114 protein-coding genes and 2 tRNA genes (2 of these 116 only partly in view) are annotated in these 110885 nt (G+C 65.2%); 58 read left to right on the forward strand and 58 right to left on the reverse strand.

The features are described from left to right. A protein-coding gene (gene purL / locus I6F20_RS00580; protein ID WP_225124751.1) for a phosphoribosylformylglycinamidine synthase subunit PurL crosses the window boundary here: on the forward strand, positions 1 to 1489 show its 3' portion. Its footprint begins 722 nt before the window's first position; only the last 1489 of its 2211 coding nucleotides appear in the window; its start codon lies off the left edge, out of view; its stop codon occupies positions 1487 to 1489. A 126-nt stretch (positions 1490 to 1615) separates the two neighbouring features. Here the strand turns inward: purL and I6F20_RS00585 are convergent, their stop codons facing one another. Next, positions 1616 to 2803 carry an acyltransferase family protein gene (locus I6F20_RS00585; RefSeq protein ID WP_225124752.1) on the reverse strand — a complete coding sequence of 396 codons (1188 nt, stop codon included), beginning with the start codon at positions 2801 to 2803 and terminating at the stop codon, positions 1616 to 1618. Positions 2804 to 2978: 175 nt separating this feature from the next. Between I6F20_RS00585 and I6F20_RS00590 the strand changes: the two genes are divergently transcribed. Further along, a complete protein-coding gene (locus I6F20_RS00590) occupies positions 2979 to 3152 on the forward strand; it encodes a DUF1328 domain-containing protein (protein WP_036012969.1) in 174 nt (57 codons plus the stop codon). Positions 3153 to 3308: 156 nt separating this feature from the next. Here I6F20_RS00590 and I6F20_RS00595 read toward each other — a convergent pair whose 3' ends face one another. Then, entirely contained in the window at positions 3309 to 3668 is a 360-nt protein-coding gene (locus I6F20_RS00595) for a DUF427 domain-containing protein (RefSeq protein WP_036043505.1), read from the reverse strand. Between the two features lie 196 nt (positions 3669 to 3864). On the opposite strand from I6F20_RS00595, the gene I6F20_RS00600 reads away from it, so the two are divergent. Continuing rightward, positions 3865 to 4101, forward strand: a complete 237-nt coding sequence (locus tag I6F20_RS00600; protein WP_036012929.1) for a BolA family protein — start codon at positions 3865 to 3867, stop codon at positions 4099 to 4101. Between the two features lie 42 nt (positions 4102 to 4143). After that, positions 4144 to 5337 (forward strand): low temperature requirement protein A, encoded by a 1194-nt coding sequence (locus I6F20_RS00605; RefSeq protein WP_036027841.1) that lies wholly within the window; start codon positions 4144 to 4146, stop codon positions 5335 to 5337. A 9-nt stretch (positions 5338 to 5346) separates the two neighbouring features. On the opposite strand, the gene egtD is transcribed toward I6F20_RS00605, so the two are convergent. Together egtD and egtB are read right to left on the reverse strand one after the other, a co-directional pair. Then, complete coding sequence (gene egtD, locus I6F20_RS00610) at positions 5347 to 6318, reverse strand: L-histidine N(alpha)-methyltransferase (RefSeq protein WP_192893154.1); 972 nt, start codon at positions 6316 to 6318, stop codon at positions 5347 to 5349. A gap of 48 nt (positions 6319 to 6366) precedes the next feature. Beyond that, the gene (egtB, locus tag I6F20_RS00615; protein WP_225124753.1) at positions 6367 to 7662 is read right to left on the reverse strand and encodes an ergothioneine biosynthesis protein EgtB; all 1296 of its coding nucleotides are present in this window, start codon (positions 7660 to 7662) and stop codon (positions 6367 to 6369) included. A gap of 239 nt (positions 7663 to 7901) precedes the next feature. On the opposite strand from egtB, the gene grxD reads away from it, so the two are divergent. From grxD to I6F20_RS00635, 4 genes are read left to right on the forward strand one after another with little or no spacing between them, the layout of a single operon-like run. Beyond that, positions 7902 to 8228 carry a Grx4 family monothiol glutaredoxin gene (gene grxD / locus I6F20_RS00620; protein WP_018647423.1) on the forward strand — a complete coding sequence of 109 codons (327 nt, stop codon included), beginning with the start codon at positions 7902 to 7904 and terminating at the stop codon, positions 8226 to 8228. Positions 8229 to 8231: 3 nt separating this feature from the next. Then, positions 8232 to 8783, forward strand: a complete 552-nt coding sequence (locus tag I6F20_RS00625) for an O-acetyl-ADP-ribose deacetylase (RefSeq protein WP_109143232.1) — start codon at positions 8232 to 8234, stop codon at positions 8781 to 8783. 46 nt (positions 8784 to 8829) lie between these two features. After that, positions 8830 to 10116: a serine hydrolase domain-containing protein gene (locus I6F20_RS00630; protein WP_036012922.1), complete on the forward strand. Its 1287-nt coding sequence runs from the start codon at positions 8830 to 8832 to the stop codon at positions 10114 to 10116. 1 nt (position 10117) lies between these two features. Then, positions 10118 to 11377, forward strand: a complete 1260-nt coding sequence (locus tag I6F20_RS00635) for a serine hydrolase domain-containing protein (protein WP_225124754.1) — start codon at positions 10118 to 10120, stop codon at positions 11375 to 11377. A gap of 112 nt (positions 11378 to 11489) precedes the next feature. On the opposite strand, the gene I6F20_RS00640 is transcribed toward I6F20_RS00635, so the two are convergent. The 7 genes from I6F20_RS00640 to I6F20_RS00670 all read right to left on the reverse strand — a co-directional run bounded on the left by I6F20_RS00640 (position 11490) and on the right by I6F20_RS00670 (position 18619). Further along, positions 11490 to 12557, reverse strand: a complete 1068-nt coding sequence (locus tag I6F20_RS00640) for a threonine aldolase family protein (protein ID WP_036027826.1) — start codon at positions 12555 to 12557, stop codon at positions 11490 to 11492. Positions 12558 to 12906: 349 nt separating this feature from the next. Next, positions 12907 to 13524: a 30S ribosomal protein S4 gene (gene rpsD, locus I6F20_RS00645; RefSeq protein WP_036012915.1), complete on the reverse strand. Its 618-nt coding sequence runs from the start codon at positions 13522 to 13524 to the stop codon at positions 12907 to 12909. Positions 13525 to 13746: 222 nt separating this feature from the next. Next, positions 13747 to 14514 (reverse strand): acyltransferase, encoded by a 768-nt coding sequence (locus I6F20_RS00650; protein WP_036012914.1) that lies wholly within the window; start codon positions 14512 to 14514, stop codon positions 13747 to 13749. A gap of 221 nt (positions 14515 to 14735) precedes the next feature. Continuing rightward, positions 14736 to 15509, reverse strand: a complete 774-nt coding sequence (locus I6F20_RS00655) for an HpcH/HpaI aldolase family protein (RefSeq protein WP_225124755.1) — start codon at positions 15507 to 15509, stop codon at positions 14736 to 14738. 61 nt (positions 15510 to 15570) lie between these two features. Then, positions 15571 to 16368: a glutamate racemase gene (gene murI, locus I6F20_RS00660; RefSeq protein ID WP_036027824.1), complete on the reverse strand. Its 798-nt coding sequence runs from the start codon at positions 16366 to 16368 to the stop codon at positions 15571 to 15573. Positions 16369 to 16503: 135 nt separating this feature from the next. Continuing rightward, entirely contained in the window at positions 16504 to 17310 is an 807-nt protein-coding gene (locus I6F20_RS00665) for a Crp/Fnr family transcriptional regulator (protein WP_036012905.1), read from the reverse strand. Positions 17311 to 17539: 229 nt separating this feature from the next. Further along, a complete protein-coding gene (locus I6F20_RS00670) occupies positions 17540 to 18619 on the reverse strand; it encodes a SecDF P1 head subdomain-containing protein (protein WP_225124756.1) in 1080 nt (359 codons plus the stop codon). A gap of 226 nt (positions 18620 to 18845) precedes the next feature. On the opposite strand from I6F20_RS00670, the gene I6F20_RS00675 reads away from it, so the two are divergent. After that, a complete protein-coding gene (locus tag I6F20_RS00675) occupies positions 18846 to 20753 on the forward strand; it encodes an acyl-CoA synthetase (RefSeq protein ID WP_036027822.1) in 1908 nt (635 codons plus the stop codon). A gap of 168 nt (positions 20754 to 20921) precedes the next feature. Continuing rightward, entirely contained in the window at positions 20922 to 22748 is a 1827-nt protein-coding gene (locus I6F20_RS00680) for a caspase family protein (RefSeq protein ID WP_225124757.1), read from the forward strand. Between the two features lie 19 nt (positions 22749 to 22767). On the opposite strand, the gene I6F20_RS00685 is transcribed toward I6F20_RS00680, so the two are convergent. After that, entirely contained in the window at positions 22768 to 23940 is a 1173-nt protein-coding gene (locus I6F20_RS00685) for a M20 aminoacylase family protein (protein WP_036012899.1), read from the reverse strand. Positions 23941 to 24108: 168 nt separating this feature from the next. After that, positions 24109 to 25416, reverse strand: coding sequence for an adenylosuccinate lyase (gene purB, locus I6F20_RS00690; protein WP_036027821.1), 1308 nt, complete (start codon positions 25414 to 25416; stop codon positions 24109 to 24111). 562 nt (positions 25417 to 25978) lie between these two features. Between purB and I6F20_RS00695 the strand changes: the two genes are divergently transcribed. Continuing rightward, on the forward strand, positions 25979 to 26566 hold the full coding sequence (locus I6F20_RS00695) for a TetR/AcrR family transcriptional regulator (protein ID WP_192893159.1): 588 nt from the start codon (positions 25979 to 25981) through the stop codon (positions 26564 to 26566). Between the two features lie 30 nt (positions 26567 to 26596). Here the strand turns inward: I6F20_RS00695 and I6F20_RS00700 are convergent, their stop codons facing one another. The 3 genes from I6F20_RS00700 to I6F20_RS00710 all read right to left on the reverse strand — a co-directional run bounded on the left by I6F20_RS00700 (position 26597) and on the right by I6F20_RS00710 (position 29035). Further along, complete coding sequence (locus I6F20_RS00700) at positions 26597 to 26893, reverse strand: hypothetical protein (protein ID WP_225124758.1); 297 nt, start codon at positions 26891 to 26893, stop codon at positions 26597 to 26599. A 110-nt stretch (positions 26894 to 27003) separates the two neighbouring features. Continuing rightward, positions 27004 to 27657, reverse strand: a complete 654-nt coding sequence (locus tag I6F20_RS00705) for a response regulator (protein WP_036012892.1) — start codon at positions 27655 to 27657, stop codon at positions 27004 to 27006. A 7-nt stretch (positions 27658 to 27664) separates the two neighbouring features. Beyond that, positions 27665 to 29035, reverse strand: coding sequence for a sensor histidine kinase (locus tag I6F20_RS00710; protein WP_036012890.1), 1371 nt, complete (start codon positions 29033 to 29035; stop codon positions 27665 to 27667). Positions 29036 to 29233: 198 nt separating this feature from the next. Here I6F20_RS00710 and I6F20_RS00715 point away from each other — a divergent pair, with 198 nt between their 5' ends. The 5 genes from I6F20_RS00715 to I6F20_RS00735 all read left to right on the forward strand — a co-directional run bounded on the left by I6F20_RS00715 (position 29234) and on the right by I6F20_RS00735 (position 33581). Further along, entirely contained in the window at positions 29234 to 30004 is a 771-nt protein-coding gene (locus I6F20_RS00715) for a MotA/TolQ/ExbB proton channel family protein (protein WP_036027818.1), read from the forward strand. After that, positions 30001 to 30687, forward strand: coding sequence for a DUF2135 domain-containing protein (locus I6F20_RS00720; protein WP_036012886.1), 687 nt, complete (start codon positions 30001 to 30003; stop codon positions 30685 to 30687). The genes I6F20_RS00715 and I6F20_RS00720 overlap by 4 nt, the downstream gene beginning before the upstream one ends. Beyond that, positions 30680 to 31285: a hypothetical protein gene (locus tag I6F20_RS00725; RefSeq protein ID WP_109143243.1), complete on the forward strand. Its 606-nt coding sequence runs from the start codon at positions 30680 to 30682 to the stop codon at positions 31283 to 31285. Before I6F20_RS00720 ends, I6F20_RS00725 begins: the two co-directional genes overlap by 8 nt. A gap of 118 nt (positions 31286 to 31403) precedes the next feature. Next, positions 31404 to 32144, forward strand: coding sequence for a metallophosphoesterase family protein (locus I6F20_RS00730; protein ID WP_225124759.1), 741 nt, complete (start codon positions 31404 to 31406; stop codon positions 32142 to 32144). Positions 32145 to 32147: 3 nt separating this feature from the next. Then, a complete protein-coding gene (locus tag I6F20_RS00735) occupies positions 32148 to 33581 on the forward strand; it encodes a bifunctional serine/threonine-protein kinase/universal stress protein (protein ID WP_225124760.1) in 1434 nt (477 codons plus the stop codon). Between the two features lie 27 nt (positions 33582 to 33608). On the opposite strand, the gene I6F20_RS00740 is transcribed toward I6F20_RS00735, so the two are convergent. The 5 genes from I6F20_RS00740 to rpe form a co-directional block, all read right to left on the reverse strand. Continuing rightward, positions 33609 to 33797 carry a hypothetical protein gene (locus I6F20_RS00740; protein WP_109143246.1) on the reverse strand — a complete coding sequence of 63 codons (189 nt, stop codon included), beginning with the start codon at positions 33795 to 33797 and terminating at the stop codon, positions 33609 to 33611. Positions 33798 to 33818: 21 nt separating this feature from the next. Then, a complete protein-coding gene (locus I6F20_RS00745; RefSeq protein ID WP_036012879.1) occupies positions 33819 to 33998 on the reverse strand; it encodes a hypothetical protein in 180 nt (59 codons plus the stop codon). 4 nt (positions 33999 to 34002) lie between these two features. Continuing rightward, positions 34003 to 34143 carry a hypothetical protein gene (locus I6F20_RS00750; RefSeq protein ID WP_167361692.1) on the reverse strand — a complete coding sequence of 47 codons (141 nt, stop codon included), beginning with the start codon at positions 34141 to 34143 and terminating at the stop codon, positions 34003 to 34005. 89 nt (positions 34144 to 34232) lie between these two features. Beyond that, positions 34233 to 34832, reverse strand: coding sequence for a hypothetical protein (locus tag I6F20_RS00755; protein WP_109143247.1), 600 nt, complete (start codon positions 34830 to 34832; stop codon positions 34233 to 34235). Positions 34833 to 34879: 47 nt separating this feature from the next. Then, entirely contained in the window at positions 34880 to 35581 is a 702-nt protein-coding gene (gene rpe, locus I6F20_RS00760; RefSeq protein WP_109143248.1) for a ribulose-phosphate 3-epimerase, read from the reverse strand. Positions 35582 to 35836: 255 nt separating this feature from the next. Between rpe and I6F20_RS00765 the strand changes: the two genes are divergently transcribed. After that, entirely contained in the window at positions 35837 to 36586 is a 750-nt protein-coding gene (locus I6F20_RS00765) for an EF-hand domain-containing protein (RefSeq protein WP_225124761.1), read from the forward strand. A 13-nt stretch (positions 36587 to 36599) separates the two neighbouring features. On the opposite strand, the gene I6F20_RS00770 is transcribed toward I6F20_RS00765, so the two are convergent. From I6F20_RS00770 to I6F20_RS00780, 3 genes are read right to left on the reverse strand one after another with little or no spacing between them, the layout of a single operon-like run. Then, complete coding sequence (locus tag I6F20_RS00770) at positions 36600 to 36812, reverse strand: KTSC domain-containing protein (protein WP_225124762.1); 213 nt, start codon at positions 36810 to 36812, stop codon at positions 36600 to 36602. 53 nt (positions 36813 to 36865) lie between these two features. Further along, the gene (locus tag I6F20_RS00775; RefSeq protein ID WP_225124763.1) at positions 36866 to 37864 is read right to left on the reverse strand and encodes a P1 family peptidase; all 999 of its coding nucleotides are present in this window, start codon (positions 37862 to 37864) and stop codon (positions 36866 to 36868) included. A 55-nt stretch (positions 37865 to 37919) separates the two neighbouring features. Next, the gene (locus I6F20_RS00780; protein WP_036012869.1) at positions 37920 to 40733 is read right to left on the reverse strand and encodes a PAS domain S-box protein; all 2814 of its coding nucleotides are present in this window, start codon (positions 40731 to 40733) and stop codon (positions 37920 to 37922) included. A gap of 233 nt (positions 40734 to 40966) precedes the next feature. On the opposite strand from I6F20_RS00780, the gene I6F20_RS00785 reads away from it, so the two are divergent. Further along, positions 40967 to 41353: a response regulator gene (locus I6F20_RS00785; RefSeq protein ID WP_225124764.1), complete on the forward strand. Its 387-nt coding sequence runs from the start codon at positions 40967 to 40969 to the stop codon at positions 41351 to 41353. Positions 41354 to 41447: 94 nt separating this feature from the next. On the opposite strand, the gene I6F20_RS00790 is transcribed toward I6F20_RS00785, so the two are convergent. The 5 genes from I6F20_RS00790 to I6F20_RS00810 all read right to left on the reverse strand — a co-directional run bounded on the left by I6F20_RS00790 (position 41448) and on the right by I6F20_RS00810 (position 46524). Then, a complete protein-coding gene (locus I6F20_RS00790) occupies positions 41448 to 42566 on the reverse strand; it encodes a branched-chain amino acid ABC transporter substrate-binding protein (protein ID WP_036012868.1) in 1119 nt (372 codons plus the stop codon). Between the two features lie 151 nt (positions 42567 to 42717). Next, the gene (locus I6F20_RS00795) at positions 42718 to 43455 is read right to left on the reverse strand and encodes an ABC transporter ATP-binding protein (protein WP_025037253.1); all 738 of its coding nucleotides are present in this window, start codon (positions 43453 to 43455) and stop codon (positions 42718 to 42720) included. Then, on the reverse strand, positions 43452 to 44285 hold the full coding sequence (locus tag I6F20_RS00800; protein WP_036012867.1) for an ABC transporter ATP-binding protein: 834 nt from the start codon (positions 44283 to 44285) through the stop codon (positions 43452 to 43454). Before I6F20_RS00800 ends, I6F20_RS00795 begins: the two co-directional genes overlap by 4 nt. Next, a complete protein-coding gene (livM, locus tag I6F20_RS00805; protein ID WP_225114385.1) occupies positions 44282 to 45601 on the reverse strand; it encodes a high-affinity branched-chain amino acid ABC transporter permease LivM in 1320 nt (439 codons plus the stop codon). The genes I6F20_RS00800 and livM overlap by 4 nt, the downstream gene beginning before the upstream one ends. A gap of 5 nt (positions 45602 to 45606) precedes the next feature. Further along, positions 45607 to 46524: an ABC transporter permease subunit gene (locus tag I6F20_RS00810; protein ID WP_057029507.1), complete on the reverse strand. Its 918-nt coding sequence runs from the start codon at positions 46522 to 46524 to the stop codon at positions 45607 to 45609. 263 nt (positions 46525 to 46787) lie between these two features. On the opposite strand from I6F20_RS00810, the gene I6F20_RS00815 reads away from it, so the two are divergent. Together I6F20_RS00815 and I6F20_RS00820 are read left to right on the forward strand one after the other, a co-directional pair. Further along, positions 46788 to 46949 carry a hypothetical protein gene (locus I6F20_RS00815; RefSeq protein WP_192893160.1) on the forward strand — a complete coding sequence of 54 codons (162 nt, stop codon included), beginning with the start codon at positions 46788 to 46790 and terminating at the stop codon, positions 46947 to 46949. A 301-nt stretch (positions 46950 to 47250) separates the two neighbouring features. Next, positions 47251 to 47790 carry a hypothetical protein gene (locus I6F20_RS00820; protein ID WP_225124765.1) on the forward strand — a complete coding sequence of 180 codons (540 nt, stop codon included), beginning with the start codon at positions 47251 to 47253 and terminating at the stop codon, positions 47788 to 47790. Here I6F20_RS00820 and I6F20_RS00825 read toward each other — a convergent pair. The 3 genes from I6F20_RS00825 to I6F20_RS00835 all read right to left on the reverse strand — a co-directional run bounded on the left by I6F20_RS00825 (position 47752) and on the right by I6F20_RS00835 (position 50406). Further along, on the reverse strand, positions 47752 to 48144 hold the full coding sequence (locus I6F20_RS00825) for a carboxymuconolactone decarboxylase family protein (RefSeq protein ID WP_024340834.1): 393 nt from the start codon (positions 48142 to 48144) through the stop codon (positions 47752 to 47754). The genes I6F20_RS00820 and I6F20_RS00825 overlap by 39 nt on opposite strands. A gap of 108 nt (positions 48145 to 48252) precedes the next feature. Then, positions 48253 to 49035 carry a 3-oxoadipate enol-lactonase gene (gene pcaD / locus I6F20_RS00830; RefSeq protein ID WP_225124767.1) on the reverse strand — a complete coding sequence of 261 codons (783 nt, stop codon included), beginning with the start codon at positions 49033 to 49035 and terminating at the stop codon, positions 48253 to 48255. Between the two features lie 15 nt (positions 49036 to 49050). Beyond that, complete coding sequence (locus I6F20_RS00835; RefSeq protein ID WP_225124768.1) at positions 49051 to 50406, reverse strand: 3-carboxy-cis,cis-muconate cycloisomerase; 1356 nt, start codon at positions 50404 to 50406, stop codon at positions 49051 to 49053. A 172-nt stretch (positions 50407 to 50578) separates the two neighbouring features. Here I6F20_RS00835 and I6F20_RS00840 point away from each other — a divergent pair, with 172 nt between their 5' ends. From I6F20_RS00840 to adhP, 11 genes are all read left to right on the forward strand, one after another. After that, positions 50579 to 51025, forward strand: a complete 447-nt coding sequence (locus tag I6F20_RS00840) for an SRPBCC family protein (protein WP_036012850.1) — start codon at positions 50579 to 50581, stop codon at positions 51023 to 51025. Between the two features lie 149 nt (positions 51026 to 51174). Continuing rightward, the gene (locus I6F20_RS00845) at positions 51175 to 51660 is read left to right on the forward strand and encodes a (2Fe-2S)-binding protein (RefSeq protein ID WP_014494194.1); all 486 of its coding nucleotides are present in this window, start codon (positions 51175 to 51177) and stop codon (positions 51658 to 51660) included. 27 nt (positions 51661 to 51687) lie between these two features. After that, positions 51688 to 52494 (forward strand): FAD binding domain-containing protein, encoded by an 807-nt coding sequence (locus I6F20_RS00850; protein ID WP_036012847.1) that lies wholly within the window; start codon positions 51688 to 51690, stop codon positions 52492 to 52494. Positions 52495 to 52556: 62 nt separating this feature from the next. Continuing rightward, complete coding sequence (locus tag I6F20_RS00855; protein WP_036027789.1) at positions 52557 to 53480, forward strand: AAA family ATPase; 924 nt, start codon at positions 52557 to 52559, stop codon at positions 53478 to 53480. 130 nt (positions 53481 to 53610) lie between these two features. Then, positions 53611 to 54813, forward strand: a complete 1203-nt coding sequence (locus tag I6F20_RS00860) for a vWA domain-containing protein (RefSeq protein WP_057029512.1) — start codon at positions 53611 to 53613, stop codon at positions 54811 to 54813. Positions 54814 to 54823: 10 nt separating this feature from the next. Next, the gene (locus tag I6F20_RS00865) at positions 54824 to 55147 is read left to right on the forward strand and encodes an XdhC family protein (protein WP_025037240.1); all 324 of its coding nucleotides are present in this window, start codon (positions 54824 to 54826) and stop codon (positions 55145 to 55147) included. A 2-nt stretch (positions 55148 to 55149) separates the two neighbouring features. Further along, positions 55150 to 55851 (forward strand): XdhC family protein, encoded by a 702-nt coding sequence (locus tag I6F20_RS00870; protein ID WP_225124770.1) that lies wholly within the window; start codon positions 55150 to 55152, stop codon positions 55849 to 55851. Continuing rightward, complete coding sequence (locus tag I6F20_RS00875) at positions 55848 to 57452, forward strand: NTP transferase domain-containing protein (RefSeq protein ID WP_225124772.1); 1605 nt, start codon at positions 55848 to 55850, stop codon at positions 57450 to 57452. Before I6F20_RS00870 ends, I6F20_RS00875 begins: the two co-directional genes overlap by 4 nt. Positions 57453 to 57655: 203 nt before the next feature. Beyond that, on the forward strand, positions 57656 to 58045 hold the full coding sequence (locus I6F20_RS00880) for a DUF4189 domain-containing protein (protein WP_057029515.1): 390 nt from the start codon (positions 57656 to 57658) through the stop codon (positions 58043 to 58045). Positions 58046 to 58110: 65 nt separating this feature from the next. Beyond that, complete coding sequence (locus I6F20_RS00885) at positions 58111 to 58521, forward strand: PTH2-like family protein (RefSeq protein ID WP_057029516.1); 411 nt, start codon at positions 58111 to 58113, stop codon at positions 58519 to 58521. 139 nt (positions 58522 to 58660) lie between these two features. Further along, complete coding sequence (gene adhP / locus I6F20_RS00890; protein WP_225124773.1) at positions 58661 to 59686, forward strand: alcohol dehydrogenase AdhP; 1026 nt, start codon at positions 58661 to 58663, stop codon at positions 59684 to 59686. A gap of 67 nt (positions 59687 to 59753) precedes the next feature. Here adhP and I6F20_RS00895 read toward each other — a convergent pair whose 3' ends face one another. The 3 genes from I6F20_RS00895 to I6F20_RS00905 are packed head-to-tail and all read right to left on the reverse strand — an operon-like array spanning position 59754 to position 60976. After that, positions 59754 to 60167 carry a GFA family protein gene (locus tag I6F20_RS00895; RefSeq protein ID WP_036012827.1) on the reverse strand — a complete coding sequence of 138 codons (414 nt, stop codon included), beginning with the start codon at positions 60165 to 60167 and terminating at the stop codon, positions 59754 to 59756. A 15-nt stretch (positions 60168 to 60182) separates the two neighbouring features. Next, positions 60183 to 60644 carry an SRPBCC family protein gene (locus I6F20_RS00900; protein WP_036027779.1) on the reverse strand — a complete coding sequence of 154 codons (462 nt, stop codon included), beginning with the start codon at positions 60642 to 60644 and terminating at the stop codon, positions 60183 to 60185. Then, complete coding sequence (locus I6F20_RS00905; RefSeq protein WP_036012825.1) at positions 60641 to 60976, reverse strand: ArsR/SmtB family transcription factor; 336 nt, start codon at positions 60974 to 60976, stop codon at positions 60641 to 60643. Before I6F20_RS00905 ends, I6F20_RS00900 begins: the two co-directional genes overlap by 4 nt. 108 nt (positions 60977 to 61084) lie before the next feature. Between I6F20_RS00905 and I6F20_RS00910 the strand changes: the two genes are divergently transcribed. The 6 genes from I6F20_RS00910 (at position 61085) to I6F20_RS00935 (ending at position 67073) form a co-directional block, all read left to right on the forward strand. After that, positions 61085 to 61780: a TetR/AcrR family transcriptional regulator gene (locus I6F20_RS00910; protein ID WP_225124775.1), complete on the forward strand. Its 696-nt coding sequence runs from the start codon at positions 61085 to 61087 to the stop codon at positions 61778 to 61780. Next, entirely contained in the window at positions 61777 to 62580 is an 804-nt protein-coding gene (locus I6F20_RS00915) for an HlyD family secretion protein (RefSeq protein WP_036027776.1), read from the forward strand. Before I6F20_RS00910 ends, I6F20_RS00915 begins: the two co-directional genes overlap by 4 nt. After that, entirely contained in the window at positions 62577 to 63509 is a 933-nt protein-coding gene (locus I6F20_RS00920; protein WP_036027774.1) for an ABC transporter ATP-binding protein, read from the forward strand. The genes I6F20_RS00915 and I6F20_RS00920 overlap by 4 nt, the downstream gene beginning before the upstream one ends. Then, the gene (locus I6F20_RS00925) at positions 63506 to 64669 is read left to right on the forward strand and encodes an ABC transporter permease (RefSeq protein ID WP_036027772.1); all 1164 of its coding nucleotides are present in this window, start codon (positions 63506 to 63508) and stop codon (positions 64667 to 64669) included. The genes I6F20_RS00920 and I6F20_RS00925 overlap by 4 nt, the downstream gene beginning before the upstream one ends. Before the next feature lie 29 nt (positions 64670 to 64698). Continuing rightward, a complete protein-coding gene (locus tag I6F20_RS00930) occupies positions 64699 to 66006 on the forward strand; it encodes an adenylate/guanylate cyclase domain-containing protein (RefSeq protein ID WP_225124777.1) in 1308 nt (435 codons plus the stop codon). Positions 66007 to 66158: 152 nt separating this feature from the next. Continuing rightward, the gene (locus tag I6F20_RS00935; RefSeq protein ID WP_225124778.1) at positions 66159 to 67073 is read left to right on the forward strand and encodes a PhzF family protein; all 915 of its coding nucleotides are present in this window, start codon (positions 66159 to 66161) and stop codon (positions 67071 to 67073) included. 136 nt (positions 67074 to 67209) lie between these two features. On the opposite strand, the gene I6F20_RS00940 is transcribed toward I6F20_RS00935, so the two are convergent. Together I6F20_RS00940 and I6F20_RS00945 are read right to left on the reverse strand one after the other, a co-directional pair. Further along, the gene (locus I6F20_RS00940; protein WP_225124779.1) at positions 67210 to 67671 is read right to left on the reverse strand and encodes a DUF488 domain-containing protein; all 462 of its coding nucleotides are present in this window, start codon (positions 67669 to 67671) and stop codon (positions 67210 to 67212) included. Between the two features lie 7 nt (positions 67672 to 67678). Then, complete coding sequence (locus I6F20_RS00945) at positions 67679 to 68515, reverse strand: DUF72 domain-containing protein (protein WP_225114390.1); 837 nt, start codon at positions 68513 to 68515, stop codon at positions 67679 to 67681. Positions 68516 to 68613: 98 nt separating this feature from the next. Here I6F20_RS00945 and I6F20_RS00950 point away from each other — a divergent pair, with 98 nt between their 5' ends. The 4 genes from I6F20_RS00950 (at position 68614) to I6F20_RS00965 (ending at position 72209) form a co-directional block, all read left to right on the forward strand. Further along, positions 68614 to 68994 (forward strand): hypothetical protein, encoded by a 381-nt coding sequence (locus I6F20_RS00950; RefSeq protein ID WP_225124780.1) that lies wholly within the window; start codon positions 68614 to 68616, stop codon positions 68992 to 68994. Between the two features lie 135 nt (positions 68995 to 69129). Beyond that, complete coding sequence (locus I6F20_RS00955) at positions 69130 to 69330, forward strand: hypothetical protein (protein WP_036027765.1); 201 nt, start codon at positions 69130 to 69132, stop codon at positions 69328 to 69330. A 242-nt stretch (positions 69331 to 69572) separates the two neighbouring features. Next, a complete protein-coding gene (locus tag I6F20_RS00960) occupies positions 69573 to 70700 on the forward strand; it encodes a glycosyltransferase family 2 protein (protein WP_225124781.1) in 1128 nt (375 codons plus the stop codon). A gap of 6 nt (positions 70701 to 70706) precedes the next feature. Next, entirely contained in the window at positions 70707 to 72209 is a 1503-nt protein-coding gene (locus tag I6F20_RS00965) for a glycosyltransferase family 39 protein (RefSeq protein WP_225124782.1), read from the forward strand. Between the two features lie 4 nt (positions 72210 to 72213). On the opposite strand, the gene I6F20_RS00970 is transcribed toward I6F20_RS00965, so the two are convergent. Both I6F20_RS00970 and I6F20_RS00975 read right to left on the reverse strand, forming a co-directional pair. After that, a complete protein-coding gene (locus I6F20_RS00970) occupies positions 72214 to 74103 on the reverse strand; it encodes a CHASE2 domain-containing protein (RefSeq protein ID WP_225124783.1) in 1890 nt (629 codons plus the stop codon). 56 nt (positions 74104 to 74159) lie between these two features. After that, positions 74160 to 74684, reverse strand: coding sequence for a FecR domain-containing protein (locus I6F20_RS00975; protein WP_036043640.1), 525 nt, complete (start codon positions 74682 to 74684; stop codon positions 74160 to 74162). A gap of 658 nt (positions 74685 to 75342) precedes the next feature. Between I6F20_RS00975 and I6F20_RS00980 the strand changes: the two genes are divergently transcribed. Continuing rightward, the gene (locus I6F20_RS00980) at positions 75343 to 76422 is read left to right on the forward strand and encodes a tlde1 domain-containing protein (protein WP_225124784.1); all 1080 of its coding nucleotides are present in this window, start codon (positions 75343 to 75345) and stop codon (positions 76420 to 76422) included. Positions 76423 to 76429: 7 nt separating this feature from the next. Here I6F20_RS00980 and I6F20_RS00985 read toward each other — a convergent pair whose 3' ends face one another. Together I6F20_RS00985 and I6F20_RS00990 are read right to left on the reverse strand one after the other, a co-directional pair. Beyond that, complete coding sequence (locus tag I6F20_RS00985) at positions 76430 to 77059, reverse strand: glutathione binding-like protein (RefSeq protein ID WP_225114395.1); 630 nt, start codon at positions 77057 to 77059, stop codon at positions 76430 to 76432. 13 nt (positions 77060 to 77072) lie between these two features. Next, positions 77073 to 77666, reverse strand: coding sequence for a cysteine hydrolase family protein (locus I6F20_RS00990; RefSeq protein WP_036012801.1), 594 nt, complete (start codon positions 77664 to 77666; stop codon positions 77073 to 77075). Between the two features lie 128 nt (positions 77667 to 77794). On the opposite strand from I6F20_RS00990, the gene I6F20_RS00995 reads away from it, so the two are divergent. From I6F20_RS00995 to I6F20_RS01020, 6 genes are all read left to right on the forward strand, one after another. Next, the gene (locus I6F20_RS00995) at positions 77795 to 78634 is read left to right on the forward strand and encodes a LysR family transcriptional regulator (protein WP_225124785.1); all 840 of its coding nucleotides are present in this window, start codon (positions 77795 to 77797) and stop codon (positions 78632 to 78634) included. Between the two features lie 196 nt (positions 78635 to 78830). Next, a tRNA-Phe gene (locus I6F20_RS01000) sits at positions 78831 to 78900 on the forward strand. Between the two features lie 4 nt (positions 78901 to 78904). Next, positions 78905 to 78970, forward strand: a tRNA-Lys gene (locus tag I6F20_RS01005). Positions 78971 to 79308: 338 nt separating this feature from the next. Next, positions 79309 to 80472, forward strand: a complete 1164-nt coding sequence (locus tag I6F20_RS01010; RefSeq protein ID WP_225124786.1) for a slipin family protein — start codon at positions 79309 to 79311, stop codon at positions 80470 to 80472. 160 nt (positions 80473 to 80632) lie between these two features. Further along, complete coding sequence (gene lepB / locus I6F20_RS01015) at positions 80633 to 81376, forward strand: signal peptidase I (protein ID WP_225124788.1); 744 nt, start codon at positions 80633 to 80635, stop codon at positions 81374 to 81376. Between the two features lie 69 nt (positions 81377 to 81445). Then, the gene (locus I6F20_RS01020) at positions 81446 to 81733 is read left to right on the forward strand and encodes a GIY-YIG nuclease family protein (RefSeq protein ID WP_225124790.1); all 288 of its coding nucleotides are present in this window, start codon (positions 81446 to 81448) and stop codon (positions 81731 to 81733) included. A 236-nt stretch (positions 81734 to 81969) separates the two neighbouring features. Here I6F20_RS01020 and groL read toward each other — a convergent pair whose 3' ends face one another. Together groL and I6F20_RS01030 are read right to left on the reverse strand one after the other, a co-directional pair. Next, entirely contained in the window at positions 81970 to 83610 is a 1641-nt protein-coding gene (groL, locus tag I6F20_RS01025) for a chaperonin GroEL (RefSeq protein WP_057029537.1), read from the reverse strand. Between the two features lie 47 nt (positions 83611 to 83657). Beyond that, entirely contained in the window at positions 83658 to 83972 is a 315-nt protein-coding gene (locus tag I6F20_RS01030) for a co-chaperone GroES (protein WP_008563030.1), read from the reverse strand. Between the two features lie 379 nt (positions 83973 to 84351). Here I6F20_RS01030 and I6F20_RS01035 point away from each other — a divergent pair, with 379 nt between their 5' ends. After that, entirely contained in the window at positions 84352 to 84639 is a 288-nt protein-coding gene (locus tag I6F20_RS01035) for an usg protein (RefSeq protein ID WP_036015394.1), read from the forward strand. Between the two features lie 133 nt (positions 84640 to 84772). Here I6F20_RS01035 and I6F20_RS01040 read toward each other — a convergent pair whose 3' ends face one another. After that, a complete protein-coding gene (locus I6F20_RS01040; RefSeq protein WP_225124792.1) occupies positions 84773 to 86902 on the reverse strand; it encodes an O-linked N-acetylglucosamine transferase, SPINDLY family protein in 2130 nt (709 codons plus the stop codon). A gap of 291 nt (positions 86903 to 87193) precedes the next feature. On the opposite strand from I6F20_RS01040, the gene I6F20_RS01045 reads away from it, so the two are divergent. Further along, on the forward strand, positions 87194 to 87721 hold the full coding sequence (locus I6F20_RS01045) for a cupin domain-containing protein (protein ID WP_036029806.1): 528 nt from the start codon (positions 87194 to 87196) through the stop codon (positions 87719 to 87721). A 151-nt stretch (positions 87722 to 87872) separates the two neighbouring features. After that, positions 87873 to 89072, forward strand: a complete 1200-nt coding sequence (locus I6F20_RS01050; RefSeq protein ID WP_225124794.1) for a rhomboid family intramembrane serine protease — start codon at positions 87873 to 87875, stop codon at positions 89070 to 89072. A gap of 120 nt (positions 89073 to 89192) precedes the next feature. Here the strand turns inward: I6F20_RS01050 and I6F20_RS01055 are convergent, their stop codons facing one another. Further along, entirely contained in the window at positions 89193 to 90443 is a 1251-nt protein-coding gene (locus I6F20_RS01055; protein WP_225124795.1) for a NupC/NupG family nucleoside CNT transporter, read from the reverse strand. 158 nt (positions 90444 to 90601) lie between these two features. On the opposite strand from I6F20_RS01055, the gene I6F20_RS01060 reads away from it, so the two are divergent. Then, a complete protein-coding gene (locus tag I6F20_RS01060) occupies positions 90602 to 91840 on the forward strand; it encodes an MFS transporter (protein ID WP_036029811.1) in 1239 nt (412 codons plus the stop codon). Between the two features lie 241 nt (positions 91841 to 92081). Here the strand turns inward: I6F20_RS01060 and I6F20_RS01065 are convergent, their stop codons facing one another. The 6 genes from I6F20_RS01065 to I6F20_RS01090 form a co-directional block, all read right to left on the reverse strand. Further along, the gene (locus I6F20_RS01065) at positions 92082 to 92840 is read right to left on the reverse strand and encodes an SDR family oxidoreductase (RefSeq protein WP_036029803.1); all 759 of its coding nucleotides are present in this window, start codon (positions 92838 to 92840) and stop codon (positions 92082 to 92084) included. Positions 92841 to 92866: 26 nt separating this feature from the next. Continuing rightward, entirely contained in the window at positions 92867 to 93625 is a 759-nt protein-coding gene (locus I6F20_RS01070; RefSeq protein WP_036015360.1) for a proteasome-type protease, read from the reverse strand. Positions 93626 to 93817: 192 nt separating this feature from the next. Beyond that, entirely contained in the window at positions 93818 to 94225 is a 408-nt protein-coding gene (locus tag I6F20_RS01075) for a carboxymuconolactone decarboxylase family protein (protein WP_225124797.1), read from the reverse strand. 65 nt (positions 94226 to 94290) lie between these two features. Beyond that, positions 94291 to 95139: a transglutaminase family protein gene (locus tag I6F20_RS01080; protein ID WP_036029799.1), complete on the reverse strand. Its 849-nt coding sequence runs from the start codon at positions 95137 to 95139 to the stop codon at positions 94291 to 94293. A 197-nt stretch (positions 95140 to 95336) separates the two neighbouring features. Next, positions 95337 to 96281 (reverse strand): alpha-E domain-containing protein, encoded by a 945-nt coding sequence (locus I6F20_RS01085; protein WP_036015356.1) that lies wholly within the window; start codon positions 96279 to 96281, stop codon positions 95337 to 95339. Between the two features lie 4 nt (positions 96282 to 96285). Next, entirely contained in the window at positions 96286 to 97704 is a 1419-nt protein-coding gene (locus I6F20_RS01090; protein ID WP_036015353.1) for a circularly permuted type 2 ATP-grasp protein, read from the reverse strand. A gap of 278 nt (positions 97705 to 97982) precedes the next feature. Here I6F20_RS01090 and I6F20_RS01095 point away from each other — a divergent pair, with 278 nt between their 5' ends. From I6F20_RS01095 to I6F20_RS01105, 3 genes are read left to right on the forward strand one after another with little or no spacing between them, the layout of a single operon-like run. Continuing rightward, positions 97983 to 98720, forward strand: a complete 738-nt coding sequence (locus I6F20_RS01095; protein WP_036046217.1) for a competence/damage-inducible protein A — start codon at positions 97983 to 97985, stop codon at positions 98718 to 98720. 35 nt (positions 98721 to 98755) lie between these two features. Next, the gene (gpt, locus tag I6F20_RS01100; protein WP_036015348.1) at positions 98756 to 99283 is read left to right on the forward strand and encodes a xanthine phosphoribosyltransferase; all 528 of its coding nucleotides are present in this window, start codon (positions 98756 to 98758) and stop codon (positions 99281 to 99283) included. A gap of 23 nt (positions 99284 to 99306) precedes the next feature. Further along, the gene (locus I6F20_RS01105; protein WP_225124799.1) at positions 99307 to 99969 is read left to right on the forward strand and encodes a hypothetical protein; all 663 of its coding nucleotides are present in this window, start codon (positions 99307 to 99309) and stop codon (positions 99967 to 99969) included. A gap of 25 nt (positions 99970 to 99994) precedes the next feature. Here I6F20_RS01105 and I6F20_RS01110 read toward each other — a convergent pair whose 3' ends face one another. Further along, the gene (locus tag I6F20_RS01110; protein ID WP_225124801.1) at positions 99995 to 101017 is read right to left on the reverse strand and encodes a methionine synthase; all 1023 of its coding nucleotides are present in this window, start codon (positions 101015 to 101017) and stop codon (positions 99995 to 99997) included. A gap of 118 nt (positions 101018 to 101135) precedes the next feature. Here I6F20_RS01110 and I6F20_RS01115 point away from each other — a divergent pair, with 118 nt between their 5' ends. The 3 genes from I6F20_RS01115 (at position 101136) to I6F20_RS01125 (ending at position 103556) form a co-directional block, all read left to right on the forward strand. Then, positions 101136 to 101837: a glutathione S-transferase N-terminal domain-containing protein gene (locus tag I6F20_RS01115; protein ID WP_109143282.1), complete on the forward strand. Its 702-nt coding sequence runs from the start codon at positions 101136 to 101138 to the stop codon at positions 101835 to 101837. A 136-nt stretch (positions 101838 to 101973) separates the two neighbouring features. Beyond that, positions 101974 to 102582, forward strand: coding sequence for a 2-hydroxychromene-2-carboxylate isomerase (locus I6F20_RS01120; protein ID WP_225124802.1), 609 nt, complete (start codon positions 101974 to 101976; stop codon positions 102580 to 102582). Beyond that, positions 102582 to 103556, forward strand: coding sequence for an NADPH:quinone oxidoreductase family protein (locus I6F20_RS01125; protein WP_225124804.1), 975 nt, complete (start codon positions 102582 to 102584; stop codon positions 103554 to 103556). Before I6F20_RS01120 ends, I6F20_RS01125 begins: the two co-directional genes overlap by 1 nt. On the opposite strand, the gene I6F20_RS01130 is transcribed toward I6F20_RS01125, so the two are convergent. From I6F20_RS01130 to I6F20_RS01155, 6 genes are all read right to left on the reverse strand, one after another. Further along, a complete protein-coding gene (locus I6F20_RS01130) occupies positions 103545 to 103991 on the reverse strand; it encodes a hypothetical protein (RefSeq protein ID WP_225124806.1) in 447 nt (148 codons plus the stop codon). The two genes, I6F20_RS01125 and I6F20_RS01130, sit on opposite strands and share 12 nt — an antisense overlap. A gap of 137 nt (positions 103992 to 104128) precedes the next feature. Then, positions 104129 to 105019 carry a crotonase/enoyl-CoA hydratase family protein gene (locus tag I6F20_RS01135; RefSeq protein WP_225124808.1) on the reverse strand — a complete coding sequence of 297 codons (891 nt, stop codon included), beginning with the start codon at positions 105017 to 105019 and terminating at the stop codon, positions 104129 to 104131. Positions 105020 to 105180: 161 nt separating this feature from the next. Next, on the reverse strand, positions 105181 to 106599 hold the full coding sequence (locus I6F20_RS01140; protein WP_225124810.1) for an amidase: 1419 nt from the start codon (positions 106597 to 106599) through the stop codon (positions 105181 to 105183). Further along, positions 106592 to 107764, reverse strand: coding sequence for a M20 aminoacylase family protein (locus I6F20_RS01145; protein WP_036015333.1), 1173 nt, complete (start codon positions 107762 to 107764; stop codon positions 106592 to 106594). The genes I6F20_RS01140 and I6F20_RS01145 overlap by 8 nt, the downstream gene beginning before the upstream one ends. A 14-nt stretch (positions 107765 to 107778) precedes the next feature. Then, a complete protein-coding gene (locus I6F20_RS01150; protein WP_225124811.1) occupies positions 107779 to 109284 on the reverse strand; it encodes a M81 family metallopeptidase in 1506 nt (501 codons plus the stop codon). Positions 109285 to 109550: 266 nt separating this feature from the next. After that, a protein-coding gene (locus tag I6F20_RS01155) for an ABC transporter ATP-binding protein (RefSeq protein WP_225124813.1) crosses the window boundary here: on the reverse strand, positions 109551 to 110885 show its 3' portion. Its footprint extends 315 nt past the window's final position; the window shows 1335 of its 1650 coding nt (coding positions 316-1650); its start codon lies beyond the right edge, outside the window — the gene reads right to left on this strand; the stop codon is at positions 109551 to 109553.

Consider the following 110885-nt stretch of genomic DNA (forward strand, 5'->3'; position numbering starts at 1 on the left):
CGATCCCTTCGCCGAGAAGCTGCTGCTCGAGGCCTGCCTCGAGATCATGGAAAAGGGCTGCGTCATCGCGATCCAGGACATGGGCGCAGCGGGCCTGACCTGCTCGGCGGTGGAGATGGGCGCCAAGGGCGACCTCGGCGTCGACCTCGACCTCGATGCAGTGCCGACCCGCGAGACCGGCATGAGCGCCTACGAGATGATGCTCTCGGAAAGCCAGGAGCGCATGCTCATGGTGCTCAAGCCCGAGAAGGAGAAGGAAGCCGAGGCGATCTTCAAGAAGTGGGGCCTCGACTTCGCCGTGGTTGGCTACACGACGCCGAGCAAGCGCTTCGTGGTCAAGCATGGCGGCGACGTCATGGCCGATTTGCCGATCAAGGAGCTTGGCGACGAGGCGCCGGTCTATGACCGCCCGCACGTCCCGTCCACAGCGCTGCCGGTCGTGCATGCCCGCGACGTGCCGGCGCCGATGGGCCTTGGAGCTGCGCTGGAGAAGCTGATCGGCACGCCGGACATGTGCTCGAAGCGCTGGGTCTGGGAGCAGTACGATCACGTCATCCTCGGCAACACCATGCAGCGTCCCGGCGGCGACGCCGCCGTCGTGCGCGTGCAGGACGGGCCGAAGGGCCTCGCGCTCACTGTCGACGTCACGCCGCGCTATTGCGAGGCCGATCCTTATCAAGGCGGGATGCAGGCGGTCGCGGAAGCCTGGCGTAACATCACCGCGGTCGGCGGCAAGCCGCTCGCGATCACCGACAATCTCAACTTCGGCAATCCTGAAAGGCCCGAGATCATGGGCCAGTTCGTGGGCTGCCTGAAGGGCATCTCGGAAGCCTGCCGCACGCTCGACTTCCCGGTCGTGTCCGGCAACGTCTCGCTCTACAACGAGACCAATGGCCGCGCGATCCTGCCGACGCCCTCGATCGGCGGTGTCGGCCTGCTCGACGATTTCACCAAGTCGGCGTCGCTCGCCTTCAAGGCCGAGGGCGAGGCGATCCTTCTGATCGGCGAGACCCATGGCTGGCTCGGCCAGTCCGTCTATCTGCGCGACATCTGCGGCCGCGAGGAGGGCGCACCGCCGCCGGTCGATCTCGCCGCCGAGAAGCGCAACGGCGATTGCGTACGCGGCATGATCCATGCGGGCACCGCCACGGCCGTGCATGACCTTTCCGACGGCGGCCTCCTGATCGCGCTGGCCGAGATGGCGATGGCGGGCGGCATCGGCGCCAAGCTGCTGGCGGCGCCGACTGCGCTGGTGCCGCAGGCCTACTGGTTCGGCGAGGACCAGGCGCGCTATCTCGTCACCGTGCCGGAAACCGAAGCCGGCCGCGTGCTCGCCAAGATGCGCGGCTGCGAGGTGCCCTGCGTGCGGATCGGCACCACCGGCGGCGATGCCATCGCGATCGCCGGCGAGGCGCCGGTTACGATCGACAGCTTGCGCAAATCGTACGAGCGCTGGCTGCCGGAATATATGGGTGGGAAGGCGGCATAAGGCGCTGCCACAAATCAGATCTGTAGCCCGGATGGAGCGTAAGCGTAATCCGGGACCGCTATCACTTGTGGCGAGGTCCCGGATTGCGCTGCGCTCCATCCGGGCTACGGACCGAGAGACCGCGCCTCACAACACCTTCGACGCGCCCGGGATCTGCCGCAACGCTCGCGTCAGCGCCCAGCTCGCTGCGACAGTCAGGACGAACCCGACCGTGGCCTTGACGATCGCCGGCAGGTCATAGTCGAACAGCCAGTATTGCAGCCACAGCGCGATCGGATAGTGCACAAGGAACATGCCGAACGCGTCGCCCTGCATTGGATCGAGCAGCCTGGCTGAGCCTGATTGCTTGAATCTCTGGAAAAGGGCCAGGATCAGAAACATGATCGCCACGCTGAAGACGGTGAAGCAGATGGCATAAAGCGCTTCATACCAGTCCGGCAACGGCGACGGGTTGCCCAGTATTTCGCGCTTGATGAAGATCAGCCCCCACAACAGGCAATACGGAACGATCGCCAGGACCATCCAGTCCCAGCTGACCTTCGCCATGCGGCCGTCGACAGAGAGCAGCCCACGATCCATTTGCGCAACGCCGATGCCGGCACCGAAAAAGAAATAGGTCGCGTACAGCATCACGCGCCCGTGCTGGACCGAGAACGGCCCGAACTCGAACCAGCTGCTGTGTCCGTAGTGAACCAGCCCGGGAATGTAGAACGCGGCGGTGACCGCCAGCATGACCGCAAAGAACACGGCGGGCCGGCGGCGACCATGTAGCGAGAGGCGATTGATCGGATCGAGCAGGTTGGGTGACAGCCGGTACAAAAGGCAGGCAACCAGGTCGAAGGCGAACAAGACCCACAGGAACCAGATCGGCCCGCTCGGCCACGGGCCCTTCGTGACCATATTCCACCAGAATTCCGCAAAACCGATCTCGGGATGGTGCCGCAGGGAGATCGCGTAATAGGCGAGCGGAATGACTGTAAAGGCGCAGATCGCGAAGGGTAGGCCAAGCCGAAGCAGGCGATCTGCCAAATAGCTCCGGACTCCCTTCCGGGCGATGCCAGACCAGGCGAACAGTCCCGACAGGAAGAAGAACATCGCCATGAAGAAGCTGTCGGTGGCGAGCACGATCATGTCGAAGCCGAAGAAATAACTCGGATCGGTATGCCCGAAATAGGTATAGGGGATCACCGCGTGATGCAGCAGCACCACCAGAGTGAGGAAGGTGCGGGCGCGATCGATCGCCAGATTGCGCACCTTGCTCGTGGGCGCGGCATGCACCTCCGCGCCGATCGTCGCTGAATGTGACATCGTCATCGTGGCCGCCCCGATCCTGACCTCGGCTGGACTGTGCCGCCGGGAACTCGATTCAGCAAGGGCCGTTTGTTTCGGAGGTCGCCCCCGACTACCTCTAGGAACCAGTTCCTCGCAGCAATGTTAGCGTTCGCCGAAAACAGCGTAGGCCGTGAGACGCGGCAGTTCGGAGCTGGCGATGTCGATCCTGAAATGGGCCCTGATCTTCCTACTTGTCTCGATCGTGGCCGGCGTGCTCGGCTTCACCGGAATCTCGGCCGCCTCCGCCGATATCGCGCGCTTCCTGTTCTACGTCTTCGTGGCGATCTTCCTGGTGCTGCTGATACTGGGACTCACGATCTTCAGGACGTAGCTGATTCAGCCCTCTCCGCCGTCATGGCCAGGCTTGACCCGGCCATCCACGCCTTACCGCGTACAGAACGTGGATGCCCGGGCCTTCGCCTCGCCGGAGCGGCTTCGACCGCGCAGGCGGGACAAGCCCGGGCATGACGGTCGTGGGTTGCGGCGCTTATCCCACTTCCTCGATCTTCACCTTGTCCGGATAGAACGCGAGATGGCCTGAAATCTCCGTCATCGCGGGGAAGGGTGTCTCGTAGGTCCAGATCGCGTTGTCCAGCGTCTTGCCGTCCGCCTTGACGCTGTAATAGTTCGCGTCTCCCTTGTAGGGGCAATGGGTGACACGGTCGGTACGCTCCAACAGGGCCATGTTGGCGTCCTCCCGCGGTACATATTGCACTGCCGGATATCTGGCCTCTTTCAAGGTCAGCGCCTTGCTGGTCTCGGCGATCACGATGTCGCCCGCCGTGACGCGGACGCGCCGGGGATTTGGGGTGATGGTGATCGGGTGGTCGGGCCCTGGAAGCTTCATGATTTCACGCCTTTTCGATCAATCTGCCGCGCGCGGCACTTTGTCGTGCCTTTGTCCTGATGGGATCAGGGATATAGTGCCGGAAAGCGTGACGTAGAAGGCCGTTCACGCTAAGTTTGACCTTGCCGGCGAGGGGACCCCCGGCAGCGATTCGATGATGAGGCTGTTTGCAGCCGAGATAAGGAGCAAGACCCGAATGCCCATGGACGCCCACGATATCGAGGCGATGATCAAGGCAGCGATCCCCGATGCCGAGGTGACCATCCGTGACCTCGCCGGCGACGGCGACCACTATGCCGCGACCGTGATCTCGGAATCCTTCCGTGGCAAATCGCGCGTCCAGCAGCACCAGATCGTCTACCAGTCCCTGCGTGGCCAGATGGGCGGCGTGCTGCACGCGCTGGCGCTGCAAACCGGCGTGCCAGGTAACTGACGAAGCTGCACCTGACCTGACCAGCGCCACGAGGGGACGATGATGGCTGCGGACAATCCGCACGGCGCGATGTTCCGCGTCATTGTGCCGAACCAGCACAGCCGCGTCACTTTCGTCGAGCTGTTCTTCGATCTTGTCTTCGTCTTCGCCGTCACGCAGATATCGCACACGCTGCTGCACCATTTCACGCCGCTCGGCGCCGTGCACGTCGCGGTGCTGTTTCTCGCGGTGTGGTGGCTGTGGGTTTTCACCGCCTGGGTTACCAACTGGCTCAATCCCGAGCTGACCCCGGTCCGGCTCCTGCTCTTTGCGATGATGTTGGGCGGCCTCGTGCTGTCGACCACGATCCCGACCGCCTTCGAGGGCCGTGGCCTGTGGTTCGCGATTGCCTATGCGGCCATGCAGGTGGGGCGTACCGCGTTCTGGCTGCTCGCAACGCCGCTGCATCGAACAGCGGTGCGGCATAACGCAATCCGCATCCTGACCTGGCTGTCGATCTCCGCGGCCTTGTGGATCGCGGGCGGCCTGGCCGAGGGCGAGAGGCGGCTATGGCTGTGGATCGCGGCGGTTACCTGGGAATACATCTCGCCGGCCGCGCGGTTCTGGGTGCCGAAGCTGGGCTTTTCTTCCGTTGAGGCCTGGGCGGTCGAAGGCGGCCATATGGCCGAGCGTTGCGGTCTATTCGTCATCATCGCGCTCGGCGAGGCCATTATCGTCAACGGCGCGACCTTCGCTGAACTGGAGTGGACCGCGAGCAACATTCTCGCCTTCGTCTCAGCGCTGGTCGGCGCCATCGCGATGTGGTGGATCTATTTCCACAAGGGCGCGGAGGCCGGCTTGGAGCGGATCTCGAAGTCAAGCGAGTCCGGCCGCCTGGCGCGGCTCGCCTACACCTATCTGCATATGCCGATCATCGCCGGCATCATCCTGACCGCGGTCTCGGACGAACTGGTGCTGAAGCATCCGTCCGGCCATTCCGACGTCCGCACGGTTCTGAGCACGATCGGCGGCCCGCTGGTGTTTCTGATCGGCACCATCCTGTTCAAGCACGCGGTCCGCGGCTTCCTCCAGCTCTCGCACGGCATCGGCATCATCCTGCTGCTGGTGCTGTGGTGGTTCGCGTCGGAACTGTCGCCGCTGTGGCTGTCAATGGCGACGAGCGCCATCTTAATCGTGGTGGCGGTGTGGGAGTCGGTGTCGCTGGGGTCGAAGGTGGAGGAGGCCGGGGAGCATTGAAGCCCGGCCTTACTCCGCGACCTCCAGCGCGTGCACCGAGAACATCTTCGCCGCATCCGTCCAGCTCTCGCGGACCCGCCAGCCCGCGCCCTGGGCCAGCGCGGCAAAACGCGCGATGCTGTATTTGTAGCTGTTCTCTGTGTGGATGCTTTCGCCCGGGCGGAACGAGAAGCTGGTGCCCAGCAGGCGCACGGTCTGGCTCTTCCTGCTGATCAGGTGCATCTCGATGCGGTGCCGCTCGCGGTTGTAGATCGCGCGATGGGTGAAGGCGGACAGGTCGAAATTGCCGCCGAGCTCGCGGTTGATGCGCACCAGCACATTGAGGTTGAAGCGCGCGGTGACGCCGGCCGCATCGTTATAGGCGTCGAAGAGGATCCGCTCGTCCTTCTCGAGATCGGCGCCGATGATCATCTGCGCGCCCTTGCCGAGGATCTTGCGCGCGCTTTTCAGGAAGGCCTGCGCTTCCTGCGGCTCGAAATTGCCGATGGTGGAGCCGGGGAAGAAGCCGACCTTCGGCATGGATGCAACCTGCTTGGGCAGCTCGAACGGCGTCGTGAAATCGGCCGCCACCGGATAGATGCCGAGCGCCGGGAAATCCCGCTTCAGGCCGCTCGCCTGTGCCTTCAGGAAGTCGCCGGAGATGTCGACGGGGACATAGGCTGCGAATTTGCACTGATCGAGCAGCAGGCGCACCTTCGTGGTCGCGCCGGCGCCGAACTCGACCAGCGCGGCGTGCTCCGGGATGATGCTTGCGATCTCGCTTCCGCGCTCCTTCAGGATCGATAGCTCGGTGCGCGTCGGATAATATTCCGGCAGCTTGGTGATCGCCTCGAACAGCTCCGATCCGGTCGCGTCATAGAAATATTTCGGCGACAGCTTTTTCGGCTGCTGCGAGAGGTCCTCGATGGCCTCGCGGGCAAAGGCGGTGGTCTGCTCGTCGGGAAGATGGGCCTCGGCCAAAGCGCTGGCGTGCACATTCATGATACTCTCCTGAACGCGCTGTCCGGCGCGCATCTGTCGTCGGAATACTTAGTCGTAATCGGCAAGCCGCAACCCGGTGAACTGCCAGCGGTGGTGCGGATAGAAGAAGTTGCGATAGGTGGTACGACTGTGGCCCTGCGGAGTTGCAAGCGAGGAGCCGCGCAGCACCAGCTGGTTGACCATGAACTTGCCGTTGTACTCGCCGAGCGCGCCCTCGACGGCGCGATAGCCGGGGTAGGGCGCGTAGGAGCTGCGGGTCCATTGCCAGACGAGGCCGAAGGCGTCGTTGAGCTGGCCAGCGCGGGCCGCGACCTCCCATTCCATCTCGGTCGGCAGGTGTTTTCCGGACCAGCGCGCGAACGCATCCGCTTCGTAATAGCTGATGTGGCAGACCGGCGCGTCCGGATCGACCGGCTTGAGGCCGGCCAGCGTCATCACCTGCCATGCGCCGTCGACCTCGCGCCAATAGCCGGGGGCTTGCCAGTCTTCCTTGCTGGCCGCGGCAAAGCCGTCCATCAGCCACAGGGTTGCGGTCCGGTAGCCGCCGTCCTGCATGAAGGCGAGCCACTCGGCATTGGTGACCAGATTGCGGGCGATCCTGACCGGACCGACCAGGGCGCGGTGCGCCGGCTTCTCGTTGTCGAAATGAAAGCCGTCGTCGACATGGCCGACGGTGTGGATGCCTTCGTTCAGCGTCAGCCAGTCATCGCCGCCGCGCCTTGCGGCCGGGAAGCGCCAGGCCGGGTCATACGCCGGATAGATCGGGTTCTGCGCAAAGGCATGCAGGATGTCGGTGAACATCAGCTCCTGATGCTGCTGCTCGTGATTGAGCCCGACCTCGACCAGCGGCGCGATTGCGCGGAGCTTGTCCGCGCCCGCCTCGCGGAAGAATTTGCTGACGGCCGTATCGACGTATTTGCGATAGGCGCCGACCTCGTCGGCGCTGGGGCGGGTGATGTCGCCGCGATGATTGCGAGCATGTCGCGGGCCGGCGCTGACGTAGTAGGAATTGAACAGGAACGCGAAATCGGGGTGGAAGGGCCGGTAGCCCGCAGCATGCTCGCCGAGCAGGAATTGCTCCCAGAACCAGGTCGTATGGGCCCGGTGCCATTTGGTCGGGCTGGCATCCGGCATGGACTGGATCTGCTGGTCCTCGGGCGACAGCGGTGCGGCCCGGCGTTCGGTCTCATTGCGGACAGTCGAGAACGCCGCTTCCAGCCGCTGGGCGAGGTCGTCCTCGCGGGAGGACGGTGACGAACGCAGGGAGGCCGTGGCTGAGGCTTGTTTCGTCACGTTTTTCTCCAGACAGGACAAGAGAACGTTGTTCGCACGACCCGGTTCCATGAACAGGGTTCGTCCTAGATAGGGGCTCCGTTACGGTATGAAAGTCCTCTGCGGCGATGATATTGATGTCATCAGCCTATGGACCCGGCTGGGGTCAATCCGGCCGGCGGGGACCCGTCGCCGCCATTTTACTTTGGATGCACAACGGTTTGGGCTACATATATGGGCAGGTATCGGGTTAAATCGGCTGAGCCGGCCCGAAGCAATTGGTGAGGGCTCTGCCCCAGAAGGACACGGATATGAGCATCGCGGAATTCATCGACAATGAAGTGAAGTCGAACGACGTGGTTCTGTTCATGAAGGGGACGCCGCAATTTCCGCAGTGCGGTTTCTCCGGCCAGGTGGTCCAGATCCTCGACCATATCGGTGTCGGCTATAAGGGGCTCAACGTTCTCGAATCCGCCGAGCTGCGCAACGGCATCAAGGAATATTCGAACTGGCCGACCATCCCGCAGCTCTATGTGAAGGGCGAGTTCATCGGCGGCTGCGACATCGTCCGCGAGATGTTCCAGGCCGGCGAATTGCAGCAGCTCTTCTCCGAGAAGGGCGTCGTCGTCGCGGCCTGACACGTGACCGTGCTGACGCGCCGGATTGGCGGCGCGGAGCTCGAGGTCATCGTCGCCGATATCACCACACTCGGCGTTGACGCCATCGTCAACGCCGCGAACACGTCGCTCCTTGGCGGGGGCGGCGTGGATGGCGCGATCCATGACGCCGCTGGTCCCGAGCTTCTCGCCGAATGTCAGACGCTCGGGGGATGCCCGACCGGCGATGCCAAGATCACGAAGGGCTATCGTCTGCCCGCCCGATACGTGATCCATGCCGTCGGTCCGGTCTGGCACGGCGGCACTCGCGGCGAGGCGGCGGCACTTCGTTCCTGTTACCGCCGTGCGCTGGAGCTCTCCCAGGCCAATGGGCTGACTTCGCTGGCGTTCTCCGCGATCTCGACCGGCGTATATCGTTTTCCTGCCGACCAGGCGGCAAAGATCGCGGTCCATGCCGCCATCGAAGCCCTGCCTGCTGCGCCGCTGGTTGCGCACGTCATATTTTGTTGTTTCTCGGAGGCAAGCGCCGCCCTCCATTCGGATGTCTTGGCGCGGTACGGCAGCCCTTGTGCCTGATGACGCGGTCGGTACACTCCGAGGCGCCATGTTCCGGGGAGGGGATATGATTTCACAATTTGGACTGCGTGCGCTCGCCTGCGGCGCGTTGGTGTCGCTTGCCGCGATCTCGCCGGCGCGCGCGGAGGGCACTTACGAGATTCCGGCCGGCGCACGTTTCAACCAGGAGAAGCTCGGCAGGATCACCGAGTTCTTCAAGAACGAGGTTGCGACGGGCAAGATCGCCGGTGCAAACGTGCTGATCCAGCAGCATGGCAAGCCGGTCTATCACGAAGTCTTCGGCGTTCAGGACGTGGTCAGCAAGGCTCCGATCACGGACAAGACCATCTTCCGCCTGTTCTCGATGACCAAGGCGATCACTGCGGTGGTCTCGATGCAATTGGTCGAGGAGGGCAAGATCAAGCTGGACGATCCCGTCTCGAAATACATTCCCTCCTTCGCCAATGTGAAGGTCGGTGTCGAGAAGAAGGCGGAGGACGGCACGAAATCGCTCGAGCTGGTGCCGCCGAAGCGGCCGATGACCGTGCACGATCTGATGACGCACACCTCGGGCATCACCTACGGCTTCTACGGCGACAGCCTGGTCCGCAAGGCCTATCGCGAGGCCAACATCTATGCCGGCGACTTCGATCTGGCCGAGTTCGCCGAACGCATCGCCAAGCTGCCGTTGCACAACCAGCCGGGCGCGCTCTGGCAATACGGCCACTCGACCGACGTGCTGGCGCGTGTGATGGAGGTCGCCGCCGGCAAGCCGCTGATCGACATCATGCGCGAGAAGCTGCTCGATCCTCTCGGCATGGTCGATACCGGCTTCTTGGTCACGGACCCCGCGAAGCAGAAGCTTCTGGCCCAGCCCGTGCCGAACGATGCCGATTTCCGCGTCGGCCGCATCAATGATCCGACGGTCGTCAAGAAGATCCAGTTCGCCAGCGGCGGCATGGTCACGACCATGGCGGATTACAGGCGCTTTTCGCAGATGCTGCTCAATGGCGGCAGTCTCGACGGCAAGACCATCCTCAAGCCCGAGACGTTCAAGCTGATGACCACTGATCAGGTCGGCCCCGGCTCCGGCGTCGAGCGCGACTATTTCTATTTCCCCGGCGACGGCTTTGGCTTCGGCCTCGGGCTTGCGGTCCGTACCGAGCCCGGCAATGCCAAGCCGCCGCCGCCCGGCAACCTCGGCGAACTCAAATGGGACGGCGCCTCCGGCTGCTATTTCGTGATCGACCCCAAGCAGGACATGTTCTTCGTGCTGCTGGAGCAGACCCCGAGCGAGCGCCAGCGCGTGCAGCGGACATTGAAGCAGCTGGTTTATGAAGCCATGGAGAAGTGACATGAACGGGCGCCGCGCGCTGTTCGCGGCGCTCGTTCTTTTGTTCGGCGCCGTAAGTGCGCGGGCGGGCTCGGAGGGCCGCGCGCACAGATTCACGCCCGAAGGCCTGGCAAAAGTCTCCGACTACATCAGGAATGAGATCGCGACCGGCAAATTTCCGGGAGCGATTCTGCTGCTCCAGCAACACGGCAAGCCGGTCTACTGCGAGAATTTCGGCGTCCGCGACGTCGCGACCCAACTTTCGATGAGCGCGGACACGATCTTCCGCCTCTATTCGATGACCAAGCCGATCACCTCGGTCCTGGCGATGATGCTGGTCGAGGAGGGTAAGCTTGCGATCAGCGATCCCGTCTCGAAATACATTCCGGCCTTTGCCGGCATGAAGGTCGGCGTCGAGAAGAAGGCCGAGGACGACAAGGTCTCGCTGGAGCTGGAGCCGCTCAACCGTCCGGTGATGATCGAGGATTTGATGCGGCATACCGCCGGGATTCCTTATGGCTATTATGGCGGGGACCTGGTGAACAAGCTCTACGCCGACGCCGGACTGTTCGACAGGAATTCGACCAATGCCGAATTCGTCGCGAAGATCACCGCGCTTCCGCTCGCCGAACAGCCCGGCACGATCTGGGACTACGGCCACTCCACCGACGTGCTCGGGCGCATCATCGAGGTGATCTCGGGGACATCGCTGCTCGAGTTCGCGAAGACGCGGCTGCTCGACCCACTCGGGATGAAGGACACGGAATTCTACCTCGCCGATCCCGCCAAATGGCCGCGTATCGCCGAGCCGATGCCGCAGGATCGGGCGATCAGCCCGATCACGCAGGTTCGCGATATCAGGAAACCGCTGCGATGGGAGTCGGGCGGCGGCGGCCTCGTCGGCACGGTCGGCGATTATGCCCGCTTCTCGCAAATGCTGCTCAACGGCGGCACGCTTGAAGGTCGACGTTATCTGAAGCGGGAAACCATCGCCTTGATGGCGAGGGATCATATCGGTCCCGAAACCCGCGTCGCGCGCGACAAGCACTACTATCCGGGTGAGACCAGCGGCTACGGCCTCGGCTTCGCCGTACGTACCGCAGTGCCGCCGGGCACGAACTGGCCGCTTGGCGAATATCGCTGGGACGGCGTTGGCGGCACCTTCTTCTTCATCGATCCCGAAGACGACCTGTTCGGAATCTTCATGGTGCAGACCCCCTCGCAGCGCGGCCGGATCCAGCTCGAGCTGAAGACGCTGATCTATCAGGCGATGGGGCGGTGAGACCTCTCCCCCTTTGCGTAGCCGGATGGAGCGAAGCGCAATCCGGGACGTCCTCACCGCGTGGATAGATCCCGGATTTCGCTGCGCTCCATCCGGGCTACGGGGCTGAGCTTTACGCCCCGCGCACGATCTCGCGCACGTACCCGATCGTCTCCTCGATCTGGCTCGCATTGACGTCCAGATGGGTGCAGGCGCGGATACGGCCGTCCATCATCGCGAGCGTCACGCCGCGCTGACGGAGGGCCGAGACCATCTTGTCGCCGGGAATGCCGGCGCCGTCGGGCTTGAAGAACACGAGATTGGTCTCGGGCTCCTGCACCTCCATGCCCGAGATCTGCGACAGGCCGCGGGCGAGCGCGCGCGCATTGGCGTGGTCGTCGGCCAGGCGCTCGACGTGGTGGTCGAGAGCATAGATGCACGCTGCGGCGCAGATGCCGGCCTGCCGCATCGAGCCGCCGAGCCGCTGCTTCCACTGCCAGACCGCGTCGATGAAGGCGCGCGAGCCTGCGAGCACGCCGCCGATCGGTGCGCCCAGGCCCTTGGAGAAGTCGATCCAGGCCGAGTCCCAGCCCGCGGTCATGTCGCGTGGCGAGATGCCGCTCGCGACCGTGGCGTTGAGCAGGCGCGCGCCGTCCATATGGGTGACGAGGTCGTGCTGCCTGGCGATCGCGACGATCTCGTCGAGCACCGCCTTCTTCCAGATCGTGCCGCCGCCGATATTGGCGGTCTGCTCGACGCTGACGACGGTCTGCGGCGGCTGGTACCGCGTGCGCGGATGCAGCGCCTTGCGAAGAGTCTCCGGCGTGAACTGGCCATCGGGGCCCTTGAGCTGGGTGACCTGGAAGCCGCCGATTGCGGCATGCGCGCCGCCTTCGCGCGCGATGATATGCGCGGTCTCATGGGCGAGGATCTCGTCGCCGGGGCGGCAATGCACCAGCGTCGCGGTGACGTTGCACATCGTGCCCGAGGGCATGTAGACCGCAGCTTCCTTGCCGAGCAGATCGGCCACGCGCTCGCACAGCGCGTTCACGGTCGGATCGTCGCCGACCTGTTCGTCGCCGACTTCCGCCCGCGCCATCGCCTCCCGCATCCCTGCCGTCGGCTTGGTCTGCGTGTCCGAGAGCAGATTGATGCGCACCGGCGGCGCCTTGGGATCGACGGGGGGAGGGGTGTAGAGCATGGCGTGTCTCATCTCTAGTCGAACAATTGCGACGTATTGCGTGCGTGCCCCGATGACCTGTACTAGCCACGAGAACGTTGAGCGACGCGCTGTCGCGCGGCAAGGAGGATGTCGTCTGGCGTGTCTGCTGTGAAGATATTGCAATCGGGCAGAGCGAACAGCCCCTGATATCGGCAGATCTGCTCGGCGCGGGAGAGGGCCTCCCACGCGCGAAGCGCCGCTTCAGTCGGCGTTGCAGAAGGCAGAGTGTTGGCGAACTGGTCGGCCGCGCGAGACATCGATGACATGCTACCAAACAAAAAGGCCCCGGAGAACCGGAGCCTTTTGAATGTCGATCTGCCGAAACTTATCAGCGCGAATAGAATTCGACGACCAGATGCGGCTCCATCTGCACCGGGAACGGCACGTCGGAGAGGCCGGGGATGCGGGCGTACTTCGCGGTCATCTTGCCGTGGTCGACTTCGAGATAGTCGGGGACCTCGCGCTCGGGAAGCTGGCTGGCTTCGAGCACGTGGGCGAGCTGCTTGGAGGCTTCCTTGACCTCGACCACGTCGCCGACCTTGAGCTGATAGCTCGAAATGTTGACCTTGCGGCCGTTCACCTTGATGTGGCCGTGGTTGATGAACTGGCGTGCGGCGAAGATCGTGGAGACGAACTTGGCGCGGTACACGACCGCGTCGAGACGACGCTCCAGCAGGCCGATCAGGTTCTCGCCGGTGTCACCCTTGAGGCGGCTGGCCTCGACATAGATGCCGTGGAACTGGCGCTCGGAGATGTTGGCGTAATAGCCCTTCAGCTTCTGCTTGGCGCGCAGCTGCACGCCGAAGTCGGAGAGCTTGCCCTTGCGGCGCTGGCCATGCTGGCCGGGGCCGTATTCGCGGCGGTTGACGGGACTCTTCGGGCGGCCCCAGATGTTCTGGCCCATACGGCGATCGATCTTGTACTTCGCCTCACTGCGCTTAGTCATCGCGTCCTCTTCAGGTCATGGTTTGAGGAAACGCGCCCTCCTGTGTGACGGGATGATCCCGGCACCGACAGGTCCGATCCCCAAAGCTTAAGGGAGAGGACCACGGGTCGCGAAACGCTTCGCGGGCCGAAATCGGCCCGCGAGCAGGCGGCTTTTAGGGGAGTTTGGGGTTGGCTGTCAATTCTTTAGCCTGTCATTCCGGGACCTGCGACGACGGTATTCTTATGTCCTGACCGCCCGGACCGGCTTTGACCCCGCCGCCCGCAATTCGGCAGCAATTTCAGTGTTCAGGACCTGTTCCAGCCGGGTCAGGACCCGCGCGATCGGGGCGGCGTCGGTGACGCGGTGGTCCCAGCGGATCACGACATGGATGGTCTGATCTGGCTCGACCAGCCCATAGCTCAGGACAAAGGGGCCCGGCGTGATCGGGTGGAGCTCGCCGCCGCCGTAGGCGGCGACCGAGCTTACCGCAAAGCTGCCGAACCAGTTACCGCGCTGACGGCCGAAATTCAGACCGATGGCCAAGGACAGGCGCCGCAATGGCAACGGCAGGCGGGTCGCCCGCATGATCTTGCGGTACATCGGAACATCCTCGATCGGGGCCGTCTTGCCGCGTCGGATTTCCGCATCGACTTCTGCCAGCGAAAGAGCCTCGGGACCCGCGATTCGCTGCAGCAGCACGCATTCCTCGCCATCCTCGACCCGCGCGATCGCGACCGTCGCCACGCTCTTTGGAAGCTCATACAGAGCCGGCCAGGGCCATTTGACGTAAAGGGTGCGCAGGATCGGCTCGTCCTTTGCAACCAGGGCGAAAGCCTTGACGAACATCGCGGCCCAGCCGGCGGGCGCGGCCGCGTCCGCGCGGGCCTCCAGCAGGGGGCGGATATTGAGCGAACGGGCCAATGAAACGAAAGGTACGCCCTTCGAGGCGTGCATGAGGTCGCAGATCACACGACGACGCAGCGAAATGGTCTTGGGCGTCCCGCGCATAGGTCTCCGGTTCCAAATCAAAAGATCAAAATATGTGCAACGAGCGGGGCCCGCCTGCTCGCTCTAGCACGAACCAACCCGCTTGGGGCCGGTCGGTTCGCCGCACCGAGCAGCGCCAAAGATGGACCCCCTTTAGACCAAAAAATCATCCATTTTCAATGATTTATATCTCGATCAGGCGCTCTTGGTCGCGTCGGTCGGTCATGCGTCGATCGGCCCGATCAGCGCCTGACCCCCTCGTAGGCCGCCATGATGCCGCGCTGGAACAGCGACCAGTCGAAGCCCAGCGCAATCGCGCGGTAGCCGCGGTCGATCAGCGCATTGGCCTGATCGGCGGTGCGCGCCACCCCGCCGATCGGCACCCCGCTCTTGAGGATGCCCGCCTCGGCGCGCGCGATCAGGTCCAGCAATTGCGGATCATCCATCTGGCCGCGCTTGTTGATGGAGGTGGCGAGATCGCCGGGACCGATGACCGCGACGTCGATACCGGGCGTTGCCATGATCTCGTCGATGCGATCGACCGCATCGACGTGCTCGATCGTGATCATACAGATCATCTCGTCGTCGGCAGAGGCCATGTAATCAGGCATCGACTGGCCCCAGCGGAACGGCGCGTGGAAGGGACCCCAGAGCCGATCGCCGCTCGGCGGGTAACGCACGCTGCGCACCGCTTTCTCGGCATCCGCGCGGCTCGTGATCATCGGGAAGTTGATGCCGAAGGCACCGATGTCCATCGGCGCTTTCGCCAGCCACGGCTCGTTGGCGGCGATCCGCACCAGAGGCGTGCACGGCGTGCCCGTGGTCGCGGCGATCATCGCGTGGGCTTCGGTCAATCCGATCGGGCCGTGCTCGAGATCGACGATGATCCAGTCGAGCGAGCGCGCCATGATCTGCACCATCTGCACGCTCGGGATGGTCGCGATCGCACCGAAAGCGGGGCGACCCTCGCGCCAGAGCTGGCGGAGGCGGTTCAGCGGCTTTGCGGGGACCGACATGGAAAATCCTGCGGGACGATGGCGACGGCAAAGCCTAGCAGCGCGCCGCCAGTGCGCAAGCTCAGGCCACCGCGCGTCCGCCGAAGAACGGCGTCAGCGTGGCGCTGAGACCATGCACGCGGTTCGATGTAAAAATCATCTCGGCGCCGGACTGCGCGATGCCGCCGGTCGGCGGGCCGAGCAGGTCGGAGACGCGACGGGCGATCGCGGGCGCCGGATCGATCCAGTCGACCGGCCAGGGCGCGAGCTTCTTCATCCGGTCCAGCAGAAGCGGGTAGTGCGTGCAGGCGAGCACCACAGTGTCGGTGCGCGCGCTCGCATCCGAGGCGTCGCCGACGAAGCAGGGAGCGAGCTCGGCGAGGATGGCTTCGTCGCTGATCGGGCTACCGCCGAGCGCGGCTTCGGCCAGCGAAGCGAGCTCGGGCGAGCCGACCAGCGTCACCTCGCATCCTTGTGCGAAATCGCGGATCAGCGCCTTGGTGTACTCGCGCTTCACCGTGCCCTTGGTGCCGAGCACCGAAACGCGGCGGGTCCTGGACTGCGCACAGGCCGGCTTGATCGCCGGCACCGTGCCGACGAAGGCTACGGAATAGGCGGCGCGCAAGTGAGACAGGACCAGGGTGGACGCCGTGTTGCAGGCGATGACGACGAGGTCTGGACTATGCCGGCCGATCAGCTCCCCCATCAGCGGCACGACGCGGGCGATGATCTCGTCCTCGCTGTGGTGGCCATAGGGGAAGAAGGCGTCGTCGGCGACGTAGACGTAATGCGCGTCGGGCCGCGCCGCCACGACCTCGCGGAGCACCGTGAGCCCGCCAAGGCCGGAATCGAACACCAGGATCGTCGGAGAATTGGTCACGTCGCCACCCTAGCCCGGCATGGTTACCATTCGGTTTTAGGGCGATTTTGCGGCGATCCCGCAAAGACCGGGGGGCGTCTCGTGTCACGGACGCGCTGCGTCGTCATCCCCGGCGTCAGATCGGCCGCGCGGCGCTCACGCGATCCTGTTGGTGGTGGTCCCGCGCTCGGTTGCCAGCTGCTTCTGCAGGCGATCGATGTTCTGCAACAGGCGCTGGCTGGTCAGCACCAGGAAGTAATAGCCGAATTGCGGATCCTGGAAGTAGATCTCGAGCAGCCGGTCATAGGTGATGGTCAGCACCTGGCCGTCCTCGATGCATTCGACCGTCCCCGTGCGCCGGTTGTCCGGCGTGAGGAAGCCGAGCTCGCCCATCAGCGCCCCGGGGCCGATCTCGACGTTGATCTCCTTGACCAGGAACTTGCCGGTGACGGTGAGGAACATTTCGTTGGCTGGGTCACGCATCTTGAAGAGGATGTCGCCGCGCCGGTATCTGCGCTCGGTCATGAATGGCTTGAGCCATTCGATCGACATGTCCCCTTCGGCCGCATGGCGCGCCTTCTTGACCAGCTTCAGCATCTGCCGCAGGCGCAGCGCGTTGATCGGAAGCATCAGGAGATAGAGCAGGAACGTCGCGACGTTGGCGGAGAGCGCGCCGAAGAGAGCGAAGAACGCGCAGCCGATCATGTTGGCGACGCGCAGCGGCACCATTGTCCGCATCAAGAGGGTGGCGACGAAGAAGACCGCCCCGACCACGGCGAACAGATTGGCGAGCGTGATGTTGTGGACGAAGATCTCCAGGAGCCGGTTGAAGATCGCCTCGTAGGTGACGCTGTCGGGATCGAGCCCCATCTGGACCAGGATTTTCGCGATCCTGAGGTTGTCCGTGGCCGCTTCGAGGATGCGGTCGAGGATCGACGAAACGTCTGCGCTGCCGGACGGCATGGTACTAACCCCACGTAAGGCATTCAGTCCTGGTCGGCACCCGTATAGCCGAAATCGAATGACGACCGCTTGAATGACGCTTCCGGCCATCGTGCCGCAAGGGGCAAATTTTAGCCTGATCGGGCGTTTCGGCAATTGCCCGTTGGTTGCGCGTCCGGCCGCGCAGGCCCGTGATTCGGGCCAGCCGTGCGGGCTTGAGCGTCGCTGACGGGCCCGAAGCGACCTTCGTTTACGGCTTGGCGGCGGGTTGCACGACCCGCTGCTCGACGAGGCCGAGCCGCCCCGGCAGAGAGCCGGCGCGCAGCAGCATGGCGACGCTGTTGGCCTCTTCCAGGGTGAAATTGCCGGAAATCTGGCCGGAGCCGCCGGTGATGGGCTCGCGGATCACGGGCGCGGAGATCACCTTGTCGTCGAGCACGATGGCAAAAGGCTTTCCGACATTCTCTGCCGTGATATGGGCGAAGCGCCGCGTGCCGCGGCCGTTGAAGCGGAACGATGCGATCGGCTCCTTGCTGTCGCCGGTCAATCCCGGGCCGGCATAGCTGATCTCGCCGCCCTCGAGGGCGCTGTCCTTGGCGACGAGATAAGGAAGCTTGTCCTTGAAGCCGAGCAGGACTTCCGTGCCCGCCGGCGGTGTGCCCGATTGCGCCTGCTCTGCGGACATCGAGAGGTCGATCAGGCGGAAGCCGACCTTGACCTTCCTGGCGAAGATCGCGGTGATTTGCTCGGGCTCCATCAATCCGGGCAGCAAGATGCGGATACGGTCCATTCCCTCGGGCTGGACGCTGGCGAGCTTGACGCCGGCGTCCTTGAGGCGCTGCTCGATCATGGCGATGGAATCTTCGACGAGATCGCGCAGCCGCGCGGCTGATGCGGCATCGGTCGGCGCGAGCCTGAGCAGCCCGTCGCCGGCGTCGGTGACGTTGAGCGCGTGTGTCGGCAACCCCTCCGCCGCCGCGACGAGCTTGCGCGTGAACTGTTCGCGGCCTTTGCCGTCAGCGATCTTCACGTCGACGCCGCCGTCGCGGATCGCAAGTCCGGAGAACGCGATGCGGCCCTCGCGCAGGATCTTGTAAACGTCGTCGCGCAAATCCGTGACGACCGCCTCCCGCAAGGCATCGGTGTCGACCCCGTAGACGATCCGCGATCCGCCCAGCTTCTCCATCTTGTCGGCGATGAAGGCGGCAACCTTGACCCGCACCTTGTCGAGCTGGCTGTCGGCAAGCGCGGCGCCGGGCAGGGCGATCGCGGATACCATTGTGAACGCAGCGACCAGCCGTGCGATCCGGTTCCGCAGGGGCGTCGTCATGATGACCTCTTGTCTTGCGGCAGGGCGCTGGCGAGTGAAGTCAGCGGCAGTTCTTGGTCCCTCGATCAGGCGCAGAGGTTCAAGTGGCGCAGCCGGTAGGCAATGGACGAACGGCAAATCATCCATCATTCTGGTCCGGCTCGGCCGAACACGGCCGAGACCTCGCCGAACCAAACTGTCAAAAGATACGGCGGCGGGGACATGCATCTGAGGGAGGACGGAATTCATGGCGGGCATCCACGCGCTCGATCGGTTGATCGGCAACGATTATCCGGAACTGTTGACGGACGAGGAGGTCCGGGCGTTCGAGCAGGTCCCCTACGCCGACCGCGTCACGGCCGAGAGCACCTATGACGCCATCAGGCTTGGTGCCGAGCGCAATCCCGACGGGGCGGCGATCCAGTTCCTGCAAAATGCCGATCCCGCCGACGCGCCGCTGGTCGTCACGCACCGCGATTTCATCGCGCGCGTCACCCAGGCCGCCAACATGTTTCACGCGCTCGGCGCCGAGAAGGGCGACGTCATCAGCTTCATGCTGCCCTTGGTGCCGGATGCGTTCGTCACTCTGTTCGGCGCCGAGGCCGCCGGCATCGCCAATCCCGTCAATCCGCTGCTCGAGCCGCACCAGCTCGCCGAAATCCTGGAAGCTGCGAACACCAAGATCCTGGTGGCGCTCGGGCCGATGCCGGGCACCGACATCTGGCAGAAGGTCGAGCAGATCCGCCCGCATCTGAAGCATCTGAAAGCCATCGTGCAGGTGTTCGGCGGCGGCGATCCGGCCAATGGCATCTTCGCCTTCAGCGACCTGATCAAGCAGCAGCCGTCGGATCGGCTGGTCAGCGGGCGGAAGATTCGCGGCAGCGACATCGCAGCCTATTTCCACACCGGCGGCACCACGGGTACGCCCAAGCTGGTGCGGCATACCCATGCCAACCAGGTCTATCAGGCCTGGGCACTCAATCTGCTGTTGAAGGGCAAGCCCGGCGCCAACCTGCTGTTCGGCATGCCGCTGTTTCACGTCGGTGGATCGCTGACCCAGGTGCTGACGACGCTGTCGGGCGGGGGCTCGCTGGTCGTGCTGTCGCCGAGCGGCTGGCGCAACCCGAATGCGGTGAAGAACATCTGGCAGCTCGTCGAGCGCTTCAAGCCCGAAGCGCTGTCGAGCGTGCCGACCGTGCTCGCCGCGACGCTCGCGGTGCCGCCGGGGAATGCGGATATCTCGAGCCTGAAATATGCGGCCGGCGGCGGCTCGGCGATTCCGGTCGCGGTCGGCTCGGCGATTCAGGAGACGCTGAAGCTGCCGGTGGTCGAGGTCTACGGCATGACCGAGACCTCGAGCGTGCACACGCTCGCTTATCCGGGCCGGCCGATCCGGCTCGGCTCGGTTGGCCTTCCCATGCCCTATGCGCGCGTGCGCATCGTGCAGCTCGACGCCGACGGCCGCCTGATCCGCGACTGCAAGCCGGACGAGATTGGTGTCGTCATCATGGCCGGGCCCGGCGTGTTCGGCGGCTATCTCAACGACGAGCACAACAAGGGTGCCTTCATCGACGGGGTCTGGGTCAATTCCGGCGATCTCGGGCGGCTCGATGCCGACGGCTATCTGTGGATCACCGGCCGCGCCAAGGATCTCGTGATCCGCGGCGGCCACAACATCGATCCGGCGCCGATCGAGGAGATCATGTTCCGCCATCCCGCCGTCGGCTTCGCCGCGGTGGTTGGCCAGCCCGACGCTTACGCCGGCGAATTGCCGGTAGGCTACGTGCAGTTGAAGCCCGGCGCAAAGGTTGAGCCGGGCGAGCTGGAAGCCTGGGTGCGCGAGCGCACCCCGGAGCGCGCCGCCGTTCCGGTGCAGGTCATCCCGATTGATCCGATGCCGGTGACGGGCGTCGGCAAGGTGTTCAAGCCGCAGCTGCGCTGGGACGCGGCTGCGCGCGTGTTCACCAAGGTGCTGGCGCCGCTGGTCGAGCGTGGCATCGATTGCAAGGTGAAGGTCGGCCCGCACGGCAGCCACGGCTCGATCGCGACCGTGACGCTGACGGGCCTGCCGGCAGGGCAACGCGAAGCGGTGGAGGGGGAGGTGCACGCACTGCTCGCACCCTTCGTGATGCGCCACGAGGTGGTGCAGGCGTAGGTCCGCGCCTGCGGGGCGAGGGCTGACTGCATTAGCTATAAGCCGCGATCGAGGAGTTTATGTGATGGGCCTCACATAGAAAAATTTGGCTTTCGTCGACGCTCCGAATAGTCTCAGGAAATTGCATCCGAGGGGGCTGCAGTGATTCCGTTTCGGCTATTTGGTTTATTGATTTTTGCGACCTTACTGGCCTGCGGATCGGCACACGCCGATCGGCGGGTCGCGCTCGTCATCGGCAATTCCGCTTACAAGAGCGCGCCCAAGCTCACCAATCCCGCGAACGATGCCACGCTGATCGGCGGCATGTTCAAGAAGGCCGGCTTCGATTCCGTCGATGTCAGGCTGGATCTCAGTGCGAGCGAGATGCGGCGCATGTTGCGCGAGTTCGCCGGCAGGTCACGCGATGCGGATATGGCGGTGATCTACTATGCCGGCCACGGCATCGAGCTCGACGGCAACAATTATCTCATTCCGACCGACGCGACGCTGGAGACGGATGGCGACGTTCTCGACGAAACCATTCCTGTCGAGCGCGCATTGTTCGCGGTCGAGCCGGCCAAGCAGCTGCGCCTGATCATCCTCGATGCCTGCCGCGACAACCCCTTTGCGAAGACGATGAAGCGCACGCTGGCCTCGCGGGCGATCGGACGCGGCCTCGCCAAGGTCGAGCCAACCAGCCCGAACACGATGATCGCCTTCGCCGCGAAGGCCGGCTCGACCGCATCCGACGGCGATTCTCGCAACAGTCCGTTTGCTGCCGCGCTGGTCGAGCACCTGCCGAAGCCGGGCCTCGATCTGCGCAAGGCGTTCGGCTTCGTGCGCGACGACGTGCTCAAGACCACCGGCTACAAGCAGGAGCCTTATGTCTATGGCTCGCTCGGCGGCGACGACGTGCCGCTCGTAATGAAGCCGGCCGCAACCGGTCCGCAGGCAAATCCCCAGGACGCGATTCGCAGGGACTACGAGCTCGCGCTCCAGCTTGCGACGCGCGACGGCTGGGAGGCGTTTCTGGCGGCCTATCCGGACGGCTTCTATGCCAACCTCGCCAAGGGACAGTTGAACAAGATCGGCGCCGAAGAGACGCGCGTGGCTGCCGAGCAAAAGGCCAAGACGGCCGAGCAGGAAAAGGCAAGGCTTATCGCCGAGCGCGCTCAGAAAGCCGAGCAGGAGAAGGCGGCTGCTGCGGCCAAGGCCGCCGAGGAGGCGCGAATCGCTGCGGAGAAGCACAAGCAGATCGAACAGGCCAGGGCGGAAGCGGCCGAGCAGCAGCGCAAGGCCGCCGAGGCGGCGGCTGCGAAAGCGCTGGCCGAGAAACAGGCGGCAGAGAGGGCCAAGGCCGAGCTGGCGGCCAAGCAGGCCGCCGAGAAAGCGGAGCAGGCCGCCAAGCCGGCCGCCGATCGGCAGATGCCCGAAGTCGAGAACCAGAAAGTGGCTGCGCTCTCGCCCGGACCCACATCCACATTATCGGCGGCCGAGCTTTCCAAATCGGTACAAAGCGAACTGCGCCGCGTCGGTTGCCTGACCTCGTCTGCGGAAAGCGAGTGGAGCTCGGCCGCGCAGCGCTCGCTGACGCTTTTCAACAAATATTCCGGCACCAAGTTCGACGTGAAGCTGGCCAGCGTCGACGCACTCGATGCTTTGAAGGCCAAGCCGGGACGGGTTTGTCCGCTGGTGTGCAATTTCGGATTCAAGGCCGACGGCGACCAATGCGTGAAGATCACCTGCCGGGCCGGTTATCGTGTCAACGACGATAACGAATGCGAAAAGGTGCAGGAGAAGAAGCCGGTTGCGACGCGCGAGAATTCCAGACCGCGAGACGATGAGCGGAAGGCAAGCGAGTCCGCGCCGTCAAAACCGCAGGCGACCGGTCAGGTCTTTTGCAACAGTGCAGGGTGCCGGCCGGTCCGGCAGGGTTGTCGGCTCGAGACGTGGGGCAATAGGACTGCCGGCCAAACGGCCGGCGGCGGCACCAGCATGGTCGAAGTCTGCAACTGAGCTGGTGATTGCCCGCCTGCTACCCCGCAGGCATTCGTGTTTCCACCAGCCGCGCCCAGAACGAGGCGCCGTGACCCAGAATGTTGTCGTTGAAGACGTAAGCCGGGTGGTGACACTCGTTGCCGTCGCCCATGCCGACCAGCACCATCGCGCCGGGGCGTGCTTCCAGCATGAACGAAAAGTCCTCGGCGCCCATCATCGGGACGAACTTGTCGTTGACGCGCTCAGTGCCGACGATGTCGCGCGCGACGTCGGCGGCGAGTGCGGCCTCGCGGGCATGGTTCATCGTCACCGGATACATCCGCGTGTATTTCGTTTCGGCCGAGCCACCATAGGCGCGGGCGATGCTGTCGGCGACTTCGCCGATGCGGCGTTCGACGAGATCGCGCACTTCGGGGTCGAGCGTGCGCACGGTGCCGGCGAGCTCGGCGACCTCCGGGATGATGTTGAAGGCGGTGCCGGAGTGGAATTGTGTGATCGAGATCACCGCCGATTTCAGCGGATCGACGTTGCGCGCCACGATCGATTGCAGCGCGTTCACGATTTGCGAGCCGATCAGCACGCTGTCGACAGATTTGTGCGGACCGGCGCCGGCGTGGCCACCCTTGCCGCGGACCGTGATCTGGATGTTGTCGGAGGAGGCGAGCATCGCACCCGGCGTGGTGGCGAAATGGCCCTCGGGCAGGTTCGGCATGTTGTGCATGCCGTAGACCTCCTGGATGTTCCAGCGCGTCATCAGTCCGTCCTCGACCATCGCCTTGCCGCCGCCACCGCCTTCCTCGGCGGGCTGGAAGATCATCACGGCCGTGCCGTCGAAATTGCGCGTCTCGGCGAGATATTTGGCCGCGCCCAGCAGCATCGCGGTGTGGCCGTCATGGCCGCAGGCGTGCATCTTGCCGGGGACCTTCGAGGCATAAGACACGCCCGACGTCTCCATGATCGGCAGCGCGTCCATGTCGGCGCGCAGGCCGATGGTCTTGCCGGAGGCCGACTTGCGGCCGCGGATCACGCCGACCACGCCGGTGCGGCCGATGCCCGTCACCACCTCGTCGCAGCCGAATTCGCGCAAGCGATCGGCGACGATGCCGGCGGTGCGGTGGACTTCGTAGAGCAGCTCGGGGTTCTCGTGGAAGTCATGGCGCCAGGCGGCCATTTCGTCGGAGAGGGCGGCGACGCGATTGACGATGGGCATGAGGGAATCCGTTTTCTGGTTGTCGTTTGTAGGGTGGGTTAGCCCCGTGGATGCGCAAGCGCATCCACTAGGCGTAACCCACCACGGTTTCCGTGGGAGCGAAAGAGGTGGGTTACGCCCAGCGGACTGCGCTTGGCGCAGGCCGCAAGGCTAACCCACCCTACGATCCTACGCTTCCCCGAACACGCGCCTGAAGATCGTGTCGACGTGCTTGAGGTGATAGCCGAGGTCGAACTGCTCCTCGATCTCGGCGTCGGTGAGATATGTCTTCACCTCACTGTCCTTCTTCAGCAGCTGAAGGAAGTCGCCTTCGCCGCGCCAGACCGGCATGGCATTGCGCTGCACGAGCTTGTAGGCATCCTCACGGCTGGCGCCCTTCTGGGTCAGTGCTAGCAGCACGCGCTGCGAATGCACGAGGCCGCCGAGGCGGTCGAGGTTCTTTTGCATGTTGGCGGGATAGACCAGCAGCTTGTCGATCAGGCCGGCGAGGCGCACCAGCGCGAAGTCGAGCGTCACGGTGGCGTCCGGGCCCATCATGCGCTCGGCCGAGGAGTGCGAGATGTCGCGCTCGTGCCAGAGCACGACGTTCTCCAGTGCCGGCGTCACATAGGCGCGCACCATGCGGGAGAGGCCGGTGAGGTTCTCCGACAGCACCGGGTTGCGCTTGTGCGGCATGGCGGAGGAGCCCTTTTGTCCCTCCGAGAAGAACTCTTCGGCCTCGAGCACTTCGGTGCGCTGCATGTGGCGGATCTCCACGGCGATGCGCTCGATCGAGGAGGCGATCACGCCGAGGGTCGAGAAATACATCGCGTGACGGTCGCGCGGGATCACCTGGGTCGAGATCGGCTCCGGCACGAGTCCCATGGCCTTGGCGACATGCTCTTCGACGCGCGGATCGATCTGCGCGAAGGTGCCGACGGCGCCGGAGATCGCGCAGGTCGCGACCTCCTTGCGCGCCGCGATCAGACGGTCCTTGGCACGGGTGAATTCGGCATAGGCATAAGCGAGCTTGAGGCCGAAGGTCACGGGCTCGGCATGGATGCCGTGGCTGCGGCCGATAGTCGGCGTCATCTTGTGCTCGAAGGCGCGCTTCTTCAGCGCGGCCAGCACCTTGTCGAGGTCGGCGAGCAGCAGGTCGGCGGCGCGGGTGAGCTGGACGTTGAGGCAGGTATCGAGCACGTCGGAGGAGGTCATGCCCTGGTGCACAAAGCGCGCCTCGGGGCCGACGATCTCGGCAAGGTGGGTGAGGAACGCGATGACGTCGTGCTTGGTCTCGCGCTCGATCTCGTCGATGCGGGCGACGTCGAAGATGGCGTCCTTGGCCTTGGCCCAGACCGTCCGGGCGGCCTCCTTGGGGATGGTCCCGAGCTCGGCGAGGGCGTCCGCCGCATGCGCCTCGATCTCGAACCAGATCTTGAACCGGGTCTGCGGCTCCCAGATCGAGGCCATTTCCGGGCGGGTGTAGCGGGGGATCATGGGCGGCTCCAGGAAGGTGGGCGGGCGGTCCCGAGAACGGCGGCGCCGGCCAAAATGCTTTTTACGCCGTGATGTAACAGAGCAGGCAGGGCGAAACAAACGGTCTGGGCCCCGGAAGAAGGGCATCGCCGACCTTTCTATCGGACCGGCCGGCCGGGATGGCGGCGCCTGGCCGCAGATATTAGCTGTCAATCACGGATCATTGACTGACAGATATTGAAATCTGTCAGCGGGACGTGTATATCCGTTCTCGGACGCTCCGATTGGGCGTCCCGCGACAAGCCCCGGGGAGCCCGACATCCGAGCCACGCTCGGATCGGAGGGCGGATTGAAGAGCGGGGACCGCGGACGAATGGAGACTTAGACAATGACGACCGAAATCCTCAATTTCACCGGCGTGATTGGGCATTGGCTCAATTTGCTGGTGGCGCGCCAGATCGCGGCGCAGGCTGCAAAACTGCCGCATTAAGGCATAGGCTTTCCGAAACGACCGGCCAGGGCGCTTCGGAAGCAGCCCTACTGCCGGAGTAAACTGAGCCCTGAACGGGAACATGGTGCTGGCATGAATGAAGCTGTTGTCTTGACGCCGGAGCGGATCCTCGAAGTCACCGAGGACGTGCTCAGGCGTTACGGACTTGCCAAGGCCACCGTGGTCGACGTTGCCCGTGCGCTCGATGTGAGCCACGGCAGCGTCTACCGTCATTTCCCCAGCAAGGCCTCGCTGCGCGAGGCCGTTGCCAAGCGCTGGCTGGACCGCATCGACGCGCCGCTCCGCGCGATCGCGGAGGAGAAAGGGCCGGCTCCCGTGCGGCTCGACCGCTGGCTGCGGACGCTGTTTGCCGCCAAGCGTTCGCGCGTCCTCGACGACCCCGAGATGTTCGAGACCTATCTGACCTTGGCACGCGAGGCCTGTGCGGCGGTCAAGTGTCACAAGGACACCATGATCGACCAGATCGCGGCGATCCTGACCGATGGCGTCAGGAAGGGCGAATTTGCCGTAGGCGACGTCAAGGCGACCGCGCGCGCGATCTTCGATGCGACCGTCCGCTTCCACCATCCCGCCCATGCCGACGAGTGGAAGGACGCCGATCTCTCCGCGCGCGTCGATGCGACGCTGGCGCTGCTGCTGCGCGGGTTGAAGGCGGCCTGAGGCCGCAAGGACTGAGCCGCGTGCCGCCGATCAGCCTCTTGCCTTGTGAAGAAGGGCGCCGTCGCGCAGCGACGGCGAGTGCCTTCGCGCGTTGAGCGCCGGGTCGGACGACGGCACCACCGGCGGACTATCCGGATAGGCGTTGACCGCGATTTCGACGGCATCCTTCGATCGCCTTCGAAGCCGGTAGAATGTCAGCTCCTGATCGAACATCGGGCAGCGAAAGTGGACGATGGCGGTGTCCGGCAGACGGCAAAGTTCGTCGATGAGCTCGCCTACTGTGATGATGGGGGGATGGTCGACTGCTTTGGGGTGACCCTTACTCATGACCCTTTACTCCTTGTCTGCCGTACTAACCGGAGCCGGATCGGAACCGTTCCAATTTCGTTCGGCAGATTGAGGATCGCGAGGGATGAGGCTGTGCGGCAGCTTTGCTGCTAGATCCTCGTCAGCCCGCAGGTCGCGGCGAGCCGCACCAGCTGCGCATCGGTGCGCGCGCCCGTCTTCGACTTGATCAGGTAGTGATAGTTCTGCACGGTCTTGACGCTGAGATTGAGATGCGCCGCGATCTCTTCGGTGGTGGCGCCGCCGGCGAACTGGCGCAAGATCTCGATCTCGCGCTCGCCCAGCTGGTCCAGCACCGAGCCGGTCGGGGACAGGCTGTCCTCCGCCAGCACATGCGCGATGTCATCGCTCATGGCGCGCTCGCCGCGGGCGACGCTGCGGATGGCATTCACGACCGCGGACGGCTCGCTGCTTTTGGTGACGAAGCCGGAGGCGCCAGCGCCGAAGGCCGACTTCACCAGCACGGCCTCATTGTGCATGGTGAAGACGAGAATGCGCGCACGCGGGCTGCGGGCGCGGATGTTGCGGATCGCCTCCAGCCCGCTCGCGCCGGGCATCGAAATGTCGAGCACCACCACGTCGGGGTCATGCGCCTTGAACGCGCCGTAGGCGTCGGCGGCGTTGTCGGCTTCCGCCACGACATGCAAATCGCCCTGGCTCTCCAGCACGCGCCGATAGCCTTGCCGCACGATCGGATGGTCGTCGACCAGCAGCACGGAGATGCCTGTTGCCGCCACCTCGTTCATCCCGGCCTCATGCAGCGAGCGGAATGGTGGCGGCGATGCTGAGGCCGCGGTTCGCGGGCAGGATCGACAGCGATCCGCCGGCGGCCGTGACGCGCTCGCGGATTCCGGTGAGGCCGAAGCCGGCCGATTGCGCGACACGCTCCGCATCGCCGCCGCCGTCGTCCTCGACGCGGATCAGCAGCGCATCGTCCTCGCCGGCGCGCCGCTCGACACGGAGCGAGATCTCGCGCGCTGCACTGTGGCGCAGCGCGTTGGTCAGGCATTCCTGTGCGACTCGATAGGCCGTGGTGGCGGCCGGGCCGCTGATATCGGTGAGGTCGCCCCTGAGATCGAGCTGGATCGCCGGCCGCGCCGCGCTGTGCGAGCGCCAGCTGTCGACGAGATTGACCAGGCTCGCCTCGAGCCCGAGCTCCTCCGGCAGCGGATTGCGCAGCCGGTTCAGCGCGTCGCGCAGCGAGGCCATCAGATGGTGCGTCGCCTGCGAGATCATGCGCGCGTCTTGCGCGATCCCATCATCCTTGTGCTGCTTCGTACTCGCCGTCTCGATCGTGTTGGCGAAGGCGAGAATGGCGGACAGATTCTGCCCGAACTCGTCGTGCAGCTCGCGGGCGAGCGCGCGGCGCTCGTCGTCGCGGATCTCGATCAGGCGGCGCGTCAGCGCGGCGCGCTGCTCGGTCGCTTCCTCCAGCCGGCCGCCGAGCTCGCCGACGGCGCTGCCGATCATCGCCAGCTCCATCGAGCGGAAGCGCGGCAGCCTGGTGCGATATTGGCCGCGCGCCATGCGCTGAAGCGCGGTGACGATCGCGCGCGCCGGCGCCAGCGCGTGCGCGATGGCGAGCGAAGCAAGCAGGGCGATCGCCGCCGCCATCAGCAGCGCGACGTCGATGACGTTGAGGACGTAGTCCCAGGCGAGCGCGATCGCGGCGGCCGCATGGGGCGTCGCAACGACGGCGCCGGCGGCTGCGGCGCGGGGACTGACGGGCCGCACCACCTCGGCGTGGCTGCCGAGGAAGCTCGGCACGATGGCGGCGAACCAGCGCGGCGGCGTCTTGCCCAGCCCCTCGCTCTGGCCGCAGAGCGGCTTCTCGAAGGCCGCCGCGGGCTGGAACTCGACGCAGACGCCGGGCGAGATCAGCTTCATCGTCTCCAGCGTGCGCCACTCCGGAACCGGCAGGAGATGCTCGCGCGCCCTGCTGCTGCGCAACAACAGCTCGCGCCAATACAGCGCCTGAAGCGCCTGCGCGACCCGCTGCGCCGACGCCGCCGTCGCCCGATCGACGCTGCGATAGGCATCGAACGTGGCCCATACGGTCGCGGCTCCCAGGCACAGCGCTACGATTAGAAGCAGGCGAGCTACAAGCTGAAGCACGAGGCGCATGCGATCACCCCCGACGTTTGCTAAGGTCAGCCTAACAACGCCGCCGTGCCTTGCCAATCGCAGAACGCTAGGGATTGCAGCTCGGGCAAATTTCCCAAGCCGGATTGGGCATGGGTCTTTGGACCTGAAACGGCGGCTTTGATCTAATCGGTGAGGACACGTTGCAGGCCGGCGCCTGCAAGCCAGGAGCGGTGCAGCATGAGTTCGATAACGATTGGACCAATCGCAAGCCAGGCTGCCGATCCATCCGAGCGCAGCGCGCTGCTGTTCTGGATGATCTTCACCGGGCTGTCGATCTTCGCTGTCGTGCTGCTGTGGCGCTTCGGCCTGATTCACCTGATGCTGACCTCGGATCGCACCTACATTTCAGCGGTGATCGCGGCGCTCTACGTCCTCACCTGCGGCCACTGCTTCCTGCGGACCCGGGCCATCGCGCGGGAAGGGGCGGCGACGCGGCGCTGCCGCGCGGTGCTGTCGGCAGCGGGCGGCAGCAAGGCGCTCGATGCGAGCGCCGTGGCGCTGCCGCGCGGTCTGGTGCGCGACCACATCGAAAGCCTGGTGACCAAGGCCGCGGCGCAGGACTACCGGCCGGTCGACCAGACGCTGCTGCTACGTAATCTCGCCGATCGCTTGCGCGGCTCCAACGGGTTCGGCGCCTTCGTCTCCGATACGCTGATGAAGCTCGGTCTGCTCGGCACCATCATCGGCTTCATCATCATGCTGGCGCCGATCGCGGGGCTGGACGCCGCCGACAAGGTCGCGATGCGCTCCTCGATGGGCTTGATGAGCGACGGCATGGCGATCGCGATGTACACGACGCTGGCCGGCCTTGTCGGCTCGATCCTGATCCGCATCCAGTACTACATGCTCGACGCCGCGACCCAGCGGGTGTTCTCGGACGCGGTGGTGCTGACCGAGACCTATGTGACGCCGGTGCTGGAGCGCAAGGGTTCGGGAACGCCGTCATGATGGATGATTTCGGTCTCTATCCGCGCGAGGAGCCGTTCGACCCGCTGGGCGTGATGCTGTTCAAGGCGCTCCAGGTGATCGCCTTCCTGTTCTTCCTGGCGCTGCTGGCGGTCTCCCCCGACGCCAAGGACGGCAAGATCGATTCCAAGGCGGAGTTCATGATCACGCTGGACTGGCCGGACAACCACCCCGACGATCTCGACCTGTTCGTGCAGGATCCCGCCGGCAACATCGCCTGGTATCGCCACCGCGAGGCCGGCTTCCTCACGCTCGACCGCGACGACCGCGGCGGGGCCAACAATTTCATCATCGTCAACGGCAAGAAGATCGCCTCGCCGATCCGCGAGGAGATCGTCACCGTGCGTGGCATCCTCGCCGGCGAGTACGTCGTGAACGTCTCGCATTTCGTCGCCACCACCGGCGAGCCTGTGACGGCCGGTGTGAAGGTGCAGAAGCTCAATCCCACCGCGCAGGTGATCTTCGACAACAAGTTCACGCTCGACCACACCGGCGACGAGAAGACCGCGGTCCGATTCCGGATCGATGCGGAAGGCAAGGTCGTCGATGTCGATCAGCGGCCGAAATCGCTGTTGGAGACGTTCCGCAGCAGCTGGCGCAACGGCGGCGATCTCGATGCCAGGACCGGTGTGAGCAGGAACGCTACGAGGGTACGCCGTGAGTAACCTGCAAACGGTCATCCTGACGCTGTCGATCGCGTATGCCGTCATCGGCGCGCTGCTGCTGGTCGTTCTGGTCTATGCGCGGCTGCACTGGTCCCTGAAGGCGGTCGCCGTGGTCGTGACCAGCACCTTCTACATCGTCAGCTTCACCGAAATGCGCGGCCTGCTCGGTTGGGCCAGCACGGAGCGGCTGCCGACCACCTTCAAGCTGCTGAAGGCCCGCATCGTCGAGCCGCATTCGCTTGAGGGCGATCCCGGCTCGATCTATCTCTGGGTCGAGGCGCTGGACGAGGACAATCGCCCGAGCGGCATCCCGCGCGCTTTTCGTGTGCCGTACAATGACCGGCTGGCCGACAAGACCCACGCCGCCGAGAACGAGATCGCGGCCGGACATCCGCAAGGAGGGCGCGCGGCGGATTTCGGCGGCGGCGACGGCAGCCTGATCGACTTGGTTCGAGAATATGTGACGCCGAAGACCATCCTGGAGACCAGCGGCGGCGATTCCTCGACCGGCGAGTTCACTGCGCCGCCGGCCGGTGCCCAGGACGCGGTATTCACGCCGATTCCGCCGCCCCGGATGCCGCCCAAGGACGAGCAATAGGCCCATCACCATCACCGCAGAGCAGCGCTGGCAAACGGCCCAGTGCTGGCGCATCCTGTTGACCTCCCTCAATTTGGCCTCATCGGCCCCGAATAAGAATCTGAGGGGTGGAGGGTGCGTGCTTCTCGCTGTCTTCTCGGATATCCATGGCAACAGGCAGGCGTTCGAGGCCTGCCTGAAGATCGCGCGTGCGAAGGGCGCGGAGGGCATCGTCCTGCTCGGCGACTTCGTCGGCTATGGCGCCGATCCGGAATGGGTGGTGGACACCGCGATGGGGCTGGTCGCGCAGGGCGCCGTCGCGGTGCGCGGCAATCATGACCAGGCGATCAATTCCACGGCCGAGACGATGAACGCCGAGGCGCAGATCGCGATCGAATGGACCCGCGGCCGCCTCGACACGGCGCAGCGGCGGTTTCTGGCCGAATTGCCGATGCAGGTGGAGGACGATGGCCGCCTGTTCGTGCATGCGGAAGCCTCGCATCCCCAGCGCTGGCACTATGTCCGCTCGACCGCGGACGCCGCCAAGAGCCTGATTGCGACACGGGCCCACGTCACCTTTTGCGGCCACATCCACAGGCCGGCGCTCTATTCGATGTCGGTGACGGCGAAGATGACGAGCTTCGTGCCGAAGACCGACGTCCCCGTGCAGCTCCTGCGCGGACGGCAATGGCTCGCCGTGCTCGGTTCGGTCGGCCAGCCCCGCGACGGCGATCCGTCGGCGGCCTTCGTGCTGTTCGACACCGAGTCGTGCCAGATCACCTATTGCCGCGCGCCCTATGACGTCGAGACCGCAGCGAGCAGGATCCGCGACAACGGCCTGCCGCCTTGGCTTGCCGACCGCTTGTTGCAGGGGCGCTGACGGATGCCCAAACCCCTGGTCAAGTCAGGCGCGGAGATCGACGGTTTTACGATCGGCGAATGCGTTCATGCCGGCGGCATGGCGACGCTGTGGACCGTCACCCATCCCGGCATCGACGTGCCCTTGCTGATGAAGATCCCGCGGGTGTCGGAGGGCGAAGACGCCGCCGCGATCGTTTCCTTCGAGATGGAGATGATGATCCTGCCGCGGCTGGCGGGGCCGCACGTGCCGGCCTGCTTCGGCACCGGTGATTTCGCCCGCCAAGCCTATGTCGTGATCGAGCGCATTCCAGGTGCCACGCTGTACAAGCGGCTCCCCGACCTGCCGCTGCCCTATGACGAGGCGCGGCAGCTCGTCGCCAGGATCGCCACGGCGCTTGCGGATCTGCACCGGCAGAACGTGATCCACCACGACATCAAGCCGAGCAGCATCATGTTCCGCGAGAGCGGCGAAGCGGTGCTGATCGACTACGGCCTGTCGCATCACAACCACCTGCCGGACCTGTTGCAGGAGGAATTCCGCCTGCCTTACGGCACCGCGCCCTATATGGCACCCGAGCGGCTGCTCGGGGTGCGCGACGATCCGCGCAGCGATGTGTTTTCGCTCGGCGTGCTGCTCTATTTCTTCACCACCGGCGAGCGGCCGTTCGGCGAGGGCGAGACGCTGCGGGCGATGCGGCGCCGGCTGTGGCGCGATCCGCATCCGCCGCGGAAGCTTCGTGCGGATTATCCGCCCTGGCTTCAGGAGGTGGTGTTGCGCTGTCTGGAGATCGAGCCGGTGTGGCGCTATCCGACTGCGGCCCAGCTTGCCTTCGATCTCGCTTATCCGGACCAGGTCAAGCTCACCGCGCGCTCGGAGCGGGTGAAGCGCGATTCCCTCGGCATCGTGTGGCGCCGGCGCTTCAACCAGGGCGTAATGGTGCCGCGCGCGAAATCGGATGTCGCAGCCCAGATCGCATCGAGCCCGATCCTCGCCGTTGCGCTCGACACGGCGGAGGGCGCTCCGGAGCTGAACGAGGCGCTGCGCGTGACCACCGAGCGCATCCTTGCCACTTTGCCCTCGGCGCGGCTTGCCTGCGTCAACGTGCTCAAGCTGAACCGGATTGCGATCGATCGGACGTTGGACGAGCAGGGCTCCAACAAGCATATCGATCGTCTGGTCGCGCTCAGGCATTGGGCAACGCCGCTCAAGCTGGACGAGAGCCGGCTGTCGGCTCATGTGCTGGAGGCGGTCGATCCCGCCGCCGCGATCCTGGAGTTTGCCAAGGCCAACCAGGTCGACCACGTCATCATCGGCGCGCGACAGAGCTCGTTCCGGCGCATGCTGCTCGGCAGCGTGTCAGCCAAGGTGGCCTCGGAGGCGAGCTGCACCGTCACCGTGGTGCGGCCGCCGCGATTGGCGGGGGACGGCGGCGGGCCGGAGGCCGGCGAAGGCTAGGCCGGCCGGGGCGATTTGCGGGCCGGATCAGGCCGCGTGGACGGCAAATGCGCGCTTGCGGCGGATCGGCCAGGCGAATTGCGGTCCCGGCTCGCCGTGATCGGCGCTGCCGCCGAAATACTGGATGATCTCGCGGCAGGGCTCGCAATTGAACAGGTTACGCGACGCGGACGCCTTGGTCATTTCCTTCAGGCAGTTCGGGCAATGCGGTTTCATGGGCGGTCCGGAAAAGAGGTCTTAGTGTCGGCGCGGCGAGCCAAGCGAACGGTCGAGGTCCGAATTGTCGAGCCCGGCATCGTCGTCCAGCGTGCCATCGGCGCGCTCGAGGCGGCCGAAGAAATAATCGAGGCTCGGATGCGGGCGCCGTGGAATCCGGCACCGGCGCTTCGGCTGACGCCTCACGAGTGCGATCTGCATGACGTCAGCCTCTGGTGCGGTCGCGACGGATGTTGCGGGCCGGACGTGCCGGGGCCTCGACCGGTCCGGCCGAGGGACCGAACACCACAAACGCACTGAAACCAATCCACAACGCCACGCCAGTCCAAACCAGGGTCGTCGTCATGATGTGCTCCCGCGAAACAGGCAGGAATCACTTGCAGTGATTTGCGCGAATCAGGGAAGTCCGGATGAGTACGGACCAAGGCTACAATTTTAAGCTTTGCGCCTTGCAGAACCCGTGGAAGCCGCAGTTCTTCCCGCGTGCGATCGACGTACTTTGCCGGTGCGCGCATGATCGAGGATATCCCGGATGCGCCTTGCGTCTCGAACACAGCGAAACCCATAGCGCCCGGTGTAGTCGGTATCGGGCGAACGGGTCGAGCGCCCTGACGCAAAGTTCAGGTGGCCGACGCCGCCGCCGATGTCGAGGATTTCGAACACTTCATCCATGGCGTCGAACGAAGTAGCGGTCACGCTGCGTCTGCTCCAGGCCGTGCGCACGATCAGCGCGCGGCGGTCGGTGATCACATAAAGCGTCTGCAGGTCTTGCAGCAGCATCACGAACGGAGCTGCAATCATCCCAACTCCAATCATTGCCAGAGGTTGGGTCGCTTGGTCGATCCAATCGTTGCTGACGGCGATGACGGTCAGCAACAACCAGGGAAATCCGATCCACCAGAGAAATCGCCACATTGTCGCGTTGGCGATGGCGTCGGGCTGCCCCTGCCAGACCACTTGCTCTCCATCATGAAGGGACTCGGCGAGAAGACGAAGCAGGCCGGCAGTAAACGGAGTGGCGCGGAGTTTATCCATTCCACTTGGTCGTAGCGGCCGCGGCTCCGGTTCGGATAGCGATGGTCTCAGATCGCCTCGCCGCGTGCCCCAAGTGCCGCGTTGCGGATCGCGGCGATGTTGGTCTTGTAGGCCTCCTGCGTGCCGCCTTTGAACACCGAGGTGCCCGCGACGAAAGCGTTGGCGCCGGCCGCGGCGAGCGCACCCGCGACATCGGGGCCGACGCCGCCGTCGACCTCGATGTCGATCGGGCGGCCCGCAACCATCGCGCGGATGTCCCGGATCTTGCCGATCGCGGAGGGGATGAAGGCCTGGCCGCCGAAGCCGGGATTGACCGACATCACCAGCACGAGGTCGACGAGGTCGAGAACGTATTCGAGCGCGCTGATCGGCGTCGCCGGATTGAGCGAGACGCCGGCCTTCTTGCCGAGCGCGCGGATCGCCTGGAGCGAGCGGTGCAAATGGGGACCTGCCTCCGCGTGCACGGTGACGTGGTCGCAGCCGGCCTTCGCGAAGGCCTCGAGATAGGGATCGCAGGGCGAGATCATCAGATGCGCGTCGAAGATCTTCTTGGTGTGCGGGCGCATCGCCCTGATGACGTCAGGACCGTAGGAGATGTTCGGAACGAAGTGCCCGTCCATCACGTCGAGATGGATCCAGTCGGCGCCGGCGGCGTCGACGCTGCGCACCTCCTCGCCGAGCTTCGAGAAATCCGAGGCCAGGATCGAGGGCGCGATGGCCAGGGGGCGGGGGGCGAAAGCTTGGGTCATGGCGCGTTTTCCCGGGGGCGGACGGACGACGAATGGCCTCGCCTAACATGGGCTCTTGTGGCGGGCAATGCAGGAGGGGCGCGCTTCCTGTGGGCGGAAATTTCTGCCGCCGGCGGCATGAATTGCCGATGTTCCCGCGGCCTGCACGACCCGACGGATGCGGAATTCGTTGAGCTTTTCGCGATGGCACGGCGCTTGCTGAGTTCAGCCGCAGAACATTGGTCGCGGCATGCCGCATCCTGTTGGAGTTGTGCAATGTTGTTCGCCCTTGGTGCGGTATCGAGCGCGCTCGACGCGATCCAGTCGCTGACAAACGCGAAATCGTCGTCGGCGGCGCACAAGACCGGCTCCTCGCAGAGCGCGCCGACCAATCCGTTCGCAATCGACAGCGGCAGCAGCACGACCGGCGCGACCTCGTCGGTCAATGCAGGTAAATATCCGCAGATCTCGGCGGAGACGATGAATGCGCTGTTCGCGGCGCAGGGCCAGTCGGCCAACGGCACATCCTCGACGTCGAAGGGCCGGGAGGCTGCGCTGAAGGATCTGTTCTCGCAGATCGACGCTGACGCCGACGGCAAGATCACCAAGTCCGAGTTCGAGGACGCGCTCGGCGCGGGCGGCACCAATCTGGCCCGGGCCGACGACGTGTTTTCGAAGATGGACGCGAATGCGGATGGCAGCGTCAATCTCGGCGAGATGACGAAGGCGCTGAGGGGCGGTCACGGCCGTGATCACGCGGAAGGCGCGGACGATGGCTCGGATTCCTCGTCGCAATCCAGCCGCGGCTCGACGTCGACCACGACGACCAATGCCGACGGCTCGACCACCACCACCGTCACCTATGCCGATGGCTTCAAGATGTCGACCACGGTGCCGGGCGCCGCCAGGTCGTCGAATGCGAAAGGTGGCGGCAATTCGCCTTATGATTGGTTCGGGCAGATGATGCAGCGCCAGGCGCAGGCCACTGCGGGATCAGCAGCTTCATCGATGTCGATCAGCGTGTGAGCGCGTCCCGAAGTTACCCGGCAAGTTCGTGCGTGATGTCACGACAGGCATAGCGGTCGCGGATCTCGCGATTGAAGAACGTTCCCTTCGAGCGCGAATCCCCGAACGCGGCGGCGACCTTGGGCGGAACATCCGCATAAACATAGAGGCGCCCGCTGACGAACGTCACCTTCAGCTCGCGTTTCTCTGGCGAATAGCGAAAGAAGCGGATCACGGAAGAGGGCATGGCCGCACACCTTGTCCGCCGGATAACGCTTGGGTGACGGTTTCGTTTCTCGTCTAGCCGAACCGGTCTTGCCAGGTTGGCTGCGCGCCCGGAAACGGTAGGGCCGTCGCGCTGTAGACGCCGCGGGCGATCGCGCGGGCGACCACGTTGGCGGCGATCGTGCCGAGCTCGGTGAGGCCAACCAGCGGCTCGATCGGCTTTTCGCACGTGGCGGCGGCGAACAGCACGTCGCCGTCGGTCGGCGCATGCACCGGATAGATCGCGCGGGCGAAGCCGGTATGCGCGATCATCGCCAGCCGCTTGGCCTGGGGCTTGGTCAGCACCGCGTTGGTCACGACGGCGCCGATGGTGGTGTTCTCGCGCGCGCTCGCGGCAGGACCGCCCTTGATGCGCATGCGGAGCATGTCCTCGGTGAACTTGTCCGGCAGGCCGCGTCCACCGAATTCGCTGTCCACCTCGAACGGCGCCGCCCAGAACCACGGGCCATTGCCGACGGTGACGCTGCCCACGGCGTTGACGGCGACGATCGCCGCGACCTTGATTCCGCTCGGCGTCACGGCCGATGCCGAGCCGAGCCCGCCCTTGAACGTCGCGGTGGTGGCGCCGAAGCCGGCGCCGACGCTGCCAAGCGCGAAATCCGCGCTGGTGGCGGCAGTCGCCGCGGCATAGCCGAGGTCGCGATACGGCGAGAAGCGTCCCCAGGCCTTGTCGCCGCCATTGAGCAGGTCGAACAGGATCGCCCCCGGCACGATCGGGATCAGCGCTTCGCGAACCCGGTGGCCGCGGCCCTGCTCGGCGAGCCAGGCCTGCACGCCGCCGCCGGTGTCGAGGCCGAAGGCCGAGCCGCCCGACAGCGCGATGGCGTCGACGCGCTCGACCGTGTTGGCGAGATCGAGCAGTGCATCCTCGCGCGTGCCGGGGCCGCCGCCGCGCACGTCGATCGCGGCGATCGCAGGAGAATCGAAGATGATCGCGGTCGCACCGGAACCGACTTTCGGATCTTCGGCGTGGCCGACCCGGACGCCGGCGATATCGGTGAGAAGGTTCTTCAAGGCGGCCTCGTGTTTGAGAATTCACGATCTGCGATAGCGCAGCAATGCCGCAGGCTCAACCGGCGAGCGCGGTCCTCAGCATCTTGGCGAGCTCGGACTTGCGGTAGGGCTTGGCCAGCAGCAGCACGCCGGAATCGAGCCGGCCGTGATGGACGATGGCGTTCTCGGTGTAGCCCGAGGTGAACAGCGTCTTCAGGTCGGGGCGGCGCTTGTGGGCTTCGTCGGCCAGCTGGCGGCCATTCATGTTGCCGGGCATGATGATGTCGGTGAACAGCAGGTCGATGGTCTCGTCGCTGTCGATGATATTGAGCGCCTCGGCGCCGTTGGCGGCCTCGAGCGCGGTATAGCCGAGGCTCTTGACCTGCGTCACGACATACTGCCGCACCAAGGCATCGTCCTCGACGATCAGGATCTTCTCGTTACCGCCGGTGATTGGCGCATTCTGGAGCGATTCGAACTCGGTCTCCTGCACACCGGTCGAGCGCGGCAGGTAGATCTTCACGCTCGTGCCGTGGCCTTCCTCACTGTAGATCTTGATGTGCCCGCCCGATTGCTTGACGAAGCCGAACACCATGCTGAGGCCGAGGCCAGTGCCCTTGCCAACCTCCTTGGTCGTGAAGAAGGGATCGAACACCCGGTCGATCAGCTCGGCAGGAATTCCGGTGCCGGTGTCGCTGACCGCGATCATCACGTAATTGCCGGCAACGACGTCGGGGTTCATGCTGGCATAGCCGTCGTCGAGGAAGATGTTGCGGGTCTCCAGCACCAGGGTGCCGCCCTCGGGCATGGCGTCGCGCGCGTTCAGCGCGAGATTGAGGATCGCGGTGGAGAGCTGGCCCGGGTCGACCAGTGTCGGCCAGGCATCCTCGGTGAGCTGCGGCATGATGGTGATCTGCTCGCCGAGAGTCGGATGCAAGAGCTTGGCGGCTTCGAGCGCCAGTGCGTTGACGTCGATCTCGCGCGGCTGCAGCGGCTGCTTGCGGGCGAAGGCGAGCAGGTGCTTGGTCAGCTGCGCGCCGCGCTCGGCGGCGTCGTCGATCAGCTTGGTGATCGCGGCAAGATCGGGCCGGTCGGCGACCGCGTCGCTGAGAATGCCGATCGTGCCCGTGATCACGGTCAGCACGTTGTTGAAGTCGTGGGCGACGCCGCCGGTCAATTGGCCGATCGAGTCCATTTTCTGGACCTGCCGGAGCTGGGCTTCGGCGGCCTGCTTGTCGGTGAGGTCGCGGCCGATGAAGAAGTGGCGTTTCACCGGCTCGGACCAGGTGCCCATCCAGTTCAGCGTGACCTCGTGACCGTCGTAATGGTAGTAGCGCGCCTCGAAGCTGCGCTTGACCGCGCCGCGACGGGCCGCGCGCATCTCGCTCCGCGTCTTCTCGAGATCGTCGGGATGGATGAACTCGATCGCGCTGTGCCCGACCATGTCCTCGGGGCTGTAGCCGAGAATGTTCTGCACGCTCGGGCTGACCTGGACGAAATTGCCGTAGCCGTCGGTGACCAGGATCAGGTCCTGCGATGTCTCGAAAATCCGCTGGCGTTCCTCGGTCTCGCGGCGCAGCTTCTCTCTAGCCTGCTTTTCTTCCGTGATGTCGTGGGCGATCTTGGAAGCGCCGATGATCTCTCCATCGTCGGTCCGCAGCGGCGAGACGTTCAGGACGACGTCGAGCGGGCGGCCGTCTTTGCGGATTCGGACCGTCTCGTGCTGGGCGATCGATTCATTGCTGGCGATCTGGTTGAGGGTGCTTCTGATCTCGCCCTTGCGATCCGGCGGCACGATGATGTCGATCGGCTTGCCGACGGCCTCGGCGGCGGAGTAGCCGAATAGGTTTTCGGCGGCCTTGTTCCAGCTGGTGATGATGCCGTCGAGCGACTTGGTGATGATCGCGTCATTGGAGGATTCGACCACGGCGCCGTACAGCGCGAGGCGCTTGCCGAAATAGTCGCGTTGCGAGGCCGATTGCTGGCGCAGCTTTCCGACGAGGCCCACTGTATGCGCCTGGAGGCGGACATTCTCGATCAGAAGCACCGCGAGCACGAAGGTCGCCGCGGCGAGGCCGTAGAGCCGGCCGGCATAGAATCCGAGATCGAAGCGCGCGACGTTGACGATCGCCGACAGGGCGATGTCGAACAGCCAGGCGCACATGACCACCATCAGCCAGATGTCGATCACCGTATGCGGCCTGCGGAACCAGAGCGAGACCAGCGCGGCAAAGCTCAGCGACCACACGAAGGACACGACGCCGATCATGGTCGCCGTGTAGCGGCCCTCGCTCAACAGGACCGGCAACAGATCGTGCTGCGCGGTGACGATCCAGGCGAAGACCGCCATCGCGGCGACGACGCCGAGTCCGCAGGCATAAATCGCGGTGCTTACCGCGCCGCGGATCCGGGGCCCACCGTCTTTCTCCTTCAGCCAGGCATATGCCATCACGCAGAGCGGAAAGCCGGCGTGCCAGATCATGTAGAGCCACACCGTGGTCTGTCGGCCCGCGCCCAGGAGCCCGGTCGGGGTGAACAGCCCTGGGAAGGTGAGGGCATGAACCAGCGCCGCCGCGGCGGTGAAGAGATAGCCGCTGGCGAGCCACAGCAGCGCGCGGGTGCGCAGGATCGCAAATTGCGACAGCAGCAGCACTGCCGTGACGATGTCGCTCACGGCCAGCGCGGATTGATAGCTGGCGACGAAGGCTGGCACCGGCAGGAGCGGGGTACCGGCGAAGGGCACGGCTGCGGCGAACAGGAGCGAGGACACACCGACAATCGTCAATGCTGCAGTGCGGTCGGCCGACGTGGCCGGCAGGGTCGACAGAAATGTGCTTCGGTCGATCGGCGCAGGCACGTCCATTTCGCGCGAGTAGATGGGCTTGAGCATCTCCGCTAGTCTCATTCGCCGGCAGTCCGTTTATCGTAGCGGGTTCTGGGCGCAGGTGGTCACGGAACCGGTTTACGACTCAACCGAGGGTTACAGCTTACCTAATTTCGGTGAGAGCACGGAACAGGGATTGGTAAGGGGCACTTTACTGGGCGGTGTCATAATGCCCTGCCGCTGCGGCCGGTTCCAGGCTTGAAACAGGCGATTTTGATTTCGAGATCGGGAGTTTGCCCATGCCCCGCGTTCTCATCATCGACGACCAGAAGGACGTCCGCGCGATGGTGGCGATCGTGCTTCGGGTCAACCATTTCGAGGTCGTGGAGGCCGAAACCGGCGCGGCGGGGCTGAAGGCCTTTGCGGAAAGCCGCTTTGACGCGGCGATTGTGGACATCTTCCTCGGTGATACCAGCGGCGTCGACGTCATCACCGCCTTGCGCGAACGCGCGCCGGCGCTGCCGGTGATTGCGGTATCCGGGATGACGACACTCGATTTCATGGACCAATCGCCCCACCTCGCCAACGTGGTCGGCCTGCAAAAGCCGTTTCGGCCGAACGATCTGCTGCAGGCCCTGCGGAAGGCCCAGGCCGCGGCCGGCGACGAGATTTCGGCCGCGGTCTGACCGGCAAAAGAACGCCCCGGCAAGCCGGGGCGTGGTCGCGATGGCGGGAGCCTTCGGGCGATCGCTGATCGGGATCCCCGAAGAGCATTCTCGATCAAGAGCCCTTGGCGCCGAGCTCGGCGTAATTGCCCTTGGCGTCCCACTTGTAGACGACATAGTCGATCTGCTTGAGGTCGCCCTTGGCGTCAATTTCGATCGGGCCGAGCACCGTGTCCCACTTGCCGGCCTTGATGGTCTCCATGACCTTCTTGGCGTCGGTGGTGCCGGCCTTCTTGACCGCCTGCGTCCAGACCTGCAGCGCAGCGTAGGTATAGAGCGTATAGCCTTCCGGATCGATGCCCTTGGCCTTGAACGCCTCGACGATCTTCTTCGCGGTCGGCTTGTTGCGCGGGTCGGGACCGAAGGTGAACAGCGTGCCTTCGCCGGCGGGACCGGTGATGGAGGCGTACTCCTTGTCCGCGAGCGCGTCGCCCGACATCAGCACCGTCTTCATGCCCTGATCGCGCATCTGGCGGAGGATGAGGCCGGCTTCCTGATGGTAACCGCCGACATAGACGAGCTCGACATTGTCCTTCTTCAGGCGCGAGACGATCGCGTTGAAGTCCTTGTCGCCCTTGTTGTAGGATTCGTACATCTTCTCGGTGATGCCGGCCTTGTTGAGCGCCTTCTTGGTCTCGTCGGCAAGACCCTTGCCGTAAGTGGTCTTGTCGTTGAGGATCGCGATGTTCTTGCCCTTGTAGTTCTTGGCGATGTACTGCGCGGCGATCAGGCCCTGCTGGTCGTCGCGGCCGCAGACTCGCGCCACGTTCCACAGCTTGCGCTCGGTGAAGAGCGGGTTGGTCGAAGCCGGGGTGATTTGCAGGACGTTGCCGTCCGCATAGGCTTCAGAGGCCGGGATCGAAGACGACGAGCAGAAATGGCCGGCGACGAACGGGATCTTGGCGCCGGCGATCTTTTCCGCGATCGAGCGGGCCTGTTTCGGATCGCAGGCGTCGTCCTCGGCGTTGAGCGCGAGCTTCTTGCCGTTGACGCCACCGGCGGCGTTGATGTCGGCGACGGCCATCTCGGCGCCGTTCTTCATCTGGCGGCCGAAGGCGGACTCGCCGCCGGTCATCGGGCCTGCGACTGCGACGGTGACATCCTGCGCGAATGCCGCGCTCGATAGCGCGAGCGATGCGCCGAATGCCAGACCGATGAGCTTCAGTGATTTCATGAGATACCTCGCGGGTGGTCGCCTGTGGAAGTTGCCGGGCATGCCCGGTTCAAACCGGCGCCATTCTTGAATGAATTCGAGGAGAAGTCACCGGCAAAATACGGGCATACGCCAAGATATCTAGCCGCATTCTCGCGCAGGGCGGGGCCGGTCAGTGCCGGCCGCCTTCCAGATAAGCGGCGCGGATTTCGGGGCGCTGCAGCAATTCAGCGCCGCTGCCGGCCAGCGTGATCAGGCCGTTGACCATGACATAGCCGCGATGGGCCAGCTTGAGGGCGTGGTTGGCGTTCTGCTCGACGATCAGCACGGTCAGGCCGTCCTGCCGGTTCAGCGTGCGGATGGCGTCGAAAATCTGCCGCGCGATCAGCGGGGCGAGCCCCAGCGAGGGTTCATCGAGCAGGAGCAGGCGAGGGCGGCTCATCAAGGCGCGGCCGATCGCCAGCATCTGCTGCTCGCCGCCGGACAAGGTTCCGCCGCGCTGGGCGAAACGTTCCTTCAGGCGGGGAAACAGGGCGAACACGCGCTCGAGTGTGCTCTCCCGTTCCGCCGGCGTGCTCTCGGTGACGTCGGCCCCCATCTGGAGGTTCTCGGCGACGCTCATGCGCGGGAAGATGCGGCGGCCTTCGGGCGACTGCGCGATGCGCAAATGGGCGATCTCGTGGGTCGGGACGGCCGTGATGTCCTTGCCCTCGTACAGGATCTGCCCGGCGCGGGCGCGCGGCTTGCCGAAGATCGTCATCATCAGCGTCGACTTGCCGGCGCCGTTGGCGCCGATCAGCGCCACGATCTCGCCGGAATTGATGTCGACGTCGACGCCCTTCAAAGCCTCGATCTTGCCGTAGGCCGCGCGCAGGCCCCGGATCGCGAGCAGGGGGGATGCCGCCGTCACGATCCGCTCTCCATCACGGCCATGGCCTCTTCCTCGTCGGCGCCGAGATAGGCGGCGATCACCTTGGGATCGTCGCGCACCTCGCGCGGCGTGCCTTGTGCGATCTTCACCCCGTGATCCATCACCACGATGTGGTCGGAGATCTCCATCACCACCGACATGTCATGCTCGATCAGGAGGATCGACGTTCCCAGGTCGTTGCGGATCGAAAGCAGGAGCTCGTTCAACGCGGCGCTCTCTCGCGCGTTGAGGCCGGCAGCCGGTTCGTCGAGGCACAGCAGTGCGGGCTCGGTGCACATCGCGCGCGCGATCTCGAGGCGGCGCTGATCGCCATAGGCGAGATTGCCGGCCGCGTCGTCGGCGCGGTCCAGCAGGTTGACCCGCTTCAGCCAGTCGGAGGCGAGATCAATCGCGCGCTTTTCTGCGTCGCGATAGGCGGGCGCGCCGACAAGGCCGAGCAAGGTGAAGCCCGAGGCGCGCATCAGCATATTGTGCTGCGCCACCATCAGGTTTTCGAGCACGGTCATCCCGGGAAACAGGCGGATGTTCTGGAACGTGCGCGCGACCTTGGCCTGTTTGGCGATACGGAAGTCGTTGAGCCGCTGGAGCGCGATTTCCTTGCCGTCATCGTGGGTGAGGCGGATGGCGCCGCCGGTCGGCTTGTAGAAGCCGGTGATGCAGTTGAACACCGTGGTCTTGCCGGCGCCGTTCGGCCCGATCAGCGCGGTGATCTTCTTCCGCTCCGCGGCGAACGAGAGATCCTGCACGGCGACGATGCCGCCGAAGCGCATGGTTAGCCGGTCGACGCTGAGGATCTTGTCGCCGCTCATCCGTGTCCTTCCTTGACGAGGTCGGAGGAGATGGCCTGCGCCTTCTTCAGATAAACGGTCGGCGCGCGATGGCCGACCAGGCCGCGTGGCCGCCAGATCATGATCAGCACCATGGCCCAGCCGAACACCAGCATACGATAGGTCTCGAGGCCGCGGAACAGCTCGAAGCCGCCGATCATCGCCAGCGCGGCGAGCGCGACGCCCAGCTGCGAGCCCATGCCGCCGAGCACGACGATGGCGAGCACCAGCGCCGATTCCTGGAAGGTAAAGGATTCCGGGCTGATGAAACCCTGGCGGGTGGCGAAGAACGCACCGGCGAAGCCGCCGAACATGGCGCCGGTCGCAAATGCCGTGAGCTTGGTCGTCGTGGTGTTGATGCCGAGCGCGCGGCAGGCGACCTCGTCCTCGCGCAAGGCTTCCCAGGCACGCCCGATCGGCAGCCGGCGCAGGCGGATCGTCGCCCAATTGGTGAGCAGCGCCAGCGCCAGGATCAGATAGAACAGGAAGACGATACGGTGGGTCGCCGAGTACTCGATGCCGAGCTTGTTGGCCAGCCCATCGTCAGTGTTGCTCAGCGGAATGCCGAACAGGGTCGGACGCGGAATACCGGACACGCCGTTCGGTCCCCCGGTCAGATCCTGCCAGTTGATCAGGACGAGGCGGATGATCTCGCCGAAGGCGAGCGTCACGATGGCGAGGTAGTCGCCGCGCAGGCGCAGCACGGGGAAGCCGAGCAGCACGCCCCAGAACGCGGCGAGGATGCCGGCGAGCGGCAGGCAAATCCAGAACGACCAGCCGAAATTGGTGGCGAGCAGCGCGTAGGAATAGGCGCCGACGGCATAGAACGCGACGTAGCCGAGATCGAGCAGGCCGGCGAGCCCGACCACGACGTTGAGGCCCCAGCCGAGCATCACATAAGTGAGCACGAGAATGGCGAGGTCGAGGATGTAGCGCTGGTTATAGAAGATCACGGGCACCAGCAGCGTGAAGATCAGCAGCGCGGGCGCAAGGTAGCGGCCGACCAGCGACACGCCCTTCTGCAACGCTGGCGGCACCAGCTGCTCGGTGCCGGCCGGGCCGATCCATTGCCTGAGCAGCTCGATCACGATCGAGCCGCCGAACACCGCGGCGACGAGGGAAGCGAGCTCGCCGAATCGCGTCCAATAGGTGAGCTGGCCGTCGGAGCCCGCCTCGGTGCGGACGCCCACCATCAGCGAGAACAGCACCAGCGCGATCACTGCGTTGATGAAGGCGGTCTTGAGGAGAGCGGGGATGCCCGTTGCAGGTTTGGTCGTGTGGGTGGAGGGAGCTGTCACGCGCGTCAGACTTTTTCGACTTCGGGACGGCCGAGCAGGCCGGTCGGCATGAAGATCAGCACGACGATCAGGATCGAGAACGCCGCAACGTCCTTGTACTCGACCGAGAAATAGGCCGACCAGAACGTCTCGATCAGGCCGATCGCAAGGCCGCCGAGCATGGCGCCGGGCAGCGAGCCGATGCCGCCGAGCACCGCGGCGGTGAAGGCCTTGATCCCGGCGACGAAGCCCATGAAGAAGTCGACCAGGCCGTAATAGAGCAGGTACATCAGACCCGCAACGGCGGCGAGCGCCGCGCCGATCACGAAGGTCATGGAGATGGTGCGGTCGACGTTGACGCCGAGCAGCGCTGCCATGGTCTGATCCTGCTCGCAGGCGCGCATGTCGCGCCCGAGCCGGGTGTTCGACACCAGCCAGGTGAAGATCGCCAGCAGCACGATGGTGGTGATGACGACGATGATCTGGATGTTGGAAAGCTGGATGACGAAGCCGTCCGCGCTTTCATGCAGCGTATAGCCGCCGGTGATGACCGGCGGGATCGGCTTGACCCGGGCGCCTTGCGCCACTTGCGAATAATTCGTCAGCACGAAAGACATGCCGATGGCCGACAGCATCGGGGCCAGGCGGAAGGAATGGCGCAGCGGCCGGTAGGCGATGCGCTCGATGGTCCAGCCATAGAGCGCGGTGATCGCCATCGAGACCAGCAGCACCACGAGCAGGATCAGGGGAATGGCCGTGAGGCCGAGCGAGATCAGGATCAGGAAGGTGATGAGGGCGATGAAGCCGCCGATCATGAAGACGTCGCCATGGGCGAAGTTGATCATGCCGACGATGCCGTAGACCATCGTGTAGCCGATCGCGATCAGGCCGTAGATCGAGCCGAGCACGAGGCCGTTGATGAGCTGCTGGGCGAAATAATCCATAAGCTGCCGTACCCAAACTTGACGCGGCTCAAAGGGAGCTCTTGCAGAGAGTTCTTGGGCCCCGGCAGCCCTTGAGCGTTTGGGTTTTGTAACAGGAGGGAACTGGCGGCTGCAACTGGCCCGGTCTCCACCTTAAGGCTTGTACAGAGATCATTTCGGCGCCGGGTTCCCTGAGGTCCTGCGAGGAACCCGGTTCCCGAGGCAACCAAAGTGGATGCCGGCCGTTGTCTCCCCTCTGACGTCCAACAAGGGAGTTTCCCCGAATGACGAAGCAGCAGAACCAGAATCCGGGTCAGCAGAATCAGAATCCCGGCCAGCGCAATCCGCAGCAGGGTGGTGGCCAGAAACCCGGACAGCAGCAGCAGGACCCGCGCCAGGGCGATCGCCCGGGCCAGCAGCAGGGCGGCCAGCGCGACCAGGAATAGCGAGTTTGGGAGCCCAGGAGTGAGGAGAGGCCCCGCCGGAAGGCGGGGCCTTTTTTCTTGGGGCAATCGTTTGCCCGTCATTCCGGGATGGTGCGTCAGCAGCAGGCCCGGAATCTCGAGATTCTCAGATGCGCAATTGCGCACCATAGTTCGGCTCCTGCGAGCCGCCCCGAAATGACGAAAGCGGGCGGGCAGTTAAGGTAAACAAAGGGTTTAAATTGCCGCCACAGTCTGATGCGAGTTAGCTCCGGCATGGCCGCCGCCTTCCATCGAAGGCTCGGCAAATCAGGCGGGAAGCGGCATGTTCAGGAATTGGCGGATCGGCTCGGTCAACGGCGCGCTGCTGGCGGCCTATTTCATTCCCGTCTGGAGCCTCATAGCCTTCAGCATCATCGTCGCGCCCGTGCGCGGCCTCTACGAGCGGCCGAGCGTCGCGGTGGCGCTGTACCTGAGCGACCATCTGCAGATGGCGGGCATGGACACGGTGCGTGCCGCCTGGCTGCTGGCGCTCGGAAGGCTGACCGTGGTGGCGTTCTTTGCGATCTACCTCGTGCTGCTCTGCATTCCCCGCACCCGCAAGGGCGGCGGAAGCGACGAGGCGCTCGGTATTGCGCTCGCGATCGGCAGCCTGATCTCCTTTGCCAGCATGGTGATGGCCTCGAAGGTCGGCGAGATGGCCGCGCTTCGGCTCCACGCCACCGAGCTCCTGATGCTGCTCGGTGCCGCCGTCGTGCTCGTGATCGAGAAGCCGGAGGCAGCGTCGAAGGCGGCCGAGGTCGCCGCGCCGCCAAATCTTCGGCCTCTAGGTCTTGAGCAGGCCGAGCTCCTGCACAATCGCTGAGGCTTCCTTGACGGCGTGGTTCGCCGCCGGCACGCCGCAATAGATCGCCTGCTGCAGCAGGATCTCCTTGATGTCGTCGGGCGTGAAGCCGCCCTCGGCCAGTGCCGCACGCACGTGCAGGCGGAATTCGTCCCATTGCCCCAGCGCGACCATGGTGCCGATCACCAGCACCCGCCGCGTGCGCTCGTCGAAATGCGGCCGCGTCCAGATCTCGCCCCAGGCGTAGCGGGTGATCAGGTCCTGGAAGTCGGTGTTGAAGGCATTGCGGTTCGCGATCGACTTGTCGACCCAGGCATTGCCCAGCACCTTGCGGCGCACATTCATGCCGGCATCGCGGCGCTTCTGGTCGTCCATTCCATCCTCCTCTTTCGTCATTGCGAGCGCAGCGAAGCAATCCAGACATGTGTCCGCGGAGACGGACTGGATGCTTCGTCGCTACGCTCCGCGCAATGACGGTTGTTGCTAGCGCTGCGTCAGGAACCCCACCACCGCATCCGTGAACGCATGCGGCTGCTCGACGTTCGAAATGTGCGCGGCGTCGATGATCGTCATGCTGGCGCCGGGAATGCTGGAGCGGATCAATTCGGCCGCCGAGATCGGCGTCGCCACGTCGTGGCGGCCGGCGATCACCAGCGTCGGGCTCTTGATTTTCGGCAGCAGCGCGCGCTGGTCGAGCGTCGACAGCGCCTCGCAACAGGCGAGATAGCCCTCGACAGGCGAGGCGAGCAGCATCGACTTCATCTTCGCGGTGATCGCAGGCTCGCGCTCGCGGAAATCCTGCGTCAGCCAGCCCGCGATCACGGCATCGGCGACGGCGGCGATGCCGCCCTCCTTCACCGCCTTGATGCGGTTGTGCCAGTTTGTTGGATCGGGATAGTAGCAGGACGTGTTGGCGAGGATCAGCTTGCCGAACCGTTCGGGCGCATTGGCGCCGAGCCATTGCCCGACCATGCCGCCCATCGACAGGCCGCACCAATGCACCTTCTCGATGTTGAGATCGTCGAGGATCGCGAGCACGTCGCGGCCGAACCGCTCCATCGTGTAGGGGCCAGGCGGGACGTTCGACTTGCCGTGGCCGCGGCGATCGTAGCGGATGACGCGGAACACCTGCGTCAGCGCCTTCATCTGCGGCTCCCACATCTGCAGCGTGCAGCCGAGCGAGTTCGACAGCATCAAGGTCGGCCCGCCGTCGCGGCCCTCGACGGAGACGTTGAGCAGGCATCCGTCGGCATCGATCATGGGCATGCGGCGTCTCCGTTCTTAATCTTGATCGAGGTTGTCGAGCAGCCGGTCGATCAGCGCCTGTGACGCCCCTTGATAGGCCATCGGCTCGAACAATGCCGCAATTTTTTCCGGCGAAAGGTGCGCGATGACTTGCGAATCGGCCGACAGCACCTCGCGCAGATGCTTCTTCTCGGCGACGGCACGCTTGCTCGCGGCCTCGACGAGATGATGCGCGTTGCTCTTGCCGATGGCTTCGGCGAGCGCGAAGGTGACGGCCTCGGCCATGATCAAGCCATGCGTCGCATCGAGATTGCTGCGCATGCGCGCCGCATCGACCTCGAGACCCTCGGCGATGTCGACGACGGCCGCCAACGCGCCTGATGTGACCAGCATCAATTGCGGCAGCGTCGGCCATTCCGCGTGCCAGGGACCGGCACTGCGTTCGTGGTCCTGCACCTGGGCGGCGAAGATCGTCGCGGCGAGCTGCGGGGCCATGGTGGCAGCGCCCAGCGCGCTCGCGGCGGCGACCGGGTTGCGCTTGTGCGGCATGGTCGAGGAGCCGCCGCGGCCTTCGCCGGCGGGCTCGAACGCTTCGGCGACGTCGGTCTGCATCAGCAGCGAGACGTCGCGCGCGATCTTGCCGCAGCTGCCGGCGAGAATGGCAAAGCAGGATGCGGCCTCGGCGATGCGGTCGCGATGGGTATGCCAGGGCGCCTCGGGCAGCGGCAGGTCGAGCTCCTGCGCCAGCCGTTCGGCCACCGCGAGCCCGTTATCGCCGAGCGCAGCGAGCGTGCCGGCGGCGCCGCCGAATTGCAGCGCGAGGCCCTCGCGGGAGAGCCGCCGCAGGCGGCAGCGGGCGCGGGCAAGGCTCGAGGCGTATTCGGCGGCCTTCAGCCCGAACGGCATCGGCAGCGCATGCTGGAGCCAGGTCCGCGCCACCATCGCGGTGTTGCGATGGCTGCGCGCCATCGCGGCAAAGCCCTTGATGGCACGGCTGAGGTCGGCATCCAGCGCCGCGATGCCGGCGCGCAGCATCAGCATGGTCGCGGTGTCGATGACGTCCTGGCTGGTCGCGCCCCAATGCACGTAGCGCGCGGCCTCCGCGTCATTCTTGCCAACATTGGCGGTTAGCATCTTGACCAGGGGAATCGCGAGATTGCCCGATCGCGTCGCGGCCTCGGCCAGTGCGGCCATGTCGAAGCCATCGGCCTTGCACGCCGCCTCGATCGGTCCGACGGCGGATGCGGGAATCACCGCACTGGCCGCCTCGGCCCGTGCCAAGGCTGCCTCGAAATCGAGCATGTTCTGCAAGGTCGACCGATCGTCGCAGACCACGCGCATGGCGGCGCTCGACAGCATCGGTGCGAGCAGGGGGGAGAGGGATGTGCTCATGTTGCGCGCGACCTAATCATCATGGCCCGGCCGTGCCAATCCCCCACCGCCCGCACACGTCATTTTGCAGTTGCGAATATGCATTGCACGTGACCGGGCGCCGGCCTTTTCTTTGCCGCGCCGCTGCGTTACTTGATCAGCACTATAGTTACGCGATCCGGGAGGCACCCTCATGGCCATGACGATGAACGGCGAAGTCCAGCTTGCAGCGCCGCGCGAGGCCGTGTGGGCCAAGCTCAACGATCCCGAGGTGCTGAAGGCCTGCATCCCCGGCTGCGAGGAGCTGGAGAAGACCGACGACGGCGGCTTCCGCGCGACGGCGAAGATGAAGGTCGGCCCGGTGTCGGCGCGCTTCAAGGGCAAGGTCACGCTGTCCGATCTCGATCCGCCGAACGGCTACAAGATCTCCGGTGAGGGCGAGGGCGGGGTGGCCGGATTCGCCAAGGGCGGCGCGGCCGTCAAGCTCGCCGAGAAGGACGGCGGCACGCTGCTCTCCTACGACGTCGAGGCGCAGATCGGCGGCAAGTTGGCGCAGCTCGGCCAGCGCCTCATCAACGGCGCCGCCAAGAAGCTTGCCGATGAGTTTTTCGCGAACTTCGCCAAGGCCGTACAGGGCTGAAGGTCCAATACCTTTAGGGTAGCGCCTTCGGCATGGCGCCTTGCGCCCGGGGCGATGTTGCCCCGGGGCATAATGGCCCATATGATGGGTTGGAATAATTATAAGAACCGCTTCGACGGGACCCGTCGGGGTGCTGACAGAGAGTGCTTATGGCAAAAATCTCCCTCATCGTGAACGGCAATCCAGTCACCGCCAATGTCGATCCCCGCACGCTCCTGGTGCAATTCCTGCGCGAGAATCTGCGGCTGACCGGCACCCATGTCGGCTGCGACACCTCGCAGTGCGGCGCCTGCGTCGTGCATCTCGACGGCAAGGCCGTGAAGTCCTGCACAACGCTTGCGGTGATGGCCGATGGCCACGAGGTCAAGACGATCGAGGGGCTGGCTGCGGACGGCGCGCCGCTGCATCCGATGCAGGAGGCCTTCCGCGAGCACCATGGCCTGCAGTGCGGCTTCTGCACGCCCGGCATGATCATGACCGCGATCGACATCGTGCACCGCAAGGGCCACGAGCTCGACGACCACACCATTCGCGAGGAGCTCGAAGGCAATCTCTGCCGCTGCACGGGCTACCAGAACATCGTCGCCTCGATCTCCGCCGGCGCGAAGGCGATGGCCAAATCCGACCTCGCGTAACGCGCCTCCCGCGATCAGGACATACAGATGTACGAATTCAAATATCATCGCCCTGGGACCGTTCGCCAGGCGGCCAACCTCCTGGTGAAGAACGAGGACGCCAAGGTGATCGCCGGCGGCCACACGCTGATTCCCGTCATGAAGCAGCGCCTCGCCAGTCCCCCGCATCTGGTCGACCTCTCCCACATCGAGGGGCTCAATGCGATCGAGATGAAGGGCCGCTCGCTCGTGATCGGCGCCACCGCCAAGCATGCCGAGGTCGCGACCTCCGCCATCGTCGGTGAAGCCATTCCGGCGCTGGCGAACCTTGCCGGCGGCATTGGCGATCCCGCCGTGCGTCACAAGGGCACGATCGGCGGCTCGCTCGCCAACAACGATCCGACTGCCGATTATCCGGCCGCGGTGCTCGCGCTCGGGGCCACCATCGTCACCAACAAGCGCCGCCTCAAGGCGGAAGAGTTCTTCCAGGGCCTGTTCACGACCGCGCTCGAAGCGGATGAGATCATCACCAAGGTGATGTTCCCGCTGCCGAAGAAGGCCGCCTATGTCAAGTTCCGCAACCAGGCCTCGCGCTATGCGCTTGTCGGGGTGTTCGTGGCGCGGCGTCCTTCGGACGTGCGCGTTGCCGTCACCGGTGCGGGCTCCGAAGGCGTGTTCCGCGTCACCGCATTCGAGGAAGCCTTGAAGAAGCGCTTCGCCTCGAAGGCGCTGGAGGGCATCGCGGTACCGGCCGAAGGCCTCAACAGCGACATCCACGGCAGCGCCGAATACCGCGCGCATCTCATCGGCGTGCTGACGCGGCGCGCCGTCGATGCCGCCAATGCCAAGGAATGAGCTGACCTCATTCCTCGGTCCAGACCTGTCCCCGGTGAGGGCGTAGCGAGACTGGCTTTTTCATGACTTCAGCGGCTACTTCTTCCGGTGCTTTGCCGGCATCGGTCGATGCGATGCTCGAACTCCTGACGTCGCGCGGCTATCTCGCTGAGCGCTCGCTGGCGACGGTGACGTATCTGTCGCTGCGTATGGGCCGACCGCTGTTCCTGGAAGGTGAGGCCGGTGTCGGCAAGACCGAGATCGCTAAGGTGCTCTCGGCGGCGCTGGGGCGGAAGCTGATCCGCCTGCAGTGCTATGAAGGCCTCGACGTTTCCTCCGCGGTGTATGAGTGGAACAGCGCGTCGCAGATGATCGCGATCCGGATGGCGGAAGCCGCGGGCGACACTGATCGCGATCAGCTTTCGAGCGATATCTTCGCCGACCGCTACATGATCAAGCGGCCGCTGCTCCAGGCGCTGGAGCCTGATGTCGCCGGTCCGCCGGTGCTGCTGATCGACGAGCTCGACCGTGCCGACGAGGCGTTCGAAGCCTACCTGCTCGAGATCCTCAGTGACTTCCAGGTGACCATCCCCGAATTCGGCACCGTGAAGGCGCCGCACCCGCCGATCGTCATCATCACCTCCAACCGCACCCGCGAGATACACGACGCGCTGAAACGGCGCTGCCTCTATCACTGGGTCGATTATCCGGCCGCCGAGCGCGAGCTTGCGATCGTCAAGACGCGCGTGCCCGGCATCTCCGCCAAGCTGTCGCAGCAGGTCGTCCGCTTCGTGCAGGCGCTGCGCAACCAGGACTTCTACAAGTCGCCGGGCGTTGCCGAGACCATCGACTGGGCCACGGCGCTGTCGGAGCTCGATGCCCGCTCGCTGACCCCGCAAGTGGTCGGCGACACGCTGGGCGCGCTGCTCAAGTACCAGGACGACATCACCCGGATGCAGGGCGACACGCTGCAGAAGGTGCTGAAGGACGCGACGAGCGAGAATTGATCTTCACGTCATTCCGGGGCGCGCGTTAGCGCGAACCCGGAATCCATCGGGCCGCAGAGTTGGTGGATGAATGGATTTCGGGCTCGATGCTGCGCATCGCCCCGGAATGACGACCGAGGGTGCTGAACCAATGGCCATCAACCACCTTGCCCCCGAAAAGACCGAGCAGTTCGCCGACAACATCGTCGGCTTCGCCCGCGCGCTGCGTGCGGCCGGCCTGCCGGTCGGGCCGGGCGCTGTCATCGATGCCATGAGCGCGCTGCAGGTGATCGACATCGGCAGCCGATCCGACGTCTTCACCACGCTGGAGGCGATCTTCGTCAAGCGCCATGAGCATGCGCTGATCTTCAAGCAGGCTTTCAACCTGTTCTTCCGCGCCTCGGAAGAATGGAAGCACATGCTGGATTCGGTGCCGCTGCCGGACGAGGCCAAGAAGAAGCCCCAGGCCGGCGCCCGCCGCGTCCAGGAGGCGATGGCGCAGCCTCGCATGACCGAGACGCCGCAGCACCAGGAGCAGGATCTGCGCCTGTCGGTCTCCGACAAGGAGATCCTGCAGAAGAAGGATTTTGCGCAGATGAGCGCGGCGGAGATCGCCGAGGCGCTCCGTGCCATCGAGCGGATGAGGTTGCCGCAGGCCGAGCTCTTGACGCGCCGGCGCCGGCCCGATGCGCGCGGCCTGCGCCTCGACCTCCGCCGCACGCTGCGCGCCTCCTTGCGCACCGGCGGCGACATCATCGACATCCATCGCCTCGGGCGCATCGAGAAGCCGGCGCCGATCGTGGCGCTGCTCGACATCTCGGGCTCGATGAGCGAATACACCCGTCTGTTCCTGCACTTCCTGCATGCGATCACGGATGCTCGAAAGCGCGTTTCGGTGTTCCTGTTCGGCACCCGCTTGACGAATGTCACCCGTGCGCTGCGCCAGCGCGATCCCGACGAGGCGCTGGCGAGCTGCTCGGCCTCGGTCGAGGATTGGGCCGGCGGCACCCGCATCTCGGCCTCGCTGCACAACTTCAACAAATTGTGGGCGCGCCGGGTGCTGAGCCAGGGCGCCATCGTGCTCCTGATCTCCGACGGGCTGGAGCGGGAGGCCGATTCCAAGCTCGCCTTCGAGATGGACCGGCTGCACCGGTCCTGCCGGCGGCTGATCTGGCTGAACCCGCTGCTGCGGTTTGGCGGCTTCGAGGCCAAGGCGCAGGGCATCAAAATGATGCTCCCCCACGTTGACGAATTCCGCCCGGTACATAATTTGAGTTCGATCCAGGAGCTGATCACGACGCTCTCCCAGCCGCTGCCGCCGCATCACCGCAGCCTGATCCGCTCCGCAGCTTGAGAGGCCAGCCATGCTCGATCGCGACGAGGACATCCTGAAGGCGGCGGAGGACTGGCAGAAGGCCGGCCGTGGCGTCGCACTGGCGACAGTGGTGGAAACCTGGGGCTCGGCGCCGCGCCCGGCGGGCTCGAGCCTCGTTATCAACGACGAAGGCACGTTCTTGGGGTCCGTCTCCGGCGGCTGCGTCGAGGGCGCGGTGGTTACGGAGGCCATGGATGTGATCCAGAGCGGCAAGCCGAAGATGCTGGAGTTCGGCGTCGCCGACGAGACCGCCTGGAACGTTGGGCTGTCCTGCGGCGGCACCATCCGCGTCTTCGTCGAGAAGGTCGGTTAGCCGTGAAGCTCGACATCCTGCACGAACTCAATGCCGAACGCGCCGCGCGCCGGCCGGTCATCCTGGTGACGGACACCGAGAGCGGCGAGCAGCGGCTGGTGAAGGCGAAGGATTTCGCCGGGGATCCGCTGCGCGCCGAGCTGGAGAAGCAGCTTCGCATGGGCAAGAGCACCAGTGTCGAGGCCGGCGGCAAGAAGCTGTTTCTCAACGTCTACGCCCCGACGGCAAAGCTCGTCATCATCGGCGCGGTCCATATCAGCCAGGCGCTCGCGCCGCTGGCGCGCTCGCTCGGCTATGACGTCACCGTGGTCGATCCGCGCACGGCCTTTGCGAGCCCCGAGCGCTTTCCCGACATTCCGTTGATCGCCGAATGGCCTGATACTGCGCTGCCGCCGCTTAATGTCGATGCCTACACCGCGTTCGTGGCGGTGACGCACGATCCCAAGATCGACGACCCCGCGCTGCTGCACGCCTTCGAGCGCAACTGCTTCTATATCGGCGCGCTCGGCTCGCGAAAGACGCATGCCAAGCGTGGCGACCGGTTGCGGGCGCAAGGCGCCAAGGAAAGCGACATCGCGCGCATCCACGCGCCCATTGGGCTAGCGATCGGCGCGGTCTCGCCGTCCGAGATCGCGGTGGCGATCATGGCCGAGATCACGGCCGTGCTTCGGCTGCCTCCCAAGGAAAAAGAAGAAGCGGCATGAAGTTCGGCCCGGCGAGACCCAGGGATGCGATTGGCGGGGTGACCGTCCACACCCTGCGCCAGGGATCGCTGGTGCTGAAGAAGGGCACGACGATCGGACCTGCCGAGGTCGAGGCGCTGGAGCGCGCCGGCATCAAGGACATCGTCGTGGTGCGCATGGAGGCGGGCGACGTCTCCGAGGACGTTGCCGCCGCCAGCATCGCGCTCGCCATCGGCGGCGAGGGCATCCATGTCGAGCGCGCTTTCACCGGCCGTGCCAATCTGTTCGCCGCGCGAGCGGGCGTGCTGGTGATCGATCGCGCCGCGGTCGACCGCATCAACAACATCGACGAAGCCATCACCTTTGCCACGCTCGCCGCCTACAAGCCGGTAGTCGAGGGCGAGATGGTCGGAACCGTCAAGATCATCCCGTTCGGCGTCGAGGCGAGTTTGCGCGATGCCGCGGTGAAGGCGGCGGGCAAGGACGTGCTGAAGGTCGCGCCTTACGTGATCAAGCGCGTCGGCGTGGTCTCGACGCTGCTGCCGGGCCTGTCCACCAAGGTGATCGACAAGACGCTGCGCGTCACTGCCGAACGGCTGGCGCCAGCCGGCGCCAGCATCATCGCCGAGCGCCGGGTCCCGCACGAGGAGCAGGCGCTGTCGGCCGCGATCAAGGAATTGCTCGGCCTCGGCGCCGAGCTCGTGATCGTGTTCGGTGCATCCGCGATCGCTGACCGCCGCGACGTGATTCCGGCGGCCGTCACCGGAATCGGCGGCGAGATCGAGCATTTCGGCATGCCGGTCGACCCCGGAAATCTCCTGCTGATCGCCCGCGCCGGCGAGGTGCCGGTGCTGGGCGCGCCGGGCTGCGCGCGCTCGCCGGTCGAGAACGGTTTTGACTGGGTCTTAATGCGGCTTCTCGCCGGCATCAAGGTGACCCGCTCCGAGCTGATGGGCATGGGCGTCGGCGGCCTCTTGATGGAGATCGTGACGCGGCCGCAGCCGCGCGCCAAGCCGGAGACCGAGGGCAACCGCCAGGTCGCGGCCATCGTGCTCGCGGCGGGACGCTCGACCCGGATGGGCGGGCCGAACAAGCTGCTCGCCGAGCTCGACGGCAAGAAGCTGGTGCGCCTCGCGACCGAGCAGGCGCTGGCCTCTAGGGCATCCGAGGTGATCGTCGTCACCGGCCATCAGGCCGAGCTCGTCGAGCAGGCGCTACAAGGCCTGAAGGTGACATTCGTCCGCAATCCGGACTTCGCCGGCGGCATCGCCAGTTCGGTGAAGGCCGGCATCGTCGCCGTTCCCGAGACCTGCGATGGCGCCGTCGTGTGTCTCGGCGACATGCCGCTGATCGACGCCGGCCTGATCGACAGGCTGATCGACAGTTTCGCGCCCGACCGCGGCAATCTCATCGTCGTTCCCGTCAGCGAGGGCCGCCGCGGCAACCCCGTGCTGTGGTCGCGCCGCTTCTTCAAGGAGCTGATGACGCTCGACGGCGACGTCGGCGCGCGGCATCTGATCGCCAAGCACACTGAAGCCGTCGCCGAGGTGCCCGTCGACGGCGAGAGCGCCTTCCTCGACATCGACACGCCGCAGGCGCTGGAGGCGGCACGGCGGGGCTGAAGATGCGTAGGGCGGATTAGCCGAAGGCGTAATCCGCCGCTGTGTTTCTCCGCGGAAACAAAAGAGGCGGATTACGCTTCGCTAATCCGCCCTACGGGACTACGGCATCCTCCAAGCCTGCCGATTTCAACCACCCGTTCACCATCTGGAAACGACCGCCGCTTAGAGTTGCCGCCACCTGCCTTGGGGGGAGGGGTTTTTCCATGGCTTCGAACGTCGTCGCGCGCCGTTGCGCGATGTTTTTCCTTGCGCTGTCCGTTTTTGCATCCGGCGCGCGCCATATGACAGAAGCCCAGGCCGCCGGCGCTTTCGCGGTCGGCAAGTGCGGCGCTTATGGCCAGGCCTATGATTATGGCCACGAGGACGAGGCCCGCGCCGCCGCGCAGAAGCAGTGCAAGGGCGATTGCACCACCATGACGATGAAGCGCGCCTGCGCTGCGATGTCGGTCGATATGACCAATCCCTGCGGCGCCTACGGCTATGCCGTCAAGCCGAATATTTCCGCCTCGCTCAACGCCGCTACGCGCGAATGCTACAAATACGGCGGCAAGGAATGCGTGATCCGCGCCTGGGCCTGTGACGCCAAGGGGTGATTTTCTCTTGCTGTCGTGATCGGGCGTTGCGTAGCATCGCCAGGGAATGACAGTGGAAGGCATACATGCAGTTCGACACCAAGATCGCGGTCGTGATCCGTACCGATCTTCAGGCCTGGCAGAAGCTGAACGTAGCCTCCTTCCTCACCAGCGGCATCGCCGCGGCCTTTCCGGAATGCATCGGCGAAGCCTATGAGGACGCCTCGGGCACGAAGTATCATGCACTGATCGGCCAACCGATCCTGATCTATGGCGCCGACGGTCCGGCGCTGTCGCGCGCGCTGGACCGCGCGCTCGCCCGCAACGTCAAGGCGGCGGTCTATACCGAAGACATGTTCAAGACGACACATGATGCCGCCAACCGCGAGGCGGTGAGGGCGGTTGCGCGTAGCGACCTCAATCTCGTCGGCATTGCGATGCGCGCCGAGCGGAAGGTGATCGACAAGATCGTCGACGGTCTCAAGTTCCATAGCTGACAGATCGAGAGCATCGCGCGGCGTCATCGGGGTGTCATGATGGACCCGCCCTTGCGCAAACATTGTGCTTTTTGACTCTCGTCAAGGGTGCGCCGGGCGGCGTCGCTATTCTGCTTCACAAAGCACAAGGAGCAGACCGATGCCGACCATGAAAGCCGCAATCGTCAAGCAATTCGGCAAACCGCTGGTGATCGAGGACGTGCCGGTGCCGCAGCCCGGTCCGGGCGAGGTTCTGGTCAAGGTCAAGGCCTGCGGCGTCTGTCACACCGATCTGCACGCCACCTCCGGCGACTGGCCGGTGAAGCCGGTGCCGCCCTTCATCCCCGGCCATGAAGCCGCCGGCATCGTCGCCGCGCTCGGGCCCGGCGTGAAGAATCTGAAAGTCGGCGATGCCGTCGGCGTCGCCTGGCTGCACGACGCCTGCATGTCGTGCGAATATTGCGAGACCGGCTGGGAGACGCTGTGCGAGCACCAGCACAACACCGGCTACAGCGTCAACGGCGGCTTTGCCGAATATGTCATCGCTTCGGCCGCGTTCGCCGCCAAGCTGCCGGCGACGATCGATTTCGCGGCCATCGCGCCGATCCTCTGCGCTGGGGTCACCACCTACAAGGGATTGAAGGAAACCGAGGCCAAGCCCGGCGAGTGGGTCGTGATCTCCGGAATCGGCGGGCTCGGCCATGTCGCGATCCAATACGCCAAGGCGATGGGGCTGAAGGTCGCCGCGGTTGATATCGCCGAGGACAAGTTGGAGCTGGCGCGTGAAACCGGTGCCGATCTCGCGGTCAACGCGCTGGCGGATGGTGCAGTGGAGAAGGTGCTGACGGCGAGTGGGGGAGGCGCGCATGGCGTGCTGGTGACGGCGGTGTCGACTGCTGCATTCGCTCAGGCGCTCAAGATGGTGCGTCGCAAGGGCACTGTCAGCCTCGTCGGCCTGCCGCCGGGCGAATTCCCGACACCGATCTTCGACGTCGCGCTCAAGCGCATCACCGTGCGCGGCTCCATCGTCGGCACGAGGCGTGACCTCGACGAAGCCATCGCGTTCGCCGCCGACGGCAAGGTCAAGGCCGAGGTGACCAAGGTGCCGCTCGCAGCGATCAACGACGTCTTCGACCGGATGAGGGCCGGCAAGATCGACGGTCGCATGGTGCTGGATTTTGGCTAAAGCGTTTTCGAGCGAAGTGGACACCGGTTCGCGTTAAGAAAACGCGTCAAAACAAGAATCTGGCGCTTTACCCTGGCGGCATGCCGTCGAACTTCACCAGGCCAGGGTCGAGAGGATCCCACTCATGACCGCGCGCGGCGAAGGTCACCGCCTGCGGCCTGTAGCGGGCGGGCTCGTCGAGGCTTGCCGCCCGGATCGTGAACACGTCAGGCTGCGCCGCGAAGGTCATGTAGACAGCTACGCCGCATTGTGTGCAGAAGCCGCGGGTCTTCACCTTGCCGTTGTCGGCGACCATGTCCCAGTGCCTGGCATCGCCCGTCAGCGTGACGCCGGCGCGCGCGAAGGTCGCGTACGAGCCATGGCCGCTGCCGCTTTCCCGCTGGCAGTCGCGGCATTGGCAGTGATTGCTGAAGAGGGGCTCCCCTTCAATCGAATAGCGGATCGCGCCGCAGGCGCAGCCGCCGGTATAGGGCTTCTCCACCGCAATATCTCCCACTCAACCTTCGCCGCTGATCTCGTCGAGCTTGCGAACGACCTTCTTCCAGCCGCCGCTCATCACCGTGTAGGCCGACTCGTTCCTGGGCAGGACGAAGCCCGCATGCACGAGGCGGATCCGCGTGCCGGCTTCGACCGGGGTGAGGGACCAGGTCACGACGGTGTCGAGCGGGGCGCCATAGCCGGTGTTGCGCTCGTCGCCGCCTTTCCAGGCGTAGACGAGGCGGCTGAAAGCCACGACCTCCAGAACCCGGCAATGGATCACGCCGTCCCAGTTGCCCCCCGGGGTGGTCTGGAAGGTGAAGGCCTTGCCTTCGACGGCTTCGAAGCCGGTCGGCTGCATCAGCCAGCGCCCGATCAGCTGTCCGCTGGTCAGCGCCTTCCAGATCGTCTGGGCTGTGTGAGGGAAGACCTCGTCGATGACGATGTCTCTTGTGTCGGCTTTCAACGCGGCAGCACTCACGGGTCGATCTCCTTCAAGAGGTCACGCAGGTTCCGGAAACGCTCGCGCCAGAAGACGCCGTAATGGTCCATCCAGGTGACCAGCGGCTCGAGTCCCTGCGGCGCGGCGCGGTAATAGACGTTGCGGCCCTCGGCGCGCTCGGCGACGAGGCCCGCTTGCTTCAACGATTTCAGGTGTTGCGAGACGGCTCCTTGCGTGACGCCGCTGCCGCGCGTCAGCTCGGCGACGCTGATCTCTTTGCTCTCGAACACACGCTCGAACACGGCGCGGCGGGTCGGATCGGCAAGGGCGCGCATCACGGTGGTGACGGGGTTTGGGGTGGCTTCGATCATGTCATCAAATTAGCGGATACTAATGCATTAGTCAACACTAATTCGTCTGGACAGTCGCCGCCCCCGCGCGCTCTTGACTATGACTGACCAGTCAGTCATATATATCGAATGACGAAGAAGCCGACCAAAGCCGCCTTGCCCTCCGCCGCTCCCACCGGAGCGAACGACCCTGGGACTGCTGGCCCCGATGCAGCGCCTGCCTCGAACCGCGCCTCGCGTGCGGCGGAGCGGCGTGCGGCGATCGTGGAGGCGGCGATGGAGGAGTTCATCGCGCGCGGCTTTGCCGCCACCAGGCTCGACGACATCGCCAAGCGCGCCGGCGTCGCCAAGGGCACGATCTACCTGCACTTCAAGGACAAGGAATCGATGTTCGAGGAGCTGGTGCGCATCGTCATCGTTCCCGTGGTCGCACGGCTTACCACGCTGCCGCCGCCGGCAGGCTCGGTGCGCGACCTCATCGAGACGTTCGCCGGCAACTTCCTGAAGGAGGTGATCGGCACGAGACGGGGCGATCTGGTGCGTCTGATCGTGGCGGAGGGGCCGCGCTTTCCGTCCGTCGCCGACTTCTACTACCGCGAGGTGGTCTCGCGCGGGATCACTGCCATGCGCGCGCTGATCGAGCTCGGCATCGCCCGCGGCGAGATCCGGCAGAAGGACCTCGCGCACTATCCACAGATCCTGGTCGCGCCCGCGATGATCGCCGTGATCTGGCAGAGCCTGTTTGCGCGGCATGCGCCGCTCGACGCGCAGGAGATGCTGCGCGTTCATCTCGATTTGATTTTTGGCGAACGGAGGACGACATGAGGTCGTCGCAAGTGATTTCTTTCTTGGCATTGGTCCTTGTGCTCGCAACTGGGCTTGCGGGGTGCAAGGAGAAGCGCGATCCCGGCTTCCAGGGCTGGGTCGAGGCCGACATGATCTTCGTCAGTCCGGACGAAGCCGGGCGCGTCACCAAGCTCAATGTCCGCGAAGGCGACGAGGTCAAGGTCGGCGATCACCTCTATTCCGTCGATGACGATCTCCAGCTTGCCGACCTCAACCAGCAGAAGGCGACGCTTGCGAATGCGCAGCAGACCTATGACCGTGCGGCCTCGCTGAACAAGACCGGTTCGGGCACGCAGGCCAATCTCGATTCCGCCGTGTCCGCCTTGCGCGTCGCGGAGGCGCGGGTGGCGACCTCGGAGACGCGGATGGCGCGGCGCAAGGGCTTTGCGCCGGTCGCCGGCACCATCCAGCAGATCTATTTCCGCGAAGGCGAGATGGTGGCGGCGCAGCGGCCGGTGCTCTCGATCATGCCGCCCGGCAACATGAAGCTGCGCTTCTTCGTGCCGGAGACCGAGCTGCCGAAGCTCGCGATCGGCGACACGGTGCGTGTCTCCTGTGACAATTGCGCCGCCGACCTCACCGCGAAGATCTACTTCATCGCGACCTCGGCCGAATACACGCCGCCCGTCATCTACAGCCTCGAAGAGCGCAACAAGCTGGTCTATCTGATCCAGGCGCGACCCTCGCGGCCCGATGCCTTGCGCGTCGGACAGCCGATCGATATCCACCTCAATCCCAAAACTCCTGAGACCAAGACACCGGTGGCGGACAAGCGATGAGCAACGGCAACGGCATCGCAATCGACGTCAAGGGCCTGACCAAGTCATTCGGCGGCCGCGAGGTCGTGCACGATCTGTCGATGCAGGTGAAGCGCGGCTCGATCTACGGCTTCCTCGGTCCCAACGGCTCGGGCAAGACCACCACCATCCGCATCCTCTGCGGCCTGCTGACGCCCGACAGCGGCGAGGGCACCTGTCTCGGCTATGACATCCGCCGCGATGCCGAGAAGATCAAGCGCCAGGTCGGCTACATGACCCAGCGCTTCAGCCTGTACCAGGACCTCTCGGTGCGTGAGAACCTCGAATTCGTGGCGCGGCTCTATGGCCTCGCTGACGCGCGCGGCGCCGCGCGCGACATGATCAAGCGGCTCGGGCTCTCGGGGCGGGAGGAGCAGCTCGCCGGCGAGCTCTCGGGCGGCTGGAAGCAGCGGCTGGCGCTCGGGGCCTGCACGCTGCCCAATCCACAATTGTTGCTGCTGGACGAGCCGACCGCCGGCGTCGATCCCAAGGCGCGGCGCGATTTCTGGAACGAGATCCATGCGCTGGCCGCCGAGGGCCTCACGGTGCTGGTCTCGACCCATTACATGGACGAGGCCGAGCGCTGCCACGAGATCGCCTACATCGCCTACGGCTATCTGCTGGCGCACGGCACGGTGGAGGAGGTCATCGCGAAATCCGCGCTGACGACCTATACCGTCACGGGCGACGACCTGAACGAGCTTGGCGCGGCGCTCACGGGCAAGCCCGGGATCGACATGGTGGCGCCGTTCGGCACTTCGCTGCATGTTTCCGGCCGCGACGTCCCGGCGCTCGAAGCCAGCATCGCGCCCTGGCGCGAGAGAGGCGGCCTGCACTGGCAGAAGTCCAAGCCCTCGCTCGAAGACGTGTTCATCGAGCTGATGGGACGCTCCAAGGACAATTTCCAATGAGCGCGGTAGAACATCCCGAACCACGGCGCGAAATCCGCGAGCGCTTCGGCTTCCTGCGGCGTTCCTACGCTATGCTGGTCAAGGAGTTCATCCAGCTGAGGCGCGACCGCGTCTCGTTCGCGATGATCGTGATGCTGCCGGTGATGCAGCTGATGCTGTTCGGCTATGCCATCAACACCACGCCGCGTCATCTGCCGAGCGCGGTGCTGCTCCAGGAGGATTCCGATCTCGCCCGCTCGGTGCTGAAGGCGCTGGAGAACACCAAATATTTCCGCTTCCTCTACGAGGTTCACGACGTCGACGATTTCGACAACCTCCTGAAGTCCGGCAAGGTGCTGTTCGGGGTCGAGATCCCGCGCGGCTTCGAGCGGGCGGTGCGGCGCGGCGACAGGCCGGCGCTGCTGGTCGCGGCCGACGCCACCGATCCGGTCGCCGCAAGCGCTGCGCTCGGCTCGCTCGGCATGATCGTGCAGACCGCGCTCGCGCACGATCTCTATATCGGCGAGCCCCCGGAGATGCCGTTCGAGATCCGCGCCCACGCCCGCTACAATCCGGCCGCGAATTCCAGCCTCAATATCGTGCCAGGCCTCGTCGGCACCATCCTCACCATGACCATGCTGATCTTCACCGCGCTCTCGGTCACGCGCGAGGTCGAACGCGGCACCATGGAGAGCCTGTTGTCGATGCCGATCAAGCCGATCGAGGTGATGTTCGGCAAGATCGTGCCCTACGTGCTGGTCGGCTTCGTCCAGGCCTTCCTGATCATCAGCATCGGTGTCGGCCTGTTCGGCGTGCCCGTGCTCGGCAATCTCGTCCTGCTGGCGCTGCTGTCGACGCTGTTCATCACCACCAATCTGGCGGTCGGCTACACCATCTCGACGCTGGTTCAGAACCAGCTCCAGGCCATGCAGATGTCGATGATGTTCTTCCTGCCGAGCATTCTGCTCTCCGGCTTCATGTTCCCGTTCGCAGGCATGCCGGCCTGGGCGCAATATCTCGGCGAATGCCTGCCGCTGACCCATTATTTGCGGATCGTCCGCGCCATCATGCTGAAGGGCGCGACCATGGAGAATTTGCGCTTCGATACGCTGGCTCTGGCGGCCCTGATGCTGCTCGCCATGACCGTCGCGGTGACGCGCTTCCGCCGCACGCTGGATTGAGGCACAATACCCCGGAATCGAGGGGCGGAATGGCCAAGTTTGCGAGCAGGAAGACGCGGCAGCATGCCGTCTTGTCGGAGGACTTCGAGCGCGAGCTGACGCGGGAGGTGCTGCGCACCGAGCTGTTGCGGGTCCGGGCGCTGATCGCGACCGGCTGCGTCATGACGCTGTTCCTCACCGCGATCTATCTGATCGACCCCGCCGTGGTGAACCGGGTCTGGCGCGGCACCGAAGGGTTCGCCGAAGTCTACGGCCTGCTCGTCGGGTTCATTTTGTTCGAGGTCTGGGTCCACACCCAGATCAGGAAGAACCTCCGCCTCGATCGCGACGTGCCGGTGGCCAGGCGCTATATCGGCACGCTGATCGAGACGTCGCTGCCAACCGTGATCCTCATCCTGCAGATCCGGACCATGGGCGCGACCCAGGCCCTCGGCTTTGCCGTGCCGCTGATGTATTTCATTTTCGTCATCCTCTCGACGCTGCGGCTCGATTTCTGGCTCTCGACCTTCACCGGCTTCGTCGCTGCTGCCGAGCTGTTCGTGGTCGCACTGGTCTACGATCCCTCGAGCAGCGTCGGCGAGCCCCAGCTCTATTTTCACGCGGTCCGCAGCACCATCATCCTGATCTGCGGCGTGCTCGCCGGCGCCGTCGGCGCGCAATTGCGCCGGCAGTTCGCCGCGAGCATCGCGGCCGCCACCGCGCGCGACAGGGTCACCAATCTGTTCGGCCAGCACGTCTCGCCGCAGGTGGTGGAGCGGCTGATGACGGCGGGAACGGGCGCTAGCGGCGACGTCCGCCGCGTCGCGGTGATGTTCGTCGATTTCCGCGGCTTCACGGCCGGTGCGCAGTCGCGCAGTCCGCAGGAGGTGGTCGACCGGCTCGACAGCGCCTTCGCCGTCCTGGTCGACATTCTCGACCGCCAGGGCGGCATTGTGAACAAGTTTCTCGGTGACGGTTTCCTCGCGCTGTTCGGCGCGCCGCTGGAAGCATCCGATGCCGCGCACCGCGCGGTCGCCGCCGGCCGCGAGATGCTCCGGGCAATGGACCGCATCAACGCAGAGAGCAGCTGGCCGCTGCGGATCGGCATTGGCATCCATTTCGGCGAGGTCGTCGCCGGCAATATCGGCTCGCCCCGGCGCAAGGAATACACGGTCATCGGCGATACCGTGAACTTCGCCTCGCGACTCGAGGCGCTGAACAAGGATTTCGGCTCGCAGCTCTTGATCTCGGCGTCCGTGCGCGAGGCGCTGGGAGCCGACGGCAGCGATGCCGTCGCGCTCGGCGAGGTCGAGGTGCGCGGCTACGAGCAGAAAGTACCGGTGTTTCAGCTGGGGTAATGTGCATCACACATCGGCGCGCGCAGTTCACTTTCATCCAAGCGATTGCTCCGATTGCACTCGATTTTGGGGCATGACGAGCGATGTTTTCGGCTTGTAGAGTGCTGCGCGATGCGGCCGGTCGCGGCCGCGACTTGCATGCGGAAGTGACGATGCAGCGCCGCTACATCACCGTCGACGTGTTCACCGACCGCACCTTCGGCGGCAACCAGCTCGCTGTGGTGCTCGATGCCGGCGGGCTGACGACGCAGCAGATGCAGGCGATCGCGACCGAGTTCAATTATTCCGAGACCACTTTCGTGCTGCCGCCGCGCGACAGGGCCAACGACGCCGAGGTGCGCATCTTCACGCCGGTGCAGGAGATCGCCTTTGCGGGCCATCCCAATGTCGGCACCGCCTTCGTGCTGGCCTCGATGGCGAAGGAGCCGAAGCCACGCCTGCTGTTCGAGGAGAAGGCCGGGTTGGTCCCGGTCGAGATCGTGCGAGAGCAGGGCAGGGTGATCAGAACCGAGCTCACCGCGCCGCAGCCGCTGCAGCGGCTCTCAACGCTGTCAACAGCGGAAGCCGCGAGCTGCATCTCGCTCGTTGCCGACGACATCAAGACCGACAATCACGAGCCGCAGATTGTCACCGTCGGAAACGCGTTTCTGGTGATGGAGCTGCATTCGCGCGAGGCGCTGAAGCGGGCCCGGCCCGATGCTGCGGCCTTTGGCAAGGTCTTGCCGCGCGATGGTGCCCGCGCGGTGTGGTTCTATACGCGCGATGTGCCGGCGGCGGAGGCGCCTTGCGAGCGACAGGCGCGCATGTTCATGCGCGGTGCCAGCGGCCTCGTCGAGGATCCCGCCACCGGCAGCGCCACGGTTGCCGCCGCCGCGCTGTTCGCCGATCTCGATCCCGCGCGCGATTGTGAGCTCAAGCTCACACTCGGCCAGGGTTTTGACATGGGTCGTCCAAGCATCCTCTCGACCCGCGTACGCAAGCAGGACGGCAAAATTGTATCCGCTCACGTCGGCGGCGCTTGCGTGCAGATGATGAAGGGGACGTTCCGGCTGGCGGGGGAGGGGTAACTTGTCATTCCGGGGCGCGCGTAGCGCGAACCCGGAATCCATCTAGCCGCAGTGTTGGTGGAGGAATGGATTCTCAGGTGCGCAATTGCGCACCATAGTTCGCGCCAAGAGGCGCGCCCCGGAATGACGGCGACAACTACACCTGCCGCCCAGCCAAATTCTTCACCGCAACCCCATCGCGCTCCTCGATGATCTCCGCGATCATCTGGCGGTGGCAGTGGGTGTGGTCGCGCTCGTAGCAGAGCAGGCACACCGGGCCGGCCGTTTTCACCAGCGCAGAAAGCTCGTCCATCTCTTCCCTCGCCTGCGGCGTCTTCAGGTGCTTGGAGAAGATCTTCTCCAGCACGTCGTATTGACCGCTGCGGGCGGCGAGGCGGCCTTCCTTCGGCGTGCCGAGCGCGGCGAGATGGACATAGCCGATGCCGCGCTCGTCGAGGCCCGCCGCAAGCTGCTTCTTGGAAAAGCCCGGCCGACGCGACGACGTCACCGCGCGCACGTCGACCACGAGCTTGACGCCGGCCTGTTCCAGCTCGTCCAGCACGGCCTTCGGCGGTGTCTGCTCATAGCCGATGGTGAAGAGCTTCTTCGCCTTTGCCATGGGACCCTCAACTCACCCGTGCGATCAGTTCCATGGCGCCGTGCGGTGCGCGCACCTTGCCCTCGTGGATGACGTAAGCGAACACGTCGCGCGGCTCCTTCTTCGGCTTGGCCTTGTCAACCTTCGGGAGATCGTCGGGTTCACCGCCCGAAGCCCAGTCCTGGAAGCGCTCGGCCCAGGCGTCGAGCTGCTTTGGCGGATAGCAGGTCTTGATCTCGTCATTGCCCTTCTGCAGCCGCGCGTAGACGAAATCGCCGGCGACATCTGCGATGGCGGGATATTTGCCGTGCTCGGCGAAAACCACGGGCGTCTCGAACTCGCGGATCAGCGCCACGAAGTCCGGCGTGCAGAAGCTGTCATGGCGCACTTCCACGACATGGCGCAGCGCGCGCCCCTCGAGCTTGCGCGGCAACAGCTCCAGGAACTTGCCGAAATCGGCGCCATCGAACTTCTTCGTCGGCGCAAACTGCCACAGCACCGGCCCGAGATGATCGCCGAGTTCCAGCACGCCGGAATCGTAGAACCGCTTGATGGAATCGCCGGCCTCCGCGAGCACGCGGCGGTTGGTCGCGAAGCGCGGTCCCTTCACCGAGAACACGAAACCGTCAGGCACCTCGCTCGCCCATTTGCGAAAGCTCTCCGGCTTCTGCGAGCCGTAATAGGTGCCGTTGATCTCGATCGAGGTCAGCTTCGAGGCGGCATAGGACAGCTCCTTCGCCTGCGCCAGCTTCTCCGGATAGAACACGCCGCGCCAGGGCTCGAAGGTCCAGCCGCCGATACCGATGAAGATGTTGCCGGATTTTTTGGACGCAGTTTTTGCTTTGGCCACGGGAGGATCTCGCATCGACGGGGAGGGATCTCATCCTAATCAAACCAGATGTGATTGGCCAGTTGGCCGGTCCGGTCTAAGCTCGCGACGGGCCCGCGAAGAAGGAGAACAAGATGCGGATGCTGCTGGTGGGGGGCGCGCTCGTCATGATGACATCTGCTGCCATGACAAGTTCTGCCGTGGCGGATGACGACGTCACGAAGGGCGCGCAGAAGCTCGCTCAGCAGGGCCGCGACGACTATTGGCATTGCCTCGCGCGGGAATATTCGCGCGAGTCCAATCAGGGCCTGTCGGAGCAGGATTTCGGCCGCTCGGTTGCCGGAGCCTGTCCGTCGGAGCGGCAATATTACCGGGTCACGCTGCTCGATTATCTCACCACGCAATATCCTGATATCGATGCCGGCGCTCATCTCGCCACCGCGAACAGAGCGGTGGAGGCGGCGCAGAAGGACATCGTGATGGCCTTCGTCAAGCACCGGCCGCCCCAGAAGTAGGGGAGTGGCGAATCGCGAATAGGGCGACAAGGCAGGCCATGCTCATTCGCCACTCGCCATTCGCGATTCGCCCTGGGCCTTCCAGTCGCGCGCTCATCCATGGTATCAGTGAGCCCGTCTGGAGCTGGAACTTGCATGTCGTCTGAGTCGGTGGGTGGCATTCTGGGGGCGATCGTCGCGGCGGTCGTCCTTGCGGTTGCCGTCGTGTTCGGGCCGATCGGCCAGTACGGCAAGCCGCCCAAGCCGGCGAAGGCCGAGCCGGCGGCGGCGGCACCCGCAGCCCCGGTCGCGCCCGCGCCGCGCGGGCCGGTCATCCGGGAAGTGCCCAACCAATAGGGGTCTGAAAATCGGATTTCCGCCCCCTTGCGGAACGCTTTTGCCATTCCCATCTAGCTTCTAACGGCGACGTTGAGCGTAAAGACCTCCGTCGCTGGAACGACCTTGGAATAGCTTAAGGCTTGCGCCGGATGTACGCGCGGCCCGCCGTTCCGGGGTCGTTGGCATTTTAGGCCCCTTTTCGGCCCTTCCCCAGACCCCCGGCTTGGCAGCGCAGGATGCGGCGGATATACGCTGCCGTCATGAACGAAGCGATCAGACCGGGCATCGACAACCAAGCCCACGAGGGGCCGGAACTGTCGGTCATCGTCCCAACTTTCAACGAGCGCGACAACGTCACCGTGCTGTACCGGCGCCTCGAGGCGACGCTCGCCAACGTCGTCTGGGAAGTCGTGTTCGTCGATGACAATTCGCCCGACGGCACCTGGGATGTCGTGCGCGAGTTGGCCCAGCGCGACAGCCGGGTGCGCTGCGTCCGCCGCATCGGCCGCCGCGGCCTGTCGGGCGCCTGCATCGAGGGCATCCTTGCCTCCAGCGCGCCCTATGTGGCCGTGATCGATGCCGACCTCCAGCACGACGAGACGCAGTTGCCCAAGATGCTGCTCTTGCTCGCGAGCGATCAGGCCGACCTCGTCGTCGGCAGCCGCTACATCGAGGGCTACAAGAGCGAAGGCTTCAACAGGCAGCGCGCCGGCGCCAGCGCGCTCGCGACCGAGGTCGCCAAGAAGATGCTGCGGGTCGAGATTGCCGATCCCATGAGCGGCTTCTTCATGATCCGCCGCGACCGCTTCGAGCAGCTCGCGCCAAAACTCTCCGTGCACGGCTTCAAGATCCTGCTCGACATCGTCGCGACCGCGCATGGCAGCTTGCGGGCGGTCGAGATTCCCTACACCTTCGGCGCCCGCCAGCACGGCGAGAGCAAGCTCGATTCCATGGTCGCGCTCGACTTCCTCGGCCTCGTCTTCGCCAAGCTGACCAACGACATCGTCTCGCTGCGCTTCATCCTGTTTGCGATGGTCGGCGGCATCGGCCTCGTGGTGCACCTGACCACGCTGTTCATCGCGCTTCGCCTGTTCAACGTGCCGTTCCCGGAGGCGCAGGCCGCCGGCGCCATCGTCGCCATGACCAGCAACTTCATCCTCAACAACTTCCTCACCTATCGCGACCAGCGGCTGAAGGGCTTTGCGCTGCTGCGCGGCCTGATCGCCTTCTACATCGTGTGCAGCGTCGGCCTGCTCGCCAATGTCGGCGTCGCCTTCTCGGTCTACGACCAGGAGCCGATCTGGTGGCTGGCCGGCCTGGCCGGCGCGTTGATGGGCGTGGTGTGGAACTACGCGATGTCCGGACTGTTCGTCTGGCGCAAGAAATAGCGCGTGATGGGCGGGGCCGACGCGCGGATCGTCCGCAACACCGCGCTGCTGATTTTTGCACTCGTCGCGTTCCGGCTGGTCGCGGCCGCGTTCACGCCGATCACGTTCGACGAAGCCTATTACTGGATGTGGTCGAAGAGCCTCGCCGGGGGCTATTACGACCACCCGCCCATGGTCGCCTATGTGATCCGCGCCGGCACCATGATCGCGGGCGATACCGAGCTCGGCGTCCGCCTCGTCTCGATTCTGCTCGCGCTGCCGATGAGCTATGCGGTCTATCGCTCCGCCGCAATTCTGTTCGGCGGGGTGCGTGTGGCCGCGACCAGCGCCATCCTGCTCAACGTGACGCTGCTGGCTTCCGTCGGCACGCTGATCGTCACGCCCGATGCGCCGCTGCTGGTCGCCTCCAGCTTCGTGCTGTTCTTTCTCGCCAAGGTGCTGGAGACCGGACGCGGCGCCTGGTGGCTCGCGGTCGGCGCCGCCGTCGGCGCGGCGCTATTGTCGAAATACACCGCGATGTTCTTTGGCGCCGCGATCCTGATCTGGCTCGCTTGCGTGCCGAAGCTGCGGCGCTGGTTCCTCTCGCCCTGGCCCTATCTCGGCGGCCTCGTGGCGCTGGCACTGTTCTCGCCGGTGATCCTCTGGAACGCCGACCATCAATGGGTCTCGTTCGCAAAGCAGCTCGGCCGCGCCAGGATCGAGGACTTCCGCCCCGTCTTCATCGCCGAGCTGATCCCGACCCAGATCGCGTTCGCAACCCCGCTGGTCTTCATCCTCGGCGCCATGGGCCTGCATGCGCTGACCTGGCAGCGCGTCGGCGCGCTGCCCTCGCGCGTGCTGATCGAGACGATGTTCTGGACCATCGTCGTCTATTTCGTCTGGCATTCGCTGCATGCGCGCGTCGAGGCCAACTGGTTCGCGCCGGTGTATCCGCCGTTCGTCATAGCCGCGGCCGCCGCGGCCAATCTTGCGCAATGGAAGCCGCGTCAGCGGCGCCTCGTCGACGTTTGCCTGCGCTGGGCCGCGCCTGTGGGCATCGTCATGTTTGCCGCCTTGATCGTGCAGGCCAATACCGGCTGGTTGTCCGGATATCGCCGCGATGCCACCGTGCGCAGTGTCGGTGTCGGCTGGCGCGAGCTCGCGGCCGGAATCGAAGCGGTGCGCGCGCGCAGTGGCGCCACCTGCGTGCTGGCGCAGGATTACGGCACCACGAGCTGGCTCGCATTCTATCTGCCGCGCGGCACCTGCGTCGCGCAGCAAAGCCAGCGCATCCGCTGGGTCAACATGGCCGAACCCGATCCCAAGCTGCTCGCAGGCAAGCTGCTCTATGTCGACGAGCTGCGCGCCGACGGTCATCCTGCCCTCAATGCTCTCTTTGCAAAGGTGACGCAGGTGGCGCAATTGCAGCGCAAGCGCGGGCCGCTCGTGGTCGAGACCTACGGCATCGACCTGCTGGAAGGCGCCAAGGGCGAGGTGCTGGACCGCTCGCCGCCGCCGGAAGCGCGGTAGCGCCTTAATCAATCATCTCGGCCTTGTCAGCATCCTGCCCCGGCCCATCGCGATCGCGCCAGAACCAGACGGTCACGACGCCGGAACGGCCGCGGACCCGGGCGAGCAGGGGGCCGGACAGAACACCGTCGGGCGCGCCCTGGAAGTCGGCCGCATCCAGCAGCGTGTCGCTCAGCGCAAGGCGCGCATCGTTCTGGGCGGCAATCTCCATCAGCCGGCTTGCGACGTTGACGGTGTCGCCCGTCGCCGTGATGTGCTGATGGCTTTCGCCGAGTCGCGAGGCGACGATCGGGCCGCAATGCGCGCCGATCTTGTAGCCGAGCTGACCCGCGATCGCCGGCGGAAGCGAGGCGATCCAGCGTGCGAGGCCGCGATGCAGATCGACCGCGCATTTCAGCGCGCGCGCCGAATCGTCGGGCATGGCGCGCGGCAGCCCGAACAGGATCATGGCGCCGTCGCCGAGAAAGCCCGTGATCATGCCGCCGCAATCGATCGCGATCCGGTCGATCAGCGCATGAAACGCCTTCAGAATATCCGTGAGCTCGTCCGGATCGATCCGCTCGCTCAAACCGGTGAAACCGGAGAGATCGACGAACACCACGGCTGCATCCTGCCGCACCGGCTTCGACAGGAAGTTCGGATCTCGCGAGAGCCAATCCCGCAGCGCCGGAGCCTGGAATTGCGCAAGCGACCTGCTCTTAGCGGCGAAATATTGCGTGCGGCGGCCTCCGGCCCACAGCTGCACGCCGGCAAAGACCGCAACCGGCGGCACGGCGGCGGCGAGCGTGGTCGCGGCGTTCAGCCAGACGCCGTGCGTGAACGCGAACAGGTTGAGCCCGGCCCAGGCGATCATCACCGCGGCCGCCGCCATGGTGCCGAGTGCGATGCGCCGCCAGGCGAGCAGGCCGACCAGCAGCACCGGCAGCAGGATCGCCGTGAGCGCGTCGGCAATGCGGACGCGGTGGTCACGCAGGATGGCGTCGCCGGCGACGAGATGCGTGATTGCGGTCGAGACCACCTCGACGCCGGGCATCAGGGAATCGAACGGCGTCGGATAGAAGTCGCCGCCGCCGGCGACGGAGGCGCCGATCACGACGATCCGGTTCTCGATGGCCGCGCGATCGAGCGTGCCGTCGAAGATGCTCTGTGCGCTGACGGTACGGATGGTGCGGCGCGGGCCGTAATAGGTGATCGGCAATGCCAGATTGCTGTCGGTCGGCACCACGCGATCGCCGAGCATGAGATGGCCCGGCGCGACGGTCAGCGGCTCGTCGAGCGCGCGCGCCGCAACGCGCAACGGAAACGACAGCTCGACCTTGTCGCGGGTCCGGAACAGCATCGGCACCGAGAGCGGCGAGCCCGATTGCCCGGTCGCGACGTTGACGATGCCGACCTCGGCGTGATCGGCGAATGCGGGCAATGGCTGCAGGAAGCGCTCGGCCTCCGGCAGCACGGCCAGCGGACCTTCGCTGCTGGGTGACACGGTTTCGCTGGCCGAGGGGAAGATCGCGGCGGCGGCGAGCACCATGCGGCCGGTGGCCAATGTGTTGGCCAGCGTCGCATCGCCGATCGCGGCGCTGCGGTCGACCAGCAGCAGGTCGATCGCCACGACCTTCGGCTTAAACTGCACGATGGTATCGACCACGCGGGCAAGATCGGCGCGCGGCAGTGGATAGGTGCCGCCGCGCTTCACCACCGTGTCGTCGATCGCAACGATGGTGACGAAATCCGGCGGACGCCGCACGCCGCGCGCCTGCGTCCGCCAATCCGTCAACGTGGCTTCGAGGCGGTCCAGGAAGCGCAGATGGCCGTGGGCGTGCGTGGCATAGATGCCCGCGCCCCACAGCGCGGTGAGGACGAGTGCCACCAGGATCTGAACGCGTCGGCTGCGCATGCGGTCTTGCAATCGTATAATCCAAATCTCATGGGCCGGGCCTTGCCGGCCCCGGCTCATTGCCCGAGTCTGGCCATGAGCGCGTCGACGCGCGGCTGGCCCCAGGTCTTGACCGTCAACGGGCCGGTTGGCTCGACATCGACGCCTTCCCCGGGTCCAAGCACGACGCCGCGTCCACGAGCCCTGCGGCTCACGCCGACCCGGCCGTCTGCGACGAACACGGAAGTCTTGGTGTCGGCGACATCGACCGCCCATTTCGTGCCGCGTACTGCGGCAATCGCTTGCGGCGTCAGCACCTTGAAGGGATTGCCGCGCGGCTTCTTGGGCACCTCGATCAGCAGCGCTTTGCTGCTCAACTCCACGGAGTCTATATGTCCGTCGCGGTTGGCGTCCTTAAGTTCAAATCTGGCGCCGTTTTCCGCAACGATGGTGATGCCGTTGTCGCAGCGCCAGGTCTGCGTCCCGGCAGCCGACGGCGATGCCGTGCAGCCCGCATTCGCCGCAGGCTGCGCAGTCGCAGATCCGATCAACAGAAACGACCCCGCCAGGGCGAAAAACCCCGCGCGCGCAATCCCTCTCATGCCAGCCTCCGTTTGCGTGCTCGGCACAGCTCAGGGCAGGATGATACGGTACCGTATCACGCGCAGAGGCTGCTGAAAAGTGCCGAGGTGGGAGCTATTTTCTCGCACCCGCGATGTCCAGAACCGAGGCGATCAACTTTCAATCACGGCGCCGTGCCGCGGTGCCCGGCGCGTCATGAGCATGCACCGTTGTCGCGCGGCCGACGAGGCCCAATCCGACGCGTCGCCCACCAGCCTCGCGCAACGCTGGCGCGTTACGTTCGGGGGCAGTGGAGGGCCACGAAAATGACGTTCTCAAGTGCGTCATGGATGTGGCCGCAGACGTCCGCAGAGCCTGCTGAACCGGCCGAGAATTATAGTTAACAGACCCGACTAAGTCCGTAGTTCTGCGGGCGTTTTTCTCAAAACGGGACAGCGTTAACGAGTCGCCGCAGATCCGCCCGAACTTAATCCGCATTTAACTAAAAGTCGCCTTAATGACGCTCCGACCCTCTGCGAGATGCTGTTCCCGGATCGTGACCAGCGGCACTTCGAAGGGGGACAGAGTGACACCGTCCTGGACGCAAGGCGAATGAGTACGAGTATCGCTGCGCAGAGTAACGCGGCACGGAAGTCCAAGAATTTCTCGAAGAATAATTCGCGGAAATCTTCCCGGAAAATGATCACGATCAATTGGCTTGGCGCCGCGGCGATCGGCTGCGCCGTGGTGGGCGCCGGCTGGACCATCCACAGCAACATCTTCGGCGCGAGCGTCTATCCGACCGTCGGCAGCAGCGGCTACGACGAGCCGGTGATCAAGCGCGCGCCCAAGGTGGCGCTGCGCGAGGCCGGCGAGGCCATCAAGGAAACCTTCGCGCTGCTGCCCGACCGCCTCCAGGTCGCAGCTCCGATCTCGCGCGAGATGTTCAACGAGCGCTTTGCCGCGGCCGCAACGCAGGGCGTGCCGTCGAATGCCACAAGCGCCGCACCCCCGGCGCAGGTCGTTGCGGTGGCCAAAGACGCCCCGAAGCAGGGCGTGATCGCGAAGGTCGCGGAGGCGCTGAAGCCGGCGGCCAAGGGCGCCGACAACGCCGCGGACAAGACCAAGCGCGCGCCGGCTGCCCAGCTGCAACTCGCCTCGGCCGACCCGGCCGAGATCGTGCCGGCGCCTGAAGCCAAGCAAAAATCCTTTGCCGATCGCGCCAAGGCCGCGGTGATGTCGATCACCGCTCCGCGCCAGGCGATGGTGGAAAAGCTGTGGGGCAAGCGCGAAGCGTCCGGCGGGCTGCTCGCCTACGCCTCGGCCGATGCCAGCATCACTGCGTCCATCGCCCCGAAGGAGCAGAACCCGATGTTCGGCGGCGCTCCGCCTTATGAGCGGGACACCGCGGTCTACGACATCACGGCCAAGATGGTGTATCTGCCCGACGGCACCAGGCTCGAGGCGCATTCCGGCCTTGGCGCCAATCGCGACGATCCGGACTCCCGCCGCCTGCGCATGCGCGGCGTGACGCCGCCGCACATCTACACGCTGAAGCCGCGCGAGGCGCTGTTCCACGGCGTGCCGGCGCTGCGCCTCACCCCGATCGGCGGCGAGAGCGCGATCTATGGCCGCGACGGCCTGCTCGCCCACACCTTCATGCTCGGGCCGGGCGGCGATTCCAACGGCTGCGTGTCGTTCAAGGACTATTACGCGTTCCTCGACGCCTACCGCAACAAGGGCATCCGCAAGCTCGCGGTGCTGGCGCGGGTGCAGTGAGGCGAGCTCAGGCCGCAACGGTCTTGCGCAGCGCCATCTCGGTCGCGATCGCGCGCCGGACCGCGGGGCGGGCCTGCATGCGTTCGAGATAGGCCGCGAGCGGTGGCCATTGCGCGATGTCGATCCCTGCCGGACGGAGCAGAAGCAAGGTCCAGGTGAGATGGGCATCGGCCACGGTGAAGGCGTCGCCGACGAGGAATTCGCGGCCCGCCAGATGCGCTGCCGGCACCGACAATGTCTGCATGATCCTCGCGCGCGGCTTGGCCAGCGAGCCGTCGTCCTTGTACCAGAAGGTTGGAAACAGGAACGCCTTGTGGATCTCGGCGCCGACGAAGCTCAGCCATTCCTGCAGGCGATAACGATCGATGTCGCCGGGCCGCGGCGCAAGGCGTGCCTCCGGCTTCACATCGGCGATGTATTGCAGCACCGCTGCGCTTTCCGTCAGCCGCTCGCCGTTCTCCAGCACCAGGACCGGCACCGCGCCCTTCGGTGACACCTCACGGAAGTCGCGGCCGTCGTCCACGAGCCGCTTGGTCCAGATATGGGCGAGGTGATACTGCGCCTCGATTCCGGCCTCCAGCAACGCGATGTGGCTCGAGAGCGAGCAGGCCATCGGAAAGAAGTAGAGCTGCAGCATCGGGAAGGTCTCCTCAGGTCAGCACGTCGCTCTGCGCGATGATCGCGAAGCGGTCGGACAATTCGGCCAGAGCGACCTCGTGAACGATTCTCGCCGGCAGCGTGCCGCCGCGCCCATCGGGAAGATCGCGGGTGGCGCAGGCGTCGGCCGCGATCGTCGTGCGCAGGCCGAGATCGAGCGCGGCGCGCGCGGTCGAAGACACGCACATATGCGTCATGAACCCTGCGAGCACGATGTTCTTGCGTCCGGTCGCGGCCAGCCGGGCCTGCAGGTCGGTGCCGGCGAAGGCATTCGGCAGCGCCTTCTCGATCACGGGCTCGGTCGCGAGTGGCGTCAGGCGTTCGACGATCGCGCCGCGCGCCGCCTCGCGGTCGAACAGGCCGCCGGCGCGGCCCTTGTGCGCGACGTGGAAGATCGCAGCTCCGCTCTCCCGTGCGCGCGCGAGCAGGCGCGCAGCCGCGGCGATCGCCGCTTGCGCCTCGGGCAGGGCGATGGGGCCGGCGCAATATTCGTTCTGGATGTCGATCAGAACGAGGCATGTCTCGTTGAGCTTGGGCGGATCGAGATCGGCGCCGGCGAGTTCGAGCAGCGTCTTTGGAGCGGTCATGCCGTCAGGCTTTCGTGAATTCGGATGCTTCGACACTAGCGCAGCAGCAGCCTGCCATTGTGCAGGACTATTGCAGCTGATGGCTGCGAATTTGCAGGTAGCGTGCGGCGCCTGCTAGGCTCGCCCCGATGAATTGGGACGATCTGCGCATCATCGCCGCGGTCAGGGACGAGGGCACCTATGCCGGCGCCAGCGCGCGGCTGCGCATCGACGAGACCACCGTCGGCCGCAGGCTTGCGCGCATCCAGCGCGATCTCGGCGTGAAGCTGTTCGATGCGGTGGACGGCGTGCGGCGGCCGACGCGCCAGTGCGAGGCGGTGCTCGCGCATGTCGGTGCGATGGCCGCGCATGCGGCGGCGATCGACCGCATCAAGGAGGGCCAGGCCGGCCCGGTCGGGCGGCTGCGCATCGCCTCGACAAATGCGGTCGCCGAGGAGCTGCTGGCGCCGCATGCGAGCAGCTTCCTGCGCGATCATCCGGGGCTGACGCTGCAATTCCTCACCGCGAGCGGCAACGTCAAGTTCTCGCGCTGGCAGGCCGATCTCGCCATCCGCCTGCGCAAGCCGGAGAAGGGGGACTTCACCATCTCCAAGCTCGGCGACGTCAGGCTGTACTTCTTCGAGCCCGCGGACCGCGGCGGCCGCGAGCCCGTTGCGTGCGTCTATCCGGACGAGCTCGACGCGATCCCGGAAGCGCAGTTCTTACGTGCGAAGCGGCTGACCAACATGCGCTGCATCACCGACAATATCCGCATCATCCGCACCATGATCCAGTCGCATCTGGCCATCGGCGTGCTGCCCGAGCACAGCTGCGCACCCCTGCTCGCCGACCGCAGCCTGCGCGCCACCCTGCTGCCGAAGCGCCGCGACGTCTGGCTGCTCGTGCAGAACCACCTCAAGCGCGATCCCGCGACACGCGTGACGATCGCGTGGGTGAGGGCGTGCTTCCAGGACAGTGCGCGCAAATGATGCCGCATATCGCCGCGATCATCGCGCCACGCTGCGCACGCTGCGACGAAAAAACTTCACCCGCCCCCTTGCAACCCGAACGTGCCTGGTCTATTAGCGCCGTCCTTCGCTAGGCCATGGGTTCGGGCTCGCTGAGATCCCGACTGGCGCGGGCCGGGTCTTGCCGGTTTCGTGTTCCGCCGAATGAAGGAGAAACGCAGGACGTAGCTCATGGAGAGCGTCGGGTTGAACACCCGAAGGCATCGGTTCGATTCCGGTCTCTTGCACAAAGGATAGCTCAGTTTGGTAGAGCAGATGACTTTTACTCATCGGGTCGCGGGTTCGAATCCCGCTCCAGCGCTCCGTCTCAGCGTGAAACGCTGATACCTCTGACGAGGACCGGACGCGCGCTTCAGTCGCGGTCCGGCCGTTTTGCCGCAAGGCTTTCCGTCCGAACCTAGACACTGTGAGACCGGCTTTGCGCCGCGGGTAGATACCGCTTGCGCTGATGCCGGGTGGCTCCGCACGGCCGCGCGACACGTCTCGCGCGATCGCGCGCGTGCGCCCGTCGTCATGCAAGCTCAAGCCCCGGCCCGCCGATTTCGCGGGAAGCGTCGTCCGCGTCCTCACGTCCTTTGCAGGTGTAACCCGCTATCCGGCCGCGCTCGGCCGGAGGCAACTGAAGGAGGCGTGCCATGACTTTGAACAAGACTTGGCATTTGCTGATGCTGAACGTGACGGTGAAGGATGGCGAGCGTGCGTTGCTGACGCGCAACGGGCAGCTCGTGCGCGTGCTCGCGCCCGGCAAGCATCGCCTGTTCGATCCCCTGCACGAGCTGAAGGTCGAGGTGCTCGACGTGGTCCGCAGCGAATTTCCTGCGGAGCGCTACGCAGTGCTGAAGGCCGCGCGGCCTGACCTTGCCGCCGAGCTGTTCGAGGCGGTCGAGACCAAGGCGGACGAGATCGCCATCGTCAGCCTCGACGGCCGGCCCGTGCATCTGATGACGCCTTGGCAGGTGCGCGTCTACTGGAAGGTCGCAACGCGCATCGATGTCGAGCGCATCGATGTGTCCAGCGACGTCAGGGTCGACGCGCGGCACCTCACCATGATCGAGCGCAGCCGCTCGACCGTCATGAGCGAGACTGTGGTCGAGAACCACGAAGCGGGCCTGCTCTATGTCGAGGGCCGGCTCGTGGAGCGGCTCGCGCCCGGCCGGCACGCCTTCTGGACCGTCGGCCGCAAGATCGAGGTGAAGCGCCTCGACCTGCGGCCCCAGGCGGTCGAGATCACCGCGCAGGAGATGCTGACCAAGGATCGCATCGCGCTGCGGGTGACGCTGACGGCGTTCCGCCGCATCGTCGATCCCGAGCGCACGGTGGCGACCGTGCCCGACGTGGATGCGTGGCTGTACCGCCTGGTGCAGTTCGCGATCCGCGAGGCGGTGGCGGGCCGGACGCTGGACGAGGTGCTGTCTGCGAAGGCGGTGCTGGATGCGGAGCTGCGCGACTATGTGCGTGCACGCGTCGCAGAGTCCGGCGTGGAGGTGACCGAGCTCGGCGTCAAGGACGTGATCCTGCCCGGCGAGATCCGGGAGCTGGTGAACAAGGTGGTGGAGGCGGAGCGGGTCGCGAAGGCGAACCTGATCCGCCGGCAGGAGGAGACCGCGGCGACGCGTTCGCTCCTGAACACTGCCCGCCTGATGGAGGAGAACCCCCTGCTGCTTCGGCTCAAGGAGCTGGAGTCGCTGGAGCGGCTGGTCGAGAAGGTCGGCCGCATCGACCTCCATGCCGGTGAAGGCCAGGGCCTCGATGCCCTCCTGACCCGGCTCGTGCGTCTGAAGGCGCCCGAGAGCGCATGAACCGAAGGGCCGCCCACGGGCGGCCCTTCACATTGGCGTTGCCGCCGTCTGCGATGAACGCGATCGGCGCGCAGCGCGACCAATTTGAGCTCGTCGGGGATTGAGCGCGCTCGCAGGTTGCGTCATCTTGGGGCCGCAACGTCTTGATCAGGGAAGGCCCATGACCGTTCTTCAGGAATCGATCCGCCCCGCGGCACGATCCAGCGACTGGAAGGCGATCGTCGTCCTGATCCTCATGATCCCGGTGCTGTGGTCGCCGGTGATCCTGTTTCGCTTCGTTCTGTATCAGCCGTTCAACATTCCGTCCGGTTCGATGACACCGGCGCTGATGGTCGGCGACTACGTCTTCGCCGCGAAATACGCTTACGGGTATGGCCGCTATTCCCTCCCATTCGCGTCGTCCTGGATCTCGGGCCGCATCCTCGCCGCCGATCCCGAATACGGGGATATCGTGGTATTCCGGACGGCGAAGGACAGTTCTGCCGACTACGTCAAACGCGTCGTCGGCCTGCCCGGAGACCGCATCCAGATGCGGCAGGGCCGGCTCATCCTCAACGGCCGCCCGGTGACCCGCGTCGCCCTGGAGGCGACATTTGCCGGCGACGCCTGCGGTGTCGACGACCGCGCCGCCGTCAAGCGCTGGCGCGAGACGCTGCCGAGCGGCGCGTCCTATGTGACCTACGACTGCCTCGACAACGGCTATCTCGACAACACAGACGTCTTCACCGTGCCGCCGGGCCACATCTTCGTGCTCGGCGACAACCGCGACAATTCCACCGACAGCCGCATGTCGACATTCGGCTTCGTCCCGATGGACAATCTCATCGGCAAGGTGACGCGGATCTTCTGGTCGCTGGATGAAGACGGCGAGCCGCGTTTCGAGCGGCTCGGGAAGGTGGAGTAAGGCTTGCTCCGTCATTCCGGGGCGGCGCGCAGCGCCGAGCCCGGAATCCATAATCACAGGCGGACGGGAATGGCCTACTATGTCTACATCCTTGCGAGCAAGAAACACGGCACGCTCTACATCGGCGTGACCAACGACCTGGTGCGCCGCGTGTATCAGCACAGAACGAAGACCGTCCCCGGCTTCACGAGCAAGTACGGCATCGACAAGCTCGTCTTGTTCGAAATCTACGACGATGCCGTGAGCGCCATTGCCCGCGAGAAGGAGCTCAAGAAATGGCGACGTGACTGGAAGACGCGTCTCATCGAGGAGCAGAACCCAAATTGGGATGATCTCTATCCGGGGCTGACCAAATAAGGTTCATCCTGCACTCCTTGTAATTCCGGGGCGCGCCCCCTTGGGCGCGAGCCCGGAATCCACAATCACAGCCAGATGGAGTGGGCCCGCTATGCCCGTCGCCCGTGAGTTTCGTGGTTATGGATTCCGGGCTCGCGCCCAAGAGGGGCGCGCTCCGGAATGACGTGCTCCCCAAAACAAAAACCCCGGCATCGCTGCCGGGGTTTCGCATTTCGTCGTTTGCCTGAACGGCTGGATCAGAAGTCCATGCCGCCCATGCCCCCGCCCGGGGGCATCGCCGGGCCGGCGCCGCCCTTCTTCGGCAGCTCGGCGACCATGGCTTCCGTGGTGATCAGGAGCGCAGCCACGGAGGCAGCGTTCTGAATCGCGGTGCGGACCACCTTGGTCGGGTCGATGATGCCCTTCTTGACGAGGTCGGCATATTCGCCGGTCTGGGAGTCGAAGCCGTAATTGTAGGCCTTGTTCTCCAGGATCTTGCCGACGATCACCGAGCCGTCTTCACCGGCGTTGATCGCGATCTGGCGAGCGGGGGCCGACAGCGCCTTGCGCACGATCTCGACGCCGGTCTTCTGGTCGTCGTTCTTGGTGCGCAGACCCTTGAGCTGCTCGGAGGCACGGAGCAGGGCGACGCCGCCGCCCGGGACGATGCCTTCTTCCACGGCCGCGCGGGTCGCATGCATCGCGTCATCAACGCGATCCTTGCGCTCCTTCACCTCGACCTCGGTCGCGCCGCCGACGCGGATCACCGCGACGCCGCCCGCGAGCTTGGCGAGACGCTCCTGGAGCTTCTCACGGTCGTAGTCCGAGGTGGTCTCCTCGATCTGCGCCTTGATCTGCGCCACGCGCGCCTCGATGTCGGCCTTCTTGCCGGCGCCGTTGACGATCGTGGTGTTCTCCTTGTCGATCATCACCTTCTTGGCGCGACCGAGCATGTTGAGCGTGACGTTCTCGAGCTTGATGCCGAGGTCTTCCGAGATCGCCTGGCCGCCGGTCAGGATCGCGATGTCCTGCAGCATGGCCTTGCGGCGATCGCCGAAGCCCGGAGCCTTGACGGCCGCGACCTTGAGGCCGCCGCGCAGGCGGTTCACGACGAGGGTCGCAAGCGCTTCGCCTTCGACGTCCTCGGCGACGATGACCAGCGGCTTGCCGGTCTGCACCACGGCCTCGAGCAGCGGCAGCAGCTCGTTCAGCGAGGAGAGCTTCTTCTCGTTGATGAGGATGTAGGCATCGTCCATCTCAACGCGCATCTTGTCGGCGTTGGTGACGAAGTAGGGCGAGATGTAGCCGCGGTCGAACTGCATGCCCTCGACCACGTCGAGCTCGGTCTCGAGCGACTTGGCTTCCTCGACGGTGATGACGCCCTCGTTGCCGACCTTCTTCATGGCGTCGGCGAGGAACTTGCCGATTTCGGCATCGCCGTTGGCCGAGATGGTGCCGACCTGGGCGATCTCGTCGTTCGAGGTGACCTTCTTCGAGTTCTTCTCGAGGTCGGCCACGACGGCTTCGACCGCGAGGTCGATGCCGCGCTTGAGGTCCATCGGGTTCATGCCGGCGGCGACCGACTTGGCGCCTTCCTTCACGATCGCCTGGGCGAGCACGGTGGCGGTGGTGGTGCCGTCGCCGGCCGCGTCAGCGGACTTGGAGGCGACTTCGCGCACCATCTGCGCGCCCATGTTCTCGAACTTGTCGTCGAGCTCGATCTCCTTGGCGACGGTGACGCCGTCCTTGGTGATGCGGGGAGCGCCGAACGACTTGTCGAGCACAACGTTGCGGCCCTTCGGACCGAGCGTGACCTTCACCGCATTGGCGAGAACGTCGACGCCGCGCAGCATCTTGTCGCGCGCTTCAACCGAGAATTTGACTTCTTTGGCTGCCATCTGGAGTTTTCCTTAGGTGAGTTTGACTGGAGGGAGGAGAGGGGCTCTTAAGCCGCCTTCTTCTTGGACTCGGTGACTTCGAGAACGCCCATCACGTCGCTCTCCTTCATGATCAGCAGGTCCTGGCCGTCGATCTTGACCTCGGTGCCGGACCACTTGCCGAACAGCACGCGGTCGCCGACCTTCAGGTCGATCGGGATCAGCTTGCCAGCTTCGTCGCGGCCACCGGGGCCAACGGCGACGACTTCGCCCTGGGAGGGCTTTTCCTTGGCAGTGTCGGGAATGATGATGCCGCCAGCGGTCTTCTCTTCTGCGTCGATGCGCTTGACCACGACGCGGTCGTGAAGCGGACGGAATTTCATGCAGTCCTCCTAAGCAATTGCACGTGTTGAGAATTTGGAGATTGTTAGCAGTCGTTGCCCGTGAGTGCTAGCACGAGCGAGCCTGAAATAGGACAGGAATTTTGCGGGAGCAAGGGTTTGTAGCAGAAAAATTAGCAGCCGAAAGCGCGGACTGCCAGAAACCCCTCGCCATCGTTAACCGGGCAGCCGTGACCGTATTAGCACGGAGTCGTCTCTGCTGCTAAAGCATTGAATTTCAACAGCTTGTTAAACTTTTGGGCTTGAGATGAGTTGTCAGTTTGCGTCACATTTCTCGTCTGTGAGCGCATCGTTTCCGGGTGGCTCCCCGGGGCACGGACCAAGCCACTCGCCGAATGCGCTCCTGCAAAGGAGGTTTGGCATGGGACTGCGCGTTGGGGGCGTTTCCGAGGAATTCCGGAAACAGATGCTGGGCTACGGGCTGACGACGGCACAAATTCTCTATCGGATGCCGGATCATCCCTCGCTGCTCCAGACCTATGTCTGGCAGAACTACGACATGTTTCCGAAATTCCCCGCGCTGACCGATTTCCTGGCGTTCTGGCAGGAGAAGCTCGACGGTCCCCTCCATTCGGTGACGGTGGCCCATTCCAAGCTGATCAAGCCGGCCGAGCTCCGCGCCGTTGACGGCGTGTTCCGCCTGCATTGAGGCCGCAAGGGTGGATTAGCCTGCGGCGGCGCGACGCGCTGCCGCTGGCGTAATCCACCTCGTTTCTCTCCGCGTGCCGAAACAGAAATGGTGGATTACGCCTTCGGCTAATCCACCCTACGAGATCACGCAATCAGACGCCGCCGCTGCAATAACGCGTCCACATCGCGCGATAGGCCGCGTCCACCGCGCGTGCATATGAGACGGGGTTGCCCGCGGCCGCGGCGTTGATCATTGCGGGCAACTCGCGGCGCAACTTGTCGAGCTCGCCGATCTCGGCCGCGCGGCTGGCCGCGATCTCGACATAGCCCTCCTCGCTGTCGGCGACCCAGTCCGGCAGGCCAAGTGCGGTGAGGATGGCGCCGGCGGCGCGGCCGGGCAGGCTGTTGCCGAGCTTCGCCACCACGGGCACGCCCATCTGCAGGGCTTCCCATGTGCTGACGCCGCCGTTCTGCGGGAACGGATCGAGAGCAATATCGATGCGATTGAACGATGCCAGATGCTCGTCCCGCAAGGTGGCCCCGAGCAGATCGACGCGTTCGGCCGGCAATCGGCAAGCCGCAAATCGCGCCAGCAGCTTGTCGCGGACCAGCTGGTCGTCGAGCGCAACGTCCTTGATCAGCAGTCGCGAGCCCGGCACCCGTTCGAGGATCCTGGACCAGACTGCCGCCGCCTCGTCCGAGATCTTGCTGATGCGGTTGAAGACACCGAACGTGACGAAGCCGTTCGAGAGTGCCGGCGTTGCGGCTCGCGCAATCCCGGCCGGCAGCGGCGCCAGCGTCACGAAGCACGGCAGGTCGACCACCGTCTCTGCAAGCAGATGCCGAACGTCGTGCGGAATCCCGACCGGATCCGAGAACAGATAGTCGATCGCCGGCAACCCGGTGCCGGTGCCGTGGCCCCAGCCGTGCGCCTGGATCGGTGCCGGCTTGCGCGCAAATACGCCGAGGCGGTTTCCTCTTGTATGGCCGGACAGATCGATCAGGATATCGATGCGATCGGCGCGAATCTGGGCGGCGAGGCGATCGTCGCTCCATTGCGAGGCGTCACGCCAGCGATCGGCGATGCCTTGAAATTCGCGTGTCGTCGCGTCCTCCTTCGCCGAGCACGAGTAGCACACGATCTCGAACTGGGCGCGGTCATGGTGTTGCAGGACGGGCTTGAAGATGAACGCAGCCGAATGCGCGTTGAAGTCCGACGAGACGTAGCCAAGCACCAGGCGGCGATCCGGATCGCGGCCGTTGTCATGCGGTGCCGCCGCTTCTGAAGCGATTCTCGCGCCGATCCGCTCCCACCATACGCGTCGCGCCTGCTGATGCCGCTCGACGCTGGCGTCCGGCACAAAATCGAGCGTGAAGATCTTGCTCGAGATCGCGCTCTCGAGATCGGGCCTGATATCGAGGGCTCTGTCGAAACTGGCGAGGGCTTCGTCGACCCGGCCTAGTCCGGCAAGACAAAGGCCCAGCACCAGATGAGCCTGATCGGAATCGGGCGCGATCGCGAGCGCCCTCTCGCAATCGGATAGTGCCTGGGCCATCTGCCGGGTCTGGAGCAAGACATTGGCGCGCCAGAGCCATCCGTTCACGTCGTCAGGGGCGAGGGCGATTGCCCGGTTGCAATCCGCCATGGCCTCGTCGAATCGCTGCAGCTCCCGGAGTGCCACGGCGCGGTTCGCCAGCGCCGCCGCATAGTCGGGCTTGATCGCGAGCGCGCGGTTCAGGCTTGCAAGAGCCTTGTCGTAGTTGCGCAGACGGCAGAGCGTGGAGCCGCGGCCGTTGTGGGCTTCGGCGAGGTTTGCGTCGACGGCGAGCGCCCGATCGTAGCTGTCGAGCGCTTCCTGGTAGCGATCCAGGGCCGCGCTCGCGTTCCCGAGATTGGAGAGAGCGAGGGCGTAGTTGGGCCGCAAGGCGAGCGCCTTGCGATAGCTCTCGCGGGCATCAGTGTGACGTTTCAGCCCGTTCAGCGCGACGCCCAGGCTCATATGGGCTTCGGCCGATCGCGGATCGACGACAACCGCCCGGCTCAGCAGGCTCTCGGCCTGCTGATAATTCCCAGCATCGGACTCCAACGCGCCGAGCATATGCAGCGCGATGAATTGATTGGGCGCGATCTGCAGGAGCTGGCGATAGGCAGCCTTGGCCCCGGGCAAGCGTCCCTTCTTGTGCAACTCGAGCGCTTGCCCGAGCAAGGGCAGCACGTCGGCCTTTTGCCGCTTCTGAAGCCGGGCATTTTGAAATGCACGCTGACCGACATTGCTGCCCATGAATCAATTCCCCCGGATGTCCCGGGCGAGACTAGTTCAGCGCGAGAACGAAGACGAGACGACCCCAGCCCGACGCGCCAGCTTGGGGCAAGCTACGATCCCATACGGTGATCGCGTGATTGGCCTCAGCCTCTTACCCTCCAGGGGAGGGTCCTGGAGGGGGAGGGTGACAGCGCGGATGCGGCACTACTCAACACGACCAGCTCTGCGATTGCTGCCTCGCCCACGACTGGATAAGCTGACCTTCAAGCCATACCGCGCGACGGCGGCTCAGAAACAGGGAGGCAGACAATGGCCAAGCAAAAGGCATCGAGGCCCGCATTGAAGACCGCGGTGAAGAAGCGGAGTGGCGCCAAGGCGGCGGCGCGATCCTCGGCACGCAAGGCCGTGAAGGCGAAGGCGCGCACTGCCGCTGCGAAAAAGCCCGCACGTCCGAAGCAGCGCATCGCCGTCAGCCATCACCGCGAGGAAGACTTCAAGGCCGACGGCCTGCGCGCCTACGCGAAGTATCGCGATCTCGGCATCGGCGAGGCGACCCATGGCCTCGCGCAGGCGCATGTGATCCGCCTGCAAGGTCCCTGCAACCCGGCCGAGGTGTCCAAGCTCCACTATCACGACGTCGAATTCCAGATGGTCTACGTGCTCAAGGGCTGGGTGAAGACCTATATGGACGGGCAGGGCGAGACCTTGATGCAGCAAGGCAGCGCCTGGACCCAGCCGCCGAAGATCAGACACATGATCCTGGACTATTCGGACGACGTGGAGCTGCTGGAGGTGATCCTCCCCGCTGAGTTCAAGACGGTGGAGCTGAAGGCGTAAGCGCAACTCTCGATCGCTAAAATGCGGTCGATCCGAGAAACCGGGCGGTCAGCAATCGGGATGATTTCGGCCGCCCCGCAAGCCTGGTGCTAACCAGTCGAAAATACCTCTCGCGTCAACTCAAGGCTGTGTCAACGCGGGAAATGCTTTCATGGCGACCAACACTTTTGGCCGACGCGGCACCGTAGCGCCAGCTCCAAGAGCATCGTTTCAAGCCGCCGCCGCGCCGATCGCCATAGAGAAGCCCTCTTCCAGCGAGGAGACGCTTTTTGCCGACAACAAGCTTCTGGCCGACATCCCCTTCCTCACCATCGGCCTGATCTTCGGTCTGCTCCTGATCTTCGTTCTGCAGCGTAGTCTCGCCATCGACATCGCGCGGGACGGCGATCTCGATGTCCGCTCGCTGATCGCTCAGGGGGCGTCCGGCTACGATCTCGTCGTCGGGAGGGGAGAGTGGTGGCGAATCGGCCTTGCGCCGCTTCTGCATGGCAGCGGGTGGCACCTCGTGAGCAACTGCGTGGCGCTGTTCATCGTCGGCGTCAGGCTGGAGTCGCTGATCGGCCGCGGCTGGTTTGCTTTGATCTTCGTTGCCAGTGCATTGGCCGGAGAGGCCGGCTCGCTGCTGGGCAACGGCCCCGGCACGGTCGGCGTCGGTGCGTCCGGCGCCATCACCGGGCTGATCGCCGCGCTGTTCGTGGCGAGCTTCGATCCCGAAGCGGACGCCGATCAGACCATATCGAGGCTGAAGACGTCGCTGTTCTTCGGTGTTCCCGCACTGCTGCCAATGGCCTTTGGCGCTTCCGGCAACGTCAACTATTACGCCCACGCAGGCGGTGCGGTGGCCGGCGCCGCGCTCGCCGTCACGCCGTGGCTCGCCTTCTGGTCCTATGACAGCCTGCCGCGGAGCGCGAGCATGACCTTGCTGGCAGGATCCATCGGATCTCTCATTTGCGCCGGCTTCGCCGCCGCGCATTATTCGGCCTACATGGCCGATGCCGCGCACTATATCCGCGCCTCGGAAGTGCCGATGAAGGGCGACGAGATGGCCAGCCGGTCGCTCGATCTCGTTAGCCGCTACCCGAAAGACGCGCGGGCTCACGTCTACCGTGCTGTCTTCTTCCTGGAACAAGCGGATATCAATGCCGCCGAGAGGGAAGCGCAAACCGCCATGTCGCTCGCAGCTTCGGACGTGGCGGGTGGGCCGGTGCGCTCCGGGGCGCAGGGCTTGATGGCGGTGTTGCTGTCGGTGCAGGGGCGAACCAGCGAGGCGAAGGCCATGGCGGCCGAGCCATGCCGTGCCAAGATGCCCGAGGTGCGTCGCATCCTGCAGAAGTCGAAATTGTGCGGTTGATGCAAAGAATCTCGCCGCCGTCATTGCGAGGAGCTCTTGCGACGAAGCAATCCAGACTGTCTCCGCGGACGCATGTCTGGATTGCTTCGCTTCGCTCGCAATGACGCGTGGAAAGAGAGCCTACGCCAGCACCCCCACCACCGCTCCCATCAGACACGTCGTCAGCGTCCCCGACACGATCGACTTCAGCCCCAGCGCGTTGATCTCCTCGCGCCGCTCCGGTGCCATCACCCCTAAGCCGCCGATCATGATGCCGAGGCTGGCGAAATTGGCGAAGCCGCACATTGCATAGAGCATGATCAGGCGCGAGCGCGGATCGAGCGTATCGGGCGGCAGCTTCGAGAAGTCGACATAGGCGATCAATTCGTTCAGCACGGTCTTGGTGCCCATCAGGCTGCCGGCGGTGATCGCCTGATCCCACGGCAGCCCCATCAGCCAGCACACCGGCGCCATGACGAGGCCGAGCAGCCGCTGCAGCGAGATCGCAGCGCCCCCGACGTGCGGAAGCAGGCCGAGGATTGCGTTGACGAGATAGACCAGCGCGACCAGCACCAGCAGCATCGCGACGATGTTGATCAGCAGCTCGATGCCCGCGCTGGTGCCTTTCACGATCGCGTCCATCGTGCTGGCGACCTCCATTTGCGGATCCTCCAGCGCGCCGCCGGTGCGCTTGTCGGAGGTTTCAGGGACCATGATCAGGCTGACCAGGATCGCCGCCGGCGCGCCGAGCACGGAGGCGATGACGAAATGCGCGGCGGCGTCGGGAATGAGCGGCGCCAGCAGAGTCGCATAGAGCACCAGCACGGTGCCGGCGATGCCGGCCATGCCGCCGGTCATGACCAGGAACAACTCGCTGCGCGTCATCTGTGCCAGATACGGCCGCACGAACAGCGGTGCCTCGACCATGCCGAGGAAGATATTGGCGGCGGTCGAAAGCCCGACGGCGCCGCCGACGCCGAGGGTGCGCTCCAAGAGCCAGGCCATGCCGCGGACGATCGGCGGCAGCACGCGCCAATAGAACAACAGCGTCGTGAGCACGCTCATGACCAGCACGATCGGCAGTGCCTGGAACGCCAGGATGAAGTCCGCGCCTGGCGCCTTCAGGTCGAAGGGCAGGGGTCCGCCGCCGATATAGCCGAACACGAAGGCGGAGCCGGCCCGCGAGGCCGCCGAGATCGCGCCGACCGCGTCGTTGATGGCGCCGAAGGCATGAGCGACGACCGGCAGCTTCAGCAGCACGAGGGCGGTGACGAAGGTCGCGGCGAGGCCGATCGCCGCCTGGCGCAGCGACACCGCGCGCCGATTCTCCGCCAGCGCGAAGGCGATCAGCAGCAATGCGAAAATGCCGAGTGCAGATTGCAGGCGCAGCATGATGTCCCAAACCCTCGATGATTATGGCCGTGCCTGCGCTGCAAAGGCAATGCCGGGAGCAGCCGGGAACGACCAGTGTTGACAAGCGGGGCCACCTCGGCCACCCGGGGGCCTTCGATATCGAGGGAAAGAGCGGTCCGAGCGTGACCGAAGAGGCGATGCCAGAGCAGCCAATATCCGGACATCGACCGGTCACCGCCGGTGAGCTCCTCCGCCATCCCGCTTTCCTGTTCTTCCTGCTCTCGCGCAGCCTGTCGCGCTTCTCCAGCCAGATCGCGGCCGTCGCGATCGGCTGGCAGATCTACGATCTCACCGGCTCGGCGTTCGACCTCGGGATGGTTGGTCTCGTCCAGTTCCTGCCCACCGCGCTTCTGGTGTTCGTCGCCGGCCACGCCGCCGATCGCTACGAGCGCAAGCGCGTCGTCCAGCTCTGCCAGCTGGTGGAGGCCGCGACCGCGCTCTATCTCGGGGCCATCACCTATCTCGGCGCGGTCAGCGAAGTGCAGATCTTCATCGCGACTTTCCTGCTCGGAATCGCCGGCGCGTTCGAGAGCCCGACCACGGCGGCGCTGCTGCCGCTGATCGCGCCGCAGGGCTCGCTCCAGCGCGCCACTGCCGTCTCCAGTGGGGCGGCGCAGGTCGCGACCATCACGGGCCCCGCGCTCGGCGGCATCGCCTATGCGGTCGCCCCGCACCTTGCCTATGCCGTGATGGTCCTGTTCTGGGTCTTGGGGATGATCTTGACCGGCTTCATCCGGCCGCGCCCGCAGGCGATCGCGAGGGAGGGGATGGACTCGGACAACATCTTCGCCGGCGTCCGCTTCATTCGCAGCAACCCGGCGATCCTCGGGACCATCTCGCTCGATTTGTTCGCCGTGCTGTTCGGCGGCGTCACGGCGCTGCTGCCGATCTATGCCCGCGACATCCTCCAGACCGGCCCGGTCGGGTTAGGCGTGCTGCGCGCCGCGCCTGCGGTCGGTGCCTTGCTGATGACCATGGTGCTGGCGCGCCACGCGATCTCCCGGCATGTGGGCCTTCGCATGTTCCAGGCCGTGATCGTGTTCGGCCTCGCCACCATCGTGTTCGCGCTGTCGTCCTGGATGTGGCTGTCGGTGCTGTCGCTTGCAATCCTCGGTGCGGCCGACACGATCAGCGTCGTGATCCGCTTCTCGCTGGTGCAGCTGTCGACGCCCGATGAGATGCGCGGCCGCGTCGGCGCGGTGAACTTCCTGTTCATCAACGCCTCGAACCAGCTCGGCCAGTTCGAGAGCGGAGTGGCAGCCGCGCTGCTCGGCGCCATGCCTGCCGCCGTGCTCGGCGGCGTCGCCACCGTCGCAGTGGCGCTGCTCTGGATGAAGCTGTTTCCAGCCCTGCGCAAGGTGGAGAGCCTGGAGTAGGCGCTCCGCTCTCTCAACGTCATTGCGAGGAGCCCGCGACAAAATTGCGTAGCAATTTTGCGCTGATGCGACGAAGCAATCCAGAATCTCACCGCGGCGGCAGCCTGGATTGCTTCGCTGCGCTCGCAATGACGATTGTTGAGATGGCGTGGGGACTTAACTCGCGTCACGCCCGCAGCCCGGCAGCAGCAGGCGCCTCTTGACGCCTACTGTGCATGGGGTTGTTTTCGCGCTTTTTTGTTCAGCCCCGCCCGACGAACGGCATCTTGGTCGCCATCACCGTCATGGTCAGCACGTTGGCATCGAGCGGCAGGCTGGCCATGTAGGCCACGGCATCGCCGACTGCTTTCGCGTCCATGCGCGGCTCGTGCTTGGTGGTGCCGTCGGGCTGCAGCACGCCGGGGCCGTTGACCATGCGGTCGGTCATCGGAGTTGCGGCATTGCCGATGTCGACCTGGCCGACGGCGATGTCGTACATGCGGCCGTCGAGATTGCTGGCCTTGGTGAGGCCGGTGATGGCGTGCTTGGTCGAGGTGTAGGCCGCCGAGAATGGCCGCGGCGCGTGCGCCGAGATCGAGCCGTTGTTGATGATGCGGCCGCCGCGCGGGGTCTGATCCTTCATGATGCGGAAGGCGTGCTGGGTGCACAGGAACGGGCCGGTGAGGTTGGTGTTCACCACGGCCTGCCATTGCTCGAGGCTGAGATCCTCGAAGTTGACGGCCGGCGCGCCCATGCCGGCATTGTTGAAGAGCACGTCGAGCCGGCCGTAGGTCGCCTTCACCTTGTCGAACAGCGCGGCGATGGAGTCCGGCTTGGTCATGTCGGCGGTGACGCAGAGGCTTTTTCCCGCGGGACCGAGCTTTGCCGTCTCCTCGAGCATGTCGAGCCGGCGGCCTGTGAGCACCACGGTGAAGCCGGTGTTCATCAGCGCCAGCGACGCCGCGCGCCCGACGCCGGTGCCGGCGCCCGTCACCAATGCGATCTTTTTCGCTTCACTCATCGTTTCCTGCCTTTTCTCTTCTGCTGTCAGGTTTTGGGTTCTTTGTCGTTCTTGTAGGGCGGGCGCGGAATGTTCTGATGCGCCGCGCGCAAGGCCGCCGACCAGCGCGAGCGCAGGTCGTGGAAATAGGGCTCGCCTGCCTCGATGCGGTGGTTGAGATCGGCCTCGCAGGCATCGTTGCGCACCACCAGCACGTCGATCGGCAGGCCGACGCCGAGATTCGAGCGCATCGTCGAATCCATCGAGATCAGGCCCGTCTTCAGCGCCTCGTAGAGCTCGACGTCGTAATGCATGGCACGGTCGAGCACCGGCTTGCCGTATTTGTGCTCGCCGATCTGCAGGTACGGCGTGTCGGTGGTGCACTCGATGAAATTGCCGGCGGTGTAGACCATGAACAGGCGCATCCGCGCGCCCTTGATCTGACCGCCGAACAGAAAGGAGACGTCGAAGGACACGTCCTCGGATTTCAGCGCCGGCCCTTCGGTGGCATGCACCGCCCGGATCGCCCGGCCGATGCGCTGGGCGGCCTGGAACATCGTCGGCGCGTTCATCAGCGTCTCGATCTCGCCCGTATTGGGATCTTCGAGGCCCTCGGTCAGCGTCGACAGCACCGACTGGCTGATGGCGAGGTTGCCGGCACTGGCGATCGCCATGATGCGCTCGCCGGGCTTGGAGAAGATGTGCAGCTTGCGGAAGGTTGAGACATTGTCGAGGCCGGCATTGGTGCGGGTATCGGCGATCATCACCAGACCGTCCCGAACCAGGATTCCGCAGCAATAGGTCATTTCCAGTCCCCGAACGCGTTTGCGCGGAATTACTAGCCAATTTCAAGGGCCACTCCAACCCCCGATTAAGCCCGTCATTCCGGGGCGCGACGAAGTCGCGAGCCCGGAATCCATTCCTCCACCAACTCTGCGACCAGATGGATTCCGGGTTCGCGCTACGCGCGCCCCGGAATGACGGTGCGAGACGGCAAGCTAGTCAGCTGCGTCGACCAGAAACGCCTCATCAACCGGCACGCCGAGCGCCGTCACCAGCCGGTTGGTCTCCGCGGCCATGCCGACGATGGCGAGCAGCTCCCCATATTCGGCCTCACTCATGCCCTTGGCCTGTGCCGCGGCCGTGTGGGAGTGGATGCAATAGCTGCAGCCATGCGCGATCGACACCGCGACGTAGAGCATTTCCTTGACCTTGGGATCGAGCGCGCCGGGAGCCATCACCTCCTTGATGCTCTCCCAGGTCCGCCGCAGCGTCTTCGGATCGTGCGCCAGCGCGCGCCAGAAATTGTTGACGAAGTCCGATTTCCGCACTTTACGGATGTCGTCGAAAACGGCTCGCGCTTCAGTCGAGAGTTCATCATCCGAAAGCAGTTTCACAGTCGCCATGGCTACCTCGCGGGTTGATCCGATCCCGCGATTGTAGCACGCCGAATGTGTTCGGCTGGCGGCTCCTAGCTCTGCCGCTGGGATTGCGATTGCGACTGCCCGCCGCGGCCGGCCTGTTCGACCTTCACCGCCACCGTCAGCGTTTCCGTGCCGCCGCCGTAGCGCGTGCCGCGCACCGGGGCCGCGCCGAGATAGTCAAGCCCGATCGCGAGGCGGACATGCGCGTCGGTGGCGCAGATGCTGTTGGCGGGATCGAAGCCGACCCAGCCGAGATCGGGCACGTAGGCCTCTGCCCAGGCATGGCCGGCGTCCTGGTGCACCGTGTCGTCCGCACGCAGGAAATGTCCGGAGACGAAGCGCGCCGGCACGCCGCCGGCGCGGGCGCAGGCGATGAAGATGTGCGCGTAGTCCTGGCAGACCCCGCGCTTGAGCGTGAACGCCTCCGCTGCGGACGTGCCGCTGTTGGTCGGGTCCTCGTCGAACGTCATGTGATCGGCCACCTGCGTCATCAGCGTGTGCAGGAAGCCCAGCGTGTCGCTCTCGGCCTCGCTGCGCAACTGGCGCGCGACCGCCGTCATCGCCGGATTGACCGAGGTGAGGTCGGTGACGCGCAGGAACATGCCGGGGGGAAAGCGCTCATCGCTGCCACGCAGCACGCCGCCGGTGTCGTGGGTCTCGATCAGCCCTTCGGCAATGATCTGGATGTCGCCGACGGGCCCGCAGGACAGCACGTGGGTGACGTTGCCGAACGCGTCCTCATGCATGTCGAGCTTGGTGTCGGTGGAGACGTCGATCTGCCATTCCGCGACGTATTGCCCGTCATGGCTGCCCGGCGTCATGCGCAGGATCTGGATCACGCTGGTGGCCGGCGGCTCGTAGCGATAGGTCGTGGTGTGCTGGATTCGCAGGCGCATGGTGGACCGTGTCGTTTGTTGTAAGGCGTGACTGCCGTCGCAAAGAAGCTCGTCATGCCCGGGCTTGTCCCGGGGCATCCACGTTCTTCCTCGTCGCGCAAAAGCAAGAACGTGGATGGCCGGGACATCTAGCGCGAAGACGCGCTTCGCGCTTTTGCCCGGCCATGACAATATCCCCTGTCGTCAGTCGAGCGACATTAGATCAAATACTGCTTCGTGATGATTTCGCCCAGCCTGGAATTGTCCGCGATGAATTCCTGAATGAATTCATGCACGCCATGCTGGAAAATGTCGTTCATGTTGCTGTGTTCCAGCCGGTTGCGGATGCCGCGGGCGTGGCGCTGGGCCGGGCCCTGGCGGCCATAGGCGACGCCGATCTGGTCGAGGTTGCGCACGAGGTTGCCGTAGCAGCTGGCGAGCGAGCGCGGCAGCGTGTCGTTGAGGATCAGGAGGTCCGCGATCAGCCAGGGCTTCAGCGTCTCGCGATAGACCCAGTGATAAGCCGTCAGCGCCGAGACCGAGCGCAGGATCGAGCTCCACTGGTAGAAGTCGAGCGGCCCGCCGACATGCTCCTCCTCGGGCAGCAGCACGTGATACTTCACGTCGAGGATGCGCGCGGTGTTGTCGGCGCGCTCAAGGTGCACGCCCATGCGCGAGAACCAATAGGCGTCGTTGCGCAGCATGGTCCGATAGGCCGAGCCGTCGAAACGCAGCGAGGTCTCCTGCACGAAGCGCAGGAATTTTGCGAGGTCCTCGCGCGTCGAGGTGCCCTTGCTCCACACCGCCTGAAGCTCGATCCAGGCCGAGTTGATGGTGTCCCACATCTCGCTGGTGAGGGCCGTGCGCACCGAGCGCGAGTTCAGCCGCGCCGCTTCGATACAGTTTCGGATCGAGGACGGGTTGTTCTGGGAGAACGAGAGATACTCGACGACGTTGTGCTCGTTGGCTTCCTCATAGGCCTGATAGAAGCTCGCGGCGACCCCGGCCGTGAGCAGCGCCGAATCCCATTCATTGGTCTTGCCGATATAGGCGGCGGGAAGCGCGGTGACGCGCAGCGTCGCATCGATGGTGCGCGCGAGATATTCGGCCCGTTCGACGTAGCGGGCGAGCCAGTAGAGGTTTTCGGCGGTACGCGACAGCATCTCTCTACTCGTCCAGAATCCAGGTGTCCTTGGTGCCGCCGCCCTGGCTCGAGTTCACCACCAGGGAGCCTTCCTTGAGCGCGACGCGGGTGAGCCCGCCCGGCACGATGGTCGTGCTCTTGCTGCCCGTGAGCACGAAGGGGCGAAGATCGACGTGACGTGGAGCGAGGCCCGACGCCGTGCAGGTCGGGCAGGTCGAGAGCGCCAGGGTCGGCTGGGCGATGAAACCTTCCGGCTCGCGCTTGAGCTTGTCGCGGAACGCTTCGATCGTCGCCTTGGTCGCGGCGGGGCCGATCAGCATGCCGTAGCCGCCGGAGCCGTGCACTTCCTTGACGACGAGCTCACTTAGATTGTCCAGCACATAAGCGAGGTCCTTCGGCTCGCGGCAGCGCCAGGTCGGCACGTTCTTTAGGATCGGCTCCTCGCCGAGATAGAATTTCACGATGTCGGGCATGTAGGAGTAGATCGCCTTGTCGTCGGCGATGCCGGTGCCGACGGCGTTGGCGAGCGTGATGTTACCGGCCGCGTAGGCCGACATCAGTCCGGGCACGCCGAGCACCGAATCGGGACGGAAGGTGAGGGGATCGAGGAAGTCGTCGTCGACGCGCCGATAGATCACGTCGACCCGCTTCAGCCCTTCCGTCGTCCGCATGAACACTTCGTTGTTCTTGACGACGAGGTCGCGGCCTTCGACCAGCTCGATGCCGAGCTTGTCGGCGAGGAAGGAGTGCTCGTAATAGGCCGAATTGTAGACGCCCGGGGTGAGCAGCGCCACCGTCGGCTCGCCGGAGGCGCTTTGCGGCGCGACCGAGCGGAGCGCTGCGAGCAGCTCGTCCGGATAGCGCTCGACCGGCGCCACCCGGTGGCGGGCGAACAGATCCGGAAACAGCCGCATCATGATCTCGCGGTTTTCCAGCATGTAGGACACGCCCGACGGCGTGCGGGCGTTGTCCTCCAGCACGATGAAGTCCTCGGCGTCGACCCGGACGATGTCGATGCCGGCGATGTGCACGTAGACGTCGTGCGGCACCTGCTGGCCGTTCATCTCGGGCCGGAACACCGGGTTCTGGAAGATCAGATCGTCGGGCACGATGTCGGCGCGGAGGATGTCGCGGCCGTGATAGATGTCGCGCAGGAACATGTTGAGCGCGCGCACGCGTTGCTTCAGGCCCTTCTCCAGCCGCGCCCATTCCTTGCCGGACATGATCCGCGGAATCACGTCGAAGGGGATCAGGCGCTCGGTGGACTCGGAATCGCCGTAGACCGCGAAGGTGATGCCGATCCGGCGAAACAGCAGCTCAGCTTCCTGGCGGCGATATTCGAGCGCCTCGGGAGGCGTCTCCTTGAGCCAGCGCGCCAGCTCCTGATAGGCGGGGCGGAGGTCCCCGCCGGGAATGTTCATTTCGTCAAACGCGACTGCCATAGATCCCGACTTGTCTCCCCAGGCGTTGCGCCATGCGCCAGTTCGCGTCGGCCTTGATGAGACCGCAACGTCCTGTGGCCATGCGTCAACAGTGCATGACTTTCATGTGGTAGCAAGGGCCGGGCCAGCGCGATAAGCATGGAGAGGGGGCATTTGCCGGTGACGGCCGGCGGCGTGCCTGAAAAAATGGCTGAAGACTGCTTATTTCAGAAGCAAAACCGCGTGACTTCAACGCGTTACCTCGGCAAAGTCGGCGTCACAGGTGAGGGACTTAAGGCATGAGCGAGATCGTCACGGCGGGCATTCTGGTCATCGGAGACGAAATCCTGTCCGGCCGGACCAAGGACAAGAATATCGGCTTCATCGCCGAATACCTGACCAATATCGGCATCGACCTGAAGGAGGTCCGCATCGTCTCCGACGACGAGCCGGATATCATCGCTGCACTGGATGCATTGCGGCATCGCTACACCTACGTCTTCACCACAGGCGGCATCGGGCCGACTCATGACGACATCACCGCTGATGCCGTGGCCAAGGCGTTCGGCGTCGGTATCGACCATCACCCGGAGGTCGTCGCCCGCTTCCGCGAGCGCTGGAGCGAGCAGGACCTCAACGAGGCCCGGCTGCGCATGGCCCGCATCCCCGACGGCGCCGAGCTGATCCAGAGCGCGACCATCCTCGCCCCCGGCTTCAAGATCGGCAACGTCATCGTCATGGCCGGCGTGCCCTCGATCATGCAGGCGATGATGGACATCGTCTCGCCCAAACTGAAGTCGGGCGTGCGCATGCTGTCGGACTCGGTCCGCGCCAATGCGCGCGAGGGCGACATCGGCGGCCCGCTGCGGGCGATCGCCGCCGCCCATCCCGACACCATCATCGGCAGCTATCCCTTCATGGACGAGGAGCAGAAGCCCAACACCAATCTGGTGGTGCGCTCGCGCGATCCCGAGAAGCTCGCGGCGGCAATGGCCGCGGTGAAGGAAATGCTGGCGGGATTGAACGTCAACCGCTAGCAGGAATTGCCGGACGAGATTGCAGGAGATAGGCGATGGCTGGTGAAGCACCGGAACTGAGTGCGCAGGAGCGGGCAGGCAAGGCCTTCCCCGTCTCGTGGGACCAGTTCCACCGGGATTGCCGGGCGCTGACCTGGCGGCTCAACGAGGTCGGTCCGTTCCATGCGGTGATTGCGATCACCCGCGGCGGCCTGGTGCCCGCCGCGATCGTGGCGCGCGAGTTAGGGGTGCGCGTCATCGATACGGTCTGCGTCGCCAGCTACGACCACAACAAGCAGGGCGAGCTCCAGGTGCTCAAGGGCATTTCCGAGGCGACCATGACGCTCGGCGGCGGCACCGGCAAGGGCCTGTTGATCGTCGATGACCTCGTCGATACCGGCAAGACCGGCAGGATGGTGCGCGAGATGCTGCCCGATGCGCATTTCGCCACCGTCTACGCCAAGCCGATGGGACGCCCGCTGGTCGACACTTTCATCACCGAAGTCTCGCAGGACACCTGGATCTTCTTCCCCTGGGACACAGCACTGTCCTACCACCCGCCGCTGCGCGACGGGGCGGCGTGACCAGAGCGAATGGCGAGTAGCGAATGGCGAGTAACACCGACCCCATTCGCCATTCGCCATTCGCCACTCGCCCCCTCCAGAACCGAGTCACACCCACCGGCGAGATCATCTCCACGCCGCATCGCGGTCTCTTCACCGGCAATCGGGGCATCATCCATGATCCCGCGACGAAGACGCTGCTGAAGAAGCGCTGGTCGACGCCGGCCTGGATCATTTGCCTGTGCGAGTTCCGCGGCTGGCGGCGGCCGGTGATGGCGCGGCGGAGCTGGACCGAGCTGTTCTTTCTCGACGAAGCCACGGCCTTCGCGGCCGGGCACCGGCCCTGCTTCTTTTGCCGGCGCGACGACGCCAAACGATTTCGCGCGGCGTGGGAGAGGGGAAACGGCGCAAGCAAGGTGAGCGCAAAGTCGATGGACGCAAAGCTGCACCTGGAGCGTCTGGATCACGGCCGTAAGCGCCTGCACCCACTGCGAGGGCCGCTCGCAGACTTACCTGATGGCGTGATGGTGCAGCAGGGCGAGCAGAGCTATCTTGTGACGAAAGGCCGGCCGCTGCTTTGGTCGCCAGCCGGCTATGCCCGTACCGAGCACGAACTGTCGAGTGCGATGCTGCTGACGCCTCCATCCACATTACGGGCGTTCAGCGCCGGATATCGACCGGCGTTGCATCCGACCGCTCCGGACTAGCCGAGCGACCTGCGGATCACCGCCATCACCCCAGCCTCTCGCGCGCCAGCGCCGCGCCGGCGCCGAGCGCCATCAGCTTGGCTTCGGCGATCTCGCGCCGCATCGGCGCCATGCCGCAATTGGTGGTGGCGATGATGTTGCTCTTGGGCACGAATTGCGACACCGCCTCGATCACCTTCACGACGTCCTCGGCGGTCTCCACCGTATCGCTGGCGACGTCGATGACACCGGCCTGCACGATCTTGTTCTTGAGCAGCGCGAGCAGGTCGAGCGGCACCTTGGAATTGCGGCACTCGATTGCGACCTGCTGGATCGGGCTTGCGTCGATGGCCGGAAAGATCTGCTCGTATTGCCGCCACTGGCTGCCCAGCGTTTCCTTCCAGTCCGTATTGGCCTTGATGCCGTAGCCGTAACAGATGTGCACGGCGGTAGTGCAGGTGAGGCCCTCCGCGGCGCGCTGGAGCGCCTTGATGCCCCAATCGTTGACCTCGTCCATGTAGACGTTGAAGGCGGGCTCGTCGAACTGCACGAGATCGACGCCGTCGGCCTCCAAGGCCCTGGCTTCCTCGTTCAAGAGCTCGGCGAAGGCAAAGGCCATTTTGACCCTGTCGCCATAATAGCGGTCGGCAATGGTGTCGATGATCGTCATCGGGCCGGGCAGGGTGAATTTCAGCTGCTTCCTGGTGTGCGTGCGCGCGACGCGCGCCTCGAAGGCATGGACGCGATCCTTCAGCCGCAGCGGCGCGACCACCTGCGGCACCATCGCCTTGTAGCGGTCTTTCCGGATGCCCATCTCGACCTTATGGGCGAAATCGATGCCCTCGATCTTCTCCAGGAAACCGTGCACGAAGTGCTGCCGGGCCTGCTCGCCTTCGGTGACGATGTCGATGCCGGCGTCCTCCTGGAGCTTCAGCCAGATCAGCGTCGCATCGCGCTTGGCCCGGAGCAACTCGTCGCCTTCGGACTTCCAGGGCGCCCAGAGCATGTTGGGCTCGGCGAGCCATTCCGGCTTCGGCAAGGAGCCGGCGATCGTGGTTGGAAACAGCATGGCGGCCCTCCCGGCAGATTGTTGCGCCCCTTCCTGCCATGTCCTAACGTCGAGGTACAGAACAACAAAAGTCGTCATTGGCTGGCGGCAGCGATAGGGACGGCGCAAGGGAAGGCCCATGATCGACCTCTATTACGCGCCGACGCCGAACGGCTGGAAAATCTCGATCATGCTGGAGGAGCTCGGGCTTCCCTATCGGGTGATCCCCGTGAATATCCGCGCCGGCGAGCAGTTCAATCCTGAGTTCCTGGCGATCTCTCCGAACAACCGCATTCCCGCGATCGTCGACCACGCGCCCGCTGATGGCGGCGCGCCGTTCTCGGCGTTCGAGACCGGCGCGATCCTGATCTATCTCGCGGAGAAGACCGGCCGCTTCCTGCCCGCCGATTGGCGCGGCCGCTCCAGCACGATCCAATGGGTGATGTGGCAGATGGCGGGCCTCGGGCCGATGCTCGGTCAGCACGGCCATTTCGCGCTCTATGCGGCCGAGAAGATCCCTTACGCAATCGAGCGCTATCGCGACGAGGCGGCGCGGCTCTACGGCGTGCTCGATCGCCAATTGGCCAGGACCGGCGCCTATGTCGCCGGCGACTATTCCATCGCCGACATCGCCTGCTTCCCCTGGACCATGACCCACAAGGCGCAGGGTTTTACGCTCGACGACTATCCCAATGTGAAACGCTGGTATGCCGAGGTCCGGGCAAGGCCGCAGGTGCAGGCGGGGCTTGCGATCGGAAAATTCGTGAAAGAGCCGTTCGACGAGGAATCACGCAAGATCATGTTCGGGCAACGGGCTAAGGAAGTGCTGGGAAGGAAGTGACGGCCACGCCGTCATTCCGGGGCGCGACGAAGTCGCGAAACCGGAATCCATCGGGCAGCGTAATGAGAGGCGAAATGGATTCCGGGTTCGCGCCCAAAGGGGGCGCGCCCCGGAATGACAACAACAAGGAACCCCCATGATCGAATTCTTCTTCGACTGCTCCAGCCCCTGGACCTATCTCGCCTTCCACAACATCCAACCGCTCGCCAAGAAGTTCGGGGCCGACATCACCTGGCGTCCGATCCTGGTCGGCGGCATCTTCAATTCGGTCAATCCGAGCGTCTACGCGCAGCGCGAGAAGCCGGTGCCGCTGAAGGCGCGCTACATGAAGAAGGACCTCGCCGACTGGGCACGTTCGGCGGGTCTTGCCATCAAGATGCCACCGACGGTGTTCCCGGTGAACAGCGTCAAGGTGATGCGCGGCTGCCTCTGGCTCGGTCAGGACATGGTGCCGTTCGCGACATCAGTGTTCGAGGCCTATTGGGGCGAGGACAAGGACATCTCGCAGGACGCGGTGCTCGCGGAGATCTGCAGGAAGGTCGGCATCGACGAGCAGAAGTTCTTCGCCGGTATTGCCGAGCAGGGCATCAAGGACCAGCTCAAGGCCAATACCGAGGAGGTCATCGCGCGCGGCGGCTTCGGCTCGCCGACGATCTTCGTGAACAAGACCGACATGTATTTCGGCAACGACCGGCTGCCGCTGATCCGCGAAGCGCTTTTGCGCAGCAAGGCGAGCGCGGCCTGATGGTGCGCGCCGTCGTCTGCCGCGAGCTCGGCGCGCCCGAGCGTTTGCTGCTGGAAGAGTTTCCGCCCCGCGCGCTGAAGCCGGGCGAGGTGCGCGTCGCCATCCGCGCCGCCGGGCTGAACTTTCCCGACGTGCTGATGGCCGCCGGCGAATACCAGCTCAAGCCGGAGCTGCCGTTCACGCCGGGCATGGAAGCGGCCGGCGACGTCATCGAGGTGGCATCGGAGGCAAGCGGTGTTGCCGTCGGCGACAAGGTCATCGTGAAGATGCGCTTTGGTGCCTTCACGGATGAAGCGGTGGTCACGCCGTCGCAGCTCACTCCCATGCCGTCCACCTTCGACTATGCGGAGGCTGCCACCTATCTCGCCGGCCACGGCACGGCCTATCATGCGCTGATCGATCGCGGCCGGGTCGCGCCGGGCGAGGTGCTGCTGGTCCACGGTGCCGGCGGCGGCGTCGGCCTTGCCGCCGTCGAGATCGGCAAGATGCTGGGCGCGACCGTGATCGCGACCGCCTCCAGCGACGAGAAGCTCAGAATCGCGAAATCGCGCGGCGCCGATCATCTCATCCGCTACGACCGCGAGCCGTTTCGCGATGCCGTCAAGCGCATCACCGAGGGGCGCGGCGCGGACGTCGTGTTCGATCCGGTCGGCGGTCAGGTCTTCGAAGATTCGATGCGCTGCATCGCCTGGGGCGCGCGGCTCCTGGTGATCGGCTTCACCGGCGGCATCGGCTCAGCCAAGACCAATCTCTTGCTCATCAAGGGCGCCAGCGTGCTCGGCGTACGCGCCGGCGAAGCGGTGCGGAAGAATCCTGCGCTCGGCGAGGTCCGCCTGAAGGCGCTGTTGCAATGGGCGGAGGAGGGCAAGCTGCGCCCCAACGTCTCGCACCGCCTGCCGCTGGAAGACTACGCGAAGGCGATGCGGTTGTTGCTCGACCGCAAGGCGATCGGACGCGTCGCGCTACTGATGTGACGTCCGCGCGACGATGTCGCGGCCGCCCGGCGCATAGCCGAGGCAGGTCCGCACGATCTGGCCGCAGACGGCGTCACGCGCATTTCCGATGTCGGTATTCCCGGCATATTGCACCTCGGTGACCTTGCCGCGAGCAAAGCGCAACTGCACGCGACAATAGCCCGACGGCGCCTGGCCTCCGATATTCAGGCCGGGCGGAAGCGTGAGCGTGGGCGGCGCGATGCCGCCGGGAGGGCTCGCCGCGTGCTCGTACATCCAGATCTCGCCCGAACCGTCCTTGGCGGTTCCGGCCGGCAGGCCGGCGCACATGCGGATCGCCGACTGGTCGAGACCGATCAAGCTGGCTCGTCCGCGCTGCGCCCACTCGGCGTCCTGCTCGGCACAGCCGGCAAGGACGAGTGGCGCGAGAGCCGCCATTCGCAGGCAAAGTTGCATCGGCATCGCTTCCCTGTGCGATGCGAACGATAGCGCAAGGTGGTTTTGCGATGCAGCAGGCCTGTCGACCGACTGTCCATGCGCACTTGGCATGGATCAAACAGCCCAGTTGCGCGTTATGGCGCGCTACGCGCTCGTCACTTGTACTCGCGCTCCGTCCACCACGGGAAGTAATCCGGCATGTCGGTGGACACCTTGTTCTTGAAGTGCGCGGGACGCTTCTCCAGGAACGACACCACGCCTTCCTTGACGTCATCCGAGCGGCCGCGGGCGTAGATGCCGCGGCTGTCGACCTTGTGGGCTTCCATTGGATCGTCGGCGCCCATCATGCGCCACATCATCTGGCGGATCAGCGCGACCGACACCGGCGCGGTCTTTGCCGCAAACTCCTTGGCGAGCGCTTGGGCGGTCGGCAGCAGATCATCGGGGGCCACGACCTTGCTGACGAGGCGGCCCGCAAGCGCTTCCTGCGCCGGGAAGACACGGCCCGAATAGCACCATTCCAGCGCCTGCGAGATGCCGACGATGCGCGGCAAGAACCAGCTCGAGGCCGCCTCGGGCACGATGCCGCGCTGGGAGAACACGAAGCCGAAGCGCGCGGCCTCTGAGGCGATGCGGATGTCCATCGCGAGCTGCATGGTGACGCCGATGCCAACGGCCGGGCCGTTCACCGCCGCGATCACGGGCTTGAGGCATTTGAAGATGCGCAACGTCACTTGGCCGCCGCCGTCACGCACCTGCGGGTCGCTATAGTCGACCTTGCCGTCGGCAAAACGCTTGACCGGCCCGCGCCGCGCGTCGCGATCGAACGTGTCGGCACCGGAGGAGAGATCGGCGCCCGCGCAAAAGCCGCGGCCGGCGCCGGTGACGATGATGGCGCGGACGTTATCATCCTTGTCGGCGGCGTCGAACGCGTCGATCAGCTCTCCTTGCATCTGCGCGTTGAAGGCGTTGAGCTTGTCGGGCCGGTTCAACGTGATGGTGAGGATCTGATCGGCGACCTCGTACTTGATGGTCTCATACGCCATGGTGGTTTCCTTCCCTGTTTCTTTGTCGCTCTCTCTAGCACGTCATTCCGGGGCGCGCGAAGCGCGGGCCCGGAATCCATTTGTCCACATCAGTAATGCGGATGAGTGGATTCCGGGCTTGCGCCAAGAGGGCGCAACCCGGAATGACGAGCGAGCGTTTGTTACGCCGGCGGCTTCGGCCAGGGCCGCTGCGGGCCGCGCAGACCTTCGAAGGCCTTGGCCATGCCGAGCACGCCGATGTCGTCGAAGCGGCGGCCGACGATCTGCACGCCGATGGGAAAACCCTTGGCCTCGAAGCCGCCGTTGAGGGAGATCGCCGGGTTCTCCGACATATTCCACGGCACGGTATAGGCGATGTGCTCGAACGGCTTCATGGGATCGTTGGTCGGCGACGCCCATTCCGCCGGAAAGTTCACGTTCGGCGCGGTCGGCGAGATCACATAGTCCAGCTCGCAAAAGAGCTTCGCCGCAGCCGCGCGGATCGCCATGGTCTGGTTGAAGCCGCGGATGACGTCGACGCCCGAGAGCTTGGCCCCGGACTCGCCCCACTTGAAGATATAGGGCAGCACCTTGGCCTGCTCGGCCGGCGTCAGCTTGGACAGATCGTCCCACATCCGCGCGCGCCAGAAATTGTCGAGACCGTCGAGCATCTCGCGCGTGAGGATGCCGTCGACCTCGGTGACGACGCTGCCTGCGGACTCGAATGCCTTCGCGGCCTTCACTGCGACCTCGCGCACCGGCTTCTCCAGCGGCAGGCCGCAGCCGGGATCGAGCATCAACCCGATGCGTAGTTTTCGCGGAGATTTCTCCAGCCCCTTCCAGTTCAGCAGCTCGGCCGGCAGGCTCATGCCGTCGCGGCGGTCGGGCTTTGCGATCGCGCTCATCATCAGCGCGCAATCGTCGACCGTGCGGGTCATCGGGCCGGCGACACGGCCGACATAGGTCGGGTCGATCGGCACGCGGCCAAAACTCGGCTTCAGGCCGACGAGGCCGCACCAGCCGGCGGGCAGGCGAACCGAGCCGCCGATATCGGTGCCGAGATGCAAGGGCCCGTAGCCGGCCGCGGCGGCGGCGCCTGCGCCGGCGCTGGAGCCGCCCGGGTTCTTGCTGAGATCCCACGGGTTGCGCGCGAGCGCATGGAACGAGGAGAGCCCGGAGGACAGCATGCCGTAATCGGGCATGGTGGTCTTGGCGAAGATGATGCTGCCGGCCTCACGCAGCCGCGCAGCGGGCGGCGCGTCCTTCTCGGCCGGCACGAGCTTGACGCTGGCTGCCCCCAGCGGCACCGGCACGCCCTTGGTCGCGATGTTGTCCTTCACCGTCACGGGCACGCCGTCGAGCGGCCCGGAGGGCTCGCCGCCGGTCCAGCGCGCGGTCGAGGCCTTTGCGGCCTCGCGCGCGCCATCGGGGTCGAACGCATAGAGCGCCTTCAGATGCGGTTCCCACGCCGCGACATGCGCGAGCACGTCCTCCAGCACCTCGCTCGGCGAGAACTGCTTGGCACGATAACCCGCGATCAGGTCGATCGCGGACAGATCGTGCAGCGAGGTGACCGCTTCCTCGACGCTCTTTTTATGCATTGCCACCCACCGGCATGCGCGTCTCGACGATGCGGGCGAACATGCTGGCACCGATCGGCAGGATCTTGTCGTCGAGCACGAAGCCGGGATTGTGCACGGGCACCGAGCCGTCATGGCCGACCCAGAAGTAAGCGCCGGGAATCGTCTCCAGCATGTCGGCGAAATCCTCGCTGCCCATCTTCGGCTGGATGCGGGTGATCACGTTGGCGGGATCGACGATGGTGCGCGCGACCTCCTCGACCACCTTGGACTGCTCGACCTGGTTGACCAGAACGCCGAACGTGTCGCGGATGTCGGCTTCGATCGTGCACTGATAGGCGGCGGCGATGCCGGCGCAGATGGTGCGGATGCGCTCGGCGATCAGGGCGCGGACTTCGTTCGAGAAGGTGCGGATGGTGCCGCACAGATGCGCATCGCCCGGAATGACGTTGTAAGCCGAGCCGGCATGGATCTGGGTGATCGAGATCACCGCGGCTTGCAGCGGGTCGACGTTGCGGCTGACGATGGTCTGGATCGCCTGCGCCAGTGTGGTCGCAATGACAACCGCGTCCTTGGAGCGCTCGGGCATCGCGCCATGCGCGCCGTAGCCGGTGATGCGCAGGTCGAAGAAGTCGGCACTGGCCATGGCCGGGCCCGGCAGGATCGCGATCTCGCCATGGTTGAGGTCGGGCGCGTTGTGCAGGCCGTAGAGCTCGTCGCAGGGAAATTTCTCGAACAGCCCGTCCTTGATCATGGCGCGGGCGCCGCCGAGGCCTTCCTCGGCCGGCTGGAAGATCAGATGCACGGTGCCGTCGAAATTCCGGGTCTCCGCGAGATAGCGCGCGGTGCCGAGCAGCATGGTGGTGTGGCCGTCATGGCCGCAGCCGTGGAAGCGGCCGGGGATCTTCGAGCTCCACTTCAGATTGGTGTTCTCTTCCATCGGCAGCGCGTCCATGTCGGCGCGCAGCCCGATGCGCTTGCTGCCGGTGCCCTTGCCCTTGATGACGCCGATCACGCCGGTGCCGCCGAGGCCGCGATGCACTTCGATGCCCCAGCTCTTCAGCTTGTCGGCGACGATGCCGGAGGTGCGCACTTCCTCGAAGCCGATCTCGGGATGGGCGTGGAGGTCGCGCCTGATTGCGGTGAGCTCGTCGGCGTAGCCGTCGATGCGATCGATCGTGGGCATGTGGTCCTGTCCGGTTAGCGTGAGGGAGGCGTGAATACGGGGCCGTTCGGCTTGATGCGGATGCCCGGGCGCAGGCGCGTCCAGGGTAGCGAAGCGGTGTCGGCCGGCATCGCACCGGGCGCGGCACAGATCATCAGCTTCTCGGCGATCGGCTCGAAATCGGCGCGGAAATGCACCGAGCTCTTGTTGACCAGGATTTTCTGTTCGGTCGGCTCGATGCCGACATAGCGGTACATCGCCTGGTCGGCGAGCTGGGCCTTGTGCGAAGAGACGACGATGCGGACATCGCCGATGCGCAAAGCTGCGGACGGGCCCATCTCCATCTCGCGGCCGCCGTAATAGGGACCGGGCGCGATGAAGCGGCCGTCCGAGAGCTGCTCGACCACGAAGGTCTCGCGATAGGGCTCGTCGCCGGGGATGCCGGACTTGCCGCCGAGCGACAGCGTCACGGTGGCGCCGACGCCGGCTGCGTGCGCGGCCTTGGCCGATTCCGGATCGTAGATCGCGCCGGTTGCGGCACTCGCCTTGTTGCGCACCAGCGCGCGCAGCATGCCCGTGGTGTCGGAATCGCCGCCGGCGCCCGGATTGTCCTGGGTGTCGGCGATGATGATCGGCTTGCGCGCGCTCTTGGCAAGTTCCATGGCGTGGCGCACGCCATCGTCGGGCGTCCAGATCTTGCCGTCGAAATCGTTCTCGTGGCTTTCGATCAGCTTCAGAAGCGCGTCGGCCGCACGATCTGCGTCGTCTTGCGTCCTGCCGTAGGCGAACACGCTGGGGCCGCAGTCGCGGAAATCGGCGGCGGGAAAGCCGGGCGCGAAAGAGAGGGTGGGAACGGCATCGCTCTCCAGCGCGGCGAGTCTTTCGTAGATGCCTTTGGTGGGCTGGTCGTTGGTGCATTGCCAGCTGATCGGGATCAGGAATGGCAATTGCCGGAAGGCCTTTGCGAAGCGCTGCTTCGTCTGCAGCAGCAGCGCGAGATGGCGCGCGCAGGCGCGGCCGGTCTCGGCCATGTCGACATGCGGATAGGTGCGGTAGGCGATCAGCGCGTCGGCATGCTCCATCATCTCGGGCGTGACGTTGGCGTGGAGATCGAGGCTGGTGACCAGCGGAACATCCTTACCGATGACGCGGCGCACGCGCGCCAAGATCTCGCCTTCGCCGTCGTCGAGATGCTCGGTCACCATCGCGCCGTGCAGGTCGAGATAGACGGCGTCGATCGGGCCGGCGGCGGCGATGCCGTCGACCATGACCTTCACGATGCGCTCGAATGCGTCTTCGGTGACATGCGCCGACGGGCTCGCGCCGCAGGCGATGGTCGGAATGAGTTCCCAGCGGTTCGCCTCGGCGCTGTCGACGAAACCGGCGAGCCCGACATTGATGCGGCGCATCACCTTCAACACGTCGGCACCTTCAGTCATCGCCGGCCAGCCGCCGCCATGCTGGAAATCCGCGAATGTCGCCTTCGTCGGAGCGAAGGTGTTGGTCTCGTGCAGGAAGCCGCCGACGGCAATACGTGTCATTCAGATCAGTCCCGATTGAAAGTGCGCGACGTTAGCCTTGCCCTTGCGAGGAGGGCAAGGTGAGGAAGCACTCGCGACGTGCATAGGGTCAAGACGATTTGGGAATGCTGCGCCCCATACTCCGCCGTCATTCCGGGGCGCGCCCTCTTGGGCGCGAGCCCGGAATCCATCGTGCGACAGAGTCCGCGGCTAAATGGATTCTCAGGTGCGCAATTGCGCACCATAGCTCATCGCTTCGCGATGCCCCGGAATGACAGAGGAGAGAGCTACAGTGTCGCCCCCACGCCCTCGGCCACCGGCCTGAAGTTCGCAAAATCCCAACCCCGCCCGGGCGCCGCATCCAGCAGCGCCTTGGTGTAGGCCTCCTTAGGATGCGTCAGCACTTCGGCGGCCGGTCCCTGTTCCACGACGCGGCCGTGCTGCATCACCACCACCTCGTCGCAGATCTGGGCTGCGACACGCAAATCGTGGGTGATGAACAGGATGGCGATGCCGAGCCGCTTCTGGATCTCGTCGAGCAGCTCCAGCACCTGCGCCTGCACCGAGACGTCGAGCGCGGAGACCGCTTCATCCGCGACCAGGACGTCCGGATCGAGCGCGAGCGCCCGGGCGATCGCGATGCGCTGGCGCTGGCCGCCGGAGAATTGGTGCGGATAGCGCGACACCGCATCCGGCGGCAGGCCGACCAGCTCGAGCAACTCGCGCGCCCGCTTCATCGCGTCGGCGTGCGCCACGCCGTAATTGACCGGGCCTTCGGCGATGCTCTCGCCGACGGTGACGCGCGGATTGAGCGAACGATAGGGATCCTGGAATACGATCTGGATCTTCTGCCGATGCGGCTGCAACAGGCGGCGCGAGATGTCGGCGATCTCGCGGCCGGCGAGGCGCACGCCGCCGGAAGTCGGATCGATCAGGCGCACGATGCAGCGCGCAACCGTCGACTTGCCCGAGCCGCTTTCGCCGACGATGCCGAGCGTGCGGCCCTTGCGCAGGGTCAACGTGACCTTGTCGGCAGCGACGACCTCGCGGCCTTTGCCGAAGAAGGCGCGCTCCTTGTAGACCTTGCCGAGCTCGTTGGCCTCCAGCACCACGGGCTCGCGGGTTTCCTCGCGCGGCGGGCGCGGCACCAGGCTCGGCACCGAGGAGAGCAGGTTGCGGGTGTATTCCATGGTCGGATTGCGCAGCACGGTCTCGAGCGGACCGGTCTCGACCAGGCGGCCCTGCCGCATCACCGCGACGCGATCGGCAATCTCGGCCACCACGCCCATGTCGTGCGTGATGAACAGCACGGCGGTGCCGTGATCGCGCTGGAGCTCGCGGATCAGGGACAGGATCTGCTTCTGCGTGGTGACGTCGAGCGCGGTGGTCGGCTCGTCGGCAATGAGCAGCTTCGGCTCCAGCACCAGCGCCATCGCGATCATGATGCGCTGGCGCTGGCCGCCGGAGAGACGGTGCGGGTAGGAGGCGAAGATGCGCTCGACCTGGGGCAGGTGGACCTGCTCCATCATGTCGAGAATGCGCTTCCTGCGCGCTTTGGCATCGAGTTTGGTGTGGGCGCGGAGCACCTCGTCGATCTGGCGGCCGACCGGAACCACCGGATT

This window comes from Bradyrhizobium sp. IC3123 (genome assembly GCF_020193625.1).
Taxonomy (GTDB): domain Bacteria; phylum Pseudomonadota; class Alphaproteobacteria; order Rhizobiales; family Xanthobacteraceae; genus Bradyrhizobium; species Bradyrhizobium yuanmingense.

Bases quoted from the DNA above. Each gene is read 5' to 3' on its own strand.
- I6F20_RS00585 (WP_225124752.1), bottom strand. From the start codon at position 2,803: ATGACGATGTCACATTCAGCGACGATCGGCGCGGAGGTGCATGCCGCG.
- I6F20_RS00590 (WP_036012969.1), top strand. From the start codon at position 2,979: ATGTCGATCCTGAAATGGGCCCTGATCTTCCTACTTGTCTCGATCGTG.
- I6F20_RS00595 (WP_036043505.1), bottom strand. From the start codon at position 3,668: ATGAAGCTTCCAGGGCCCGACCACCCGATCACCATCACCCCAAATCCC.
- I6F20_RS00600 (WP_036012929.1), top strand. From the start codon at position 3,865: ATGCCCATGGACGCCCACGATATCGAGGCGATGATCAAGGCAGCGATC.
- I6F20_RS00605 (WP_036027841.1), top strand. From the start codon at position 4,144: ATGGCTGCGGACAATCCGCACGGCGCGATGTTCCGCGTCATTGTGCCG.
- egtD (WP_192893154.1), bottom strand. From the start codon at position 6,318: ATGAATGTGCACGCCAGCGCTTTGGCCGAGGCCCATCTTCCCGACGAG.
- egtB (WP_225124753.1), bottom strand. From the start codon at position 7,662: ATGGAACCGGGTCGTGCGAACAACGTTCTCTTGTCCTGTCTGGAGAAA.
- grxD (WP_018647423.1), top strand. From the start codon at position 7,902: ATGAGCATCGCGGAATTCATCGACAATGAAGTGAAGTCGAACGACGTG.
- I6F20_RS00630 (WP_036012922.1), top strand. From the start codon at position 8,830: ATGATTTCACAATTTGGACTGCGTGCGCTCGCCTGCGGCGCGTTGGTG.
- I6F20_RS00635 (WP_225124754.1), top strand. From the start codon at position 10,118: ATGAACGGGCGCCGCGCGCTGTTCGCGGCGCTCGTTCTTTTGTTCGGC.
- I6F20_RS00640 (WP_036027826.1), bottom strand. From the start codon at position 12,557: ATGCTCTACACCCCTCCCCCCGTCGATCCCAAGGCGCCGCCGGTGCGC.
- rpsD (WP_036012915.1), bottom strand. From the start codon at position 13,524: ATGACTAAGCGCAGTGAGGCGAAGTACAAGATCGATCGCCGTATGGGC.
- I6F20_RS00650 (WP_036012914.1), bottom strand. From the start codon at position 14,514: ATGCGCGGGACGCCCAAGACCATTTCGCTGCGTCGTCGTGTGATCTGC.
- I6F20_RS00655 (WP_225124755.1), bottom strand. From the start codon at position 15,509: ATGTCGGTCCCCGCAAAGCCGCTGAACCGCCTCCGCCAGCTCTGGCGC.
- I6F20_RS00665 (WP_036012905.1), bottom strand. From the start codon at position 17,310: ATGCCGTCCGGCAGCGCAGACGTTTCGTCGATCCTCGACCGCATCCTC.
- I6F20_RS00670 (WP_225124756.1), bottom strand. From the start codon at position 18,619: ATGACGACGCCCCTGCGGAACCGGATCGCACGGCTGGTCGCTGCGTTC.
- I6F20_RS00675 (WP_036027822.1), top strand. From the start codon at position 18,846: ATGGCGGGCATCCACGCGCTCGATCGGTTGATCGGCAACGATTATCCG.
- I6F20_RS00685 (WP_036012899.1), bottom strand. From the start codon at position 23,940: ATGCCCATCGTCAATCGCGTCGCCGCCCTCTCCGACGAAATGGCCGCC.
- purB (WP_036027821.1), bottom strand. From the start codon at position 25,416: ATGATCCCCCGCTACACCCGCCCGGAAATGGCCTCGATCTGGGAGCCG.
- I6F20_RS00695 (WP_192893159.1), top strand. From the start codon at position 25,979: ATGAATGAAGCTGTTGTCTTGACGCCGGAGCGGATCCTCGAAGTCACC.
- I6F20_RS00700 (WP_225124758.1), bottom strand. From the start codon at position 26,893: ATGAGTAAGGGTCACCCCAAAGCAGTCGACCATCCCCCCATCATCACA.
- I6F20_RS00705 (WP_036012892.1), bottom strand. From the start codon at position 27,657: ATGAACGAGGTGGCGGCAACAGGCATCTCCGTGCTGCTGGTCGACGAC.
- I6F20_RS00710 (WP_036012890.1), bottom strand. From the start codon at position 29,035: ATGCGCCTCGTGCTTCAGCTTGTAGCTCGCCTGCTTCTAATCGTAGCG.
- I6F20_RS00715 (WP_036027818.1), top strand. From the start codon at position 29,234: ATGAGTTCGATAACGATTGGACCAATCGCAAGCCAGGCTGCCGATCCA.
- I6F20_RS00720 (WP_036012886.1), top strand. From the start codon at position 30,001: ATGATGGATGATTTCGGTCTCTATCCGCGCGAGGAGCCGTTCGACCCG.
- I6F20_RS00735 (WP_225124760.1), top strand. From the start codon at position 32,148: ATGCCCAAACCCCTGGTCAAGTCAGGCGCGGAGATCGACGGTTTTACG.
- I6F20_RS00740 (WP_109143246.1), bottom strand. From the start codon at position 33,797: ATGAAACCGCATTGCCCGAACTGCCTGAAGGAAATGACCAAGGCGTCC.
- I6F20_RS00745 (WP_036012879.1), bottom strand. From the start codon at position 33,998: ATGCAGATCGCACTCGTGAGGCGTCAGCCGAAGCGCCGGTGCCGGATT.
- I6F20_RS00750 (WP_167361692.1), bottom strand. From the start codon at position 34,143: ATGACGACGACCCTGGTTTGGACTGGCGTGGCGTTGTGGATTGGTTTC.
- I6F20_RS00755 (WP_109143247.1), bottom strand. From the start codon at position 34,832: ATGGATAAACTCCGCGCCACTCCGTTTACTGCCGGCCTGCTTCGTCTT.
- rpe (WP_109143248.1), bottom strand. From the start codon at position 35,581: ATGACCCAAGCTTTCGCCCCCCGCCCCCTGGCCATCGCGCCCTCGATC.
- I6F20_RS00765 (WP_225124761.1), top strand. From the start codon at position 35,837: ATGTTGTTCGCCCTTGGTGCGGTATCGAGCGCGCTCGACGCGATCCAG.
- I6F20_RS00770 (WP_225124762.1), bottom strand. From the start codon at position 36,812: ATGCCCTCTTCCGTGATCCGCTTCTTTCGCTATTCGCCAGAGAAACGC.
- I6F20_RS00780 (WP_036012869.1), bottom strand. From the start codon at position 40,733: ATGCTCAAGCCCATCTACTCGCGCGAAATGGACGTGCCTGCGCCGATC.
- I6F20_RS00785 (WP_225124764.1), top strand. From the start codon at position 40,967: ATGCCCCGCGTTCTCATCATCGACGACCAGAAGGACGTCCGCGCGATG.
- I6F20_RS00790 (WP_036012868.1), bottom strand. From the start codon at position 42,566: ATGAAATCACTGAAGCTCATCGGTCTGGCATTCGGCGCATCGCTCGCG.
- I6F20_RS00800 (WP_036012867.1), bottom strand. From the start codon at position 44,285: ATGAGCGGCGACAAGATCCTCAGCGTCGACCGGCTAACCATGCGCTTC.
- I6F20_RS00810 (WP_057029507.1), bottom strand. From the start codon at position 46,524: ATGGATTATTTCGCCCAGCAGCTCATCAACGGCCTCGTGCTCGGCTCG.
- I6F20_RS00815 (WP_192893160.1), top strand. From the start codon at position 46,788: ATGACGAAGCAGCAGAACCAGAATCCGGGTCAGCAGAATCAGAATCCC.
- I6F20_RS00820 (WP_225124765.1), top strand. From the start codon at position 47,251: ATGTTCAGGAATTGGCGGATCGGCTCGGTCAACGGCGCGCTGCTGGCG.
- I6F20_RS00825 (WP_024340834.1), bottom strand. From the start codon at position 48,144: ATGGACGACCAGAAGCGCCGCGATGCCGGCATGAATGTGCGCCGCAAG.
- pcaD (WP_225124767.1), bottom strand. From the start codon at position 49,035: ATGCCCATGATCGATGCCGACGGATGCCTGCTCAACGTCTCCGTCGAG.
- I6F20_RS00835 (WP_225124768.1), bottom strand. From the start codon at position 50,406: ATGAGCACATCCCTCTCCCCCCTGCTCGCACCGATGCTGTCGAGCGCC.
- I6F20_RS00840 (WP_036012850.1), top strand. From the start codon at position 50,579: ATGGCCATGACGATGAACGGCGAAGTCCAGCTTGCAGCGCCGCGCGAG.
- I6F20_RS00845 (WP_014494194.1), top strand. From the start codon at position 51,175: ATGGCAAAAATCTCCCTCATCGTGAACGGCAATCCAGTCACCGCCAAT.
- I6F20_RS00850 (WP_036012847.1), top strand. From the start codon at position 51,688: ATGTACGAATTCAAATATCATCGCCCTGGGACCGTTCGCCAGGCGGCC.
- I6F20_RS00855 (WP_036027789.1), top strand. From the start codon at position 52,557: ATGACTTCAGCGGCTACTTCTTCCGGTGCTTTGCCGGCATCGGTCGAT.
- I6F20_RS00860 (WP_057029512.1), top strand. From the start codon at position 53,611: ATGGCCATCAACCACCTTGCCCCCGAAAAGACCGAGCAGTTCGCCGAC.
- I6F20_RS00865 (WP_025037240.1), top strand. From the start codon at position 54,824: ATGCTCGATCGCGACGAGGACATCCTGAAGGCGGCGGAGGACTGGCAG.
- I6F20_RS00875 (WP_225124772.1), top strand. From the start codon at position 55,848: ATGAAGTTCGGCCCGGCGAGACCCAGGGATGCGATTGGCGGGGTGACC.
- I6F20_RS00880 (WP_057029515.1), top strand. From the start codon at position 57,656: ATGGCTTCGAACGTCGTCGCGCGCCGTTGCGCGATGTTTTTCCTTGCG.
- I6F20_RS00885 (WP_057029516.1), top strand. From the start codon at position 58,111: ATGCAGTTCGACACCAAGATCGCGGTCGTGATCCGTACCGATCTTCAG.
- adhP (WP_225124773.1), top strand. From the start codon at position 58,661: ATGCCGACCATGAAAGCCGCAATCGTCAAGCAATTCGGCAAACCGCTG.
- I6F20_RS00905 (WP_036012825.1), bottom strand. From the start codon at position 60,976: ATGATCGAAGCCACCCCAAACCCCGTCACCACCGTGATGCGCGCCCTT.
- I6F20_RS00910 (WP_225124775.1), top strand. From the start codon at position 61,085: ATGACGAAGAAGCCGACCAAAGCCGCCTTGCCCTCCGCCGCTCCCACC.
- I6F20_RS00915 (WP_036027776.1), top strand. From the start codon at position 61,777: ATGAGGTCGTCGCAAGTGATTTCTTTCTTGGCATTGGTCCTTGTGCTC.
- I6F20_RS00920 (WP_036027774.1), top strand. From the start codon at position 62,577: ATGAGCAACGGCAACGGCATCGCAATCGACGTCAAGGGCCTGACCAAG.
- I6F20_RS00925 (WP_036027772.1), top strand. From the start codon at position 63,506: ATGAGCGCGGTAGAACATCCCGAACCACGGCGCGAAATCCGCGAGCGC.
- I6F20_RS00930 (WP_225124777.1), top strand. From the start codon at position 64,699: ATGGCCAAGTTTGCGAGCAGGAAGACGCGGCAGCATGCCGTCTTGTCG.
- I6F20_RS00935 (WP_225124778.1), top strand. From the start codon at position 66,159: ATGCAGCGCCGCTACATCACCGTCGACGTGTTCACCGACCGCACCTTC.
- I6F20_RS00940 (WP_225124779.1), bottom strand. From the start codon at position 67,671: ATGGCAAAGGCGAAGAAGCTCTTCACCATCGGCTATGAGCAGACACCG.
- I6F20_RS00945 (WP_225114390.1), bottom strand. From the start codon at position 68,515: ATGCGAGATCCTCCCGTGGCCAAAGCAAAAACTGCGTCCAAAAAATCC.
- I6F20_RS00950 (WP_225124780.1), top strand. From the start codon at position 68,614: ATGCGGATGCTGCTGGTGGGGGGCGCGCTCGTCATGATGACATCTGCT.
- I6F20_RS00955 (WP_036027765.1), top strand. From the start codon at position 69,130: ATGTCGTCTGAGTCGGTGGGTGGCATTCTGGGGGCGATCGTCGCGGCG.
- I6F20_RS00960 (WP_225124781.1), top strand. From the start codon at position 69,573: ATGAACGAAGCGATCAGACCGGGCATCGACAACCAAGCCCACGAGGGG.
- I6F20_RS00965 (WP_225124782.1), top strand. From the start codon at position 70,707: ATGGGCGGGGCCGACGCGCGGATCGTCCGCAACACCGCGCTGCTGATT.
- I6F20_RS00970 (WP_225124783.1), bottom strand. From the start codon at position 74,103: ATGCGCAGCCGACGCGTTCAGATCCTGGTGGCACTCGTCCTCACCGCG.
- I6F20_RS00975 (WP_036043640.1), bottom strand. From the start codon at position 74,684: ATGAGAGGGATTGCGCGCGCGGGGTTTTTCGCCCTGGCGGGGTCGTTT.
- I6F20_RS00980 (WP_225124784.1), top strand. From the start codon at position 75,343: ATGATCACGATCAATTGGCTTGGCGCCGCGGCGATCGGCTGCGCCGTG.
- I6F20_RS00985 (WP_225114395.1), bottom strand. From the start codon at position 77,059: ATGCTGCAGCTCTACTTCTTTCCGATGGCCTGCTCGCTCTCGAGCCAC.
- I6F20_RS00990 (WP_036012801.1), bottom strand. From the start codon at position 77,666: ATGACCGCTCCAAAGACGCTGCTCGAACTCGCCGGCGCCGATCTCGAT.
- I6F20_RS00995 (WP_225124785.1), top strand. From the start codon at position 77,795: ATGAATTGGGACGATCTGCGCATCATCGCCGCGGTCAGGGACGAGGGC.
- I6F20_RS01010 (WP_225124786.1), top strand. From the start codon at position 79,309: ATGACTTTGAACAAGACTTGGCATTTGCTGATGCTGAACGTGACGGTG.
- lepB (WP_225124788.1), top strand. From the start codon at position 80,633: ATGACCGTTCTTCAGGAATCGATCCGCCCCGCGGCACGATCCAGCGAC.
- I6F20_RS01020 (WP_225124790.1), top strand. From the start codon at position 81,446: ATGGCCTACTATGTCTACATCCTTGCGAGCAAGAAACACGGCACGCTC.
- groL (WP_057029537.1), bottom strand. From the start codon at position 83,610: ATGGCAGCCAAAGAAGTCAAATTCTCGGTTGAAGCGCGCGACAAGATG.
- I6F20_RS01030 (WP_008563030.1), bottom strand. From the start codon at position 83,972: ATGAAATTCCGTCCGCTTCACGACCGCGTCGTGGTCAAGCGCATCGAC.
- I6F20_RS01035 (WP_036015394.1), top strand. From the start codon at position 84,352: ATGGGACTGCGCGTTGGGGGCGTTTCCGAGGAATTCCGGAAACAGATG.
- I6F20_RS01040 (WP_225124792.1), bottom strand. From the start codon at position 86,902: ATGGGCAGCAATGTCGGTCAGCGTGCATTTCAAAATGCCCGGCTTCAG.
- I6F20_RS01045 (WP_036029806.1), top strand. From the start codon at position 87,194: ATGGCCAAGCAAAAGGCATCGAGGCCCGCATTGAAGACCGCGGTGAAG.
- I6F20_RS01050 (WP_225124794.1), top strand. From the start codon at position 87,873: ATGGCGACCAACACTTTTGGCCGACGCGGCACCGTAGCGCCAGCTCCA.
- I6F20_RS01055 (WP_225124795.1), bottom strand. From the start codon at position 90,443: ATGCTGCGCCTGCAATCTGCACTCGGCATTTTCGCATTGCTGCTGATC.
- I6F20_RS01060 (WP_036029811.1), top strand. From the start codon at position 90,602: ATGCCAGAGCAGCCAATATCCGGACATCGACCGGTCACCGCCGGTGAG.
- I6F20_RS01065 (WP_036029803.1), bottom strand. From the start codon at position 92,840: ATGAGTGAAGCGAAAAAGATCGCATTGGTGACGGGCGCCGGCACCGGC.
- I6F20_RS01070 (WP_036015360.1), bottom strand. From the start codon at position 93,625: ATGACCTATTGCTGCGGAATCCTGGTTCGGGACGGTCTGGTGATGATC.
- I6F20_RS01075 (WP_225124797.1), bottom strand. From the start codon at position 94,225: ATGGCGACTGTGAAACTGCTTTCGGATGATGAACTCTCGACTGAAGCG.
- I6F20_RS01080 (WP_036029799.1), bottom strand. From the start codon at position 95,139: ATGCGCCTGCGAATCCAGCACACCACGACCTATCGCTACGAGCCGCCG.
- I6F20_RS01085 (WP_036015356.1), bottom strand. From the start codon at position 96,281: ATGCTGTCGCGTACCGCCGAAAACCTCTACTGGCTCGCCCGCTACGTC.
- I6F20_RS01090 (WP_036015353.1), bottom strand. From the start codon at position 97,704: ATGGCAGTCGCGTTTGACGAAATGAACATTCCCGGCGGGGACCTCCGC.
- I6F20_RS01095 (WP_036046217.1), top strand. From the start codon at position 97,983: ATGAGCGAGATCGTCACGGCGGGCATTCTGGTCATCGGAGACGAAATC.
- gpt (WP_036015348.1), top strand. From the start codon at position 98,756: ATGGCTGGTGAAGCACCGGAACTGAGTGCGCAGGAGCGGGCAGGCAAG.
- I6F20_RS01105 (WP_225124799.1), top strand. From the start codon at position 99,307: ATGGCGAGTAACACCGACCCCATTCGCCATTCGCCATTCGCCACTCGC.
- I6F20_RS01110 (WP_225124801.1), bottom strand. From the start codon at position 101,017: ATGCTGTTTCCAACCACGATCGCCGGCTCCTTGCCGAAGCCGGAATGG.
- I6F20_RS01115 (WP_109143282.1), top strand. From the start codon at position 101,136: ATGATCGACCTCTATTACGCGCCGACGCCGAACGGCTGGAAAATCTCG.
- I6F20_RS01120 (WP_225124802.1), top strand. From the start codon at position 101,974: ATGATCGAATTCTTCTTCGACTGCTCCAGCCCCTGGACCTATCTCGCC.
- I6F20_RS01125 (WP_225124804.1), top strand. From the start codon at position 102,582: ATGGTGCGCGCCGTCGTCTGCCGCGAGCTCGGCGCGCCCGAGCGTTTG.
- I6F20_RS01130 (WP_225124806.1), bottom strand. From the start codon at position 103,991: ATGCAACTTTGCCTGCGAATGGCGGCTCTCGCGCCACTCGTCCTTGCC.
- I6F20_RS01135 (WP_225124808.1), bottom strand. From the start codon at position 105,019: ATGGCGTATGAGACCATCAAGTACGAGGTCGCCGATCAGATCCTCACC.
- I6F20_RS01140 (WP_225124810.1), bottom strand. From the start codon at position 106,599: ATGCATAAAAAGAGCGTCGAGGAAGCGGTCACCTCGCTGCACGATCTG.
- I6F20_RS01145 (WP_036015333.1), bottom strand. From the start codon at position 107,764: ATGCCCACGATCGATCGCATCGACGGCTACGCCGACGAGCTCACCGCA.
- I6F20_RS01150 (WP_225124811.1), bottom strand. From the start codon at position 109,284: ATGACACGTATTGCCGTCGGCGGCTTCCTGCACGAGACCAACACCTTC.